This is a genomic window from Zobellia alginiliquefaciens, from assembly GCF_029323795.1.
GTDB lineage: Bacteria > Bacteroidota > Bacteroidia > Flavobacteriales > Flavobacteriaceae > Zobellia > Zobellia alginiliquefaciens.
In genome coordinates this window covers 2710557-2825899 of sequence record NZ_CP119758.1, presented here as the reverse complement: position 1 = coordinate 2825899, position 115343 = coordinate 2710557, and the positions used below count along the sequence as shown (strand labels likewise).

The window sequence follows — 115343 nt, the reverse complement described above, 5'->3', positions numbered from 1 at the left end:
TTTGTAATAATCAGTTATGTTATTTTCAACAGAAAAAAGAAACATAGGTATATTCATATGAATAGTAGAATTCTTTGTCCTTAAAGCTTGCGCAAATGCTGGACCATCAACAATAGTCTTACTATGGGTTAGTCTAAAATCCATAATTAACAAATCCATTCCTTTAATCTTCCCCCCTAGTTCCTCTAAACTGTCTGGACTCCATGTCTCAACTATGAAATTTCCATTTTTTTCTAGATTTGCTACTATAGAACTTGAGTCTTCATCCTCTATGTATAATAACTTATAAGCCATATTCTTTCTTATCTTTTTCTGTTGCTATTGGAATTTCCACTCTAATTGTAGTTGAAAAATCGTCTTTTGGAGAAACTACGGATATATTACCCCGATAACTTTTAATAATATCTTTCACAATCTTTAAGCCCAGTCCTGTCCCTAAAATCTCATTAGCTGTTTCCAGTGATTCATAACTTTGAGCTGAAGTAGTTGTGAAAAATTCGTCAAATATTTTGTCTTCGATTTCTTTGGATATACCGTCACCATTGTCTGAGAATTCAAGAAAAATCATATTTTCTTCTTCCCCAATTTCTATTAATATTTTCCCTTCAGAATTAGCCCTCTTTATCGCTTTTTTCGAATTTGTATAAAAATTGAATAGAATTGAAGCCCATTCTGAGCGATGCATTGGTTTTGAATAAACGCGATAGATAGGCACTTCCGGCTCCATAAATTGAATTCCAGACCTTTGAGCTTCTAGATTAATAGAGTTTAAAAAGTCATTTACAACTTCTTCCATATTTAGAGGTTCCAACTCTACAGATATGTTTTTAGAAATTACGTCATCAAAATAAGAAGTATAAGTATGAAATGTAGAAAAATTACCTTTTAGTATAAGAGTTCTTTCTAAAGCAACACTATCAGATTTTAAATTTTCCGTAAGAAAATCAATGTCACTTCTAATGCTTACCATATAGTACTTAATTTCGTGAATAAACTGTGCAATAGAAAGACCAACACTACTAAGAACTCTCAGCATAGCTCGCTCTTTAATCATTTTAGTTTTTTCTGATGTTTGAATTTCTTGTAGTTCCTGTAAATCTTCTTTTATGCGTCTAACACGTTTTTTTCTTTTACTCTTATTTTCTAAGGTGTCATCCTCTAATTCTTGGTCTAACTCTTCTATCGTTTTAAAAATATTCTTTATTCTTAAATCTGTAGATTCCCAATTGCCCTCATCATCTTTTTGTTGACTGGTAGTTATCTTGATATTTCTTACTTCAGCAACCTTAATAACACCTGTTAATAAAACTCTATAAATAAAATTCTGTAGTTGCCTTAATTCTTCTGAATCAGCTAATCCCTCTCTACTAGAAGTCTCAACGAAATGATCATCCTTGTCCAACATTTCTACTAAACCATAAAAATTGTTATTACCATGTGAAGGTAAAATACTTCTCGTTCTAAGAGAAGCATCCAGTTTTAACCAATCATCACCAGGTTCTCCATAAGGTAGAACCCTAAATCCATTTCTATACAACCTAACACTTCCTTGGTTTCTTAAAAACTTCCTCACATTACCACTATGCATTTTTGGTATAAATTCGGAATCAAGCAAAAAGTAATAAGCACTGAATTTAATCTCATTTAGTTTCTCAAACGGTGCTTTTTCGTCATCTGGATTAATTCCAATATTACCTATTTCATTAATACCCAATCGATCACTTTCTATTGTGTAAACACCTTGCCCCTTAGAGTCTATCCAGCCTTCTATTTTTGCAACTGAGTATTTGAAAATTTCAGTTTTTTCGTCAGCAATTTTTGTAGTTACATTATTTGTTGATTTATGAAAAGTAGAAATAAACCCAGGATCTTCTGTCTCTTTTATCCTATTATCATCTTCATCTTGTTTTCTCTCGGTAAGTGTATAAGGTTGTATAATATCCGTGACATATCTATAAATTCTTTTTATAGATGCTGTCGACCATTTATCTCTTAAATCTTCAATTATTAAAGTGGTACCATTTTCTTTTTCTTTAGGAATAACCTCAAGTGTATTAGAAATAGAAAGAAGATTTAGATCCTGTTTATAATCGTCCCAATCTATAGACAGTTTTAAGCCGAAATCTAAATCCTTTTTTTGTGTAATTATTGATAATTTTTTACCTAATCGTTGAACTGCAAATCTCCCAATTCCCTTTTTCCCTGCTCTAGTTCTGTTATACTTTTTTGAGACTGGATTATGTATTTTGCTAGTAGAGGAAATCCTCATAAAACCGTCAATCAATTCTTCACGGTTCATTCCTTCTCCATTATCATCAATCTGAAGAGTACCTCCTTTAATATCTGAATCAAAGAAAGTAAGATTTACTTCTGTTGCATCAGCATCATAAGAATTCTTTACTAATTCTGAAACTGCTGTTTCTTGTCGTGCTACTAACTCTTTTCCTAAACGATCTATTACACCAGCATCAATAGAAAATCTAACATTTTCATTATCAAGACCTGCAATTTCATGAGATAGAGAAAGGATTAAATTGTTGTCTGAATTTTCTTTACTCAGCTCTTTATTTAGCTTGTCTTTTAAGTTTTGTATCTTTTTTTCAACAGTTCCCATAAGCTATTTATCAAGTGTTGAAACAAAAAGATCCCTGATGTCAATATTCAAATAATTTGCAATTTGATAAAATGCTTCAACAGAAGGTTGAACATCATTTGTGCACCAGCGAGAAACAGTAGATTCTGTTTTACTAAGGTGTTTAGCTAAATCTTTACTTGACACGTTCTTTTCGGCTAATACAGCCTTAATCCGATTGTAATTTATTTTATCCATCATGCAACTAAATTGCTGTTTGATGCAAATATACATGCTCTAAAACATTTGATTTTATTTGAAATTATAGTTTCATGCAAATTTCTTTTGATTAAAACAAATATAAGTTACACGAAACAATAATAAATTGTGTTTTTGTTCAAATTAATTATTGTAATAAAGCAATTCGTATGAGCAGAATGTATACCAAGTCAGACCTGGAACAAATTGTAAGCTTCCCTTAAAACCGAACTGTTTAAAAGTAGAATAAACAAGTGGGTTATAAATCCCGCTTGTTTTCTACTTATTCCATTTATTCCTTACGAACCTAAGTTAAATGCAGATTTAAATTTTAGTTTTCAAACCGTTGTCTCGTGCTTGATTATAGATTTTAAATAACTCTTCAACCTTAGTTTTATATTTTGGATCAGCAATTAGGTTTAAATCTTTTTTCTCTTCTATGTTAGTGGTCAAATTAAAAAGTGCAGAAGGGCTTCTAATTTCGTCCGTTTTATCTTTTTTATCAAAATCAACAATCAATTTCCAACCGTTCTTGATAATAATCCCTTCCTTACCTGTTCCAGATTGAGTTACTATAAAAGGATGCACATTTTCCCCACTATCCCCTAGCAAAATAGGCAATAAACTAGCTGAGTCCTTTACTTGGGCTTCCTCCAGGTTTTGGTTTGATATGTCTGCTATTGTGGCTAAAATATCCAAACCTAGAATTGGAACGGTAGAAACAGATTTAGGCTTTATTTTTCCCGGCCATGAAGCAATAAAAGGTACTCTATGGCCTCCTTCATAGGCGGAGTTTTTTCCACCTCTGTAAATATCATTGGATTTATGTCCGGATTGAATGGTTTCTTTTCTCTGCAATCCTCCATTATCCGAAGTAAATATTATAACTGTATTATCATAAATGCCCTTCCTTTTTAAAGCTTGAACTATCATCTCCATCTGAACATCCAGCTCTTTAACCATATCCAGATGATAAGAAGGTGTTGTGTTTGCTACCTTTCTGTTGTTCAATTCATCTGCTGGAGTATGGGGCAGATGTACAGCAAGTGAGCAATAGTAAATGAAGAACGGAGATTTTCCGTCGCTATTATCAATATAATCCACTGCTTTGTTTACCAGTAAAGGCCCCATATGGTGGGGATTCCAACCTGAATCACCCAAACCTTCTTCTTTATCAAGTTTTACACCAAGCTTATTCATTTTTTCTTGAGTGATTATATCTATTTTAGAACCTTCTCTTAAGGGCATCCATTGTTCGTTCTCATATATAGCATAAGGCACATCTTGAATTCCCGCAGGAAATGTAACGCTGTAATCAAAGCCATTTTCAAACGGGCCTCTTCCTGCTATTTGTCGAATATCTACATCTAGTTCCATTTTTGAACGTGGAGCCCTGTATATTTTTGTCCCATCATGTTTGCTGTAGAAATCCATACCGAAACCCCATTTTCCGAAAAATGCGGTATTATAGCCGGCATTTTTCATCACTTTACCCAATGTCATTTGATTCATTTCTATTGGCGAGGGCTGAAAGGAACCCCACACCCCCCAAGGAGCATAACTTCGGTAACAGTTGTAACCCGTCATAATAGCATAACGGGTTGGAGCACATAAGGCTGCCGGCGAATGTGCGTCAGTAAATATCATACCTTCTTTTGCCAGTTGATCCAACATTGGTGTTTCTACTATAATAGTCTCAGAATGTATTTTTCTATAATAAGAGATATCTCCTACACCAATATCATCAGCTAAAACCACTACTATATTTGGTCTATCCTGTGCCTTCACTCCGAAGCAAAAAGCAATTATTACAAGTACCAACAAGGTTATCTTTTTCATTACTTACTTTTATATTTTAATGAATTTGAAACTTAAGCAAACTTAATTATCATGAAAATTAAGTTTATAAACTATGGAAAACATACTAGCCAGTCATGTTTCCTTAGAAATATGAATCTCCAGACCACGCTTATGACACTTAGAATTATCAGCTTTTACTTATTCTTTTACTATTTCCAGCTCTAATAATTCACAACTCATTTGGGTTCTTTGCATGCCACTAACTTCAAATAGAGCATTAAACTTACTTCGTTTTTCGGGAAGTTTTGCTGTTAGTTCTTTAAGCCATTTTTGGTCGGTAAACAAGTGTAATGTAGCCATGACCCCAATATCGTTATTGGATACAAAAAATAGGGCATCCTTGTTGGGGCTTAATGTTGAAAAGGAAACAAGTGCATACTCTACTTTTTTACCGTTTTCAAGTTTTGTATTGTAAATTTTCTCTTTTCCATTGTTCAAAACCTTAAATCCATCTCCATATGTAGCAAAAACTTTACTATCTTTTAAAAAAAACGACTTAGAAAGATTCATAGTCTTAAATTGACCTATAAAAATGATGTTATTTTCTTTAATATTGTTCAGCGTGACATTACTTTCCAACTCAAGCTTAAAGTCACTGTTCCATTCGAAAAACCAGTTATCCAAACTCTTAATCCCATAGGGAGCCATTTTTGAAACTAGTGTAAAATCTGTCACTTCCAGCTTTCTATCTGGATGCTTCTTTTTAAAAGCGAAAAAATCTTCATTACTATTAACTTCGGAATACATCGTCGGGTGTTTTTCTCCCTGGATATTTGTATGCATCATCATGTATTGATCCGAAATGATTACCAAATTTTCGTCCTTATTATCAAAAAAAGCTTTCCAAATATCGGGTGGCCGATTAGAGTAAACACACAAGCCCAATGTACTAACCAAAGCTAAAAACAGAATCAACCCTATAATTTTTAGCGATTGCAAGGAAATACGGAACTCAGCGTATCTGGTATGCTTAAAATATTCTTTTGGAGAAACAAAATCCAAATTGTATTGTCCCTTTTTAACTTCAAATATTATTTCATGCTGCAAATTCTCATTAGAATAATACGCTGCTAATTTTTTACGAAGTTTATACATGTGTGTGCGTACCGTTCCGTCATTTTTGTCATCTAAATAGTTTTTACCAAAAAGTTCGGTTCCAATGGTAAATTCCTTAATATCCTTTTTCTCTATCGCCTTTTCAATTAGGTAATTCAGTAATTGTTTATATACTAAAGAATTAGTGAAAATTGGATGAGCACATAAATCATCGAGGGCTTTTTTTATAATTTTTTGGTCTGCTTCGGTTATCATATCACTCAAATATACTCTTTGTTTTGAATTAACCTAATGTCTTTACTTTTATACAAGAGTGTTAAAAAAATACTTAAATGTCTAATTATCAACATTCTAAAAATACTCGTTAACAGTTAAAGACACAGTATCCTCTACAGTTTCCTTACTGTATTTTTTATCATTAAATATCTCACTTCGGCTTACATTGCATAACACTCATCTGTGCTACTATAATCCCATTTGCTTAAAGATCCAGCAATTAAAACGAAGAATATTTCTATGAATCCTTCAAGATTATATAGAGAGGAAAAATAATTAACCATAAAAAAAAATAATGTACTCCAAACTCCTTTTAACTCTCCTTGTCTTAGTTTTTATATCAACAAATCTAATGACCGCCCAAAGTCTAGGTTATAACAACAACCGTATTGCTATTAGTGCAGACGGAAACAATCAGCCAGATAACCACCCCGAAGCAAAATGGCCACGTGCCGACCCTGATGACTGGGCTGGCACTCCTGCGGCTTTGGCCATAATTGCAAAGCTAGGATTACAAGACAAATTGGTTCACTTCTCATACAACAATTTTATTGCCGCAACTGCACATACCACAGAAACGAACTATATGGCCGACGGGGTAAACGGTGCCATAGAACGTTGGAATTTTGATTCCACACGGTTTTTTGACGTTCCGGAAAACAATAACGCAGCAATTGACCATTTGGCAAATGAGATTAAGAAATCCACAGCCAAAGATCCTTTGTATTTTGTTCATATGGGACCATCTGAATTTTTCTACAGGGCAGTAGAGAAGATTGTAGATGACGGCAATAAAGAAGCTTTAGGAAATGTATACGTTATTTCCCATAGTGGCTACAATGACAATCACTTGCGCAGAAATGCGCATCATACCATGAAAGAAACTATAGCATTAAGCGGAAATCTTATCAAGTATAAAAAAATAAAGGATCAAAATGCGTGTGAAGACCCTAGCAAACTATGGTGCTCCAATACAGATTTCTCTCCATATCACTGGATGAGGGACCATTCGGACCCAGACATCAAATGGCTGTTTAGTAGAACTCAATTTCATCCCCAAAATAAAGGAGCAGATATATCTGACGCCGGTATGGTTTGGTACTTGCTTTTGGGTGATGAAGATGGAAATCCTAAAAAACTGGAAAAGTTTATTGGAAATGGTATTTCCCCACTTCCCAAGTGTGACGATGCTAAGTTTGTAGGTATTAAGGATTTTGAAATATCACAAGTAGACTCTTTTGTAAAACCCTACAAATATCACTCTAGAAACGCAGTAGCAATTGACGCGGTTACCCACAAAAATAAATTTGGAGCAACGCAGAAGATATTTGAAGGAAACAGCGGAACTTACGACATTACTCTTACCACTTTGACGGAAGAAGACGGCGAAAGTACCTACCGACTTAAGGTTAACGATGTATTAATTGGTGAATTCCAAAATCCAGCAAACAGTCCGGATATGGCTCCCTACTCTAAAACTTTTGAGAATGTGTCCGTAAAAACAGGCGATGTTATTCAAATTGAGTCCAATACCCATTCCAACGGTAAAATCCCCGAAGGTGATGCTTACGCTTTTGCTCGTGGAAGGTGGAGGTCTATTTCCTTTAAATGTGCTTCTAATTGCAATGTTGAAGAAAAAGATGGCCTTCTTGTTTTTGAGGCCGAACGCTTTGACTTAAAGGGAGCTTGGAAACTTGGAAAAGATACCGAACGAGCTTCAGGTGGGGCATATATTTATTTTGACGGGGATAATTCATACCCCAAGGTAAATATGAACAACGTTATTTCATTTACTTTCAAAATAACTAATCCAGGGGCTTACACCATAAAGTGGACAATGCGACAACCAAAAGGACACCGTGGTACTGACAAGGGAAATGATATATGGATTTACTTATCAGAAAATATTGGATATGCCAAAGACCTACAACTCAACCATTTTGAAAAATATTATGGTCGAAGCGATGACAGTTTCACACTTAATGGCGTAGCAGAAATACATAGCGCGGGTCATGGCTGGTTAACAGGGAATTTTCCTGAGGCTGGTGAGTATACTTTAAACATTGGTGGTCGCTCTCATGGCCTACAAATTGACAGGTTCGTTTTTTTCAAAAATATGACTATTGATGAAGCTCAAAACCATATCGACTCCATATCTGAGACATTAAATTGCGGTATACAGAAGTCTTTACCCGCAGAGTAAAATAAGCTCACTTAAAAGAGGACTTTACCGTATCATTTATTAAGCACTTTTTCTCAATACAATAAAATTTCCTACAGGGATTACTATGTATATCCCTGTTCATTCCTGCAATGATTTAAGATGATCAGAAACATCTTAAACAATATGAAATTACCAGAAAACACCCCTTAAATTATCTATTTAAAAAAATATAGATTTCAAAAATATCATATGCGCAAAATATTAACACATTTTAATATTTATGACCATATGTTACGTCCATAAACCCATATGAAGCAATTTAATTAACATAAAATTACATCTTTTGCAATACCAATTTTAACCACATATATATGAGATTCAATTTACTTTTTATCAAGAAAATCCAACCTTTTTTTCTTTTTCCGAAAACTGTTACGAGCCATGTGATTATTCTATTTCTGAAACCAATCGTCCGAAATATGTGGACAAAGAAAGGCATGCTTATGACCATTAGCATCAATGCGATACTTCCCAGGACATATATGGTAAATACGCTAACCTAAAATTTATGCTAAACATAATTATGATGAATAAAAAATGGAAAATTAAGTTCAGCAATAATTGTCCTCGCTTACTCCTGTTTTTGTTGTGCATAGCAAGCCTATCTGTCAACGCACAAACTAAAACAGTTACCGGAACCACCAAAGACTCGGATGGCATAGAACTTCCGGGTGTTAATATTATTGAAAAAGGAACCTTCAACGGAGTCGTTTCCGATATAGACGGCAATTTTTCAATACAATTAGAGAATGACCAATCCGCTATATTATTATTCAGCTACATAGGCTTTAAAACGGTAGAAATACCGGTAGCAGCGCAGACTACCATTAATGTAAACATGGAAAGCAACGCAGAACAACTGTCAGACGTGGTGGTGGTTGGCTATGGAAGCCAAAAAAAGGAAACAGTAGTTGGTTCCATTACCCAAGCAAAAGGAGAAGAGCTTTTAAAAGCAGGAAGTGTAACCACCATTTCCGAAGCGTTAACAGGACTTCTTCCGGGTGTCACAACCATGCAGGCCGCAGGCCAACCAGGTTCTACAGCAGCCAACATTCTAATTAGGGGTCGCTCCTCTTGGACCGATAGTTCTCCTCTTTATATGGTGGATGGTGTAGAGCGTGATTTTAATAACCTTGATCCAAACGAAATCGAGTCGATTTCAGTATTAAAGGATGCTTCGGCCACCGCTGTTTATGGGGTTAAGGCAGCAAATGGGGTTATACTTATTACCACCAAACAAGGTCGTATTGGAAAACCACAAATACAGTTTACGGCAAACTTCGGCATGAAATCACCAACGATAGATACAGATTATGCGGCCGATTATGCTACCAATCTGGAATACTTTAATCTTGCCCAACAGAATGATGGTAATTACGATAAGCTTGTACCTCAATTTTATATCGATAGATGGAGGGACCCAGCGTATGCAGATAACCCATACTACCAATATACCTCCTTTATCAACTCGTTGATGAAAACAGGTTATACCCACCAATACAATCTTAATATTAGTGGAGGTAACGAACGTGTAAAATATTTTACATCATTCGGCTATAATTATGACGGGGATATTTTTGATTTACAAAAACAACCGGAATTCGACCCTCGTACATATCAACATCGTTTTAATTATAGAACCAACTTAGATTTTAACTTCTCAAAATCTACATTGTTCAGTGTCAAGCTTTCCGGTGACATGACCAACTGGAACGGAAACTTTAATACAAAAAACACAAACGGAGGTATTGCAGGCAGTGGCGGCACAATTATGCAGCGCATGTATTCTACAGCGCTTATTAATGCCCCGGCGGTATACGAGAACGGTAGGTTAGGCTATGATTATAACAACTCTATTAATGTGAACTACTTGGGAATGATGGAACGGGAAGGCTCATATGGCAAAAAGAGCAATCGTCTCTATACCGATTTTATCTTAAAACAAGATTTGAACGATAACGTCTATGTATCGGGAAAACTATCCTATAATTATTATAGGAACTATCTATCCGAAGTTAGTAAAAGATGGAACGATGCTCCAATTTACTACTACGTTCCTTCATCGGATGGTTATAATCCAAATTTAGATAACAACGGAAATGTTGTTCAAGAACCAATTACCCTAGATGATTTTGAGAACCCCGCAAGATTGGGCAATGAAAATATAGATGGTTACAATAGCAGTATATATTATGAACTGAACGTTAATTACAACCAAACTTTTGGAGACCATAAAGTTAGTGCTTTAGGTCTATTTCAACGCCGAAAAGACAAATACGGTGCTAGCTTTCCTCATTTCGAAGAGGGATGGGTAGGCCGTGTTACATATGGTTATAAAAACAAGTACCTTTTTGAATCCAACGGAGCTTATAATGGTAACGAAAACTTTGCCCCTGGTAAACGTTTTGGTTTTTTCCCCTCTTTGGCTCTTGGCTGGGTTTTGACAGAAGAGAATTTCGTTCAAGATAAGCTGTCGTTCATAAATTTCTTCAAAATCAGATATTCTTACGGAAAAATAGGTTCAGACAAAGGTTTGGGAAACAACAGGTTTGCCTACCTCAGCTCCTACTCCAGCAATCAAATTAGAATGGCATATGGTTATATCCCAAACATTACTGGAAACCAAAATGCAGATGGACTTTATATTTATTCGGAGGATGACCCACCGGTACAGGATGTCTCTTGGGAAACGGCAATTAAACAAAATTTAGGTTTTGAATTTAACGTATTGCGCAGTAGACTAAGAACAACTGTAGATCTTTTTAAAGAAGATCGTGAGGGTATCTTAATGCAAAGAAGAACTATTCCTAATTGGTACGGAAACGCAAACCCTTATGGAAATATAGGAAGAACCAAAAACCATGGGGTAGATATTGAATTGCAGTGGGACGATAGTTTTGATAATAGTTTCTCTTACTGGCTTAAGGGAAATCTTTCCATTACGGAGAACAGAATTGTAGAAAGAGACGACCCTACTCCTACCCCTGACTACCAAAAAGAAGCTGGCAAACCTATAGGTTGGACCAAAGGAATGTTGGGTACCGGATTGGCACAAAACTGGGACGACGCTTACGCCTATACTCCTTCGGCACTACTTCCTGGAGGATATATACCCGGGGACCTCACATACAACGATTATAACGCAGATGGTATTATTGACCAGAACGACCAAGTTTCTATTGGAGACCCTTCTTATGCCACTAAATCCTTTGCTTTTTCATTTGGTCTTGGTTACAAAAACTGGAGCCTAACCACTATGTTCAATGGAATGTATGGTATATCCAAGCAATTATCCGCTAACTTCTTATACGCATACAACACCAATTCCAGTCTTGGGTTCATGCTTAAGAACAATGAACAAAAAGATGCGTGGACACCAAATAACACAGATACGGATGTACCGGTACTACACACTTCAGAAACTGATCATTATAAAGAAAGTAGTAACTATTCTTATAGGAATAGCACATTTGTAAGGCTTAGGAATGTTGAACTCAAATATAGTTTACCTAAAAAACTGCTAGAGAAGGTCGGCGCCTTTGACAATTTTGAATTCTATATAAATGGAAATAACCTATACACTTGGCAATATCTTCCGAGGTCGTTCGACCCCGAAGCCAATAGATTAGAGGTCTACCCCATTACAAAAAGATATAATGTAGGCTTAAGGGTTTCATTTTAAAATATGATAAACATGAAAAAATATACTACAATACTAATTGTATTATTAACATTCTCTCTGGGGCTAGTTTCCTGTGAGGATTATTTGGATGCAGATCCAGAAATGGGCATTGACGCAGAGGTTGTCTATTCAGAATACTACAACTACAAAGGGGCTGTAGATAGGGCCAACTGGCTAGTTATGAATTATGTGGCTACTTCATCTAATTGGGGAGCCTATGTTGGCGCTATGGGAGATGAGCAACAAGCCGTAAAAACAGATATGCCCGTTTATAAATCCATTAACCAAGGCCTATGGCAAGACGCTAACTGGAGAGATTTTGGTATGAATTTCAACTCAGAAACCAGCTACGGGTCTGACCCATATTACAACTCTCCTGCCGGCAAATCCCTAAAGGCAATTAGAGCTATGGGACTAGCAATTGAAAACATTGAGAAGCTTACCGATTTTCCCGCTGAAGTAGGTGCCTCTCCAACAGAATTAAAAAATCAATTACTTGGCCAAGCACATGCACTTAGGGCATGGCATATGTTCGAAGTAGTTAGGCGTTATGGAGGTATAACATTAATAGACACTACGGGTGGAGAGCGTAAGACATTCTCTACAGAATTCAATTTTGATCACATAAAACCAACATTTCAGCAATGTGCAGATCTTATTGCCGCTGATTGTCAAGATGCAGTTAAATATTTACCGAATAAATGGAAAGACCCTTTAGATATTGGTCGCTTAACCAAGGCTTCTGCCTATGCCATTGAAGCTATGGCCTACATGTATGCAGCAAGTCCTTTAATGAACACCAATGGAGATGCTTTACCCTTTGGACAAGACTCATACGACGAAACATATGCAAAAAAGGGAATTACAGCAATGGTAAACGCGCTTAAGCTGGTCAATAGTGGAGCTACCCGATATAAACTTTACGACAAGGATAGCTATATGGAGAATTGGATGTCGCAAGATAGAGCTATTAGTGATGAAGCCCTATTTCAACCTGTCCCAACAAACTCGGACAACTGGAATTTACCTATGAACCGGAGCAACTCCGGAGTAGGATGGTTCCTTCCTCAACATGATGGTGGGTGGGCCGTATTCAACGTTCCTACGCAAAACGCAGTAGATAAATTCGAGACCATAAACGGATATCCCGTAGAAAATTTCTCTTCGGCCGATCCATCGTTCGATCCTAACAACCCTTATGATAACAGAGACCCCCGTTTACGTTCGTTCATTTACTGCCCGGGTGATGAAATGTACCTAGCAGACCCAGGTGGAGGAAATAACTCTACTTATGAAAATCAAGCTTGGTCAAATCCTGGAGACGAAGGTTGGCACTATAAGTATTATAGAGGCAAAAGTCTTGTTTACACAGGTTATTTTGACGCAGGAAAATGGAGAAAATTGGGATATAACAAATATGATAATAAGTGGGCCCAGAACTATTACCGAATTTTTCCGCTTATCCGTTTAGCAGATATGTATCTAGGTTTGGCGGAGTTGGGCAATGAAGTATATGGTCCTTCCACGAATATACCAGAAGCCGTTTCCGCCGGTATTGATGTAACAACAGCTAGCCAAGCAATGAACAAGATACGCAACAGGATAGGAATGCCAGATGTTCGTTCTGAATTCTTAACAGATAAGTCAATCTTTAGAGAAAGGGTAAGAAATGAATGGGCGGTAGAATTCTATGGAGAGTTCCGTCGATGGAGAGATATCCGCAGATGGCGCACAGCCAAAGATTTGTTGGCGGAAGGAATCTTCGAAGCCAGTGTAACTAAAAATGCAGATGGCTCATTTAACTATGTCAACAAAAAATTGGATGTCCCAAGGGTCTTTGAAGACAAGCATTATTGGTATCCCTTGGATATTAAGTATGTAAATATGTTTGAATCATTTAAACAAAACCCTGGTTGGTAACAATAAACAAGTATAAATTATGAAACAATATATATTGACACTATCATGCGCTTTGCTTTGTCTATTTTGCATAGATGATGTCATGGCACAAGATGGAATTCGTAACACAAAACAAGACACCCTGTTGCTACCGTTCACCAAAGTGTCCGAGAATAGGCTTGTAGGAGCCATAGACGTAATTACAAGTGATGAGTTGTTACACTCTGGATATCCAAGCCTATCAGCGGCCATAGAAGGTCAGGTTCCCGGCTTTACGCTAGGGCGTGTAAGAGGAAGATCCAGAGGTGGACAAAATGATGGTCCGCTAGTGGTTATAGACGGACTTTCTAACCGTTTTTTAAGTTCTTTACAATTAGAGGAAGTAGACATAGTTTACATCCTTAAAGATGCAACGGCCAAAATGTTGTACGGAAGTAGAGGGGCGAACGGTGTAGTAGTTATAAAGACAAAAAGAGGCACAAATTCTAAAAAAAGAATCTCCCTTCTTGTAGAATCCGGTATCCGGAGCGCGGGAAATTATCCGGAGTTTGTTGACGCCCGCGATTACATGAAATATCGTAATCAAGCCCTCAGAAACGACGGAAAAGATATTTTATTTTCCAACGAAGATGTTGCTTTGGCAGGAACGGACTATAGATATCCGGATGTGGATTATTATGATATGTTCGTCAATGACACAAAGAATTACAAAAATGTAAATGCCCAGCTGGTAGGAGGTGACGAGAAAACCCGATATTTTTTCAATCTGGGTTATGTAGGCGAAGATGGTATTGTAAAGGTTGGAGAAAAAAACAAGAACAATGCTGTAAATGTAAGGAGTAATTTAGATTACAAAATAAACGATGTCATTTCCGTAAATCTAGATATTTCAGGACGTTTCTTTACGGAAAACGGGAGCCATGTTAGTGATAACGAACTTTTTAACCAGTTATCCAGTACCAAGCCTACGGATTACCCAATTTTCATTAGTGCGCAAGCAAATGTGGATTCATTGGGAACTTCAGACATCGTAAACGGAAAGAACCTATACGGAGAACTTGCCTATTCCGGTTATCAGAGACGCACAACGTCTATTGCACAAACCAATATAGGAATGAACTTTGATCTCAGCAGATATATTAAAGGATTAAAAGCTAGGGCTTATGCCACTTTTGATATGAACAACTATATATCCGAAGGAAAATCACTTACCTACCGTACACTAAAACCTGCATTGACCGCGGCGCAGCAAGATACTCTTATAGTAAACGGCGTTTACAACCCAAAAGGTAATGAGCAACGTTTGGGGGATTCTTATTATCGAAACTTAGGTGGTGGAGCTTATTTAGATTATGACCGGATTTTTGGTAAACATGCTCTAAATGCTACTCTCAACTATCTAGTAGACAATAAGACCGTAAAAACCGTCGCCGCTAATATGGAGACAGTACAAGATGACAAGAGTATGAACTTTGGATTGAGATTGAACTACGCATTTCAGGATAAATATGTAGCTGAAGTGACTTCATCCTATATGGGATCAACTAGGTTCAACAAAGACAATAGATGGAAATTGTTCAATGCTTTTGGAGTGTCTTACATTGTATCCGAAGAAAAATTTATGGACAATCTGGGAGCGATAAACTACTTAAAGCTCAAAGCGTCTTACGGTAAAATTGGCTATGACCAATCCTTCCAATATTTATTATACAACGACTACTACCAATATTGGTCAGGAAGTTATGCTACGGGGGTCAAAAACTCAGAATCATTAATAGGCACTCAATATGTACAAGCCGGGAACCCCAATTTAACCTATGAAACATCTACTGAATTGAACATAGGCATAACCACCAGGATGTTTAGGAATAGGTTCAGGTTGGATGCGGAATTCTTTACCGAAAAAAGAGAAGGCATGCCTACCACTATACAGTATGCATTTCCTAAGTTAGCCGGTACGCCAAACATCGTTGCCAACTACAATGCAATAGACAACAAAGGTTTTGAGGTATCTGCCAAGTGGGGAGACCAATTGGGTGACTTCGGATACTCTATTGGTGGTAATTTCACACATTACATTTCACAGTGGGCACAGTACGATGAGCTAAATGATTTTTCGTTTCAAAACACTGTCGGTCAGGATACAGATGCCATTTGGGGCTATGTTGCCGACGGTTTTTACACTAGTGCGGAAGATATTGCAAGTTATGGTGCCCAAAACGGCGCCCCATTAACCTCTAGTTTAGGACCTATAATCCCAGGGGATCTAAAATTTAAAAACCTATCTAATTCTAGCTCCGAATACACCTATGATGATAATGTAATAAATAACTTTGATCGGACCGTAATAGGAAATAGTACGCCTAGGTATATCTATTCCGCAATACTTAATCTTCAATATAAAAAATTCAGTTTTTATGCACGAGGACAAGGCGTAGGCGGGTTCGATAGAATGAATGCATGGAATTCTTATTATACCAATAAAGGAAATGCCAAGTACTCTAAATTTGTTTATGATGCGGCCGTTCCAACATTTGATAGCTCCGGCAATGCTATTGGCCTAGCTAATGCAAACTACTCCCTACCGAGGTTAACGAGCGAGAATTCTGCCCATAGTTATAATAGTTCTACGTTCTTTTTAGAGAATGCCTACTATTTTAAACTAAATAATATAGAGTTAAACTATAAATTTCCAGATGTTGTTCCTGCATCGATCGCAGCTCAAGACCTCAACATATTTATTAAAGCGGATGACCTCATGACTTTCCGTAGCGATTGGTCTTTAGATGCTCAATCACCAAATTCCGGTTTAACCTCAGCTCCAAGATATACCACCGTCTCTTTAGGTGTGAAAATAGGCTTCTAATGAAAACAAAAAAATATTAAAAGATGAAAAATATAAGTAACTATATATTACTCCTACTACTGTTTATAGTATCAGTAGGCTGTAGTGACTATTTCGAACCTAACTTTAACAATAATCTAAGTGAAGAAACAGTACTGGATTATGAGCTAAATCCTGAATATGTAGAAGGCCTTTATGTGCCTGCCTATGGAGCCATTCCAGGAAGTTACACAACATTTTCTGGTGACTTTCTAGATTGTGCTACGGACAATGCCGTTTCTAACGATTACAACTCTACCGCTTGGAAAATGCACACGGTCTCCAATTTTTTCACCTCTGGCAATTACCCCATTTACACTTGGAACAATAACTACAGGTATATTAAAAACATCTACAAATTCCTTTCCGTAGGCCTTAATGATGATATTGTGTACCGAAACTCCAATGAGGATAGAAATATCCAGATAAAAAAGAGAATGGAGGGAGAAGCGCATTTTTTACTAGCCTTAAATTACTTTCAGCTTTTAAGAGATTATGCCGGACCAGTAGACGGTGAAATCATGGGTATTCCTATTGTTGACAAGGTCATAACAGAAGAAGAGGCTTTAGAATTAAAAAGAGCTCCTTATGCAGAAAGTGTGGAGTTTATTGTTGCACATATAGATACTGCACTAACCTCAGGGTTATTACCTGAATATTCGGATGAATACGTGAACTCACACCCAGATGACAACCTACAGTCTACCATATATGGAGACGGACTTGCAGGTTTACCTACAACGGTTGCCTGTAACGCATTAAAATCTAGATTACTTCTCTATGCTGCAAGTCCGGCTTTTTCCGCAGGTAACTCTGCTCAGGCAGCTGGTTACTATACACGGTCTGCAGAAGCGGCCAAAAAGGTTATAGATGCTCTTGGTAATCTACCCGATATTTATCACCCAAATACCATAGATGACGACTTTTTTACCAAGGTAGATGCTAACCCTGAGTTAATTTTAAGAAGGGCAAACCAAACAAAGGCTTGGGAAGAAGACAACTACCCGCCCTCATTAGGGTTGTCCGTTCAAGGTTCCACAAACCCATCGCAAAACCTTGTAGATGCTTTTCCTATGAGCAATGGTTACCCAATAACAGACTCGGCAAACTCGGAGTATAGCGAGGATATGCCCTATGAAAACAGAGACCCGCGCTTTTACATGACTATTATCTATAACAATGCGGAATTTCATAACCTCAACATTCAAATGTGGAACGGAGGCAATACTTCCGTAGGCGCTGCAAATATTTCAGACGATTCACGTGTTTCCCGTACCAACTATTATTTAAGAAAATGGATAACTGAAAAACCAAGTTTCGTTGCTGGTGTAAGTTCTGAAACCCCTTGGCACTTTACAGCCATGTTCCGTGCAGTGGAAGCCTATCTGAATTTTGCGGAAGCGGCTAATAACGCGGTAGGACCAGATGTAATGATTGATGGTCTTTCGGCAAGACAAGCATTAAGACTAGTTCGTAATCGCGCCGGAATCCCAGCTGATGGGGACTCCTCCATAGCTAGCGACCCCTATTTAGCAAGCTTGACAGATTTAACCGATCTCATTAAAAACGAGAGACGTATCGAACTGTGCTTTGAAGGTCATCGCTTTTATGATATTAGACGATGGGGCGATGATTTAAATACCACTGTTAAGAAATCGGAAGTTTCTACTGATGATAATGGAACTACATTCAACTATAACTTTAACGAGAACGTATACCCAAACCAAGTTTCTTTCCCTGATTATATGAGATACGGAGCAATACCAAGGAGTGAAATATTAACAAGCTCTAATTTGAAACAAAATGATGGTTGGAAATAACTCAAAAATGAAAAAAATGAAAAAGATTACCATACTTCCGCTGTTTCTTGCTTTTTTGATGACTGCTTGTTATGACGATTATCAAACAGATTTTGAAAGTACAGCTGCATATTTTGCTAATCAATATCCCGTTCGTACCGTCATATTGGACCCAGGGTCAGATACTTTTGAAATTAATGTGGGAGCCACTTATGGTGGCAAATATTCCTATGATGGTGCATTAGCGACTTTAAATTATACCATTTCGGATACTTTAATAACCAATAATTCGGAATATACGGATATGGGTATCAAGGTGATGCCGTCTTCCTGGTATACGCTGTCCGACCCGTCTACTATAAACATTACGGATTCAAACGTTGGTTTTGTTAACGTGACCATCAAAAGAGACTCTTTGGTAAAGTACCCAGAGGGAGCGCAGAACACTTACGCTATTCCGTTCCTACTGACCGGAGGTACAACCGATTCTATTCTTGATAGCAAGAAATTTTCCATTGTTGCCGTTAAATTTAAGAATGAATTTGATGGTCGTTACTATGTTAAGGGCAAAGATGATGAACTTAACCAAGACGGCACCGTTGCTTCTAGCATAGAGTACAATAACCCAGCATTGGTTTTGAATAAATTCGTTTTTCTAAATACGAAAGAGCGAGACGTTCTTTCAGTACCTCGCATCGGTGATAATGAGAGTGGTAGTGATTTTATATATAACCTGAAGTTCCGTCCTTCGGATGGTTCTGCTTTGCTATCGGCAGACACAACCTCGGTAATTACCGAGTTGGTTGGTTCCGCCCAATATGATTATGACACTCAATCGTTTATTTGCAAATACAATTACAAGCATAATGATGCGGAGCATAGCGTAATCGATACGTTAATTTACGCGAATACGGAAATTAACATGGAAAGTTGGAAATAATCATAATATAAAAAAAATAACGAGATGAAGAAAATAGCATACTTTTTAATATCCGTGTTTTTTGTCTTTTCCACTCCTTCTTGTGAACAAGAGGATTATAGAGATGTAAATATTACACACGATATGAAAGAAAAGGCCACAAAAGAATTTGTGGGTGATCTAACTTCAAATATTATTGCAAAAGATTTAGAAGGCACCATAGTCAATGAAATAGATATGGGAAAAGTCTTTTTTGTTATTGACAATACAGAGGGAAACTCAGACATTAGTGAATGGGAAATTACCAAAGGAGAAGAAACCATTACATCCAAAGAACAAATGGTTAGACTGAATTTTTCAAATCCTGGAGAGGCCTTGATAAAACTAACCTCTACACGTTCTTCGGATGGAAAAACAACAACTTCAGAAACTACCATAACAATTAAAAGTGTACCTGTCAAAACCAGCTTTATCACCCAACCTGTAGATGATGGGGCTGATATCAATATTTATTCCAGCAATAGTATAACGTTCACAAATACCTCCCAAGGATCCCCTACTGAATTCAACTGGGTTTTTGAAGGTCCCGAGGAGACCCTAAGCTCAACGGAGGAAAACCCAGTAATGACCTTTATGACACCCGGAATTTACAATGTATCCTTTTCCGCTAAGCGTGATGATGGAGACGAGGGTATTTCTGCAGATACCATTGAAAGAATAGGATATATACAAGTAGAACAACTTGTTGTAGAATTAATCAGGGCCGTGGCAACCGACAATAAAATTGAATTGCAATTTACTCAGCCTATTTCTCAAGATATTCCTGCCAATGCAATTAGCGAATTTATGCTTACGGTCAACACCAATAATGGAGCCGTTTTGACCCCGGATATATTATCAATTGAAGCCACAGGCGAGAAAACTGTTGAATTGAGCTTTGGTGACAAAATGTACAGTGATGACGAAGTTCTTCTATCGTTTAATCCCACAGGTATCCTAAAAGACGCCACTGGAAATTACAACCCAGAAATGATTACTGATGAACCATGCGTATACGGTCACAATTTATGGAGTGGTACGGATACGGAAGATGAATCTAAATTTGCTCTTTCAACAAATAGCAGTGGAAACGGATTCTTTAGATTTGTGAATGAAAACTCAGCTGAACTCCCCATGGAACCTTATCAAGGTCGTAGTTGTATTGGCTTTGTTAGAGGAGATGATAAACTTGGCCTAAGTGTTATGCAAGGTTATACGGTAGCTGAAGGAGATGTGGTTGTTCTAGCCTATGAAGGCAAACGAATTGAAGATGTTGCCGGCGCTATAGAGCGTAGAATGTCAACTACAATTGCCAGTGGTAGTAATGATGCTAATGGAAACTGGTCAAGCGCCAACAGCAATGGAGGATTAAATGAATGGATTACTGTAACAAAAACACTCAACGTGAGTGCAGACACCAAAGGCGTTACCGGAGAATTATTCCTGACATTCTTCCGTTACGGTGGCAACTCTGATACGGCTGCCATATGGATCGATAACTTAAGAATTTATAAGCCTAATCCACGCCCGTAGCAATAGGTGCGATTACGAATAAACTAAAATTTCCGACAGCAAAGAATGTTGTCGGAAATTATCATCAGTGTATTAGTTTCTTAACACACTACCTGATATATAAAAACAGCTTCAAAAACAGAAAAAACTTCCAATATTTTAGATATTAGGTTCGACTAATAAACATTTAAGCAATTGCAATTATCTTATGAAGACACAAACAAAAATTTCAAAATTACTATTGATGATGGTCTTTCTTTACGTTACCAGCTCCATATTTGCACAAGATGGGCCATACTTCAAGAAAGGAGAGGACCCCATTCCTGAAAATAAGTCGTGGAGATTGATAGAAGATATGTCCGATGAATTTAACGGCACCAAAGTAGATCAACAAAAATGGCAGATTTCGGGTCAAGGGTGGATAGGTCGTGCTCCTGGATTGTTTCTTGCCGAAAATATAACTGTAAACAATGGAACTTTAAATATAACTACAACCAAGCTTCAAAAGCCAGTGGTCAAACATAAAAAAACATTCACACACGGTGGTGGCTATTTAGGTTCAAGAAAAGGCATGACCTATGGTTATTATGAATGTGAAATGAAGGCGAACAAAACTTTTATGTCCTCTACGTTTTGGCTAATAAATGAAGGAAGGAATGTAGTGAACTGTGATAAAAGAACAACGGAATTGGATATTCAAGAATCTGTGGGAGAAATAACAAATGATGCCGAATGGATGAAAAATTTTGATCAGGCAATGAACTCTAACACACATAGCAGAAACATACCTGATGATTGTAATTATGAAAAAGGGTCTAATAAAGCAAAAGCAGAATTAGGCGGTAAAGTCTACGATGATTTTCACGTATACGGCGTATGGTGGAAGTCTAAAGATGAGATTATATTCTTTTTAGACGGCAAAATGCAATCTAAAGTTAAGCCTCCCTCTGATTTTGATATTGAAATGTACTTAAGAATGGTTGTTGAGACATATGACTGGAATCCGGTACCTGAAGATGGGGGCATGACTGGCTCAAAAGAAGACAGAACAACTAGTTACAATTGGGTAAGATCATGGGAATTGGTTGAAATCAAGAATTAGTGGCCACTTAAAACTAATCTAAGTTGTGCATTAGCAATTTGGCAACCACTCCGGTTGTGAACCATTTAGTCATTATTATACCCAATATTACAAGAGCAGCTTATAGTTCAAAATTCGTAAGAACTTAAGGCGTTGGTAAATTTGAAATATCGGGATTTAAAATCTCCCGATATTTAATTTATTATAAGAGAGTCGTAATTGATAGAAGAATTATCTGACAGACACTTGGAATGACACAAATGAAATAAGATTTAATAAACTAATATTAAGCTTTATTAATACCGGTCATCATAAGCTTTGCTAATTCAAAATTAATTAATAATATTTGCCTAAAATTACTATAAATCAGCGTATACGTTATCGAATACGGTTTTAAGAAAAAGAACGGGAAATAGACCTAAAATTGTGGTTATCGTCAAACTCATAACCCGAAGGTCGCTGGTTCGAGTCCAGTCCCCGCTACTAAGCAAAAAGGCTTCTGAGAAATCAGAAGTCATTTTTTATGCCTTGTACTTCTTTTTTTTACGCTCCGCGAACAAAAGCGTAAACACTTACTTCCCCATAAAGATAAACTATGTCGAACCTAAAATCCATACAGGAGGAGTATCAATGTTTCAAAGTGGTCAAGCCTAACAAAACTGAACGGGAGGCGGCCCTAAAAAAACATTGGTTCGTTTATTTTTGATTTCGAGACCCTGAGACCTGTAAACAAAAAGGGTTGCCATTTATAAAGAGTGGGACCAATAGACTAAAAAGCTAATTCACCTTTTTATAGTACAATTTATTAAAGGCCTGGACAATTTAGAAAAGTACGTGACCTCCTCGTTTCTTGTATAAAAAAAGCAACAGGGAACTGTTGCTTTTTAAACTTACTTAACTCAATTATCCAAACTACTACTCATCCAGTCTCAACAATTTACTTTATATTGAAATTCTTCGTAAACACCTACCACTACACAACTATCAGACTTGGATAAATTATTTACTCTACCTCAATAATCATCGCTGTTTTTCCTGAAATTTTTAAGTTGTCTGCAGCCTTATAAAGCTTTCCAGTTAAAATATCCTTTCCGGAAAGTTTACCTTTAAGCACTTCTCTATACTCCTTTATATCTATGTTGGCGGGGTTTTTATCCTTATTCAATATAACCATAACCATTTCATTATTTGTATATCTAAAGAAAACATAGGTGTTGTTAACTGGGGCAAAATGTAAAAGCTTACCATTATGAACAGCATTGTTATCTTTTCTCCAATTAAAAAGTTGAGTTAGGTAATTCTTAGTTTCCAACTGTGACTGGGAAAGACCTTCCCCCGTAAAGGCATTTATCTTATCTTTTGCCCATCCCCCGGGAAAATCGGTGCGAATAATACCATGGTCTTCTGTACCCTTATTGCCCATCAATACTTCCGTACCATAATAAATCTGTGGTATTCCCCGAATAGTAGTTATATAGGTGAGCGCTAGCTTAACCAAATCTGCATCTTCATGTAGTTGTGTATAAATACGACTCATATCATGATTATCCGGAAATACCACTAAATTATTGGGGTCTGGATACAAATAATCTTGACCTATTTCCTCATAAACAGCGTTCCATGAACTAGGGTCGTTCAATGAAGTGATCAACGCATGCTGAACAGGAAAGTCCATAACACTTTTTAATTCTGAAGTATAGCCATTGGCATTCTCTTTCCCCTTTTGCCAGTACGAAACAATTGTAGGACGCAATACCCATTCTTCCCCTACAATATTAAAATCGGGATACTCTGCCATCACTGCCGCAGTCCAGTCGCGCATAAAATACATATCCGGATATGGATACGTATCCATACGGATGCCAGAAATACCAGAATATTCTACCCACCACAGTGTATTCTGTATTAAATACTTGGCCATGGACCCGTTACGCTGGTTTAAATCGGGCATGGTAGGAACGAACCAGCCATCAAAAAACTCCTTGGTATCTTTTTTAGTGGCATACGGGTCTAAGACTACCGTTTTTCTATGATTGGTTTGTGTATACGTATCCCACTGGTTAATCCAATCATTAGAGGGCAAGTCTTTCATCCACCAGTGCTCCAACCCACAATGATTGGCAATCATATCCATAATTACCTTCATCCCCATTTCAGAAGCTTGATCGCACATTGCCTTAAAAGATTCATTACTTCCGTATCGGGGGTCTACTTTGTAAAAATCGGTAATTGCATAGCCATGGTAACTATAGCTTGGCATATTGTTTTCCAGAATTGGATTGGTCCAAATGGCCGTAAATCCCATATCCTTTATATCTTCTAAGTGATTTACAATACCAGCAACATCGCCACCATGTCTTCCTCCTTTATCTTTTCGGTTTGGCTTCTCTACCATTCCGTTTACCGTATCATTGCTTGGGTCGCCATTTACAAAACGGTCCGGAGTAATTAAGTAGATGGCATCCGTGGTATTGAAACCTTCTATATTTTTACGATTGTTTTCTCGCTCTTTTATTTCATACGATTGTACAAAGGCGGATGCACCATTTTTTTTAAAATCTAACTGTAAGTTTCCTGGCTTGGCAGTATCACCAATATGCAAGGTCAAGAACAAATAGTTTGGGTTGGCTACCTTTTTAATACTTTGCAATTGCACATTTTCATAGGGTTCTAAAACTACCTCAAAAGCAGCGATTTCGTCACCATATACCAGCAATTCTATGGTATTGTATTCCATACCCACCCACCAATTAGGTGGCTCTAATCTCTCTATTGCATTTTGGGCCGCTAATTGGGTAAAAGAAAGCACCATAGCCAATATCAAAGTTGTTACAATTTTCATCTTATTAGTTTTAATTTAAGTTGAGAAAACTAAACTAATGGGAAATGGGTAATGTATCGACTTATATTATAACTTGGTATATATTTTATAAAATGACACTTTCTTTGAGCCTATAGACTAGCTCTTTCTTAAATCATTAAAATATTCTCTAGGAGATTTATCGGTTACTTTTTTAAACGAACGATTGAATGATGATTTTGAATTGAAACCTACAGCCAAGGCTATGGCCAAGTAGGTCTGATTCTTATATTTCTCCTCCTGTGCACGCTCTATAAAATCTTGAATTCTATAATAGTTTACAAAATCCCTGAAATTTTTGGAGTATCCCGCATTGATGGTTTTGGAAAGGGCATGCACATTGGTATCCATTTTTTCGGCCAACTCCGGTAAACTTAATTCTGGATTTAAATATACTTGCTCTTCAATCATTTTTTGGTGCAATGCCTGCTTCAGTTCCTTTAGATCATCTGTATTGATTTGCGAACGATTTACTTCAGGTTTTGACTCTTCTACTTCTACAACGGCCATTCTAAAAATTTCCGGTTGCTTTATAGCGAAATATCCCAATAAATAAACCACTACTGAAAAAACGGCCCAAAGAACATCGATCAATAAATTTGCGGTATAGTTTATGGGATTATCACTATATGTACTATAAATGTCAACTAGAACGATAACCGTCCACAACACCAAACAAATGCCGAGCACCATCATTATGACATTCAAATATTTTATATTCTGATCAGTAGAATAATTGACTTCAATATTTTTAAAATACATTTTAATTTTCCCCTTAATTCTAAACCAATACCAAATATTGAACATTAATGCTAAAAGCACAATCACTTCATAAAAAGCATAGGGCGGAGATTCCAAAGATTGAAATAAATTTTGCTCAATAAATGTATGGGTGGGATTAAAAGAAAAACTGATATATATAATAACTTGTATTAAAAAAGGTATGAAATGGGGCCAATAGGCCCGAAACGACTTTTTGCTATGTTGTAATAACCGTTCGATGTAAATTAAAAATATGGGACCGTATAAGAAAAAGACCAAATCAGTTAATAGTGATAACCTTGGGTAATCTGTATAAATTACCCGATCATAGATTACTACTCTGGAAATTAATGTAAAGGATATGATAAAAATGAGAACACTCAGTGCCTGATTGGCCCATTTGTTATTATTTCTATTGGAATTAATTATAAATATCAGAAAAAAGCCTTGAAGAGCAGTCAGAATTAAAAGTAAGGTGTAAGGGTTAAATATACCGTAAGACTGGTCCTCCCAGTACGTTATTGAGTTTTTTATGGGCTGACCCAAACGAATTTCTTTACTACCCAATATGCGATTTGGTATTGGTCTACCGTAACTATTGCCCTCTACCGTGAGCCAATTACCACGCGTAAACTTATATTCCAACGGTTCTGTATACACAGGAACCTCCACGCGATAGTTTCCATTGGCGATCGGCTTCATTTTGTAGCGTTGATCCCCGGGTACCCAACCATTAAAATTACCACATATATACAATGAAGAATTAGGAGGAGTGTTTTGGGGTATCTCCGTCAATATAATCGCTACTTTTTTTGGTTCGGCCTGTTCCTTTAAAAGGTCTGACCAACCCGCTACCTGTAAGGTCAATGTTTCTTCTATAGCGTTGTTAAAAGAGTGCTTTCTTACCGTGAGCGGTGTTCCATCTTTCTTAACCTCTACCGTAGGCCAACTACCTCTGGTGATTTTATACGATATCCAAGAACCATTAAAAAACTTATTTCTTAACTCGTATGTTCCGTCAACTTTTCTCGTAAACCTGTAGTTGATATCCGCAGGATTCCAGTTATTAAATGTGCCCGTTAAATATAGTACGTCTGATTGTTTGGTTTCTTTTGGCACATAATCTATTACAAAACTTGTTTGAGCGACCAAACTGCTTATGTTCAGATAAAGTATGGCTATCCAAAAGGACTTAAAATAATAATCGCTTGCAAAAATTTGTCTAAGTATCTTACTGAAAATCATTTAATCCATAACTTTTAATAATTGGTAAACGAACCGAAAATTACCATCCGCTTATATCAAGCAAGACAAAGCTTTTAAGAACCGACTCTTCAAATGAAGTATTTGACTCTAAAAAATATAAAAATAAGGAGTTTCACTATACAAACAACGCGCATTCAATCTTATGACTAAATGGGATAGAAAAAATAAAGGCTGCCAAGTGGCAACCTTTACTACTATTAAACTAACTAAACTAACATCCTAATTCAAACTGATATCATACGTATGGCTCAAAACATCCAATTTAATCGTATAATTGCCCGCTGTTGAAATCATTATATTATCTCCATCTTGTCCCAACGAATTACCTGCTCCACTATTACCCAAGTTGACATCCCATGTATCGTTAAACCTAAATTTCATTTCACCGGGCATCAGATCAGTAATTATAGTCCATACCTTATTGGTCATATCGTAAACCATATCAGTATCCGAATCGTCCCAACCGTTTGGCGTTGCCGAACCAATAATTGCCCAACTACCAAGATTAAATGTTCTGTTGGTCACGTCTAAATCTATTTGATAGCTACCTGCGGTTATAGCGATATTATCGCCTCCATCAACTAAAGTACCTTCTGTGCCTGTGCCACCAAGGTTTACATCCCAACCATTATTGGCTCGGAATTTCAACTCCCCGTCTGACAATGTAGCACTTACGGTCCAAACATTTCTATTAAAATCATAAGACATATCCGTATCTGGGTCATCCCAACCGTTTGGTGCAGCAGAACCGATAATAGCCCACGTATTTGCCGACCATGTGTTATTGGCCAAGTCCACATTAATTTCATAATCTTGAGGCCCCGATAAAACAATATTATTCCCTGGAGATGCTAATACGCCCGAAGCACCATCTTCTTCATCAGCAAAAATTCCATTATCCCAATTAGGTGCATCGGTAAATTTAAACTCGTTGTTAGCTTCAGTAAAACTAACGTGACCTCTAAAGGTCCCTGCTAAGTTTGGTAATTCCAAAGCGTTAAGCATTGGTGCCGAAGATGGGTCCCATCCTTGGTAACCACCAGGTACATACAATGCTTCCGGGAAGGCCAATTGTTCGTCTTCTGTAGCTGCCCAAATTGCATAGCCGTTGGCAGGTGCTTTTAAGGTTACCGTTCCGTTAGCATCTGATTGCTCAAAAATTAAATATTCTTCTGTGTAATCTTTAATGTTCGCACTTAGCCAATGCGTTTCTACCTCTCTTGTTACCTCAGCATCAGTTAAGTTGATGTATAATACTAATCCTGGCTTCTCTGCATCACCGCCTCTGATGGCTGCGAACTCCTGGTTAGAAACGTGGTTCACGGTCCAATCCCCAGCAGCCAGTTTTGAACGAATCTGAATCAGTTGATTGATTTTAGCTTTCTGTTCTTCACCACTATCTTCATAATGTGAATAAAAAACACAAGGATACCCAGGAGCACTCATAATGTAGGCATACGCATGAGTTTCGAAATCATCTGGAAATTCGTTGCTACCATCTCTAGCTTCCGTATCATGATTGCCTACAAAAGTTACCGCCTTATCTGGCATAGTAGATATTAAGCTTGGTTTTACCAACTCATTTAAATTTCCATTTAGGAAAGCGTTACGCATGTTAAAGAAGTTAGGGAAATCGAATGCATTAGTTCCAGAAGCTTCTACCCATGGACCAACCACACCTTCCACATTACCATCAAAATTCTCACCTACACTATAACCACCTACCGTTGTTATCCAATCTTTAATGACTTCAGGAGAAAATCCTTTTACATAATCAAATCGCCAGCCATCTATCCCTAAGGTGTTCATGTAATAATTAGCTACAGATTCTTCTGAACGCCATAACCAATCGCGTACATAATCATTATTCAAATCCAAATCGGGAAAACCACCAAACCGACCTTCGTCTTCTAAATTTTCTGCATTGGGTAAATAGTTTAACCACGTTCTATTGAACAAACCAGATTCTGGCTCAAATAAAGTGTAAGTATCAATTTGTCTAAATTCATTGTACTCTAACTGACCACCAGAATTGTGATTTAGAACGATATCTGCAATAACAGCTATGTTATTTTCATGCGCTGTACCAATCATATTTTCTAATTCGGCACGATTACCAAAACGAGTTTCTACGGTACCATGCTGCTGAAAATCGCCAAAATCGAAATAATCCGCAGGGTCATAACCCATAGAAAAACCACCACTTTGACCTTTAGAAACTGGCGGTATCCAAATAGCATCAATACCATTGGCTGACCAGCTATCTAATTTAGATTCCACGTTGTTCCACCATATCCCTCCATCGGTAACATCCCAATAAAAGGCTTGCATCATAACACCATCACCTGGTATCTGTACTTCTGTTCTAGCAGCCGCTGAACCTGAAGCCATATCCTCGGCATCATTAGCCTCTTTAACGTTTAAAGGTGAAAAATCATCATTAGTACAAGCTGCAATCAATACTGATAATGCAACGAGACTTAGATTTATATATTTTTTAATTTTCATAATATCTTTGTTTATTGGATGGTGTAGGTTGGATTATCGGCATCTGCCAAGAATAAAGTAATGGTATAGGTACCAGCACTTACAAGGATATTAGCACCATCTAGTTCCAAGGTACCATCTGCGTCATCATCACCATAATTTAGGTCCCACGCATCGTTGGCCCTGAACTTCATCTCACCATCCAACAGCGTAACATTCTCTAAAATCCAAACCCCTTCATTGGCATAATCCGGCGTGAAACGCATGTTAGGTCCGTCCCAGCCGTTTGGTGCAGCATCACCCACCAAGCCCCAAATATCTATTGGCTCTAAGGTGTACAGGTTATTGGTAAAATCTACAGAAACTAGGTAGTTACCAGCTTCTACAACAATGTTATCACCATTTTCTTCCAAAGTACCATCTAAGCCGGTATCACCATAATTAACAGTCCAATCATTGTTTTGTCTAAACTTCATTTCACCATCGGTTAAGGTAACCACAGTTCTCCACTGGTCCGTTGAAGAATCGTAAGTCAGTGGTGTATCTGGACCATCCCATCCGTTTGGTGTAGCGTCGCCAACCAAGCCCCATGTAAACGGCTCAATACCATAGCTAAAATCATTTAAGCTAAACATGATTTTGTAGGTGCCTGCCGTAACTTGAATATTGTCTCCATCTAAAACCAGGGTTCCATCTGCACCACCGTAGTTAACAGTCCAATCATTGTTTTCACGTATTTTAAGCTCTCCATCTACTAAGGTTGCATAAGCTACAAACTCATTGGCAATAGCAGTACTGTATACAGGCACATCTGGGCCATCCCATCCGTTTGGCGCAGCAGAACCAACCAAGCCCCAAGGTGAGCTTAAATCAAAACTGGTAGCGTACCCTGTAATAGTTAATGTCTGTGCAGTTGAAGAAGCTACAACATCTTTACCTAACATGGCCTCTACCCACACTTGCACTTCATTTTCTAAACCGGCCAAAGCTCCCGCTTCCACAACAGCTTCATTCAGTTCTTCTGCCAAGAAATCCTTACTTAATACATTACCCACATTTACGCGAATAGGCGTTGCTTCTGTAGCTGCATCTACTCCAACTACTACGTTGTAAGTAGGTACTGCGCCAGAGAAACCAAAATCTGGTGCTGTCCAATTAAGACTTATTACGGTTTCACCTGTCATATCCCTTGTTAATTCTAACGCATCCGTAGAAGACAAGGTTAGTTGGGTACTGGAAGTTTCGCTTACCCTTATATTTTCATCATCATCGCTACAACCCGTTACCAAAACTGCTAGTGCCACAATAGATGTATATAGAAATGCTAAATTTTTCTTCATCTTCTTAATATTTAGTTAGTATAGCCCGGGTTTTGTTCCAATAATGGATTGGCCTGTAAAGCCTCTAAAGGAAATGGAAATAGGTTGTAATGGTCTGGAATTGATGTTCCGTCTACCACATTACCTTTCCAAGGCCAATTGTAAGTTCCTCCCGTAAAGCGGTTAAAACGTATTAAATCTTGTCTCCTGTGCCCTTCGTAATACAACTCCCGGGCACGCTCGTCTATTAAGAATTGTTCAGTAAGGTCTGCTTCTGTAATATTACCGCTGGTATCACCGTATGCTCTTTCTCTTAAGGTATTAATATAAGCTACCGCTTGAGCAACAGAACCACCGCCACCTCTAAAGTAGGCCTCTGCATACATTAGGTAAGCATCTGCTAAACGGAATAGGGGAATATCGGTATCTGAAAAACTACTTTGCCCAGAGCTACCATCAGAATATTGGTTTTGGAATTTTGTGGTCGGGTAACCACTTTCCCAAGTACGGTAGTCGTCCATTTCATACGTATGGCCATCTGTCCAGAAAATAGCCCTGCTATCTCCTGTTGTTTCCAAATCTCCAAACAAGCCATAAATAGCAGGTGTACAGCGGTGACCGAACCAACTATCGGAATTACCAAATTCAGCTATTGGCATCGTAGTATCTCCTAAACTACCGTTGGTAAGATAGGTAGCCGTACCATAAGACTGTACATTAGTTTTGTCTCCAATAATTGGAAAAATAATTTCAGGTGAAGTAAAGTTATCTCCCTGAAAGATTGACTGGTAATCGTCATCTAAGGTAAATGGTGACTCTAAAAGCACTTTTTCACTGTAGGTTAACGCATCTGAATACCTATCCGTACCTGTATACACTTCGGCATTTAAATAAATTTTAGCCAATAACATGTGTACTGCCGCTTTGTTTGCCCTACCGTATTCATTGTTCGCTGGCATAATTTCTTCTACAGCCAACAATTCACTTTCTACAAACTCAAATACTTCCGTACGGGTACTCTTGACTCTGCTAACCCCTGTTACCCCGTCTGCTTCTGTTACGATCACCACACCTCCAAAGGTATCCATCAAATAGTAGTAAAATAAGGCACGTAAAAAACGGGCTTCCGCCACATATACATCGGCATTTGGCTCATCTGTTTTCTGCACGTCTATTATGAAGTTATTTATCTGTGCAATATTGAAATAACTTCTGTTGTATAAGTAACCAAAAAACTTGTTGGTAGGCACCCAATTGGTTGCCGTGGTCAGTGGGTCCAATCCTCCATCTCCCCAACGGTTTTTAGCAATATCAGTGGTTAGTTCCTGCATGTTCCAAATAGCTCTAAAAAACACGGTCTCGCCAGGGTCATCTCCGGCAATATCCGCTTGTTGATTATCGCTACCGGGAATACCAATACCATGTAAAGCTAATCCGCCATATAATTTCCCTAGGATTCCTAAGGTGGCGTCAGGGTCTGAATCCAATAAGTTGTCTAAACTCTGTTCGACTCTTGGTTCTGTATTTAAATCGTCTGTACAGCCTACGAAAACCGAAACTGCAATTAGTCCGAATATTATTTTTTTAATCATCTGTAGTTAGTTTTTAGAAATCAACATTTACACCTAATGTATAGGTACGTGGACGCGCATAAGGCGAAGATTCTATACCATCGAAATTCTCAGGGTCCAGACCATCATAATCAGTAATCACGAATACATTGTTGGCAGAACCGTAGAATCTAAGGCTCAACTTTTTATCCTTAAAGGGCGTAAGATTATACCCTATAGTGATGTTATCCAATCTTAAGAATGAAGCATCTGACAAATAAAAATCTGACAAGGCTTGAGTATCCGAAGGTATTTCCGGGAATCCGTTGTACTTCACTCCATCGAAAAGGTCCAACGTATTGTCTATAAATCCTGAATCTGTTTGCGGAATAGCAGCTTGGGCATACCCTCTATTCAACAAATTAGCATTGTAAACATTGCCTCCTAACTGACCTCTTAAGTTAGCGGTAAAATCAAGATTCTTATATTGCATAAACGTTCCAAAACCATAGGTCCATTTGGGTTCAAACGGAATAAACCTTCTATCGGCATCAGAAATAATTCCATCACCATTCTGATCTACAAAAGCATCTTCAATTACCTTACCATCAGCATCATATACCTGCTCGTACAACCAGAAGGTACGGTTACGTTCACCTACCGCAGTTTGCCCAATATTTACACCGGTACCACGCCCAATACCTCCCCCGCTAGAAAACTGGGTAATATTATCTAAATCTGTAATGTAAGTTTCATTGAACGCTGCATTTGCATTGAATTCCAATGTAAAATCTTCCTTTTGAATAGGTCTAAATTGAAGAGCGCCTTCAAAACCTTTGCTTTCGGTTTCTCCTACATTACTTACAAACCTGTTACGTAAAGCTCCTTCAGACTGCGGCACCTCTGCCAATAAATCCGTGGTAGTCCTAATGTAACCATCTACACTACCACTCAACATATTGGAGAATAGATTGAAATCAACACCCAAATTGAAAGTTGAAGTCTTTTCCCAAGTCAAATCAGGGTTAAAAGCATTCGCTCGATACGTAGTTACCACCTGGTTACCAAACACATAACTTACTGTTGGATCACCATCATCATACAAAGCAGTATAAGGGAAATAGCCTACTGGCCCCGTAATATCTTGTTGCCCGGTTAAACCCCAACCTAGCCTCAATTTTAATTGGTCTATCCAATCTGATGCTTCTAGGAAATTTTCTTCATCTAATTTCCAGGCTAAAGCTGCCGCTGGAAAATAACCCCATCTATCCTCCTCAGAAAATAGAGAGGAAGCGTCTGCCCTTACTGAAGCGGTCAATAAAAAACTATCGAAAATGGTTAGGTTGGTCCTAGCAAAATACGACTGAAGATTCAAAACAGTATAATACTGAAAAGGCTGTTGTGGTTCTCTAAAGCCATTCTCCGTGGTAGTTGGAAAAGTAGTTCCCTGTGTGGTAAAGTTCTGGTACGCGTAACCTGCTTGCACATCGAACCTATTGATAGCCCCATCAAAATCTTTTGCATAATTTAAATATGCATCTAATAGATGGTCTCTTTTAATTTGATTCTCACTAAAACTCTCGCTGAAGTTGTTGAAAATTGGCAGACCATCAAATACCGTATAGGCTCCAATGGCATTTGGCAAAAAGTATTCATTGATCGTAGACTCTGAATAGTCAATACCTGTGTTTACCACCACAGTTAATTCTTCAAAACCATGAATTTTATATCTGAATTCTGCACTACCAATAAACCTATCCGCATCTTCATTACGCTCTCTTTGTTTTAATAAAGCCAATGGATTTGAGGAACCAACAACACCTTGATCATCGGTTATTTGGTAATATCCACCAAAAATTCCACCTTGAGGGTCGTAAATGGGCAAAGTAGGGTTTGAGGCCAACGCGCTCCCTATGGCACCCGTATCTGGCTGATCTTTTTCAGTAGCGATACCCTTAGCATTGATGGTTACCTTTAAATGTTGGTCAAAAAACTCAGGAGCAATATTTAAAGAAACCGTATACCTATCTAATTGTGATTCTTTTAAAATACCCGCAATTTCCGAGTGCCCAAAAGAAGCTCTGATCGGTATTACATTAAAAAGATTACCTCTAGCCGTTAAGTTGTTGTTGATAGTGTAGGAAGTTCTATAAATCTCTTCTTGCCAATCCGTATCATAAATAGTTCCGTTCAGCCCTAACAGACCCGTACTTTCAGGATATGTACTCTGGATAAAATCTACATAATCAGATGAATCAAAAATATCTATTTGATTGCTCAAGGTACCCACCTGCACGTTAGAAGAGAAGTTAAATTGAGGCGCGCCCTTCGTACCGGACTTTGTAGTAATAATGATTACCCCATTAGAAGCTCGCGAGCCATAAATAGCAGTAGAAGATGCATCTTTTAATACTGAAAAGGACTCAATATCATTAGGGTTAATCAAGGTTAAAGGATTCGCCTGACCCGCAGGGTTCTGATTAGATAACGGCACCCCATCAATTACAATTAGCGGACTATTATTGGCATTCAAGGAAGAACCACCGCGAATTCTAATATTAATTCCTGCATCAGGGTCACCACCATTGTTTACAACGCGTACCCCGGCAGATTTACCAGTTATCATTTGGTCTGCCGTTGTTATGGCTCCTTTGTTTAAATCTTCGGCAGTCAACAAATCAACGGCACCGGTAGCATCTTTCTTTGTTGTCGTTCCATAACCGATAATAACCACCTCATCAAGTTGTGATATATCACTTTCCATGGCCACATTTACCACCTCGGACGAAACTGTTACCTCCTTACTCTTTAGACCAATAAACGTAAACACCAGTACATCGCCTTCATTGGCTTGTATGGAATAATTTCCGTCAAAATCCGTGGTAACACCATTTGTAGTTCCCTTTATAATAATTGTAGCGCCGGGTAAGGGTAAACCCAGATCATCTATGACCGTACCGGTCACGTTTAGCTGCGCCAATGCAAAAAATGGCGCACAGAAAAGCATCAAGAAAAACATTGTAATTTTCTTTCGCATAAGTGAGTTAAGTTTAAGTTAGTTGTTAAGCGTTGAGCACTCTTTTAATTTCCTTTTAAAACTACTTTACGATAGTCTTTCATTCGCTTCATTTTATAAAATGACCTAAATTGAGACGTGAAACATTGTTTTTAAAAAGATACTCTAGGCAAAACAACCACAACTAAACAGCTGAAAATCAAAATACTAACACTTAAACAAGAACTAGCTGAATGTCCATATGGGGATACTGAGCGTTTATTGTTAAAATTGACAACAGCATAAGAAGAAAGAAGCGAATTACGGATTTACCCAATCAATTATGAAAAAAATTTCTAATTGATAATATTACGTGGCGTAGAAAATGAATATCTGAATTGCCATATGGAAATACGTAAAAAAAAGACTGAACAAAATACCAAAACCTAAACTCGGGGATTAACGACAAACCTTCCATTTATAGTGAACTTAAACATACAAGACGGTATGTTCTTTTCACGAACTTAAAGTTCATGAGCCATATGATTACCTACAAACTCCGGCAATACAACCTCCTCAATTTTAGCAATAGCCTCACTTACGGGAGTTTCAGACTTTCTTAGGTTGATAGCCATATGGTTGACTCCCACATTTTCATAGGACTTTAAATATTCTGTAAGATGATTGATACCTACCGTACCTCCAAAACGCTGTGGTCTAAAAGTCGCGTTGTCGTCTTTTGATAGGTTTAAATGTATAGCAGAGATATAAGGTTTTGCTGCTTGGTCTTCATCATACAATGCATTACACCAGTATTTTCTGTTCTCTAAAGTTTCGGCAACAGGTCTTGGGTAATTAAACCAAGCTTGTGCGTTTTTTGCAATCCAATTGATACTTTGTCCGGAATGACCAGCTACTACAAGCGGAATGTCTTTTTTTGGTTTAGGATAAACTTCTATATCGTTAGTTAAAAAATCGTATTTAGATTTTAAATTGCTATTTGTTTTCCAAGCTTCTTTAATAATATCAAGATTTTCTCTAAAGATTTCAGGTCTTTTTTTATAGTCGATATCATACATTGGGAACTCCACAGGTCTGTCGCCCAAACCTAAGCCTAACAAAAGTCTGCCATCACTTAAATTTTCTATGGTAGCAGCAGCTTTCGCTAATTTTATAGGCTGTTGTAATGGCAATACTATGGCAGCTGTACCCAACAAAATGTTTTTGGTAGCAGCAGCTAAATAGCCCAAATATGGAAGCGTATCGAATAATTGTGCACCATCGCCAAAGTTAGGGTCGTACACAGGAACATCTCGCATCCATAAAGCTGCGAATCCTGCTTCGTCAATTTGTTGTGCTAATGCTAAGTGATTGGAGATATCTGGAACTCCGAAAGGTCTGTTGTCTTCCAAGCGTTTGCGGTTTCCTTCTGTTGACCAATCGTTATCTAAAGGGAACTCTATACCCAATGTCATTTTACCTGGTTTGTATAATTTATCAAATGGATTCATAGTGTGTGTTTTTTAAATTCATCAGGTATCCGCTAAGACACCTGATGAATAATGTGATTAAGCATTCCAGATACTATCTGCCGTGTAGGGTCCGTTGTCAACTTCCCAAAATTTACCGTCAATAAAGCGGTGCGCTTTGTCTAAATCTTTCAACAACGCCATATCTTCTTCTGTAAGCGTATGGTTTAAGGTCTCTAAATTCTGAAGCAATCTCGCTTCATTAATAGATTTAGGAATGACCGCAATGCCTCGTTGCATCGTATACGACAATGCTACTTGTGCAGGCGACATACGTCTTGCTTTGGCAATGTTTTTTATCGTATCATTTTCTAACAAACGTAGCGTGCTATTTTCATCTACAAGCGAACCTAAAGGTGCGTATGCAGTTAGCAGAATATCGTTTTTTAAGCAGAATGATTGTAATGCATCTTGCTGCAAAAACGGATGCATTTCTACCTGATTCATTTCTGGTTGATGCACAGCAGTCGCTAGTATTTCTTTCAACTGATTTTCATTGAAATTGCTCACGCCAATATGCTTTGCAAGTCCTTCCTCTAAAGCAGCTTCCATCCCTTTCCAAGTATTGGTTAAAGGCACTTCTGATAATGGAACAAAATCGGATGCTTTTTCAGGCATTTCCGTTCCTTTTTTAAGAGCGACAGGCCAATGGATAAGATACAGGTCTAGGTATTCTAGTTGTAAATCTTCTAAAGTCTGGTTCAGTGCAGGAATCACATTCTCCTCACCGTGGGAAGCATTCCATAATTTGGAAGTCACCCATAAATCCTCTCTTGTAACCAAACCTTGATTTATGGCTTCAGCAATGGCGTTACCTACTTCTTTTTCGTTTCCGTAAGCCGCAGCACAATCTATATGTCTGTATCCTATTTTAATAGCCGAAAGTACAGCATTGTACACTTCATTTGGTTCAGAACGAAACGTTCCTAAACCTAAAATTGGCATTTCGTCGTTATTTCTAAATTTTAATGCAGTCATTATTTATATTTTTTCTTTTTTGAATAAAACTAAGGTTAACAAGAATCCCACAATTACTAGAATCCCACCTACCCAAGGAGTCGCTTCAATACCCAAGCTCGATTCTACAACCATTCCGCCTACATAGGCACCAATAGCAATACCGACGTTAAAAGCTGCAATGTTTAAGGCAGATGCTACATCTTCGGTTCCTGGCAAGTATTTTTCAGCCATCTTCACCACGTATAATTGCAATGCTGGTACGTTTGAAAACGCTAATATTCCCATAAAAAACAAGGTTACGATGGCGAAAATCTGACTAGAAGCGGTGAAGTATAACAAAAACAACACTATGGCTTGTAAAGCAAACATTACCAATAAGGCTTTGCCTGGTTTGTTGTTAGAGACTTTACCACCTATGATATTTCCAATCGCGATGGCAATACCATAGATTAAAAGGAATACACTAGTCATATTTGAAGAGAAACCGGTTACTTCTTCCAACAAAGGTGTTAAGTACGTAAAAGTGACAAACGTACCTCCATAACCAAATGCGGTAATGGCTAACACCAATAAAATAGACGGATTCTTAATCACCTTTAATTGGTCTATAAGTCGTAATGGAGCAGATTGTTTAATGTTTTTAGGAACCAAAGCTAAACTAGCTATTGCACCTACTAATCCTAAAAGGGCAACACCAATAAAAGTAGCTCTCCATCCAAAATTCTGACCTATATATGTTCCTAAAGGAACACCGGTTACAATGGCTACCGTTAGACCTGCAAACATTATAGAAATGGCTGTTGCTCGCTTATCTTTTGGCACCAAACTAGCTGCAATGGTAGACCCGATAGAAAAGAATACACCGTGAGCAAAACCTGTTACAACTCTAGATAATAGCAACAACTCAAAACTGGGTGAGATAGCTGCTAAACCGTTACCAATGATGAATAGTAACATAATACCCATTAATAATTGTTTTCTTGGAATTTTACCAGTTAAGGCAGTTAAAATAGGTGCACCAATGGCAACACCAATGGCGTACAGACTTACTAATAATCCTGCTGATGTTAATGAGGTGCCTAGGTCACTTGCAACGGTAGATAATAAACCTACAATTACAAATTCCGTTGTTCCTATGGCAAATGCACTTATGGTTAATGCCCATAATGCTGCTGGTAGACTCTTCTTTTTGGCTACCGTAGTATCTCTATGTATTGTTGATGTTTCCATAATTTCTAATTGTTTTTTGTTATTGTTATTTAATGGCAACAGGGTTTATTTGTACTTGCGTAGAGCCTTCATATAAAGGATGACCTAATACAAAAAGGAATTCCCAAGCTTTATCCTCAACCAACTCATCTACAAGAATATTTTCCAAAACTTGTACACCGTATTCAGTTGCCATCATTTGATTTACAGGGAAAGAAAGTTCGCTGTTTTCGTGTGGTACTGCTTCAAAAGACCAGTTGTCTGCACCTGCTGCAACAATTCCTTTTTTACCTAAATAATGCGCAGCTTCCGTACCAATTCCAGGTCCGCCAGCTAGGTAACGTTTGTCATCTTTACCCATTAATTTGGTCCATCCTGTGTAAAACAGAACCACATCTCCTTTACGGATTTCAATGCCTTGTTTTTTGGCTACTTTTTCAATGTCTTCTACTGTAAAAACAGTGCCTTCTTTTACAATATCTTGATTGTAGTAAGAGCGCATATCTAAAACAATACCTCTAGTAACAATTGGCGGTAATTTTTCTAGACCTAATTTTTTCACACCAGAAACGGTTAAAAAATCTTCTACTTTATGTCCGTTATAATGCACATTGTCTCTACCATAATGTGCCAATCCGTTTATTTGAGATCCAACACCTGTCCAACCAATTAATTGGTCATCTACATAGGTGAATTTATTAGAACCTGCAGCAGCAGTTTCTGGTTGTAACGTTTCAATATGAAAATATCTGTGACGGAAAGCTGCAGTTTCTGCATTTACTACCATTCCTAAGCGGTATACTTTTCCTTTTTTAACCAATTTTACGGCATCTAAAACTGTTTCTTCCAAAAGGTTAAGTGCACCAATTTCATCGTCTGCACCATAAGGTGACGTTGGTACTTGTTGTGCGTTTGTATTTAAAGCAGTAAAAAGTGTAGCTGCTAACGCCATTGTTTTTAAAGTATTTACTATTGTTTTCATTTTAATATGTTTTTAAATTTCTGATACAAATTTCCAATTAATGCAAGGGGTGTGCGAGGATGTACATCACCATTTTAAAGTGATGTATGTCACATTTAATACTGCGCATACATCACTTGTTTTGTTTAGAGATACTTACTCTTCATTTTTAATACCAAATAAGGTGGTTTACTAGCATCTTTTTCTTCATTTAACAAAGGCAGATTATGAAGCTGATTTGCTACGATGTACAAGTAGTTTCCGTGTATGGCAACACCATCAGGCCAAGACAGGTCTTTTTTAGACTGTGCAATGGTTTTCATTCCAGAAGGCGTACTTTCTACAATAGCTGAATTTTCAACATCGGTGACATACACTTTACCGTTTGCACCCACTTTAAATCCGTCAGATTTTGGTTTGTTGGCATAAAACTCTATGTACTTATTAAGGTCGCTATCTTGCTTGCTTTCATCCGCTAAGACAGCAGACGGAATGCGGTAAATTTTAGTGTTTCCCATTGCACCATAGTAGATGTACTTGTTATCATCATCTATAGAAATTGGGTTTAAAGGATATCTTGGCTGAATAGTAGTACCGTCTTTTCTTTTGTGAGATACTAATCTACCGTGAATTTTCACTGGCTCATCAGCAGACAAAAAAGAAGCATTCCCTTCCAGAACTCGTCTTATATAACCCGTTTCTAAGTTAATCACGACAAAAGCTGGTGCAATTGGCGGATTTAAAGCATCGGTCATGTCGGCAATGACAGCGGTGTTGTTTTTTACATCAATCACAAAATCCTGTAAAAAAGGTTTTGATGACAATACTGTATTCGGAATTGAAAAAACCTTTGTGACATTACCGGTAACCAAATCAAATCCAACCAATTTTGGAACCTGATTTTGTTTCACATTACCCATATCCAACGCCCAAAGAATTCCGTTAGCATCTGCTTGAATTCCGATGGTTGAATTGATACCTTTTATACTTCCGTTTTCTGGTTTAACAATCCATTCCTTATCTCCAAACGGTATGGCTTCTCCATTAGGCAAAATTTCTTTCACCATATATTTTGAAGCGCTTAAGGCACTCATTGTTACAAATATTCTTCCGTCGTTAGACACGGTTATATTCCCAGGTCTAGATTCTGGAAATGTTGCTATAGTTTCTAATTGTGCTTGTGCTAATAGTGTAAAATTCATTACAAAAGCGAACAAGACTGTTTTTATAATTGTTACTGTTTTCATTGTTATTGTTTTTAAAAGTGAATATGATTTAATTAGTTGCCTAAAAATTTCTTTTGGGTTGATGGGTCTACCCAAATAACATCGCTTGGGTCTCTGGCTATGGCGTCAAAAACGAGAACGTCTAACGGACCTTCTAAAATTTTTCCGTTACCGTGTGCTGTACCTTTACCCCAAAAAAGTAAGTCGCCTTTTCCTGCAACAACAGGACCTTTATCGGCAACATAAAATTCTGCTTTGCCATTTAAAATGTAGAGGTAAGCATCAGATTTTGCGTGGTAGTGCATAGGCACTTCATCATATAACCGAAAGATTCTAACACCTGCGTGCTCACGGTCTATTAATCTGATGTCTTTGATGATACCGTTGTGGCTTTTAGGAAGTAGCGTTACGTATTCATCAATATTGATAATACCGTAGGAGTTACCCATTAACGGTCTTTTGTCTTCTTGCGCATAGGCGTTAAAACCTATGGCAATTACTGTAAATAATAGAAAAAGTGTTCTTGTAGTTTTCATAGTACATTGTATTTAATTGTTCGATACAAAATTCTATGAAAACAAAGGGGTGTGCGAGGACATACATCACGGATTTTTTGTGATGTATATCAATATGGAAAAGTGATTTAGGTCACTTTTAGCTGTTAAAACGACTTAAAGTCTCTCTGGATACGCCTAAATAGGAAGCGATTAATTTTTTAGGAACGCGTTGTATTAATTTCGGAAGCTTATTTAAGAGGTACTCATACCTGCTTTCTGCGGTCATTGTAAGCAAAGACAAGATTCTTTGTTGCAAATTGATATAACCGTGGTTTGATTTAATTCTGAAAAAGTTGGCAACCGCAGGGACTTCAGAACAAATTTTTTCCCTGTTCTCTAAAGACAAACAGAAAAACTCAGAATCTTCAAGACAATCCACAAAAATAGTACCTGGTTCTTGATGTTGAAAAGCACAATGGTCGCTCACCCAATAGTTTTCCATAGCAAATTGAAGAATGTGTTCTTTGCCTTTTTCGTCTATGGAATACGCTTTTACTAAGCCTTTGATAATCCAATATTCAAAATCTACAGGTTGCCCTACTTGTATTAAAAATTGGTGTTTTTTAAGACTTTTAAATTCAAAGTGCGATTTAACAAAATTCCACTCCTCATCAGTTAAAGAAACGATTTCTTCAAAATGTTGTCTTAGTAACTGTAACTGGTCTTCCATATCGCAAAAATAAACTCCTGAAGGGTAAATCTAACAAAAAACCTATAAAATGCTGTTACCAGGAATACAATGAAGATTATTTACTTTTTCACGTTTACCCCTATTTCTTTTAGCCAAGCATCTACATTCTGTTGGGCTTGCTGCTTTCTATTTCCCTTGATTGCCAGATAAACTCCATCCCGCTCTATCCCTCCTTTTAAAGATAATACTTCGGATAGATGACAGCCCTTACACAGTTCGGACAACTGTTCCTCGCTTTTTCCCAAGCCGTAGCCTGCATTGGTGTTAAACGGATATACTTCTTTTCCTTGAAGATCATATTGATTCAAAAAGCTTCTTATGGGCGGAGGAAGTTGCATTCCCCAGGTAGGAAAGCCTAGAAAGATGCTATCATAGTCATCAATTTCTATTTCAGTTTTCAGGGTCGGTAAAAAATCCGAAGCATTCTCACGGGCCACCTGCGCCACGATGGCTTCGTAATCTTCGGGATAAGGATTGACCAATTCCAAGGAAATTAAACTGCCCCCTACCTTCTTTTGAATGATTTCGGCAAGCACTTTGGTATTTTGGGTTCTGGATAAATAAACGATTGCAGTTTTGTCCTGCGCGTTCATAACATGTGCAGAGAATAAGAATATGATAGCCAATAAGCTGTTTCTAAAAATCAAATCTGAAGGCTTTAGCAATTAATTTTCATACTCCAATTCGCTCACGGGTTCAAACCATTGGGTTGGGCCATTTTCACTACTGGAAACGGCAATGTGCGAGAAATCACTATCTGGACTCGCACCGTGCCAATGTGGGGTATTCGGCGGACATTTAACCGCATCGCCTTTACGTAATATTCTTTTGGCTTGCCCCTTTTCTTGGTAATACCCTTCACCGTCAATCGCTATGAGTAACTGTCCGGTAGGGTGTGAATGCCAATTGGTTCTTGTTCCCGGCTCGAACCTTACATTTCCCGCATACATTGCGTTTAGGCTATCTGACTCTGCCAGCATTGTGAGCCAAGCGGTACCCGTGAAATTGTCATTATCGATTTTTCGTCCGTCAGGAAATATAGAAATGTCTTCTGCCACAGACGCTTTCTTCTCTGTGCATGACGTAAACACCAACAGGGTCACCATAACCGTATAAAATATTCGTTTCTGCATCATAGCGTGTTTTTTAGCGTATTGCCCTTATTCTTGTTTTTCAAGGACTTGGCTTAAGACTGAATCAGCCGAATTCCCTTTTTCTTCCCCGGCCGTCATACCAATTATTTGAGTGAACTTCTTCAATTGCCAAGGCTGCCAACCTACATTAAGCGAAAGATTGTAATGACTCCTCAACATAGGCTCTAAGGTTCCTAAACTGGCAATAACGGAAATGGTCACCAATTCCCGCTGTTTGTAACTGAGCACATCCCGCTCAAACACATCTGCAAACAAATGCTCTTTAAGAAATCTGTCCATTTCGGGAGAGAACTTTTGGTATTCCGGTTTTCCTTCCAAAGGGCGGCCAACAAGCTCTTCCAAGATAGTCTTTCCCCGCTCGTATTTGGTTCTGGAATCATCAATAGGTGTGGCTTCCGGTCCCCAATCATCTTGAATTCCTTTGGCGGCTCTTTCTTCCAGCACTTCTAAAAGTGTTTGCAAACCGCGTATACTTCTTGGAAATCCGGCATAGGCGTAGAGATGAACCAACACTTCTTTAGCCTCGTTCACCGTAAGCTTATGATTCAATCCTTCATTGAGCACATCCTTAAGCTGTATTAAATTCCCTTGTGCAGTATGACTGGCTATTTTAACAATGCTTTTTTCTTGGTCCGATAAAGCATCGTCTTTTGATCTTGTTTCTTGTGCATTGGATTGAAACCCCATAATTAACACCGTCAACAACAATATGTTCGTGATTTTTGGGCTCTTTTTAATACGCATCATAGGTTTAGGCCTTAGTGACTTCATATTTCTGTGCAAATCAGTCTTTCAATTTATCTGCTACGCTATCATAATATTCTTGTGTTACCACTTCCGTCCATGTGGTAGGTTGTTCTCCCCCATAAATCGCTAAATAGGTCACATCACTATCCTTAGTAGAAGCATGCCAGTGCTCTGTATCCTTATCGCATTTAATCACATCACCTGCTTTAAGAATCACAGGTTCTTTTCCTCTTTCTTGATAGTAGCCTTCGCCATCTACGTAAATAAGAACCTGGGATGATGAATGTTTGTGCCAATCTAAAGTAGAATTTGCCTTAAAGGTCGCTTTGGTAATATTAAAGTCGGTTGTATCATCGGCCTGAAGTACACCGTTTAACCAAGCCTCCCCAATATAATGGGTGTTCGGGGCCTTGAAGCCTTCTTCTTTGTACGAAGACACTTTGTAGTCGCTATGCTGGGCAACAACACAAATAGGTAGCATAAATAGAACGGTAACGATTAGCTTTTTCATATTTATCATTTTTTAGTTTAATTTTTTTTCTATGAGCCAGTTGTACATCAAATCGGCTATTTCTTGATTATTTAAATCGGACATAGGGAAGTGCGTATTCCCTTTTATACCTTTTTCCGGCAGTACCACTAACGTAACATCACCTCCAGCATTATTCACAGCATCTGTCCATTTACGTGCCATTGAAAGGGCTGCACGCCATTGCTCCTGACCAGGATTTTCAACTTCGGTTTCTGGGATATAATCTCCGTAGTAAATCACTATTGGAATTTTGGTCAGCTTTTCAAATTCTTCCATAGTGACACCACTGGCGCGTAACGTACCGCCTACGTACGGTATTGGCTCTGGAACAGTATCTTCTGGGAAAACAAAATTGCTGCCGGGCTCATACGATACAATAGCTTTGATGTTGTCATTTTCCAATGCCGTAAACCACCCTTGTCCGCCGCTATGGGAATGGGTGACTAAAATACCATCACCTATTTTGTTGAACAGCGCCGAAACGGCCTTGATATTAAGATTGATATTCAAAGGTCCCGTATCCGGGGTACTTTGGCGAAAGAATTGCTCAAGAGCTTCCGGTTCTTTTGAAAACTGTATGTTGTTATAAAATTCGGTTCCCTCGCCCATTCTAAAAATTCCGAACCAAAGTTGGTCTTCTGTTCGGGCTTCCAAATTTCTTGGCTCCAGACTTTTACCTGCAAGTCCTCTTCTGGGTTGGTCCAATAAATAGACCGGAAATCCCTTTCTCAAGAAAATACTCTGAAAGCCTTCCCTACCATCGGGCGTGCTTTGCCAAGTGCGCATAGACTGCCCATAGCCGTGCCAGAATACAAGAGGAAGGTCTCTGGCATCGGTTGGAATTTGATAAAATACCGATGCGTGGTCTCCGTGCAGGGTCTGCCCTTCCGTACTTTGGTTGGTAGGATTGAATGCACCGTGGGCAATGGGATCAAAAGTGCCAGGGCTCTCTTTCACGGCTCCACCAATGGCGAACGTACCTTGTCTTTGAATGGTGATGGCATCTGTGGGCAACGAAGTTTCGTTGGTTTGTGCCTCTTTTGGTTCATGGCAACCATAAACCAATAAGGTTACCCCAAAAGCAACGAAATATTTTAAGTCTAACATGGTTTAAAATTGTATGGCTCGATTTTGTTCATACCTTAATTTATATTTTTCTTTTGGATTTCCTCGGTTTTTTCACGGAAGGAAAACTATAGTTCAATACTACGCTCCATGTAAAATCATCATCGGGCAAAATTTGGGTTTTGACTCCTTTATTGACCACGCCCGTCAATGAAAAGGGAAATTCCTTTTTGGCTAACGTCAAAAAAGCACTTGTATAATAGCCCGTAAGGTCGTTAGTGGTAAGGTAATATACTTGTGGCGTAAAATTGAAATAATAGCTTCCAGAAATAGGGATATTGCCAAAGTTGGTATGTAACACCAAAAAGTTAGTCTTTTTAACCCCATCATCAAAACCTCGACCGTACAAATAATACATACCGATACTCACCTTATCGGATATTTTATAATTAGGGGCTATTTCGGCCGCCACATACCTTCGAGATTCTAAAAGTTCCTCAGTCTGTCCGTTTCTAATGATGCTTACCGTCCTAAAATTAAGTGCCGGATGCGCGCCTACACGCAATGAAAATCGTTCGTTTTGAATAGCCTTGTACCGAAACCAAAACAAGAACGACCAAGGTTTTCCTTCCAAAGCAAATCGCATATCAGGTTCAAAACTTAAGTTTCCTTTGGTAAATTTCAAATCGAAAAGTAAGGCGGGGTCCCCCAACGAAAAAGAGGGCACTAAAGAAATTCCGTTGTGGGTTACACTCACCGTTCCCCTAAAATCGTCCAGAAATGGCTCTTTTTCCTGACCATATATATCTATAGGGATTACCAGAATCACATAGCGGAATATAAAGTAAAAAAGACGACCCTGTTTTTTCATTATTGGTGTGTGGCCCGAAGGATTCTTAATTTTTAGATTTCCTAAAATAGGATGACCAAAAGTATTCCATAAGACAAGGTCATGTAATACCCAGATTACGGATAAACCTACCTTTATTACTGAATTCAGTTGAGGCGTTTGAGTACTGGGAGCCAATCCATTATCTTTAACCTGAATTCTAGGGCATCTTATGGAAAATATATATGACATTAACAAAGTAGGCGATTACCTTTCCCTTCGGAAACAGGAAGTTTTACACCCCTTGATCGGTATGGTCGATTTTAATACGGTTGCAGAAAACGGAAAAGTTATAAAGGGGTATAACGCCTTACGCTTTAATTGTTATGCCATTTTTTTGAAGGATGCCAAAGGCTGTAAATTAAAATATGGGGGCAAAGACTACGATTATGATGAAGGAACGCTTGTTTTTGTTAGTCCAAACCAAGTAGTGGGCTTGACCTATAACGATCCCGATTTTCAACCCAAAGGGTATGCCCTTTTATTTCACCCGGATTTGTTGTTGGGTACAGAACTGGGCAAAAAAATGAGTGACTATAGCTTTTTTTCCTATTCAAGCAATGAGGCATTGCACCTATCCGCTAAAGAACGAAAAGTGATTTTAAGCGTGCTGGATAAAATTCAGTTTGAGCTGGAGCAGAATATGGACAAACACAGCAAAAAGTTGATCGTTGCAAATATTGAGCTGTTCTTAGACTACTGTCTCCGATTTTACGACCGACAATTTTTGACCCGTGAAGTTGTTCATCAAGGTGCGTTAGAAAAATTCAACGGGCTTCTGGGCGAATATTTTTCCTCTGAGAAACCTCAAACCTACGGATTGCCATCAGTAGGCTATTTTGCAGACCAATTGCATTTGTCTTCAAACTACTTTGGTGATTTGGTCAAAAAGGAAACCGGTACATCTGCCCAAGAATACATACAGGCCAAGCTCATTGAAGTGGCCAAGGAAAAGGTATTCGACCCGAACAAATCGGTTAGCGAGATTGCCTATGAACTTGGGTTTAAATATCCACAGCATTTTACCAGACTCTTTAAACAAAGGGTGGGTCACTCGCCAAGTGAATTTAGAAGTTTGAATTAATTCTGCTGTAAAGCAAAACAAGATAGAAATGGTTTTCAGGCTCAGAAAAATATCGGGTTGGCTGTTTGCCTAAAGAACAAAACCGCCTTAGAAAGCGGTTTTGAAAAATTGTTGTTCTGACTAGTAGGGAGTTCTACAAGGTTACCATTCTTAGCAGCTGGCTGTCTATTCAATTTCAATATTCTTGGTTTCTTTGTCCAGCCGTCCTTCAAATTTTGGAACGGGTCTATTTTCCTTTTCCGCTTCGGTTTCTACTACTCCATTTTCTTTAATATCCTTAATCAGCCATTCCATTTCCATAATTTCTTTGCGTTGGGCTTTGATAATGTCATCCGCAAGTTCTCGGACTCTAACGTCTTTGATTTTTGCTCTTTCGCTGGTCAATATGGCAATTGAATGATGGGGAATCATTCCCTCCATATAATCGGTATCGGTAACGGTAACCTGACTTCTTACCAACCCAATTGCTCCTATTATCATTACAACTCCCAATCCCAATATGGCAATATTGGTCTTTTTACTCTTATACATATTAAGCATATAGAGAAGCATAATAATTATCATGGATCCCCCCATAATTAGGGTCATGAACAATCTAGTTTCACTAAACCAAAAGTGGTCGATTATTTGATATGAATGCGTGTACATTAAAAGAAACATTGCCACCATCGAAGTCGCGATCATTGCAAAGAATTTCCCATATTTCTTTTTATCGATTTTCCCGTTTTCCATTTTGTTCAAATTTTAAATGATATGATTGTCGCTATTCAGATAGCAGCTAACGCCTGAGCTACAGATATAGCTGTAGTGCCGGATGTACACCTATGAATTTTATCCATACGTAAGTACTTGGCTACTTTCACAAAACAAAACTACCTGATACAGTAGGTTTTAATTGTTCGTAAAAATTAAAAAACTATCATGATAGCGAGTTTTGGAAGGGGTATGGGTTTTATGTACTGGCTTCTATTTTATAATCTCTAATACTAATTCTACCTTCTTTACATTTTTGATTTATTTCTTCTTTTTCTTTTTGTCTATCCTTAACTGCTGATGCTAACCTACCATGGGCATAGTCACTTTCTTTTGAAATAGATATGCTCTTATTAAAGTATGTTATACTTTCAGAATAAAACCCTTTATTATATAACATATTACCTGTATTGGAAAGTATCCAACTCTCTTTAGATTCAGATAATTCTTCTGCTTTTCGATTTGAGCTTAGTGCAAGGTCATAAAAATCAAGTTGTAGAGCTGTGTTACTTAAATATCCCCAATATGACATGTTTTTTGGAAATTCACTCACCAGAGAATTTAACAGAAACAATGCTATATGATATTTTTCTAATTCAATTGCCACCAAGGCATATTTATATCTCAGTTGTTCATTATTGGGAAAATTTAAGTAGGTAACATGTATGACATCCAGAGCTCTATCATAACTTTTAATCTTAAAATGAATATTATAGATATGGATAGCAATTTCAACATTTTCACTAGGATTATGCTTTTCTAACAACTGAATTGCGCTATCCGTTTCACCCATATGAATTTGATTTTCAGCTCTAATAGCTATTAAAGAAGAATCATTTTTAAATTTTTTTAAACCCAATTCAATTGTAGCTTCGGACTTATCAAAATATTCTTCCCATTGGTAGATTCTAGCTAAACCAATATATGCGTTTCTTTTACTTTCATGTTTCTTCATAAAAGCATCCATTTTTTTTAATCCATTTTTTTCGCCGGTCTTAAATTCACAATATATTTTCCATAACATTAAATTTAGTTTCTCTTCCTCAACTTTCTCTTTTCTAATAAGAGAATTAAGCTTTTCGATAGTTTCGCCATATTTTCTATCTAGAAACAAACTATACCAATTATCATCTTTTAAAGCACTATTCTTTTCGTCTGGATTTTGTGGATTATTTTCAACTAGTGTGACAGTACCGAGTTTTTGGACTTGCTGTCTTACTTGATTACAGAACGGCCCTGTTGCAGCTTGTATACTACCATCTTCTCGTTCAGAATCATAATCTCCTGATATAATTCCTAACAAATCCGAAGGAATATGCAGCTCTCCTTTCATAGGTTTCAAAAAATAAACTCTTTCTCTTGAGAGTTTTCCTATAAATAACCCCATTTCAAATATAACATTATCTCTGACTACCGATGTTTCATCAGCTCGTATTTTTAGTAAGTCGTCAGGGTTAAACACAAAAATTCCAAAATCTGAATTTTCCAACACTTTCATCAGTGACTCAATTGTTGTTTTGGAAAGTTCAAAAACACCTTGATCCCAAACAGTTACATCTGCATCATATGTTAGATTTTGTTGAATAGCGTAAGCTACGTTAAGACCTTCGACAGATGACCCTATAAATATTTTTGGTTTCATATATTATTAACATAATGTTCAGTCTACGAAAGATAGCTTATAAAAAAACACAATATTTTAGATTTAGTACTAAAGCAATTTTTTCTATCTAGTTTTAAACTTATAGATTTAGCTTATTAGCTATGTTTTTCATACCTAGTAGCATCCTATAGTATTTTCAATTTCTCAGCTATTTCAAGTTCCCACTTTTCGTTGTCTTCAAGTTTTTTATTGAATTCTTCAACGGGCAAATTCCTGAGATCAAATAATTCAGCAGATTTTTCGAATCCTATTTTGTTCCCGACTTCAACAAACTTTTCTTTACCTATATCATCTTCGATATATTGGTCAAAAAGATCAATCATAATACCCAGAAGAAGTAAATTCCAATTCTCTCCGTAATCTTTTCTTATTTTCTGTGACTCAAGTCCAAATTGAATTATCTTTTTGATTTCTTCGTTATAAGCAAAAACATAAAATGTTTGACCTCTATCATAAATTGGAATAATATTTAGGTTCTTCAAAAAGCTATAATCAGATATCGTTGGCAAATAAAAGTATGCTCCATTGATATCCTCAACCATAAATTCTAGCTCTTCAATATTCCCAATACCTTTAATAAATTTTTCAGGAATCCCAAATTTCAATAATTCCTTTACTCTATCTTCTTTAGGTATAAGTTTTTTCATATTGTATGTAGCAATTAAACAAACGAACCTAGGTACGCTCCACTCTTCTGCAAATTATGGCTTTTTGTTGGTTTTTTATTACAGATTCCTGTAAGGCTATTAAAACTTTTCATCTTGCTTTCCACAGAACCCTATCTCCTTTAGCACACGAACCATTTTCTACACAAAAAAAACGCAGCAAGGGGGAATTGCTGCGCTTTTAAAAGAAACTAAACAAAATGTAATCTGCCGTAAGGTTAAGTTTGGTTATGCCTATAATCAATCATCAAAAAGTTGCACCCATCTGCCATCAAAGCCGCCGTTGGAAAGCCAATTGCTATAATCTCCTCTTCCTAAAAAGAAACCCCTATTGGCCAGCTCATCGGCCTTTGTGCCGTTGCCCCTGGTACCGTTATGGGCAAAATAAACATGTTGCTGCCAAGGTTGTGGGTCCAGTTCCTCATAAAAATAGTCGCCTTCCTCCCCATAATAGTACACACCCCAAAACCAATGCTTACGGATAAAACCATCCCTGTCCTCATCCGGGTCTTGATCATCTATCGCTTCATAATAGAAGGTTTTGGTTCCCGCCGTAATAGCCGCGGAACCATCTTCGTTGAGCACAGGAGAGGCTAAGTTTACTTGTCTAGTTTTATGCCAATCGCTACTGCTTAAGTGTGTGGGAATAATATCCGCAATATCCTGCAGCTCATAGGTGATTCTCTTGGTTTCACTAAAATCTACGGTGTTGTTCTGAGATTCTCCAGATACCAATGCAGCCGCATTGCTTTGGGTGAGGGTTTGCGCATTCCAGTAATTTACGGTTTCGGAATCTTCTTTATACGTAAAGATGTAATGGAAATTATTGTCTCCCGAACCGTTGATATCTACATCCGCATTATGGTCGTTTACGTTTTTCGTATTGATGGTACTCCAAGAATCTTCCACAAACCGGAGCTCTGCCGTACCGATCAAGCCATAATCCCAATCTGCTTGCCATATCATGACATGCTTTCCATTAGCAGTTTCCATAAAGTTTAAATCCTCATCTGGATATTCCCTGGCATTGTGGAGTCCATGTCTGGTAACCACCACATAATTGATTTCCTCACCCGTTCCCGGACTGCCTTGTACATCATCTATCCTGATTTCTATGCGCTCCCAATCATGTATTGAACCGCGCTGTTTGGCATGATACACATGGTACAGCAGAATAACACTTTTGGTATCTAGCTCATCATCATAAAATTCGATTATGGAAGTGTACAGCGTTGGGCGTATTTGCCAGTTGGCATGCTGAGATCGGTCTATGTAGGCATCTAATTCCGTGCTCCAATTATCTTTATTATTGGTAAGGTCGGTATCGCCATCAAAATAAAAGTTGGTAAGCCAATCATAACCAAGGTGGTCATTGCTATACTCGTGTGCTTGCTTAAATATAACGGGCGCGTAATATTCTAAAAACGACCTTCGCTGATTGTTGTTCAACGCAACCGAAGCCTGTGCCGTAACGGCTATGGGGGCCTCAATTTCGGTTTGCGCTACAATGGCATCTTCATGGCAAGAAAGCAAGGTAGCACTCAGAAATAATAGGTTTAATACATATTTTAAAAGTCTCATTCTCTTTATTTTTTTAAAGTTGTCCGTAACACTTTGTTTTCTTTTTTAATTATCCCGTACAATGACAAACTATCGGCGGAATTTACATCTAACGCAATACCTTGACCTTCGTAGGGGATGTCATAGGTTTTATGCCATAACAGCGTGTGACCGATTTTTGGGAACGACAGCTCGTACAGTTCCTTATTATCATGCCCAGTGGCATATATTTTTCCGTCTTTGGTGATAAACCCTCCAGAATTGCTTCGGGTGCCGAACTTAGCTACCAGATCTTTTGGAAAAATCCACCCTTCTATGCGCTGCCAGTCCGTATTGAATTTTACCAACTGGGTCCAACTATTGGTTTTGGTTTCCGTAGCGCCCCTACCCGTATAATGGGCAAAGGCGATATACCAATAGCCCTCATAGAAATCTATCCATGTGGCAGAACCTATATAGATTCCCAAACTAATATTCTCTAGGTGTTCTAGCGATTTGGGGTCAAAAACTTCTATGGAACTTGCCATTGGCGATTCCGGATAGTTGGAGTTGGCACAGTACAGCTTTTCGTTTATGATAATACCACTATTGAAATGCTTAATGGCACCGGAAGTATCTTCCCAGTGAGCCACCTGCTCTCCATCCTTTTTGGTGTATTTTACGATTTCCGAATTGTTAACTACATAAAAGTAATCCTCATCTATCGCTACGCCTTGTCTGGCCGAAGGCACTTCATAGGTTCGGTCTATTTTAAACTCTTGTGCCGATACCTTTAGGGCTATCATAACAACAAGCAAAAAAGTGCTGACGTTGGTTATTCTTTGTGCTTTCATGACTACTTTTTACAATTCGTACTTAAGGCCTACTGAGCCCCAAAAACCATAACCTTCCGTTTGATGTATTCTGGAGAAATCCTCATTTGGGTCACCAAAAAACTCGCGTTCGTCCTGATCCGTAATATTATTCACCTGTACAAAGGCAGATAGCTTTTTTGTGATTCGCTGACTTGCGGAAATATCCAAATGAAACTCATCACCAAAATAGAAATCGGTTAGCTCATTATCACCCAAATCAATAAGAATAGCATCTCTGTAAACACCGGATGCCGTAAACGTCAATCCTATTTTTGGATTTTCATAAAACAACCCCAAATTGAAGATATTCTTAGGGCTTTCAAAAGGCAAGGTTCTATTCACCACCTCATCATCAACAATGGTAGATATTTTTTGTTCCGTGTAGGCATAAGTGTAGTTTGTACTCACCCCAAACCATTTTAAAAATGGAACACCATCGTTCAAAAATTTATGTACCAGAGAAACCTCAACTCCCATAGCCTTTGCATTTTCACCATTTATAGATTGAAACACGGTATATAAATCACCTTCAAAATCAGTAAAAGAGCGTTGTGTCTGTATCTGGTTGTCCACAAATTTTCCAAAAAGTCCCACTGTAAAAACACCTAGGTTATTGGAGTATTTCTCAAAAATGAAATCGAAATTATTTACCGTGCTCGGTTCCAATTCCGGGTTCCTACGGGTGATTCTGCGGCTGTCACGGTCAATATTATCCGGCCCCGGAATCAATGCGCTAAAAGGAGGTCTGGTAAAACCGGAACTATAGGCCAAGCGCATTAAGGTATTGTCATCAAAATTATATTTAAACTGTGCAGAGGGCAGCAGGTTTGAATACGTAAACTCATTTACGGTATTAAAATCATCTGCCCTAATAGCCGAGTATTTGTTGTTGGTACTTTCAAAACGCACACCGGTTACCAACGATAATTTTTCGGTAAGCCCTAAAGATAGTTTTACATAAGCGGCCACGGCATTTTCTTCCGCTTCGTAATCGGTGCCGTCTCCCCTATCTTCATCTACCACAAAATCATCCAGACCACCTACTTGAGAAGCTTCAGGGTCGTTGGCCCGTATATTAATGAATCCGAAATCGCCTCCGTTTATAGGGAATGGATTCACATCTTCGTCTACATCTAACTGTGAACGTTTTGCATCTGAAATCCTGTTTTTATTACGGAACTTGCCCCCAACTTTTAGCTTGTTCTCCATTCCTATCAGCTCAAAAGGAAATTCAATATCCAGCCTACCTTCGTAATTTTTGTCTTCCGTCAAATTATTATCGAACCGCACACGGTTCAAGAACAACTGCGAATCCGTATCCGGATTATCCTTCACTCCCAAGTTGGTAAGTTCATCGTTTGAAAGCCCACTGTAATCTACATCCCTACCAAATCTCCAATACGTTCTATAGGGCATTTCCTCTTCGGCCTCCGTATAGCTAAAACGGTATGAAATATCCATTGCACTTAAATCGTGATCACCGGATAATTGGTACAATGCGTGCTTTTGATATTCGCCACGGTTACGGGTTTCCCTACTTTCTTCACCATCGGTTACCAGATAGTCTACCAACCTTCTTATTTCATCATCATCATACACATTGTAGTTGGCCAATAGCTTGAGGCTGTTCTTTTTATCAAACCGAATATCCGGACTGAACATAAGTCCATAACGCACACGTCTAACATCATAATCGTTATTCCTTTTTTCCTCAATATTCAAAGAAGTCTCGTCCGTATAGAGGTATTGGTTCAACAAGGAACCCCTATTGGTGCGGTAATAACTTCCTGCCGCTATAAGCCCAAGTTTGTCGTTAAAGAAACGCTTGCCCAGTACCGCGGAAAAAGATTGAAGGTCCTTTCCAAGATCCTCGAATTCCGATTGTTGTTGGTTAAACCCTCCACTGGCCGATACATTTAAAATTGGTTTATCCGGAGCCTGTTTTAAATTGAAGTTAACCGTACCACCAATGGCGTCACCGTCCATTTCCGGAGTAAGGGTTTTATTCACTACAATGGATTCCATTAAATCTGCCTGCAACAAATCCAACCCAACGGCACGATCCGTATCCGGGTCTGGACTTGGAATTCTAGAGCCGTTCACCTGAACCGCATTGAACCTAGGGGAAAGTCCCCTAATGGAAACCAGCTCACCTTCTCCCTGGTCCCTACTTAAGGCAATACCGGGAATCCTTTGAAGTGCCTCGGCAGCATTACGGTCTGCATACTTGCTAAACTGTTCATAAGAGACCACATTTTTAAAGTTCTCCGCGTTCTTCTGTTCGTTTAGCGCTTTCGCTTGCCCACGACTCAGGTTACCATACACAACGGTCTCCTCCAAAGCAGTTGCATTTTCTTTAAGGACAATATTGGCCGATACCGTGGAATCTCCCGCTATGGTCACGGGAATTTCAGCATCCATATAACCAATATATTTGGCCTGTAGCGTATATGAACCTTCAGGAAGTTCCAACGAATAGGTTCCATCTATATCCGAGGTGGTTCCTCTTCTCGTGCCCAACGCAATTACAGTGGCGTACGGCAGGAAATTCCCGTTTTTATCGGTTATGGTACCCGTAGCCCTTCCGTTGGCCTGAAAAGACATTACTTTTTTGGGAGCCGTTTGTTTCTTTTTCTTTAGGATGACGGTGTTCTGAGCGGTACCGAAAGAAACGTCTTGGGGCAGTGCATCCGTTAAGATGAACTTGATACTTTTATCTACATACGTGCGGCTGATCTTATCTACCAACGACACCTTGCTTTTACTATATACAAAACTAATCTCTGAAACCGATTCTATTTTTTTAAGGAGGCTTTCTACGGTTTCCTCTTCCACCGAAACGGAAACTTTGGTATCCAATACCTGAGGTACCGAAACTGACCGCGCCGATACATTTACCCCCATTAAAATAGCCAGTAGCAGGTGAAATGCCCGACTAGGGCAAAAAGTGTGATTGTTCTTTTGTTTACGTTTAATTTTTTTCATTTTTGAAGTGCATTACAATTAAGAATCATTTATTGATTTTTAGCCGGGACGATACTCGTAATATCTCCCGGTTTTTTTTGACATCCGTTTCCGGATAAGATGATGGTTCTGTTCGCTACAATCTCATATTTGCAATCCAAGGACGCACACAATATGGTTAGTATATTGTTTAGGGACTCCCCCTTAAAAGAGGCGGTGATAAGGCAGTTGTTTAAATTTTCATTGCTTAAATCAAAGGTTACCTTATAGTATTTGGACAGGTAATTCAAAACGCTTTTCATAGTACTGTTCTCAAACACGAACCTGCCTTCTATCCAAGCCATTTCATTATCAACATCGTTCAGTTTGCGCTTGCTTAGACTTTTATCCCCTTGCCGGAAAATTGCTCCATCACCACGTTCCAGCAGCAGTAAGGCGTTGCTTTCGTTGGCACTAACGGAAACCTTGCCGCTTACCACACTAACGGAAGCGTCTTCTTCATTTCTAGAATGGATATTAAAACTGGTGCCCAAGACTTGGGTCTTAAAATAAGGGCCTTCTATTAAAAAGGGTCTGCTTTCATTTCTGGCGACATCAAAAAAAGCTTCGCCCTCTAGCTTTAATAGTCTTTCTTCCGGGTTGGAGTAGTTATAAGAAATGGAAGAGTTTTGGTTCAACCAAACGTGCGTACTATCCGGTAGGATAATTTTCAACTTCTCGTTCGTTACCGTCTGAAACTCCTTCCACTCCCGACCTTCCAGAATACTATTCGTTAAAAAGTAAGTGCCGAGCAGCACCACAACCATTGCGGCAGCTTTCAGTCTAAAATTGGATGATTTTGAAAAAGCCCTGATTTTTGAAATAGGAGAAGAACGTTTATCTATTTCTTCAAGCAGCTTTTGTTTAGAGGCTTTGGTATTAAACTGAAAATCTCTAGGACTGGTAACCCCGTTCCATTTCTCTACCGTATCGCTAAAAGCTTTTTGGTACTTTTCATCACTCTTCAACAATAGAAAGAGTTCATTTATATCTTCTTCAGAGGCTTCGTTGGACATGTATTTTGTAGCCAACTCCCAAAATTTATCTTCAATCATAAGTAGTGTCTCGTACACTAACAAGACAACTTTATGGCAACGGACCTACTATTGAAGCAGTTTACTAAAACGTAAATAAAATGTTATTTGAAGAGCCGAGACCTACAGCGAATCTTTAATCTTTTTATCCGGAAATTGGTCATACAGAAATTTTACGGCCAGCACCATTTGATTTTGAACGGTGTGAACGGAAATATTCATTATCTCGGCTATTTCCTTGTATTTAAGACCATCCATCCTATTCAGCATAAAAATGGTACGTCGCTTAGGTGGCATTCGTGCAATAATCTTTTGAATATTTTCTAGCTCTTCCCTGACAATAATCTTGGACTCTTGGTTCTCTTCATCTACCAAGTAGTCATCATCTTCCAACCAAAGATGGCGTCTACTTGATTTTTTAAAGTTTAGTGTGGTATTTTTAACGCTGGTATATAGAAAGGGAAGTAAATGCTTCACCTCATTTTTCTTTCTGTTGTTCCATAGTTTTAGAAAGACATCTGAGACCACTTCTTCAGCCGCCTCTTTGTCCACAGAAAATTGCATCGAAAAAAAACAGAGTCGCGGATAATACTTATCGAAAAGAAGTTCAAAAGCTTCTTTATCGTTATTTCTTATGGCCTGGTATAGTTGGTTGTCTTGCATCACAAATAGGAGTGACGAAAGTTATGGGGTTTGAATATATTGTATGAAAAGAAAAGTTTAACTGTGTGTTAATAATCTAGGTTACACCAATATATCGGCATGTTAGGAGAGGTGATAGCTACATCTTTGTAGGATTATGAACACATTCTGCAATTAATGACTAGTCTACTCCGCGTTTAATCTCCTGGGTTCTTTATGTGCCAGTTCTTCCTTTCTATGTCTTCACTAAAACACCGGTAAACCTTTTTATGGAGTAGGATAACCCTGCAAAATCATTACAACTCAATCTTGATTCGTTTTTACAAAAAAGCGAAAAATGAACATACCCAGTAATGCGGCCAATATAAACGCCAAAAGAATAGCAAGCTTTGCCTGATGTACAAACGCTTCATTAGCAAATGCGAGCTCGGCAATAAAAATTGACATGGTAAAGCCAATTCCGGCAAAAGCTGCTGCCCCATAAAATTGTGGCCATTGCACCTTTTCAGGAAGCTTGGCTATTTTTAGGGCGGCCGCCAATCTAGCCACTATAGAAATTCCTAAAAACTTACCTAAAACCAACCCCAGAACCACACCCACTGAAAGCGGTTCTAACAACTTACCAAGATTTTCAGTTTCAATAGTCAAACCCGTATTGGCCAGTGCAAACAAGGGCAATACAAAGAAGTTTACGAACGGTTGCAGTATTCTCTCAATGGTCTGCAACGGAGGTACCGTTTTTCGTATGGCTTTTCGTAAGATATGTACAAGTTCAAGCTTGTCATTTTTCATAAAAACCGTCTCGGTCGTACGTATGGTATCAAAAGAATCAATAAGGTTTCTAACGTTCTTTACAAATGTACGTTCCTCAAGGTCAACACGGGCCGGTATGGCTATGGCCGTAATAACTCCGGCTATGGTTGCATGAACGCCGGAGAGAAAAAAACCTGTCCATATACCCAATATTCCAATTACCCCATAAAATAATGGATTTTTAACCCCTACTCCGTTCGCTCCTATCAACACAAAAAATGAGAGAAAGGCCCACAACAAGCTTTCGTAAACAATATGGTCCGTATAAAAGAAAGCTATTACCAATACCGCACAAATATCATCTACCACCGCCAATGCGGTCACAAATATTTTTAAAGCGATAGGCACCTTTTTATTCCCCACTAAAGTTAATAGGATCAATGCAAATACAATATCGGTTGCCATAGGTATACCCCACCCGGCAAAAGTGTCCTGGCCATTGTTAATTAACATAAAAACAAGAACAGGAAAAATCAATCCGCCCAGAGCACAAATAATGGGCATCAAAGCCGTTCTTAGACTGGACAGTTCTCCGGCGATAATTTCTCTTTTTATTTCCAGACCGATGGCAAAAAAGAAAATGGCCATTAGGCCATCATTTACAAATTGGTGTAGCGTGAGACTTAATTCAGCATCGTTCACGCTAAGATTTATACTGTATTCCCAAAATTCATGAAATTCTGTTGCCCATCCAGAGTTAGCCAAGATCAAGGCAATGACAACTGCCGAGACCATCATTATACCTGATGCTAAATCATCAGAAAATAAGGCGGTGATGACACCTTTGAATCTTTCCCAATGTGTTTTGTGTTCTATCTTATCCATCGATCACTTATATACAACCTTTAAAGCTGGTCCTAAAACCAGCTTTTATTCTCTTTTATTATTTCAAATGTTATGTGGTAAAGACATAAAACAGGAGCAACTTCTTCCATCAAATAATTGCGCTATACTTTACCCTGATTTAAAGCCCCAACAATTCTGGTTTACTACGTTCCTATTTAAGTACGAGTAAGGGAATTTGGTTCTCGAAAATCAGTTTTTTTCTCAACCCAGGTTGAAACAGGCGCTCAAAGAAACCATGTTCCCTGTACAGAATAGCCATTAAATCAATAGGGTTTTTATCTAGAAACTTAGAAATACCTTCCTCGGTATCATTTTCAAAGAAAACATGAAAAGAATGCTCTACAGAATTCAGTTCTGTTTTATACTGCTTTAATACATCTTCGGTCTTGAATGCTATTTCTTCTTTATCCGATATATGTACTAATCGCAGCTTTGCTTTTGTTGATACTACAATTTCCTTTAAAACCGATAAATTTCCGTTGTTTTCATCATTATCGGTATCCAGGGCAAGGCCTATCGTATCCATTTTAAAATGCTTGGAATCTTTGGGCAATGCCAAAACCGAGCATGGTGCCTTTCTGGTGATTTTTTCGCTTTCTGAACCCACAAAAAAGGCCTCCATACCTGTGGTACTTTCAGAACCTACAAGAATCAATTCCGCCTTTTCTTCTTCTGCAATTGTACAAACTACTTCTGCTTGTGTACCAATTCGCGTTATGGCCTTATGGTTTACGGAAAGTGGCAATGTAGATTTGAGAAAATCATCTAGCTTCTCTTTGTGCAATTTCTCTAAAGACACTACATTTTCCGGTGCGGGATGCATCATAGTAGACATAGTCGCCCCTGCGTTAGGAGCGGAGTTCGCCATATAACTGGATACAAATATAATTTTGGATTCTATTATTTCTGCCAACTTAACGGCATAGTCAACTGTATTTTTAGCCGTGTCGGTAAAATCAATCGGTACAATCAAAGATCTTATTTTCATCTGCTTTTTTTTATGGATTATGAAAGTGATTGCTTTCTAATTTCAGGAAAAATTAGGGGCAAATCAGATATAACCATCTGACCAAATTGTAATTAACAACCACTATGTGTTTTCTTATTTTTCAGTAATATACTTTTCGCATTAGTCAATTTTTACCTCGAACAATGCAATTCTTGACCCAAAAAAGAAAGCAAGAAAGAACCTTGAGTTTTTATGGTAATTTCACGTACTCACCGGATTATTGGAAGGGTGGATTCTGAGGAATCTTCGAAAACAAAGTACAATAACGTTTACAAATGAGATACCATGCAAATGCCCACACATTCTAGTTACATACCCAAACTGCCCCTTTTAATTTGGGACGGAAAATGTGGTTTTTGCAAATATTGGGTCACGCGATGGCAGAAAATTACCGCTAACAAGGTGCAATATATTCCCTACCAAGATATCCAAGAGCAGATTGACGAAATTCCCGAACAGGCATTCAAACAAGCCGTTCGCATGATAGAAACCAATGGCAAAATATATAGTGGTGCACATGCCGCCTATAGAACTTTATATTATTCATCACGTTGGTCCTTTTTACTTTCGTGGTACGAAAAATCAGCTCTATTTAAAGCAATTAGTGACGCCTCCTACAAGTTTATTGCCCATAACAGACCGGTACTTTTTAAGCTAACAAAAACATTCTTTGGTAAGAACCCTTAACCAAAGAATGTTTTTGATGCAGTGGATAGCCTATTGTGCGATTACACCTCTTCTACAATAAAAAAACCATCATCTCCCTTAGATTGGTAGAGGGGCATAAAAATATAACCGTTATGCTCGCTCCTTATTTCTTGTCCGTTTTGAACAGCTAGCAGCTGTCCTTTTTTAATTGGAGAAAAATTCTCGAATCCTGCTACCATCTCAAACTCGTCCGAATCCTTCAACCCATGACGATAGGTAATTTCAAATGTTTTTTGGTCCGGAGCGTTCTTTTTTGAAAAGTTCTCTACGCATTGCGGATAACAAGACAATAACGTCAAATCCAACCCTAAAGCTTCATGCAATGCTAGCCAGATGATACCTTCCTGGTTTTCAACTGCGGTCTCATGTTGATGCTGGCCTGCTTCAAAAACAAAACCCGTTAGACCTGTTCGGCTTAAATAATGGTCAATATCGCCATGAATTAAATCACTAAACCCTTTAATTATATACGTCGGAAAACGATGTGCCCACGCGTTATTGTCATTTACATCTTGTACGGACACATACGGCAGACTCTCGGAAGATGTGGTATGACAATCTAAAAAATAGCATTTCTCAAAATCTTGACTACGATATTGGTTCAGCACCTCAATAATCTCATACATTTCGCTATGCTCATGTGAGGTGTTAATGTTATTTTCAATATTTTCCGAACTCCACGTTCTATTCAAATCTTCATCAATAAAACGCACATTTTGTTCAAGGGCTTTTTTGTTTCCCGAGACCCCAACCAAGGTTCCTTTAACCTCTGGCCGGGTCCGCTGTAGTTCTTCAAATACCTTTTTTAGAGCAATGACCCCACTGGGCTCATTACCATGAATGCCAGCCGTGACAAACAATAAAGGCCCCGGAACTCCTGAGCTATATTCTCCTATAATTCTCGATAATTCTTTCATAAACTTACTTTAGTGCATGGTTGCCAGAACTTTATTGGACAACTGGTTGCCATGCATTTTCTTATACTCCAATTTTCTTTCAATGGCCTTAATCACGGTATCTGTAAAATCAGGAAGATCAATTTCACTGAAGTGGTCAAGCCCGCCGGGACTCAGAACATTTATTTCTATCAACTTGTCCTTTACGATATCCAGCCCTACAAAAAAGAATCCATCAGCAATTAAACGGGGTGCCGTAACTTCAATAATGTGTTCCATGGCCGTGGTCAATTCGCTACTGTTCGCCGTTGCCCCAAGCGAAAAATTACTCCGGAATTCACCTTCGCCACTAACTCTTCTTATGATAGCTTTTTGCCCATCCTGCTCTAGGACACGCCCGTTCATAAGTATAACGCGGATATCTCCATCCTTAACATCAGGAAGATATTCTTGCGCTATAATGTATCCTTCATCAGATAACGTATCTATAATCTGATTCAGGTTTTTTTGATTCTCATCTATGAGATATACATTCTGCCCCCCGGAACCTTCCAAAGGTTTTAGCACCATTTTCTTACCGTTTTCCTCCCAAAAATTTAAAACGTCCTCTTTTTTACGTGTGATGATAGATGCTGGTTTTATATGCTTTGGCAGCTCTTCAAAATACAGCTTATCTATAAATGCCTTTGTCAATGCATAGGCATCATTGAGCACCAATACGCCCAATTGCTGGATCATACGACCAAAAGCGATTCCTGATTGTCCCGCCCATTTCCGGTCCGACCCTTCTTCGGTGGGGTTGTTCCGTATAAACAACACATCCAGAGAAATGGCTTCTATCCGTTTCGTTTCAGCTTCTGAACCTTGTAAATGTTCTAGATATTCTTCTGGGGTTTTCACCTCCTTGGTCACGGAAACCGACGTAGTGTCTATTGTAATAAGCCCATCATGATGCAGATTAAAATCCCCTACACCTATGGCACTTACTTCGTGCCCCATTTTATGTGCTTTAGTCATTAAAGCTACAGAAGTGCCACAAGCTTCGGTGGCTACTTTATTCAATACAAATCCTATTTTCATTAGTTCATTTTTAAAGATTGTTCAAGGTTACCATCGCATACCATCTCAACAATTGGCAATCCTTCTTTTATTTTTTTTATTTTATTTTCAAATTCGGTACTACTTAAATAACTGGGTCTTAGAATGGGTGGTTTTAAAATATTTCGTTCGGTCAGTTGTTGTACTATATTAATGTGATGAAAACCAAATTTACCCGAAAGTAAAGGCTCCAATGAACCACCACCTTTGAGGTATTCTATCAGCTTTAAAAATCCTTTTAGATAAATAATGTCCTTCAGGAATCCTCCGCCTTGCATGGTTCTAGAAACAATGTTGAAAGACCTTTTTTCTGTAAAGTTGAACTTTGTGAGTAGCAGGTCAAAAATTGCTCTAAAGTCATGACCGTCTAATCTTGCTTGGCCCGCTACCACCCTACCTGCAAGGGTTCGTAGTCTATTTCTCGTAAGACCGCCTACCAAATATTCAGAAAGCACGGCCAACCCTTCCTGCAGTGGGTCATAATCTGCCAACCCCATACTAAACTGTTCAAAAGGTTGTTGCTTACCGTTAAAATAGGTAAGCGCATGTGTACCGATTTCATGTTGAATTAAAGCCTCCGCTTCCTTTGGGCCAACCGTATAATCCGCCGGCAAATAAAGGTTTCCATTGGAGACCATCATTATATTTACATCTTCGCGGATATAAACTTCACATGAAAAACCGGGATGTTGTTTCTTGAGAAAATCTATTTCATCCTTCACCAAAACGGCAAATTCATTCGCATCCATAAGGTTCAGATTCTTCGTATCACCCTCGTTCTCGGTTAGCTGGGTAAGTATATTTTCTGCCTCGGCTTGAAGTTTTCTTCCAATTCCCTGATGCAAGCGTATACTGTTGTAAAAGAAATTCTTCGTTCCACGTTCGTTCAGCATTGTTATCTGCCGATCCAGTTCTTCTCTTTTTTGACGGAAAATATGAGACAAAACAGGGTCTTCTATCTTTTCTATCTTTAAATCATACAGCTTCCTTTTTAAGACATCAGGGTCTATGGGCAGTAATCTATAATGATAGTCAAGTACGGTTTTAAACCTACTTTCAAAAAATGTTTCCTTTATACTATAAATGTTAGAGGGCGAAACCAACCACAGAAATTGATATGAACGCTCAATCTCAGTTAGCTTTTTATCTATATCGAAGACTTTTTCTTTTAGCGACCTTTGGCCTAGAAGGTTATAGCTAGATATACCACAAGCGGTCTGTATGCGTATAAAACTAAAAATTGCCTTTTTCATGGCAGTGGTTACCTGGCTATGAAAATCCCTAAAAAAGACAGGGTAGAGCTGGGCACTTTCACTTCTGTAAACAGGAGGAATCTCAAGCCCGATCAACAATGCTCCACATTGTTTGGTTTCCTCAACAGTTAATAGATGACGAGACCCTTTGGGATGTCGATCTGCGGTATCCTCAACTTCAGATGCAATGGTTACGCCGGGGGATATCGTATTGACTTCCTGCAACCCTTCATCAAGTACTTTTAGAGTTTTTGGTAGCAAGTCCGCAGGACCTTTGATTCGAAAACATGTACTTTTAGGACTGCCTGCATATATTTCAAAAAGTAAATATGATTTATATTGTGCCGAAAAATAATTAGCTATTTCAAAAAGTAAATGCTGATATTCTTTAAAATTGCCCCTTCCTATAATTAGATACGAAGCTTCATTTAGCAGCAACTCCCTGGTTCCAATATCTTTGTTCACCTTTCTATAAATGGTCAAATAAGGCAGACCACTTTCAATATGCAAAAATCCTCCATTTGGAAGTTTAAAGTTATATTCATCTTCATCTTTCCGCAAATCGTCCAAGATACGATCAACAGTTTCTTTCGATAAATTCTTATAGTGTAGCATTATGAGTTAAATCAATTTAATTAGCAAGTATCTGCACATGGCAATCTAACAAACCGTAAAACCTTTATTTAACCATAAAACTTTATTTTTTTGCTGTAACCGATTGCCAGATAGCTTTCAACAACGTGCGAGCAACCAAACTACTTTAGAGACCATACTTGGACAAAAGCTCTCCAGGCTCCAAGTGGTTCATATTAGCAGCCTAATCAAACTCTTAGCATTATTATAACAGGTTGCTCTTAGCGATTTTCCTAAAAAATTTGTACTATAATCAAACCACCAACCTCTAGGCAAGAAGTAGTATTAACTAGTAAAAAACAGAAAATGGACTCCCTGAACGTCTCCCAAAAATTAATACAGTCACATCTTATACAAGGAGAATTAAAACCTGGAACCGAAATAGGCCTGAAAATAGACCAAGCCTTATTACAAGATGCAACGGGTACTCTGGTTCAATTAGAATTAGAAGCTATGGGTCTAGAGCGGGCCAAGACAGAAGTAGCCGTACAATACGTAGATCATAATCTACTGCAAACAGATTACAAAAATGCGGACGACCATCTTTTTCTGCATTCCGCTGCGCAAAAATTCGGTCTTTGGTTCAGCAGACCAGGCAATGGAGTGAGCCACCCCTTACACATGCAACGTTTTGGCATTCCCGGTAAAACCTTAGTAGGTTCTGACAGTCACAGCTGTGCCGCAGGGTCATTGGGCATGCTCGCTATCGGCACAGGTGGGCTAGATGTAGCCGCTGCTATTGCTGGACAACCCTATTTTGTAAAAATGCCAAAAATAATGGGGGTTAAGTTGACCGGTAAATTACCGGATTGGGTGAGTGCCAAAGATGTAATATTAGAAATGCTACGTCGCCATGACGTAAAAGGAGGCGTAGGCAAGATTATAGAGTATTATGGTGAAGGTTTAGAATACCTCAGCGCTATGGACAGACACGTAATTGCCAATATGGGAGCTGAACTAGGTGCTACGACCACGGTTTTTCCAAGTGACGATAAAACCAGAAGTTTCCTAAAATCTCAAGACCGTGAGGAGGATTGGTCAGAAATTCTTCCTGATGAAGGATGTAGCTATGATCTTGAAGATGAAATCATTCTTGATAACCTTATACCACTAATAGCCCTGCCCACTAGCCCTGGCAATGTTGTACCCGTTTCTGAGGTTGCAGGCAAAAAGATAAGTCAAGTGGTCATCGGTTCTTCTGCAAATCCCGGGCTACGTGATTTTTGGATGGCCGGTGCGATTGTCAAAGACAAGGCCGTACACTCAGAAGTTTCATTTGACATCAACCCCACCTCACGACAGATTATTCAGAACATGATAGAAAACAAAGCCTTTGCGAATCTCATCAAGGCAGGTGCACGTTTTCACCAATCCGGTTGCATGGGTTGCATTGGTATGGGGCAGGCCCCGGCAAGTAACTCCATTAGTTTACGCACCATGCCCAGAAACTTTCCCGATCGTTCCGGAACAAAAGACGACCAAGTATATTTATGTAGCCCAGAAACAGCGGCCGCTTCGGCCCTTACCGGTGAAATTACGGACCCACGGAAATTAAAGGAAATCTACGAAATGGATTATCCTAAATACGAAGCTCCACAACTGGAAATCATTAACATGGAAATGCTCGTGCCACCAACTAAAAACAAATCGGAAATTAAACTCAAAAAAGGACCGAATATTAAATCGCTTCCCGAAATGAAAGGACTTAAAGCCGAATACACCATACCGGTTTTACTTAAAATGGGAGACAACATCTCTACTGATGAAATTATGAAAGCAGGTGCCGAGGTGTTACCTTTTAGAAGCAACATACCGGAAATCAGTAAATTTTCGTACACCGTTATTGATGACACATTCTATAAACGAGCTCTAAAAAGCAAAGAAAAATATGGAGGCCATATTGTCGTAGCCGGTGAGAACTACGCTCAGGGAAGTAGTAGAGAACATGCCGCCATAGCCCCAAAATATCTGGGGCAAGTAGCCGTCATCGCAAAAGATTACGCTCGTATAGCTTGGCAAAACCTTGTGAACTTTGGTATTCTGCCATTAGAATTTGAAAACCCAGATGATTATGATTCCATTGAAGATGGCGCCATCATCAGTTTTAAGAATCTAAAAGAAAATGTAGCGAATAGAAATGCTATAAATATTAAGGTGGAAAACAAAAATGAAGAAAAAGAAATTCTGCTTAAACATAGCATGAGCGACCGGCAAATAGAATTGCTGATGAAAGGTGGGGTTATCAATGATTTCAAGGAAAAGCTGACGAGCTAAAAAATAGTCATCTAATTTTTCTTTTTGATCATACCGGGAATAAAGGCACTAACGAATGAAGTTATGGATACGGATGCAAAAATTTCTACGAGCATAGAAATTAAAAAGCCCATCTGAAATTTTTCTTCATCAAATCTTCCAAATTCATCTAGCATATTCAGCTCAGGAAGACCTATTATAAGAACGGTTAAGAATACGGGAAACAACAGTATGCAGGTATAGACTCCCGTGCGAAAACAGTTGACGAATGCAGTCCGAAAAGGGATATCATCCTTGTGGGCCTTAGCAAAATCTTTAGTAAACAACATCAGACCTATAAAAACAAAGGGAATGTATACAACTCTAAGGTTTATAGTTTTGATGATATCAAAATAAATCAACAGAAAGGCGAACAGCACAATTAGAAAAGCAATCGTTGCCGCATACAACCATCTAAATTTACGCGGACTCCAATTTGCTTTATCGATCATAATCAAACCTCATCCTTATTTACCTCTTGAATGTGTTGCGGGTGTTTTTGCCACAACGAGGCCCATCCACCACCATAACGATTTTTGTTCTCCTGTTCAAAAGATGAAAAAACAATAACCAGTGCGCCTACCAACATATCGCTAACCATAGCTAAATTGTTCTCATATCCTAAAATCCATGGAGCCAAAAGCAACCAAACGGCAAAGGGGTAGTTCCATTTCCTTGTTCCTTGCGTGGCCTCCCATAAAGAGATAATAGAAAAAGTTACGATTATAGGGCCTATGATATGCCCGTTATCCGAAGCTTGAGGCGAATATCCAAAAAAGCTTGGAGCCACTATCAGGTAGAGTCCTATTACGATATTTAATATTTTTGCCCACATCTTATTTAACTTTTTCGATTTCAGATTGTACTCCCCAAAAAACCTTCCACGTAGAAGCTTCAGACCTTTTGGCCCTTTGCATATACTGTAAACTGGCCAACATCTCATCCATTGCAGGTCCGATCATAGCTATAGAAATTATAGCAGAGCCCAGACAAAGCGTACACCATGCCGAAAACAATACGGGTTGAAAAACAACAAGCAATACACTAACAAAACCCAATGGACCTACCGCCAAACCGAAAACAATTACGATCCATGGCATTTTTTTCCACCGGTGCGTCCCTCCTATTACACCTGTTACTGCGTCAACCAAATAACCAATTGCACCTAGAGCGGCATCAGGAATTGGTAATACATTAGATACTTTAGAGTTTAAAATAGTCTTGCTTCCATCACCAAAAAATGGTTCCCAGACGGTATCTATATAATCAAGCTGATATAGCGATAAATATGTAGCTATTATCACCCCTACAAAAGCCAAAATAACTATCGGGATCCGTTGTGACCAAGTTGCGGGATTGTAGTCCCAGCCCGGTGGTATTTGGTCTATGCTTTCATTCTTTGCCATTGATCAGGTTATTTTTCTAGATTGTTTTTAGCGTACCATTGGTCCGGGTTTTCCTTTAAACCCGTAATCATCTTCGGCAATGTATCCATTACCCTATGTTTTGGCTCCCAATCCAAATGTTCCTTGGCTCTAGATACATCCAGTTCATAATGGGCCCCAGAACGGTCGATCATCCATGGTTTTATAAAGGGATCGCCTACCAAATCTCGCGTCCACGCACCAGCTTTTGCCAAGGGTTTTGGAATCTCATAGGTTTCCCAATCTTTCCCATGAATTAAATTACCGATTGTGTCTTGTAATTCTTGGTAGGTGGGTGATGTGGGCTCCCCAATATTAAAAGCCATCTGATCAGGAATCTCTTGTCTTCTCTCTACTGAATTTTCAATAGCATTTACCACATCTTCTAAATGAACGAACACATCGCCATGGTTAACATCACCCGAATAAAAATGACCAAGCAACTGCTTTTCGTAAATACGTTTTATCTGCTGCAAAATGGGAATGGAATGACCATAATCCGTATACACGCCTGCTATACGTAGAAAAACGGAAGGAAAGTTAATGCTGTGCTCTTTGATAAGGTCTTCGGTCTGTATTTTGGACTCAGGGTAACCCCAATTTGCTTCAACAGGGCAATTTTCATTTAGTTTTGTACCTGGTTCCGTAGGTTTATAAATGAGGTTGGAGCTGGAAAATATAAACTGACCCACCTCAAAGTCTTGTAGCTGTCTTAAGAATTTCTCAGTACCCTTAACATTTATTTCTTGATATTTAGGGCTGTCTTTCGTACCGAAATCATAATACGCCGCTAAATGTATTACCGAGGCAATTTTACTACCATAGCCATATCGTATTCTTTCCATTGCTGCATCAATGGCCTTTTCATCCGTAATGTCAAAATTTACACATTCAGCCTGCAATGGCGGATAAGGGGGACCCAAACGGTCTAAACCAACCACCCTATATTTTTTGGACAATCGCTCTATTAGAGAAAAACCTATTAAACCACTGCTTCCCGTAATTAAGATTGTTTCTTTGTTTTCTTTTCTAGCTCCGAACTCAGAGTGTTCGATTATTTCATCCATGCTTATTTATTTTATAATTAAAAATCAGCAAGGGGAACAAAAATGTTACTCCTTAACGATAGTATCTTCATATGCAAACATTTGAAAATTAACTATACCTTACTTTTTTAAATGTCGGTAAGGATAAATAAATTGATGCTATCACAAAATCAATTCACGAACTTGAAGATGGCCGTGAGATTAAAAGCAAATTGTTTGGACTTTCTTAAATGGTAAGACTTTATTTTTAAGACGAATTTGAGGGCCAAAGCCTCCTTTTATGTTTTCTAATTATCTGAAACATTTACCTGTTGTACCGTACGCCCCTTTAAAACCAATAGGCGTAAATCTTCTAAAATAAGATACAGGCAAGGTACAATGACCAAGATTATAGTTGTGGCGAATACTATACCGAAGCCCAAGGATATGGCCATGGGGATTAGATGAAATGCTTGGCTGGACGTTTCTAAAATGATTGGTGCCAGACCTCCAAAAGTGGTCATGGTAGTTAAAATAATAGGGCGAAACCTTCTCAAACCGGCTTCATGGATAGAATGATAAATGGCTTCACCTTCATCTCTGCGTTTATTGGCATAATCTATCATGATAAGTGAATCGTTTACAACAACACCCGACAAGGCTATTACCCCCATTAAACTTACCAATGACAAATCATAACCCAATAGTATATGACCTATTACCGCCCCTACGATTCCGAACGGAATAGCGGTCATAACTATCAATGGTTGCAAGTAGCTACTGAAGGCTATTGCAAGTAGTACATAAATTAAAAGCATAGCTATGGAAAATCCGGCCTTTAATGTGTTCGTGCTTTCTCTCATGTCTGCTTGGCTTCCTTCAAAAGTCCAAGTTATTCCGGGAAAATCAGCTCTTAATTGAGGCAAGGTTTCTTCATTTACCGTAGCAATGACACGACCAACGGTATTGGCAGGTTCTACATCCATACCCACATTAACAACCCTACGGCCATCTCTTCGGTTAATACTGGTAAACGCTTCCTTTTCCTTAATTTCCACCACATCCATTAATGGAACTTCAAGGCCATTTGGAGTTCGTACCAGAAATTTTTCTAGGTTTTTAATATCCTTTCGCTCTTCCAACGGCAGTTTTACACGCACTTCAATTTCGTTCATACCTCGCAACTGACGCATTGCCAAAGCACCAAAAAAAGCATCGCGTACCTGCCGCCCTACTTCATCAGAGGTGAGGCCTAAATTTCTCCCCTGTGGCAGCAGCTTAAAATCATATTGCATTTTACCTTTGTTATAGTTGTCGGTAACATCACGCGTATTTGAAAAAGCCTGCATTCTTTCTACGAAAGCGCTACTTGCACGTTCTAGAACGCCAATATCGGAATGGCTTAAATCGATACTAATATCTTGCCGTGCACCTCCAGGGCCACGCTCCGCTTCAAATGTAATCTGGTCCACTCCTTCAATATCACCAATATTGTCCCGCCATAATGCAATGACTTCCGCGGCAGTAATATCCCGTTGATCCGGTGGTAACATTACAATCTCCACATCAATAAAATTTTGTCCGCGTACATTGGTTTTAATTCCCTCCGCCACTTCATAAAGATCATGCTCTTCAAACATACGCTGTGTAGATTCTGAAATAGCATGGGCAACTTTTGCCGCTTGATCAGGTGTAGTGCCAACAGGCAAGCGAACCCCAGCCTCAATTTCATCAGCCGCTACCTCGGGCATCATGATCATGCCCATATGACCACTAAATCCATACCCACCAACCACTAACAAAAGTGCCACTGCAGCACTTAACGTGATGTATCTGTATTTAAGACAGGCATCAAGAAATGGACGGTATCGTTTTTCAATCAACCGGTCAAAACCCTTGGCGAAAGCATGCTGCCATTGCTCTAGCTTTAGCACCCATTTGTTTTTGCTTGCTTTTTGTTTGAGGTGACCTAAATGAGAAGGTAGAATAAAAAGCGCCTCAAGAAGCGAAACACTTAGAATTACGATAACCACAGCAGGTAGAGGTTGCCAGAATTTACCCGTTTCCCCGGGCATAAACAATAAGGGAACGAAGGCAATGATGGTGGTTACGATACTAAAAGTTACCGGTAATGAAACATCTTTGGCTCCCGCAATGGCAGCTTTCATTGGGCTTAGCCCTTTCTGCCGATATTCATAAACATTTTCACCTACCACAATGGCATCATCCACTACAATACCGAGTACCACCAAAAAACCGAACATTGAAATCATGTTCACACTGATACCGATCAAGGGCAATAAAATCATTCCGCCAATAAATGATACCGTCATACCCATCATCACCCAAAAAGCCAGACGATACTCTAAGAAAAGTGTCAATATAAGCAGTACTATAACAATGGCCAGAACTCCATTTTCCGTCAATAGGGATAAACGCTCACGATAATCTGCTGCGCGATTGCTATCCGTACGATAGTTAATGCCAGGTGGCAATTGAAAGTCTTTTAAAATATTCTGGGTGACCTCAGCTATTTTCAAAGGAGATTGGTCGCCTATTCTAAAAATACGTAGCTCTACATAGTTTTGTTGGTTGAATTGCCCATGAAAACCAACTTCTTCAAAACCATCCGTAATGGTCGCTATATCATCAAGGGACAATTTTGCTCCTTCTTCAGAAGAAACAATCGTGATATTACCGTATTCTTTTGCCCATTGTTTGCGCTCTTGCATCCGAAGCAAGATCTCTCCACTTTGAGTTTGTATAGCTCCTGCAGGTACATCATTACTGCTCTGCCGAATAATATCGGCAACTTGGCCCAAAGTCAAATTATACTTTTGCAAAGTCTGTCTTGGAATTTCAACTCGAGTCTCATAATCGGGCACATTGCCCAATTCTACCTGTGTTATTTCCGGATTATTTAAGAGGATTGTCCTTAGGCGTTCAGCAAGTTCCCTAAGGGTCCAGACATCTGCTGCCCCATACAAACCGATCTGTAAAACATCTCGTTGCCGGGATTGCAGTCTTACCTCAGGCCTTTCAATATCATCGGGAAATGTTCGAATACGATTAATGGCTTGGTCAATATCCTGAAAGACCCTCATTCTTTCAGAGCCAGCAACAAGTTCAATGCTAATTTCGGCAGACCCTTCACTAGCTTCGGAAACGACTTCCTTAATTCCCTGTACACCTCGTACGGCTTCCTCTACAGGCTGTAGCACCCCTTGCTCCACCTCTTCGGGAGATGCGCCAGGATAAGCCACTGACACCTCTACAAAATCCAACTGAAACTCAGGAAATACTTCTTTCTGAATTGTGTACATGGTAAACAGACCTCCAACAAGCAGCACCAACATCAACAAATTGGTCGCAATGGAATTTCTGGACATATAAGCAATGGCGCCTTCTTTTCTAATCTTTCCTTTGTCTTTGTCTTCCATCTCCCCCAATCTATTCTATCACTCCATTTCTGTTTCAGATGCGTCATCCGACGTTCGTAACTCAATACCATTACTTACCGTACTCAGATCAGTTACCACCACTTTTTCATCATCTTCAAGACCTTCGCTAATATAGGCATGCGTATCATCGGTCAAGTCAATAGTTACTTTTCTGATCTCTAATTTTTTCTCTTTCATGACCCACACGGTCTCATTATTACGAATATGGTCTCTGTTGACCCGAACAACGTCAGTAACGGAATCTGCTTGGATTTTAACTTCTACAAAAGTCCCGATCATTAATTTCGGTTTACCTTTTAATTCTTTTTTGGTTGCCAAGGGGTCTGCAACCTTAACAAGCACCCTAGCCAAGCGTGTCTGATCATCCAATGCACCTATCTGCTTATCCAGATACCCTTCGCGAAAAGCATCATTGGCCCAAGCGGATGAATTTTCAATCCGTACAGATGCACCTTTCTCGGAATTGCCATTAGGAAAACTCAACCATTGCAACTTGGCAATCGGTACCGTCGCCAAGACCCAATAGTGGTCAACACCTACTATACGGCCCAGATTATCCCCTTGGGCAACCAAGGCTCCCTTTGTTACGTTTTGGCTCAAAATGTGAGCATCAAAAGGGGCCCGTATAGTGGTTCGTTCCAAATCCAATTGCGCTTGGTCTACAGCGGCCTTAGCGGCACTTATGTTCGCCTTCACCGCGTTGAGCTGTGGTTTTCGGAGTACGAGTTGCCGCTCTTCTTCTGAAAGCGGATTGTTGCCAAAAAGCGAGTCATCCGAAATGAGCTTCAAGTCCTGTTCTGCAATCTGTTGGCGTCCCATCTCCGTATCCAATGTCGTTTGGGATTGCATAAACTCACTTTTTCTAAGTTCAAGAGTATTACGATAATCAGCTGGGTCTATCTGTAATAATACTTGATTCTTTTTGACAAATCCACCTGGGGTAAAAGCGGGGTCTCTACGAATAACCTGTCCAGAAACTAGCGGACTCAAATTGACATCTTCTACAGGTTGCACCGTTCCCGTTGCTACAATTACAGGTTGAAACGTACCCTTCTTTACGGAAATTACGTCTACCAGCATGGCAGTTTCAACACTTGCCCCTTCCTGTTTGGCCTCTGGTTCCGTAGAAAATATAAGTATGGTCATAACAATACCAACACCAAGAATGGCCAAGCAAATCCAAAGTATTTTTTTGTTGTTCATTGGTTCCTATTTCTTATTTTCCATTCTCAATTGTTCTTTCGGTTTCAAAACCTCCGGCAAGTGCCCTATAAAGTCCGATACGAACTTGTATCTGGCGTAATTGCGCATCAACAAAATCTCGACGAAGCTGTTGTTCTTGGTCCAAACCTATAAGTACATCCAAATACGGACTGAACCCATTCAAAAATTCTACCCGCAATTGTTTGTTACTTTTCTCCGCAAGCTCTAACTGGCGACCAATATGCTCTGTTCTTTGTTCTTGCATTATATCTTGCAAGAGCCCATCTTCTACTTCCTGAAAAGCCTCTAAGGTAGTTTGACCGTATTGATATAACCTCTGTTGTTTAACTGCCTCCGTTCTATCTACTTCCGCTGATAACTGCCCTCCATAAAACAGAGGAGCCAATAAGTTTCCTGCTATGGAATAGGCCCAATTATCAAAAAGATCCGCAAAATTATTAGACCGTAACTGCCCCTGTGTATTCACTGAAATTCTAGGGTATTTATTTCTCACCGCGGAGGCCATATCACGGTCTGCCGCAAGTAACAGTGCATACGATTGTTGTATATCCGGTCTACGCCGAACCAATTCTAATGGTAGCCCTGTTTGAGGAAGCTCCGGTAAATCGGGAAAATCCAACTCGTCAAATTCTATATTCTCTTGCGGTTGATTTCCTAAAAGGACGGCCAACTGATTTTCCAACAGACCAACATTCGTACGGGAAATAATACGCTGTTCTTTTGTACTTTCTAGTAATTGAGCTTGTCTTAAAATGTCTACGGCCCGGATTTGCCCGCCTACAAAGCGTGATCTAATTAGTTTAATTATATTCTCATTAGTAGCAATTTGATTTTCTGTTATCCTCAATTGTTTTTTTGCAGCTAGTAATTGGTACCATGTATCGGCAATTAGCGCGGAAAGAGAGATTGATGCCGCTCGGTAATCAAAAAGACTAGCCTCGGCCCTGAATTTTTCAGCTTGTACCGCTGTGTTTATTCGGCCCCACACATCTAATTCATAAGAAGCCGATAGACCTAACTGTGTATTTTCACCACCGGTAAAATCATTCACCGGAAAATTTTCGGCGGTCTGTGCCGAGGCTTCCACTTGTGGCCATTTGTTAGACGCCTCTCTAGATATGACCGATTTTGCCGCCAAAAACTGCTGCCATGTTGCAGACAGATCAAAATTATTGGACATGGCACTATCAATAATAGAATTGAGACGTTCATCCTCAAACACCGTCCACCATTTATCTTCTAGAACACCTTCGCCTTTATACGAAAATTCTTTTGTTTCTTCAATAGGAAGAGAAACGTTCGAAAACCGTGGTGAACACCCTAGCAATATCAAAGACACACCACAGGCATACCATAATATACTTTTGAATTTTTTAGGGTTGAAGTGATTTTTAATTTTCAAGAGGTCAAGGTTAGATTTACCAGTTTGAATATCATCCGTTTACACACGATAAAAGATAAATTTTTTATACTAATTTTTTCATAAGGAAAACTTAATGTTCACTTGGTTTTTTAAGGAAGGTACACGACCTTATATAGAAATATTTCCTATCACGCAGATATAATAGCATCTACTTACCGCATTTATCAATCTTATCGTTTTTGAGATTTCTCAGGATATTAAATTGATGTTTCCTGTAATTTCAACATTAATCATATAAATAGTTAACGCTAATGATGAGCGCATTAACTCATATGATCATGGGGCAACAACCAACAAGTCCGAAATTGAAAAAAGCCAAGTAGTAAAAAGTGCAAGAATAGATGGCATAAAGTCATAGCAATTTCGTTTTTATACAGAATTTTACGGAAAAATAACTATGGGCTACGACGGTAAATATAAAAGGCAAAACTTACTAATACTCATTATCATTGGGCTCGCAATAACAGCCATTGTTTTGCTAACCTGAACAGAATTATTTGCCTGCAGACAACTCAGTAATTTTTACGAAACGACTATTGATGTGCTGCAACCAACCCAAGTGATTTTGTGTGTTCAATAGCTGCAGCGCTTTCGCTAAAATAAAAGGTCTCCGTACCCATATCCGAAATATTCTTGAGAACCTGTTCGACTCCTTTTTTGGGTTTTGCGCTGATTTGCCGCATATATACGACCAATACCCTTTGAGGAAAAAGTTTTACTATCCTTTCATAAATAAAGGGGTCCTTCTGGCTATCATCACCCAACAAGATAAATTTCAGTTCCGGATAAAATTCCAGGATGTCTTTAATTTTTTGGAATTTATGATTGTGATCACCTCTCCCGCTGCTTAGGAAATCGGCTAGACCTTTCTTTATTTTCTTAAGTTTTATAACCGCCTTCGGAAAATCATTTATCTCAGTAAAACGGTTTATAAATTTGTATAGGTTCCATTCGCTGCTAGACACATAAAAAAATGCGTTTGAGCCGCTATCCGCTATTCTACCCACATGGCTCAGTAAACGGTAATGTTCTACTACCTTATCGAAGGTATTTCGTCTGTAAATATTTTGCGTAAGCAGAACATATAATTTTTTAAAAAAGTTACCTGAATGAGATATCAGAAATGTATCGTCTATATCCGAAATGAGCCCGTACTCTCCGGGAAAGGGTTTTATAAATTCTCCGTTAGAACACATCTTTTGACCTTCATGTTCAGCACGAACAACCACTTTGTGCCAGCCCGACTTTAAAGTTTCCGAATAGGGAATTGAAAACCTAAAATACCCATCAGCAAGGGTTTTGGTATTTACCCTTTTGCCGTTAAACTCCAACTGTACTTCACAGTTCGCTATAGGCCTAATGGTAAACATTCTTAATACGGCAAAAGCGTGTCTCACTCGCCTACCGTTCAATTCATAATTAATCCGAGAACGACTAGCGTACATATGCCCGAAAAAAATTATTTCTTGCTCATTTGCATAACCTCGGTATGTTTCAAGAAATAAAGTCATTTTTTAGAACGCTTATCATTATTTTTAAAAGTAGTAATTTCAATATATTCACGAAACTTGGCATGGAAAAAGTTTTATTAATAGTCAATCCGGTTTCAGGAAATCGAGACAAGGAGCCCTTAATTCAAAAGGTGCGCGACTATCTAGGCCCAAAATCCGATTTTTCTTTATACCGTACCACGGGGAAAGATGATAGGTCCGAACTCCGTTCTAAAATAAAAAAAACACAGCCTGACCGTATTGTGGTCTTAGGAGGAGATGGCACTATTAAACTAACTACTGAAGTCTGTCTAGACAACAACATTCTTGTAGGCATTTTGCCTGCTGGTTCCGCTAATGGCCTAGCGACAGATTTAAAACTTCCAATGAATATAGATGAGGCCTTGCCAATAGCTTTTGGTTCCAAATCCAGTTATGTAGATGCTCTGAATATTAATGGGGAGATTGGTCTTCATATGAGTGATATTGGAATTAACGCTGAACTAATTGCCAATTACAGTGAAAGTAGAGTTAGGGGACATTTCGGGTATTTTATAAAAAGTATACCCACTTTACTACAGACTGAAGCTCCATATACTTTCGAAATAGAAGTAAATCAAGAACAGCTGCAGGTAGATGCTATAATGGTAGCTTTTGCCAATAGCAGAAAATACGGAACAGGCGCTGTTATAAACCCTAACGGAAACATAGATGACGGAAAATTTGAACTTATCATTTTCAAGAAATTTGATGTACTGGAAATAATCAAAACCTTACAAGGTGAACATTCGCTAGGTTCCGATTTTGCTAATATCATACCTACAACAAAAGCTACGGTTAAAATGAAAAAGCCCCTTGATTTTCAAATAGACGGCGAGCACTACGGAAAAACAAAACAGGTTACTATTAAAATAGAACACCAAGCCATTCAAATAGCTATAGGTTCATAGTTTTCTAGCTTCACACAACCGAAATTTTGAATTATTCATACAAGAACACGATCTACCACCTTTATTTCATCTCTTTCCGTTAAAAAGTTTATCAAACCCGTTAAAGCCCTTTTGTTCAGTCGCTTAATTTTAGGCTACCCAATCTAAGGTTCTTTGGCGGTTACTATTAATTAAGATTCCACCTATACCAAAGAACCCAAAAATTGGGTAATAAGGATTATTATTAGAAAAAAACATAAGCGGTCTCCTTTTTTCAAGCCCTTCCGCATTGGGATTAATAAAACACCTAAAACTTATAATTATGTTCTCAAGAAAAGAATCTATTTTATCCCTTGTGTTTGTTCTGCTTTTAGGCATCCCTATTTTCATCCTCATAGATTTGGGAACCGCGGTTGACACAGGTAATTGGGAAGAACTAGAACGAGGTCTTGTAAACTACCTTATAAGTATTTGGAGTGTCTGGATATTAACAGTTTCCATAGCCGTCTATTACAAATGGACGGAGAAGAACAACCTTTATTTTTTCATGAACTACTCTTATTTGATCGTAGCCTTTGGCTTTTTTATACATTACAATGCCACACTTTTAAACAATATAGAACTCCCCCAATCCTATGCTTCAAACAGGCTTACATTTATAAGAACGGCAAAACATCTCATGCCAATTCTCTTCGCCACGGGGTATCTACAGGCAAGCGTATGGTGGTTTTCTAAAAAATGGCACCGAAAATAGCATCCAACCAAATATTAAACTTTTAAACATCTAACTATGACACCCTCTAATCAATCAAATAAAGAAAACAACGCTAATCGTAAGCAAGAAGAGCTGAAGGATAAAACCTATACAAGTCACATTCATATGAATGATGAATCACTTGTCAATGAGCTTTTTCAAGCCGCCAAAGAAAAGCTTTATAATGTGAACTTATGGTCCAACTTACCGTGCATTACTTCACATTTTCAGATGTATACTTCTGCAGGAGATAAAAAACAGTCCCCAAAGCCCGAAGTGAACGATTACATAAAAATTAATTTACCTGGTCCTTTTCCTGAGAATTGGGTAATTGTCACAGAGGTTACGGAAAAGAAAGACATGGCTCAGTTTACGGTAAGCCCTAGTGAGAGCCCTGTTGAGAAATGGGAGCAGGACGAAGAAATTGAACACTTTTTTATAAAAGAAGCCACAAGCACATTTCAGGTAGAGCGTAAAGGTAATAGTATTTATGCCCATGAAATAGGAAAGAACGAAGGTATAAATAATGAAGGCGACGAAGCGGGCAACCGAAAATTGATCAACACGATTCTCGCTAAAGGCGGATGGGCCGGTTTTCAAAAATATCAGTGGAAGAAATTATTGGACTACTTTGTGAACAAGACTCAAATTACTTCTGAATAAACCAAAAAATACCAAGGCACAAAACCTTAGACCTTTCGAACGAGTTACGTATCAGATCCGTTAAACCATTGTTACTGTGATTATTCCTAAAACATTTACTGGTGTCTATCCTATTCATCTTTACTGTCAAAAACGTAATTTTTTGAATCAATAAAAGTCGCAATCGTCGCTTAAATTGGGGGAATTAATAATCATTGAAAATAATCTGATATGAAAAAAACTACATACAATATAATCCTTATTTGCACACTAGTATTCTTTTGGAGCTGTGGGCCTAAAATTGCGGCAACTACAAAAACACAAAAGAATTTAAAGAATTATGAGACTTACGCCTATCTGCCGAACACAGGAATTGAAGCACCTCAAGGCATAACTCAATCTGCGGATGTAGGAAGTGAAATTGTCGAAGCCGTAAATAAAAACATGACCCGTGCAGGCTATACGGTAGACCGAGAAAATCCCGATTTATTGGTTCTTTTAAAAACAAATTATGACAAAGAAACCGAAACCTATATGGACCCGGATTATGCTTTTTATCCATATGCGTCTTCGTATCCTATAAGTCCATATTATAATAACTACTATTATTATCGTTACAACACCTATAACAACATTGTAGATTACGATAAGGTTGTAGATCGATATATTGATGCGGGACTCGTAATAAATTTAGTGGATCGCGAAAGCAAGAATATCGTTTGGACGGGAACTGCCGATGATTTTGAAATCTATCAACAAGATGTAACCGCAAAAGTTGCAGCATATGTTGATGATGTGTTCGATAAGTACCCAACGGTTGCGAACAACTAACAGAAAAGGTGAAACGGGCGGCAGTATATTACCGTAATGAACATAACATGCTTAACGACAACACCTGAGAGATGAAACTGAAATTTTAGTCCATTACACTTGAACATTCGTACAAGTTTTGGATTACTCTCCCCTTCAACCTACTGTATAAATCATTTATAAACTTTTAAACATTTTTATCATGAAAAAGACTTTTACCAATTTTGTGACCATAGCTATCACAACCATTTTATGCGGATTTTCCGGTATTGCACAATCGGACGCAATATTAAGCGAAGTAGAAAATTCAGAAACATATGAGACTATAGATTTGCTCATAATGGACAAGGAACTATCCACTTTTGCCAATTTAGCGATGTTGTCCGGCCTAGGAAATTCAATGAAAGCAACGGATGAAGGCCATACACTTTTTGCGCCTACCAATGATGCATTTAGGGATATGTCAATTAAGGAGTTTTCTAAATTGACCAACCCTAAAAATAAATCTGAGCTGGTGACGTTCGTAAAATCTCATATCTTGCCAAACAAGTATATGAGTAATGAGTTTGAAGATAGGCAAGTTATGAGTGTTGGAGGGGATAATGAAGTAATTCTATCCAAAGACTCTTATGACAATGTTTATATTGGTGGCGCAAAAATAGTTAAGCCCAATATTGAAGCTTCAAATGGAGTGATCCATGTTGTAAACAGCGTCATAGATTCAGAACGATCTATTACAAATAGATAGTCGTTACCGAACGAATCTTTATAAATTTTCAACAAACCATGGGGAGTAATCTCCATGGTTTTTTACTTCGGTCAATCATCGCTTTACGGAGTACCCAAGACCATATCTTCCTTTATCTCTTCACTGGCAACTTTTAATAATTGGTCATTATCATTGAGTTCATCACTAGAAACCTCTACCTTATCTTTGGTTTCCCTACGTTTGTTGACAGGTACTTTGTGCGCTTTCCCATCCACTGATTTTATAACAAAAGTACCTTCACTATAGGTCATTACAGAAGATTTTGGAACAACGTACAAACTATCTTTAGTCTGTAAACTCAATGTAACTTCGGCAACCATACCTGGTTTTAATAGTGGATTGTTTTCGATATCTATTTCCACACGTTCAGAACGTAGTTTTTTGTCGAATGCCCCCGCCATTCTGGCTACTGGAGCCTTAAAAGTTTTACCTGGAATTGAATTCACTCTAAAACTTACTTCATCGCCAATCGTAACAAACCCTGCATAGTTTTCGGGCACAGAAACTGCCAAACGCAATTTTTTGTCATCTTGGACGGTCAACAAAGGAGTTTCAGAACCTTTTCCTGACGGACCTACATAGGCACCAATGTTTACATTTCTGGAGGTTACAATTCCCTCGAAAGGAGATCTAATTTGCAAATAGCTTTGCATTACCTGATACTCCTTGTAATTAGCCTTTGCTGCTTGTAGTCTGGCATAATCCGAGTTTTTGGCCGATAAGGCTAAGTCTATCTGATTTTTAGAAACCGTTCCTTCAATTTTACTGGTTTCCGACAAACGGTCATAGGTGTTTTTGGTTGCCATATATACTGCTTCGGAAGCGTGCAATTGTGCTTCGGCAGCCAGTAATTGCGAAGTAATTTCTGGCGCTTCCAATGCAATTAAAAGCTGTCCTTTTTTTACTTCACTGCCAATATCCACTTTCAGTTCTTTTACATAACTGCTTACTTTGGCGTACAAATCTACATAGGTAAATGCAGATAGTTCTGCAGGAATATCAATACTAGTGGTCAACACTTCTTTCTGTAAGCTAAAGGTTTCTACTTTAGCTTGTATTGGCGTAGTTTTCACCTGTTCATTCTTATCTTCATTTTTGCAGCTATACGTTGCCAATAACACGGTTACTATGCTAATTTTAAAAGCACTATCCAGTTTTAAGTCTGTTCATAATGAACCAACTAATAGGGAAATACATTTACCCAAGTATATTAACCTTAAAATAGGCAGCGATTATATAGATGTTGCACTTTCTGAAATTCTCTTTTTACAGAGTTACGGAAACTATGTTAAGGTATATACTATGAAACGGATTTACGTTGCGACAACGACTACCTCCGAACTAGAAAGGAAATTGCCATCTAATTTGTTCACTCGTGTGCAAAATCTTTTATAATAGCAATTGACAAAGTAAAGAAACTAGAGAAAGATAGCATTGTTATTAAACCATCTACAATGCCTATAGGCATCACTTACCAAAGGGAATTACTGGAGAAATTAGATTGTAACCTTTAAATATAAAGGCCTTACCTACTTCCTGTCCGCTTCCTGATTCCTACAAATTGTAAAGTATCAATATTACGTACGGAAATAATGAATTTAGCTTCACCTATTTTAATAAGTCCCGAATCTTGCACGGCAGCATCTAAATAAACCGAGTTTAGATTTTCAACTATCGCATTTACATATCTTATAAGTTTTGGATAGTTATTTTTTCTTCAAAAGACAGACCCAGTCCTCATGCTTGGTGCTTTTTGTAATTGGTGGTGTTCCTAAATCCCTAACCGCACCAGCACTAAGAGTTGTAACACTTCCCAACTGAAGTTCTCCCCCATTTACAGGATCGAACCAGTGTACTTGAAACTCTCCTTCTTCTTCCAACAAATTAATTGTTGCTTGTTTGGTATTTGGAAGGAACAAAGCATAAACCTCTCCTTTTTCTCGAAAACAATATGCTTCATCTATATTTACTAAGTTATGTTGCGGTTTCATCTGCCAGAACGGGAGATGCTCTTCAAAAAATTCTCTGGCATGATTGGTTATTTCCCAAAGCCGATTCCTTTCTCGCCAGTCTTCGGAGTTTAAATCGTTATGCGGGTGTTTTGCTCCAAAATACCACTCTACTCCAGCACCACCGGAAAGTAATGTTCCCCATAACACATATTTCCTTAAGCTTTCATGGGTTGGGTCTTCACTATCCAAAACAGCACCTTGATGCCATTTCCCTATTTCATCCATGGTAATCAACCATTCGTTTCCAGCTGCTTTAGATTTCTCCTTCCACCTTTCTATTACCTCTGCAGTTTCTTTTCTTTCAGCTTGTTGTAAGGATAGGCCATCAACATATTTATAACCCACAATAGAATCTAGAATATCACTTCGTAAGGGATCATGTGCATGGGTGTGTAAAAGTACCGGATGGTTATAAGGGTCAGACTTTTTGATAAACTTAGCCATTGCCTTTCTTTGTGCGTCGTTCTGTCCTAAAGGCGACCAATCTGCAGGGCCGTTTTCTTCGCCTAAATTCCAATTAAGCGCTAAATGATGACCAAAACGCGCTATCAATTCATTCAAGTATAGCTGTCTTAATGGCCCCGTATCCCCTCTATCTAACAGAGTTTCATTTTCGGTTTCCTGTAAAACGATATGTAGTAACAACCCTTTAGACTGCATATGTTGAAAAACAATTTCCCATTGCTCTAGTTTACTCACATCAAAACGATTAAACTCATCCGGCTTTACATAAGGCCAAACATCTTTTCCATCTCCCATAATATTCATCGTCAAGAAGTAAACAGAATTCATTTCCTTAGAAGCAAGATAATTTAGAGCTCCAATAAGTGCTTTTCCTTTACCATCTTTCCAAGTAGGGTCACCCGTTTTCCAATCTTTTAAGTGTAATGAGTAGGAGTGAATTTCGTTGGTGGTGCTTGCCTCTCCTTCTTCATTTGAAGCCTCCATTCGGTAGGTATCGTCAAAATCAACATAACCCAATAAATTTTCTGGGCTATTAGCTCCCACTTTCATCCAATATTTATCCGAACCCGTGAATTTATAATAACCGTTGGATGCTACGAGCCTGCCATGTGCCCTAAAATCAGCACCTTCTTTATCGGATGCTACCACTTTAAACCCGCCAGTAGCATTGGAAATGGAAATTTTTTCTGCCGTAGAAAAATCATTTTTTAAAGCGATGTCATCTTGATGATACAGTACTGCCGAATACGTCCAATCTCCTAACTCCTCAGGAGTAAACCGAACGCTCCAAATATTCCCCTGGTCTGCACTGGACTCGGAAGCGTTTCCATCTGCCGCATAAAAACCTCTTATTGTATAGTTGGTCTCCTCATTTTTGAACTCTACTTGTAGTAGATAGTTTAAAAACGGATTATCAGCTGCATCTTCTGAAGTCTTAGGACCTTCAAAATTTAGTTCTACCGTATGCCATTGTTTTTGAATTTCAGTAAAATTAGTGCTGGCAACCGCTACACTTTCTTCTGTCTCTGAGGGTAATTTTAATCTCTCAATTGTAGTTAGTTCTGGTCCACCTCCACGATTACCGCTACCTGCAGCCATATAGACATAATCGTCAACAATAGTATATCCGGTGCCGTGACGCCCTTGTATCATTGAAGGCCAATTTCTCCATGTTTTTGTCTTTACGTTATAGGCTTGCACTTCATTATGAGCAACTTCATGTGCTATACTTTCCCCTCCGCCAACAATTACTTCATTCTTCCAAACAAACGCAGCATTTCCCGCTCTTTGGGTAGGTATGGCTAAATCATCCGTAACCTTTAGCCATTCATTTTTTTCAAAATCATACACATTACCATATGTATTGGTAAGTGCCATATCCTGACCTGTTTTCTTTGAGGTTTTACGACCCGCAAAAGCATATAATTTGTTACTGGCCACTGCAGCATGAAAGTGGTCACGGGCGTCAGGGGCATCAGTTAATACTTTCCATTCTCCGGTTTTTGGGTCATACACATCAAACCACGGCTGGTAACCGTTCATATGGCCTTTGGTGATTCCACCTACTACATATATTTTACCATTATGAGTAGCGATACCTGCCCCACCTCTTCTGCGATGCTCGGGAATTTCATGACTATAGACATACTCATCTTTCTCCGGATAATAGACAACAACACGGTCTAGTGGAGTTTCATTGGGCCATTGTCCGGTCATTCCTCCAATAATGTACACGGCATCATCTACAACAACCGGTTGAAAGTGATGTATCTCAATAGGTGTTGGTGCTTTTGCCGTCCATGTTTTGTTTTCAGTATCAAAGACATCGGTAGGATTAATACGTCTACCTCCCATAAGGAGAATTTTATTTTTATAGGCAACCATACCTGCCTCATGGCGGGCTGTTGGCTCTCCTTTTGCTTCAATTTTCTCCCACTGCCATATTTCCGTCTTGGAAGCGGCACAACTCATTAACGATAAAAGACCTGCGAGAACTACAATGAAATACAGGTTCTGCGAGAAAAAATCCGATTTATATACTTTGGTATTTTTCATTCAGTCGTTTATTTTTTATCCGTAATTATATCAATCAATTCTTGGTATGGTGTACCGTCATCCGCTACAAGACCAAAGCTTCCACTTTTGTAGTTCCAATTGGCGTGGGCTATGCCCGTTTCTTTAAACAAGGCCATCATATCTTCATACCATGCCAAAGCCTCTTGTTTTGGTGCTTTCTCAATAATTCCAAATTCACCACAGTACAACGGTAGCCCTAGGGATTTTGCTTTTTGAATCGGTTTTTGCCATAATTCCAACAAAACCTCTTTATCGAATTTTACGTCTACATATTGTTTCACTGAAGGCTTTACATTTTTCGGCAGGGTATTGAATTCCTTTTCAGTAAGCAAGACGCCTGGATAATGCACAGGACCTTCATACCCTTTTAAATTCGTCCAACTTGCATTGTAGTGACTCAGTAAAAAAGGTGTATAAAAATGAAAACTCAGCAGAATGTTCTTATCATTTTCAGGCACTTTTAGCGCATCAAAAGTATCCACGGACTGCCACCTATTAGAACCTATAACGATAGTCCGTTTTGGCTCAAGCTCACGAATAGCCGCAAAAGCATTCTTCAATAGTTTATTCCACGATTCATTATCATCAGCTACCGCCTCGTTCATTAATTCATAAGCCACTAGGGAGTTAGGGTATTTGCTGAGAGCTTTAGACAGATCACGCCATAAATCGAAGAATTTCTCTTGTTCTTTCGCATCCGTCCACAGCGGTTTTTCTTTCGCATTAAAGTGATGTGACCTAAGAATATGGAGGTCCACTATGACCTTCAAATTATATTCCTCGCACCATTTTATACAATTGTCCATCAGCTCAAAAGCATCATCATGCCTTTCAACATCATCATTCCACATTTGCTCTTCGTCAATGGGCAACCTAATATGATCAAATCCCATAGCTGCGATCGCCTTGACATCCGCTTTTGTAAAAAACTGCTTGCGTTCCTCTCCCCTACGACCACTTTGTGACAACCAATGCGCAATGTTGGTTCCCTTATAAACAGTGAAACTTTCACTCTTTTTTTGCTCTGAGGACTGACAATACGAAACAGTTGTGATGAGTAACATCACACATAGGAATCCATTTTTCATCATTTTACTATATAGCTTCATACACTTCAATTTTACCAACCTTTATTTTCAGATGCTTAAAAAATAAGAACCTCATCCGTCACAATCTTTCTCCAGGAATTCATTCTTTTGACATCATCATACCTTATTCATAATGATTACTTTCTTGCATACCGCATACGAAAATAGAAGAAAATCGTTTCAGTAGCTATTTCTTTATCATAGCATCAAAATTTAACAAAATTGATTTCTTGAAATCAGAGCCTTACCCCCTAAAATTTTCTTGCCGCAATCATCATGTGAGGACTAAAACTTAGAAGATTAACATCGTTCTCAGTAATTTTGATTAAATCCATTAGCGTTTTTTTATCCTCTTCGTTAGACATGCGGACGAAATAATCCTTATCCAACCAAGCCATACCCTCAACCGCATGAATATTCAAATATTTTAATTCTTGAGTTTCAAACTCCTCTCTCAATTCTTCTGGCCTGTGATAGTAGGCTTCGGCAAGAAGCCATGGAAATTCTTCTGGTGGAGTATGAACTCCACTTGTTAACTCGTCCACGCACATCTTAAAATAAGATTCTTTGTGTAACAACCCGTGAAAAAGACCCACCAAGGTAGATGCGGTATAGTTGATGGCAAAGCCCAAAATAACCCCTCCCTTTTTCGCAATCCTACAAGCTTCTTTTATCGCTTTTATTCGGTCTTCCCTATTCTGCAAATGATACAAAGGGCCGTGAATGATTACTAAATCTGCATAATTATTTGGCAGGTTTAAACATCTTGCTTCTCCCAACTGAACCTGAAAAGGATTCTTTAGACTACTTGACCTTTCTTTTGCTTTCTTAATGTGTTTAGGAACAGGATCTATCAAGAACACATCATGCCCCTTATTTGACAACCACGCTGCGTACTTGCCCGTACCACCGCCTACATCAACTACTTTGGCCGAATCTAGTTGAAGATATTTATCTATGAGATATTTTATCCTTTCGAACTCAAAAACACCCATGCCTTTGTCCAGCCTGGTTTCTTCTGATGCCCTGGAATAAAAGAATTCTATTTCTCTACTTATTAATCGTTTTTTGCCCATTAGATTTTGGGAGTTACCTTTTCTTATTACAGATAATACTCTGTGATAGGAAAAGAGGGTCGTACAAACAACAGACCACTTTTGACGTTCTTAAAATGTTGTGATTTATAAAAAAATGAACATAGTTATCTCCTTACACTGGATTTGAGTAACCCACTGGTATGTTCATCTCTATTAAGGAGAGTGTCTTTAGAAAAGACAAAATCTGTATGTTAAGTATAGTAAACAGGCTTTAAAAGTAAACGATAAATTCTAAATTTCAAATACCTCTAGTAGATAACCTAGCTAGATATTTATTTACAGATCTGGATTCTTAGAAAAAGGGGTGACTCGTGATTTCTTTATTAGCCCTTAAACCGCACCTTATTTTTTGCGATACAACCACCAGTTCATATCCCTTGTTAGCTCATATCCTAATTTCTCGTAGAGAGCAATTGCCGGATTACCTTTATTTGTGTGCAAAATAGGCGTTTTGTTCTCTCTGAGAATTTCCTTTGTAGTATGCGCTATCAACTGTTTGGCCAGTCCTTGTCTGGTATACTCGGGGTGAGTAACCACTGCACTAACTTCTATAAAATAATTGGTCTGCATGCGTTGCCCTGTGATTGAGACCAACTTACCATTATTAAATATGCCAAAGTACTTCCCCATTTCAAAGGTTCTTTTCTTGTAGTACCCAGGCATAACCAACCAGACTAAATCATAAATTTCATCCATAAAACTCTTATCTAGCAAGACAATGTTTTCTGTTATTGAAACGTCTGGCAACGTATTTAAAACCATTTGACAACCATCAATCTTTTTCTCAAAGATAACTTTGGTTTCGTCTATTACAGGAGTTTGATCGGCTGAAACAAAGAAGAAATGATCCGAAGTTTTCAAATACTCATCAGAAGCTTTAGCTGTTTTTGATTCATCAAAAAAAGAACCAAAAGTGCATACTTCGGGGTTATAAAATTGAACTCCATTCAGTTCAACAGCAAATTTTTTATGGGTTTCCTTTAAGGAATACCAAACCGGATTTTTTAATTGTTCCTCCAAATCTATCATGAGGTCAAATATATAAGAAATATGCTTTTATTTCATCTTAAGAAAAAAAGACATAGCCTTTCATGAGACCCGTTAGTTCTATGTTTCTTTTTACTGCGGAATACGGTCTTCCATTATTTCACATCTTATTCCGAATTCACGGGTCAAACGCATAATTTTTACGTGATCTATATGCTTTCCTTCTACGCGCAAAACGGTATGCCCTTTTGGAAAAGGTAAAGCAGTTTCATCCAAGTCAAAATCAATTTTCAATTCAGAAAACACGAGCCCAAGCATTTTTACTATCCCTTTAGCTTGAGCTCGTTTATCTATATTGGTAATGAATACTTCTACCATGAATTTATGGCGCTAGAATTGTTCTTTGGATAGCTCCATATTTACTACTGCTCCCACTGTAGCCCCAGCCGATATCGCATTTGTCAAAGACCGCATTCTTATGCTGTTGTCTCCACATGCAAATACACCTTCCACAGTAGTTTTTTGCATCATATCTACCTGAATATAACCTTGCTCCGTAAGTTCGCAACCTATAAACTCCGGTATATCCATATGTTGCTGAAATGGAAGCGGCCCATACGCCGCCTCAAAATGAACCGTGCTCCCATCATCAAAAACTACATTTTTCATATATCCATTTTCATGTTCAATCTCTGTAATTTCCTTTTCAATGATATGAATATTATGCTCTTTCAATTTCAACCGCTCTTCCGAAGTAAAGTCTGCTTTTCCATTGGTCAAAACACTTAGGTTATCCGTGAGATTACTTACCAAAGGAACAAGGTGAAATGCGACTTCCCCATTGGCAATGATTGCCGTTTTTTTATTTCTTATCTCATAACCATGGCAATAGGGACAGTGAACTACGGAAATACCCCAACATTCAGAAAACCCTTTTATGGACGGCATTATATCTTTAATTCCGGTGGCAATCACCAATTTCTTGGCTTTAAATTCTTTTCCTGATTCGGTAAGAACATAAAAACCACCCTCTTCTTTTCTGCCCTTGATTGCTTTGTCTTCAATAAAACTGACCGTGTCATATTTTAAGACTTGCGATTTTGCCTTTTGCGAAATTTCGGCTGGAGTTGAACCATCTTGTGTTATAAAATTATGCGAGTGCGGCGTTTGCCTGTTACACGGCAACCCACTATCTATAATTAAAACATTGCGCAAAGAACGTCCCAGGGCCATGGCCGCAGATAGACCGGCATAGCTACCCCCTATAATTATTGCATCGTAATCTTTTGTCATAGCATTATCTTTTTTTAAATGAGTTACTCCCATAGGAACTAATCCGGCAACGCTTCCTTTCTTTATTGCATCTCTTCTAGTCATTTTAAACACTATCGCAATGGTGTCGCATTAACTTGTTTTGCAAAGATATAGATATTTTGTATTATTGCAACTAAGTTGCAATAATTTTATTTTTTATAATGAAAAGAAGAAATACCGTTACCAAAGAAGCTGTGCTTTCCGTCTTAAATACGTCTGGCAAAGCCATGAGTCAGCAGGCAATTGAGAAGGAAATTGGAGTTGATATTAATAGGGCTACTATTTATAGGGTCCTAAACCGATATTGTGAAGATGGTATTGTACATAAAATTATTGCAGACAATGGTAGGCAGTATTTTGCTATTTGTATAAAGTGCGACGAAAAAAAGCAGCCTTTACATCATTTTCACTTTCGTTGTACACAATGTGAGACTATTGAATGTTTGCCCGTGCCGGTTACGTTTTCACTGCCCAAGAGCTATACTTTAGAAGGGGTGAACTGTGTTCTTACGGGGGTTTGTAAGGATTGTGCCAAATAGTTATTGAACCAACTTATAAGCCCTATTTTACGGCATTACCCTATTTCTATATCAAAATATTGTTTCAATTTGGCATCAAACTCATTTTCTTCAAAATCTACTTGCTCCTCGACTCCCATGCGAGTAATTTTCAATTGAGAATTATTTAGCGTAATTCTTCCTTCTTTTTTTGCAATTGAAATTAGCTTCTTCTTTGTAAAATGGGAGTTTTCACTTGTCTGATGAAACATACACCTTTCGGCAAATTCGGAAAGACTTCGCTCTTCATTTCTAAATATATATTGAGGAATTAGCTTATTGTTTTTCACCTCATTTATACGGAAATAATTAGCATCGTATTTGTCAAATTGAAATTGCCCGTATTTATCTAATATCCGCTGACCAATTTCAATCTCCAATGGTTCTAATGAAAATTTACCAAAACCCACATCAACTAAAAAATTATGATTATCTAATTGTACTAGTATTGCCAAATGGTCGTATTCTGGACTGTAATGTGCATCTTTTGTATGTACCCGTGCTGAAATCAGTTTTGCATTAAAACCTATTTGTTTTAAGAAATCACAAAAAAGCCCATTGAGTTCATAGCAAAATCCACCACGTTTTTCAACAACTATCTTTTGATACATATCCATTATTGAAAGCCTTATATTTCTTCCATAATGGATGTCTAAATTTTCAAATGGAATATTAAGCAGGTGTTGTTTTTGAAGTTTGAAAAGAACACTTTTTTTAATGGTAATTGTATCTTGAAAATCTATTCTATTTAAATAGGCCTGGGCGTTCATTTTACTAGCGTATCTATTATATAAAAATGTCCAATTTATTGAGTATTGAAATTGGTATTACTCCATTCTCCCCCGAGGTCAACGTATTCAGTTTTCCCTTAAGGTTGAAATGACCTTTCCCACATTTTTTTCTTCAAACCTACCTATACATTTTAGCACAAAACCAATTACCTTGGATTTAGGCGATTTTATACATTCCCCTAGCTTCAGAACTACTAAATCCATAGTATCAATAGCTTCTCCTTGATGGTCAACTCCCAAACTCCATAGTAAATTGGCATTACGCCATGATACCTCTCTGGCCCTGCCCATGCTAAAATTAATGATTTTCTCATCTGAATTTTCCCCTGCCAGATCTAATAAAAATAGCAAACGGGATACTCGGCTAAGCCTGTCCTGCATTTCATTTACAATATCTGACAGGATACGGTTCACCTTGTTAAAGTCATTTTCAATTTCCGACACTTCTTTTCCGTTCATAACCACACTTACCGCCAATGCCAAATCCAGATTAATATGCGTATTAATCCCAATCATAATATGCTGTAAAATAGTTAGCGGTTCTTTTTCAAGAAGAAAAGCAAATGACCAAGATTTACTTACCTCGGTATTCTTAATATAACCGTTATACGCATCTAAATAGAAGTTAGCGAATTCAACATCAAACTTCTCCATACGTTCATTATCCTCAAAACTTCCCAATTCCACTTCCTTGAGAATCTGAGCCGTAGTTCTTCTATACACGTAGGCAAACAACCCTATGCGACTATTGTTTGCAATAGCCGTATCAATGATACTGTCTAATTGATTTAGAACTTCTTGTATGGTGGTCGCTCGGCTAATGGTAGTAATTTTTTATTTAATTAAAACTTATTTGTTGGTTAGAATTTTCAAGTTAAGCAAATGAACAGAAGTACTTCATTAAAATTTTAAAATCATTTTAAATGTATTACGTCAATCATTGTAAATAGGTGTTTTTATAGCCGAAACATGCCTCTTAAATGATTTCAACAACATAGAATCAAAGTAGTATTTATAGCCTTCACGCTAATAAAAAAATGGTATGAACTAATGATTTAATACAACTAAAAATATCTTGCATACTGATAATCAGCTTCATATTAAAAACAAAAAGGTATATATGAGTAGCAATTCATATAGATTATAAAATATTTAAATAAAAAAATGAATTACCAAAATTGGTATTAGCAGGTTTTTTTAGGAACAGTGGTAATGACCATAACAATGTTGGTGGCACCACATATGGGCATGCCCGAAATGGCACCATGAAAATTATTAGCTGGCGCTATGAACTTACCCATAGCAGTAGGTTGGGTTTTACATTTTCCTATGGCAATTCTATTTGCTTTAGGGTATGGTTATGTATTTGCTCCTAAAACCAATATCTCTAATCTTTTCTTGAAAGGGATTGCCTTTGGTATCGTAGCACTTATTAAAGCACAGATTGGTATGAAGATAAGGGGAATGCTATTTGAAATGCCACCAATGGATGGTTCTATGCCAATGCGATTGCTGGCGATGTTAATTGGTCACATAGTATTTGGTGTGGTTACTGTAAAAATTATCGGAAAATAAGAACAATATGAAAAAGACAGATTTTAGTACGTTAAAAGCAATATTCATCAATTGTACCTTAAAAAAATCACCATCTAAAAGTCACACACGTAACTTAATCGATGTGTCGGCTAAGATTATGAAATCAGAAGGAGTTGATGTAGAGATTTTACGACTTGCAGATTTTGATATACCCGTTGGGGTACAGCCAGATATGACCAAAGAAGGATATGATAAAGATGATTGGCCGGCTATTTATGATAAGGTTATTGCAGCAGATATTCTGGTGATAGGTACACCTATTTGGTTGGGTGAACGTTCATCGGTAGCTACAAAGCTTATTGAACGACTATATGCTATGAGCGGGTACCAAAATGATAAGGGGCAATACGTGTATTATGGCAAAGCCGGAGGTTGTATCATTACCGGTAATGAAGATGGTGTTAAACATTGTTCTATGGGCTTATTATATGCACTTCAGCATATAGGTTATAGTATACCACCACAGGCAGATGCAGGTTGGATTGGAAAAGTTGGTCCCGGACCCAGTTATGGAGATACCGAATGGAATGGAGAAAAAATTGAGCCACCAGTAGGTTTCGATTCGGAATTTACGAATCGAAACACAACGTTCATGTCATATAATCTAATGCATTTAGCTAAAATGTTGAAGGATAACGGAGGATATCCGTCTTACGGAAACTCAAGAAAAGATTGGGATGATGGCACACGATGGAATTTTGAAAATCCTGAATATAGATAGAAAATGGATGCATATGTCATCCAATTTAAAATTATAAAGAAAACAATTATGAGTAAAAATGTATCAGAACAATTACTCGATATTTTACAAAGTGTCGGAGTAGACAAAATATATGGAGTAACGGGCGATGCCTTAAACTTTTTTGTTAAAGCAATAGAAGAACGAGACACTGTTGATTGGATCGGCATGAAACACGAGGGTAACGCATCTTTTGCTGCCTTTGGTCATAGTCAAACAAGCAACAATTTAGCGGCATGTGCAGGTACTGTTGGCCCTGGTGCTTTGCATTTGATTAATGGATTGTACAATGCTAAAAAAGAACGCACGCCAGTTATTGCTATAACAGGTCAAATTAATCAGAAACAACAGGGTACCAATTACTTTCAAGAAGTAGATTTAAAAAAGGTATTTGATGATGTTTGCGATTACCAGGCTATAATTGAAACACCAGAGCAAGCACCAACGGTAATACAACGCGCCATTAAAATTGCGATAGCCAATAATGCAGTGTGCAGAATAGAGTTGCCAGCAAATGTAGCGGAAATGAAAGCCGAGAATGAGCAATTCGTACATCCTATTAAGAAATATGTTTCCCGTTTAGTTCCTGAAGAATCTGTTGTTATGAAAGCTACCAAGCTTTTGAACAGTGCTAAAACGGTAGGTATATTGGCTGGTGATGGATGCAGAGAAAGCAGAGCTGCCGTACTTGAATTATCTAAAAAACTAAATGCACCTATTACCCATAGTTTACGTGCTAGCGATATTTTTGACCATGATACTGACAATGTTGTAGGCCTTACCGGTTTAATAGGAAATCCTTCAGGTTACAATGCCGTCATGAAGTGTGATTTATTACTGATGTTAGGTACTGATTTTCCATACATAGATTTTCTTCCACATCAAACAAAAACGATACAGGTAGATATTCGACAAGAAAATATAGGAAATAGAACTTCGGTTTCACTTGGTGTATGGAGCGATATATCGTCATTTTTAGAATTGTTGAATCCGAAAATTGATCAGAAAAGCGATACAGCGTTTTTAGATAAATTGAGAGGCAATTTTAAGGATTGGAGAGCGAATATGAAAAAGCAGGCCTCCCCTACTCGAAACTATGAACCTTTGCACCCGCAAATATTTGCAGACTTGGTTAACGAGCATGCGGCTAATGATGCCATTTTTACGGTAGAAACGGGTACTTCTGCCATATGGGCTGCACATCATATTTCTTTTCATAGTCAAAGAAGACTTATCGGTTCTTTTAACCATGGTTCTATGGCTGTGGGTTTACCTTCTGCCATAGGTGCTCAGTTTGCGAACAAAAATAAAGAAATATGGGCTTTTTGTGGCGATGGGGCATTTAATATGTCTATGCAAGATTTTATAACGGCCGTTAAACACGAATTACCAATTAAAGTTTTAATATTCAATAATTCAGAGCTAAGCTTTGTTAAATTAGAAATGGAAGAAGCAGGTTTGGCAGCAAGCTTAGATGCTTTACATGAAACCAATGTCAATTTTGCTGAATATGCTAAACTTTGTGGTGGTGATGGTGTAAGGGTCGAGCATGCAGAAGATATCGATGCAGCCATTATAAAAGCTAAAGCAAGTAAAAAACCATTTATTATTGATGCTGTAGTTAATAGTGGAGCATTGTCCTTACCGCCACATATCGGCATAAAAGAAGCTATAGGTTTTGGCACCTCTAAAGTAAAAGAAGTAGGTCAAATAATTAGCGGAGATAAGGGACAATGGGAAAACTTAAAAAAAGAGCTGTATTCTTATTTTGATTGATATTTAGCAAGGTTTGGTATTATGAATATACCAGCTTTTCAAAGTGATTCTTTTTATCTCAAACTTAAGATATGAGGAATCACTTTTTATTTACAATAATTTCTTTGCCATGCATTACAGCGCTTGCAGCTAACCCTAAATCCAGATTAATATGCGTATTAATCCCAATCCTAATATGCTGTAAAATAGTTAACGGTTCTTTTTCAAGAAGAAAAGCAAATGACCAAGATTTACTTACCTCGGTATTCTTAATATAACCGTTATACGCATCTAAATAGAAGTTAGCGAATTCAACATCAAACTTCTCCATACGTTCATTATCCTCAAAACTTCCCAATTCCACTTCCATGAGAATCTGAGCCGTAGTTCTTCTATACACGTAGGCAAACAACCCTATGCGACTATTGTTTGCAATAGCTGTATCAATGATACTGTCTAATTGATTTAGAACTTATTGTATTGCGGTCGCTCGGCCAATGGTATTCTATTTAAACGATTTCTTAAACGTAATAAAATTCACACTTAAAGATACTTATAAAACCAATATTCAAGTTTTTTTAAGGCACTAACCTTTTTACAATCAAACAAGTACTCCTACATTTTCCTTTTTAAGCGTGTTTCAACAGCCGCAGACGGAACCGAAAAACCAAAAACTTGAAAGCCGTATCAATAGATTCTTGGTATATTCGGCCACATGGAACAAACACATGACGAAAGAGCAAAAAAAGAAGGCTTTGTTACCGTAAAAGGCGCAAGACAACATAATCTTAAAGATGTAAGCCTAGAAATTCCTCGTGATGCATTGGTGGTATTTACCGGTATTTCGGGTTCCGGCAAATCATCTCTAGCCTTTGGTACGCTATATGCCGAGGCCCAACGCAGATATCTTGAATCCGTCTCACCCTACGCTCGTCGCCTTTTTCATCAAATGCCAATTCCTGAAGTTGATGCGATCGAAGGTTTACCTCCTGCTGTAGCCTTGCAGCAGCAACGTGGCTCGGGAACTACCCGTTCCTCGGTAGGTTCCGTGACTACCTTATCCAATTTGTTGCGTATGCTGTATTCCCGCGCAGGTGATTATCCGCCAGGTCAGTCCATTTTATATGCCGATTCATTTTCGACCAATACCCCGGAAGGTATCTGCCCGGAATGCCAAGGACTCGGAAGGGTCTACCAAGTTACGGAAAAGAGTATGGTGCTTGATGACACCTTAACCATCAGGGAAGGTGCTATAGACTCATGGCCCAAAGCTTGGCAGGGCAAAAATCTTAGGGATATTTTAGTGACACTTGGCTATGATGTAGATACCCCTTGGAAAGACCTTCCGCAAAAGGACCGGGATTGGATTTTATTTACCGACGAGCAACCAAAGGTTCCGGTATATCGAAACCTAAATCAAAAGGAAGTTCAATTTGCCATTAAAAATAATCACGAACCCAGTTATATGGGCACCTACTCGGGTGCAAAAAAGTTGGTATTGCACACCTTTGCCAATACGCAAAGTTCCTTAATGAAAAAGCGAGTTTCTAAATATATGATCAGCAACAAGTGTCCCACCTGCCATGGTAAACGCTTACGCCCAGAGTCTCTGTCCGTGACTTTTGCGGGTTATGACATTGCTGATATTTCTAGACTACCTTTAAAAAAACTATTCTCCATTTTCACTCCTTATGGAAATGGCTCCGCCCCAGGCCTTACGAAACTAGCCAAAAGTCGCAAAGAGAAGGCGCTAGTGGCACAACGTATTGCCGAAGACCTAGTTGCCAGAATAGACGTTTTATTGGAACTGGGGCTGGGTTATTTATCACTAGAACGAAGTACACCTACCCTATCCGCGGGCGAACACCAACGTTTACGTCTGGCTACGCAGGTGCGCAGTAATTTATTCGGGGTAGTGTATGTTCTAGACGAACCTTCTGCGGGATTGCACCCTGCGGATACCGAAGCTTTGTTAAAAACTTTGGACCGACTGAAAGCTAGCGGGAACTCCCTTTTTATTGTGGAGCACGAACTAGATGTGGTTCGCCATGCAGATTGGCTAGTAGATGTAGGTCCCAATGCCGGTGAAGGTGGTGGCGAGGTTCTATATAGCGGTCCTCCTGCTGGATTGCAAGATGTTTCAAAATCGAAAACAAGGGAACATCTTTTTAATGACCTTCCTTTTGAAAAATTAAAGCCAAGAAAACCAACTGGATGGCTAGTTTTAAGTGGAATTACCAAAAATAACCTAAACAATCTTGAAGCCTCGTTTCCTTTAGGCGTAATGACGAGTGTTACGGGAATTTCTGGATCTGGAAAAAGTAGTCTGGTGAGTCAGGTTTTGGTAGAATTGATGTCCGCTCAACTAGGAAACAGCATTACTTCCGAAAAAGAGGAAGAAGAGGAAGACCTTTTATCACCGGAAGGTACAGGAATACAAGACGGAGAAATTACTTCTGGCTCGGAACATATAAAACGTATGGTTGTTGTCAACCAAAAACCAATTGGTAGAACACCACGTTCCAACTTGGCCACGTACACCGGTTTGTTTGATGTAGTCCGAAAATTATTTTCTACTACAGATTTGGCTAAATCACGTAACTATAAGGCTGGGCGTTTTTCATTTAATGTTGGAAAAGGACGATGTCCCAATTGTGAAGGCGAAGGTGCCGTTATGGTAGAGCTCTTATTTCTGCCCAGCGTTTATGCGCCCTGCCCTGTTTGTGAAGGCATGCGGTACAACCCTGAAACTTTAGAAGTTACCTATCACGAAAAAAACATTGCTCAGGTTCTTGGTTTGACCGTGAACGAAGCCCTAGATTTTTTCAGCGAGGAAGAACGTGTCATGCGTCCCCTAAAGGTATTGCAAGAAGTAGGTTTGGGTTATTTACGTTTAGGGCAACCTGCAACGGAACTTTCTGGTGGTGAAGCACAGCGTATAAAATTGGCAAAAGAACTGCAACGCTTAAACCGAGGCAAAACCCTCTACATTTTGGACGAGCCAACAACAGGTCTACACCCAACGGATGTGGAAAAATTACAACTGCAGTTAGCAAGATTGGTCGATTCCGGCAATACCGTAATTGTGGTAGAACATGATATGCAAGTTATTGCGGCAAGCGATTGGGTAATAGATATGGGCCCGGGTGCAGGAGAAGAAGGAGGAAATGTGGTAATAGCTGATGTACCGGAAAAAGTGGCTAAAAATAAACAGAGCAAAACGGCACTTTATCTATCTAGAACATTAGACGGTCAATCTTAATTTACAGGACTTCTTGATTCTTTGAATTTTTAAAAGGCTTTTTAAGCAACAATCTTGTACCCTTTGATTGTTGAACTTTTCTTGCATTTAAGTGCAATCTAACTAGGGTAACTTTTGACCCTCTTTTTTTTATAGTTCTCCCAAAGATAATCTAGAATATTGATTACTTTTGCCTCTTCTTATGGAAAACGTAAAACGTTTTATTGCCATATTTTATGTTGCCTTGATGCTTTTGTTCAAGGTTGCTGGCTTGCACGCGCTAACCCATCATGCAGAAGAGCAAGACGTTCAGCACTGTGAGGTTTGCGATATTACCACAGCAGTTAATTTCATTCCCGCTTTAGAAACCGTACCTCCGGTTTTACCACAAAAGGAAAGTTTCTTTTCTGAACAAAAAATTACGAATACCACGTATAATATTGCCTTTAACAATAGGCATTTGGCCAGTAACCTTTTTGCAAGGCCTCCCCCACGGTTCTCATAACTCATATTTTTTTTTACCATCCTGTTCATAGGATGCGTACGTCCTATAAGCACTTTATCTAATTTTTGCAGTCCTTATTTCTCATTGAAAAGAGGTGCAAATACTTTGATATAGTCCTAGAAAAATATGGGCACATCTTTTATTAGGGTGACTCTTCAACAACAATGCGTCTTCTGTTTACTGTAATAAACACAGCAAGATATACGTATGCGCAAAAAATACAATCAATTTAAATTCATAGAACACTCATGCTTAGAGCAATAAATATAACCAAGTCTTACAATGGAAACGCTGCATTAAAAGACGTTTCCTTTGAAGTCTCTAAAGGAGAGATATTTTGTCTGTTAGGTCAGAACGGTGCAGGAAAAACTACTACCATCAACATTTTCTTAGGTTTTATTAATAAAGATGGCGGTCAGGCTTTTATAGCCGATAAAGAGGTTGGAAAAGATGATACCAATACTTTGACCGCTTATATACCAGAAACAGTACAGCTTTATGGTAACCTTAGCGGTGTAGAAAATTTAGATTTCTTTAGTCGCTTGGCAGGCTTCAACTATTCCACGACCGAGCTGGAATCTTTTTTAAGTAAAACAGGATTGCAAAAAGATGCACAACACAAAAGACTTTCCTCCTATTCAAAAGGAATGCGTCAAAAAGTAGGAATTGCCGTAGCCCTTGCCAAGAACGCAGAAGTAATATTTATGGATGAGCCAACTTCAGGTCTTGATCCTAAAGCAACAGCTGAATTCACTAAAATATGTAAAGAACTTGCCGCTATGGGCAAGGTTATTTTTATGGCAACACATGATATTTTTAATGCTGTTGAATTAGGAACCACTATAGGCATTATGAAAGAAGGTGTACTGGCTCAACAACTTAAAGCAAGTGAAATAAATGCCAATGAACTTAATCAACTTTACTTAGAAACTATTTAAAACAGATGAAAAACTATATAAAAGTCATACTGATGCTATTAGTATGCAATACAACATTTGCCCAAATTTCAGTAAAAGGTAAAATTACAGATAACAACGGTGCCCCAATTTTTGGAGCAACCCTCTCCTATTCCGATAAAAATTCAGGAACAAAAGGAGGTACAATTACAGAGGAAAACGGAAATTTCAATTTTGCCCTTGCTTCTGCGGGAAACTATCAGATTACCGTAAGTTACATCGGTATGAAATCGCTCAGTTTTCAAAAATCATTCGACCAATCGAAAGAGTATGATTTGGGCACCATCAGCCTTCAAGAGAGTGTAGAGCAATTACAATCGGTAGAAGTTATTGGTAGAGCAAGAACAGATTACAATAGTGATTATTCGTTCTCGGCGACTAAAGTGGCAATTGCCAATAAAGAATTGCCGCAAGCGATAACGTCGGTAACAAAGGAGTTAATTGCAGACCGACTTGCTTTTCAAGTGCCAGATGCCGTAAAAACGGTAAGTAACGTATCCGTTACTGGATTATATAATCATTATAATATTCGTGGTATTACACAAGGTGATGACGGACAAGTGTTAAACGGCATGCGTACACGACAATACTATTTTCTGCAACCTATTACCTCGCACTTAGAACGGGTTGAAGTTATAAAAGGTCCGTCTTCGGTAACGTTCTCAAGTGCTGATCCAGGTGGTACGGTAAACATGGTAACCAAAAAACCCTTAAAGGAAAAACGTAGTGAAGTTTCGTTGACTACCGGTAGTTTTTCAACTATTAGGGCTACAGCAGATTTTACCGGTCCGTTGAACGAATCTAAAACGCTTTTATATCGTTTTAATGCAGCTATTCAAGAGGCAGATTCATTTAGAGATGTAGTAAATAACAATGCCATTTTGTTTTCGCCTTCCTTAAGTTATATACCTAATGAAACCACATCTTTAAACGTAGAGTTAATCTACAGTGATGCTGTGGGTAATTTAGATAGAGGTCAGCCAATTTTTGGTGCTTTTAATGGCGAGTATGATTTAGATAGTACTCCAATTACAATGAACGTAGGTGCATCTAGCGATCACTATAAGAACAAAGAGTTTATTTTCATGGCAAACTTCAGTAAAAAGTTAACCGATAACTTAGGTTTTAATGCCCAGTTCATGAAACAAACTTGGGATGAGGACATGGCCGAGCACAGAGTTGGTGGTTCCATAGTCGATATTGAAGGTAACGTGATACCTACCCTGGCAAGACTGCGATATGATGAACGTCAACAAAACTGGGAAACAGATAACTTTAGCACTTACTTTACGTACGACATTAAAACGGAGAAGATAACTAACAAAATATTGGTTGGTTACGATGCTACCCGTTGGGAGAGAAAAATTGGTGCCGGATTTTTACGCGCTAGAAGATATTTAACGGTAGATGGTGGTCAGGCTAATTTTGACCCAGAGAATGCTGATAATTTTGAACAAATTGTTGTTGACGGTATTACCATACCAAAACCGGCTGCAGCTTATTTTAATTTGGAAAATCCTTTTAATGGTGCCAGAGATGTTAGTGATTATAATCTTTCGGAATTATCAATACCGGCTAATTTGAATACTTCAGGGGGTATCTATATTCAAAACCAGTTTAAGGTCGGTAAATTTTCAGCATTAATTAATCTGCGATATGAAACGTTTACAGATATTTTCGATTACAAGGGAAATGAACAAGAGTTTAAAAACAATGCTTTAGTGCCTAGATTTGGTTTAACCTATGAAATTTCGAATAGTATTAGTGCGTATGGCACTTACTTGGAAGGATTTCAACCACATTCAAACACCGTTTCATTATCACCATCTGCAGAAGGTTTCGTTTGGGCCGCTTCACCTGCCAGATTTGACCCATTGGAAAGCAGCTTGACGGAATTTGGAGCGAAAGGAGAATTTTTGAACGGAAAAATATTTGCCAATCTGGCAATATTCAATATCACCCAAAAGAACATCTTATTGGGTGACACGTATGACTTAGAAAACTTGACCACCAGAGGAGAACAAAGAAGTAGAGGTTTTGAGATGGATATTTCCGGTTATATATCCTCTAACTTTCAGCTTACCGCATCTTACGGTTTTGCAGATGCTGAAATTGTAGAAGATGCCATAGAAGAGTACATCGGTGAACCTATCGGTGGAGCGCCAAAGCACAATGGTAATATTTGGGGGCGATATGATTTCACGACTGAAACCTTAAAAGGAGTCGGCTTCGGTTTAGGTGCTCAATTTATGGATGAACGATATACATGGTACAACCCTACGTACGACACAGATAGGCTATTATTACCTTCCTATACCGTATTTGATGCAGCGGTATATTACAAGCCTAATAATACAGGTATGCAATTAACCCTTAAGCTAAATAATTTATTCGATGAGACGTATTGGCTAGGTGGTCTAAACCCATCAAGATTAGGACCTGGCGCACCAAGAAATGTATTGTTGAACGCAACGTATAAGTTTTAAGAATGAGGAAAAATGTAATTCAATTATTGGCTCGCCAATTATGGCAAGATGCCTTTAGATCCAAGGTCATGTTGATCGCTTCTGCCTTAATGCTATGCCTACTTCTTTTTTCTGCATATAGTGGATGGGAGAATTATCATGACCAGAATTTTACACGGGATGAAATTCAAGATGAAGTAGAAGAAAGCTGGGAAAATAATCCTGATAAACATCCGCACCGTATGGCACACTATGGCTCTTTTGCCCTAAGGTTAAAACACGTATTAAGTGTATTTGATATGGGAATGGAGAACTTTGTGGGTAATGCCGTTTTCTTGGAAGCTCACAAACAAAATACCGTCAACTTTTCAGAAGCCAGTATGTCTACCGGTTTGTTGCGTTTTGGCGAAGTGAGTCTGGCAATGTTATTAAAAGTAATTGTACCACTTTTAATTTTCTATTTAGGATTTGGTACCATTGCCAGAGAGCGTGAAAATGGCACTTTAAAGCTATTGATCGGGCAAGGTATAACACGAAAAGAAATAGTATTCGGAAAATGGCTGGGCTTATGGAGTCTGTCCTTGGTTTTTCTAGGTGCTATATTTCTGGTCCTTCTATTATTCGTTTTGGTTGAGTCGCACGATAGCATGCATACCGATAGTCTATTAAGATATGTTGTACTGTTAGTAGCTTATCTATTGTTCTTTGGCATTTTGAGTGCCATTACTATTCTGGTTTCGGCTTTTAGTGCTACAGCCAAAGGAGCATTGGTAAAACTATTGGGCATCTGGTTGCTTTTTGTGATCATTGTTCCAAAATCATTACAAGCAATGGGGTTCTACCTTTACCCTACTCCTTCTAAAATAGAAATGGAAACTGCAGTGGAACACGATTTGGCTGAGATTGGAGATAGTCATGACCCTAATGATCCGCATTTCAAAGCCATGAAAGATTCCGTACTACGTGTACATAACGTAGAAAATGTTGAAGACCTTCCTTTTAATTATGGTGGTTTTGTGATGTCTCAAGGTGAAGCAATGAGCACTAAAATATATTTAAAACATCAGGAGGATTTGTATGAAGTGTATGGAAAGCAGAACAATCTAGAACGGTACTCCGCATTTATAAATCCGTATACGGCAATCAAGAACTTATCAATGGCTTTCTCAGGCACCGATTTTCAATCTTTTCTTCATTTTAAGGATGAGGCAGAAACCTATCGCTTCAAATTAGCTCAAGATATGAATCAATTGCAGATGGATTTAATTCCGAATAAAGGAAAAGAAGGTCCAAATACTATATCTAGTGATTATTGGAAAGAATTTCCTCCGTTTGAGTATCATTTTTTAAGCATTTCAGATGTCTTTAAAAATGAGCTTATATCCTTATTGGCATTAGTACTTTGGGGAGGACTAGCCATATTGGGTCTGTTAAGATTATCCACTAACCTAAAAGCCATATAGATGTATAGTTTATTATTTAAATCATTTTTTAGGACGAAAATTTTCTTGGTCAGTTTGGTGCTGTTATTGACCGTTGGGGTAATAAGTATTTTAATAGGAAAGCAATATTTGGTAAAGCAGGAAAAGACAATTGCTGCAGCACAGGTATTTCAAGAAGAAAGCATTAAAAAGAACGTGGATTACCATAGTGAAGACTTAGGCTTGCTTTTATATTACCTGCGTTTTACGCTCATAAAGAAACCTCAAAATATAAACGCAATTTCCATTGGTCAGAGCGATGTTAATCCGTTATTGCAAGCGGTAACCATTAGAGGGTTGGAAGCACAAAAATATGACACCGATTTTGAGAACCCGTCATTATTAATGTCCGGCAATCTCGATCTAGGTTTTGTTATCATTTATTTGTTTCCGCTGGTATTGATAGCCATGACCTTCAATTTGTATTCAGAAGAAAAAGAACTGGGTACGTGGCGAATATTGGCTGCTCAAACCTCTGGAAAAGCAAAGTTTTTATTCAAAAAATTATTGGTGAGAATACTCTTTGTATTCGCTGTTTTAATTTTCTTGATGTTTTTGGCAAGTGCGATGCTGCAAATTCCGATGAACGCTAATTTTTGGGCAATTTTTATTCAGAGCGTTTTGTATGTCATGTTCTGGAGTGCCTTATGTTTTTGGATGGTAACCCTATTAAAGAATTCAAGTTTTAATGCTTTGGCTTTAATTTCCATTTGGGTGGTACTGACCATTTTGATTCCGGCGTTGGTCAACAACTATGTTATAAATGCCTACCAAGTGCCCGAAGCTTTAGATGCCATGGTAGAGCAAAGGGATGGTTACCATGAAAAGTGGGATTTGGAAAAGGATGCAACCATGACGGAGTTTATCAAAGCTTACCCGCAATACAAAAACTACCCTGTTCCGGAAGATGAATTCAGTTGGATCTGGTATTATGGTATGCAATTCATGGGCGATTTTGCGGCAAAGGAGACAAGTGCCGAAATGACCGAAAAAATTATGTTACGAAATACGGCAAGCGAAAAAATAGCACTTTTTGTGCCCACAATGCATTCTCAACTAAGTTTTAATAGTCTTGCGGGAACCGATATGCTTAGTCATTTGGACTTCTTGAAATCATTGACCGAATTCCATAAAAATTTGCGCGAAGGTTTTTACACCAAAATATTTGACCATAAATCTGCTAATGCAGTAGATTGGAAAAAGCATGAAGCTAAATTTTATGAGCAGGATTATAGCTTTAGTTGGTTAAAACTGCTACTGCCCACTTTATTAATAACATTTATTATTGGAATTTTAGCAGGATTAAATCTTCGGAAATTGTAATGGAAACAAGGGCTAAAAAAAATTTTAGCTCTTGTTTTTTTTGAAGGTTGATTGATTGATGAATAATTTTAGCAAAATCAAAGAAGAATAACTACGTTACCTTTTTTACGTCCCATATCTATATATTCATGGGCTTTACCTGTTTCTTCTAAAGCATAATACCTATCTATTACTGGTTTTAATTGGTTGGATACCCAAAGTTCTTTAAGTTCATTGAGGAGCAACCGAAGTGCCGGAATAGACTTGGCTCCCGTAGCCGAAAATTTTGCTTTTTTATAGCTGAACATAGACGTCCACACTACCCGAACTAGCAAAGAGAAACTCAATACGGGGGAAAGATAAATGCCTTTGAAGCTAAGTGCCTTTTTACAATACGAGTACTTTGATTTACCCACAGTATCAAAAACAACATCATACATCTTTCCTGTTTTGGTGAAATCTGTTTTATTATAATCTATAACTTTATCCGCTCCTATAGCTCCAACCAATTCTACATTTTGGGCACTACAAACACCCGTAACCTCGGCTCCAAGATATTTTGCTAATTGCACGGCCGCAGTACCAAGACTTCCTGAAGCACCATTTATTAAAACGGACTGGCCCGGTTTTACTTCTGCCATCCCTTTTAAGAAATTCCAAGAGGTTAAATAGCCGTCACAAATAGTAGTCGCTTCTTTGTGAGATAATTGTTCGGGTTTGAGAGTGAGTACGCCGTCTTCCTGAATGCAAACATATTCCGCATTTGTCCCCGCTCCAAAAATTGACTCTCCAAAAACGGCATCTCCCACTTCAAATTCTGTAACGTCTTTACCAATGGCTTCCACAACACCAGAAAAACCGGTGCCGGATATAGGGTGTTTTGGTTTTGTTAGACCAATAAAAAGCCTTCCTAACCACGGGCTTCCTTTTCGCATCATGGTATCGGCCCTAGTTGCACTAGCCGCTTTTACCTGTACCAAAACTTCTTTGTCTTTAGGAATGGGGTTTTGAACGTACTGCAATTGAAGTACTTCCGGCGAACCGTACTTCGTTATTATAATTGCCCTCATTGTTTCTTTGGTTATTCTTTTCATACGCCAAAAGTAGGTGCTGGCTACAAGCCTGTCGTTCGGGTTTAAAAATCGGAACTAATTTGAAGAGCATCAGCTTATTGATTTTCTATTGGAACCAATATTCTAGTGCCAATGCTATTACTATGAGTATAAGTTTTACCATTTTAATAGTTTAATCAGGGTTATAAATTTTTGTAGTTTCTGTAATTTTTACTAATTGAGAATTAAATCAACCGTTTTAAACAGGTAAGGAGCCTCTACATGGGCTGTTTTTCAACTCAAGGCAGCCGTTATTCTATCCATTTCCGCAGACAGAGGATGAAATCAAAATTTAGTAAATGTGTTGTGTGTTATTGTTCCAGAATAGCACTTTCAATCAGCTCATTCTGCGCTTTGTTTTGAACGTGTTTTGAATTTTCGAACATTAGAACACTTTTTAAAGAAGGGAATATTTTTCTTGCTCTTTTAATCATCTTTACACCAGGAAAAATTGTGTCGTTCTGAGCTGCAAACAGGGTTATTGGTGTTTTAATAGATTTAGCTGCAACCTCACTTATTACAGGTACAGGCGTAAAGTCCATTTTAAAATGCACGAATACTTTTGACAAATATTTGATTGCAAACTCATCACGTTCCGTAAAAAGTTCCGCTAAAAATTTTTCCACATATTTCTCTTTTTCCGTTTTCATAAACCGCTTCATTGGAATAAAGATTTTAAATAATGTTTTCAATGGGTTGCCATTTACAATGTAAGCGGGTGCAGCCAGATACACCTCCTTGATCTTACTTTCATTAAATTCAAGGGTTTTCAATATGATCAATCCTCCTAAAGAAAACCCGGCTAGAGTAACATTATTAATCTTTAGAGCTGTTATTATTTCGTTCATCCATCGCCCATAAGAATCATCTTTCATACTCATTCTTGTTTCTGCACTGCGGTTTGGTTGCGCTAAAACATCAACCGCATACACTTTAAAATTCTTCCTTAAAGCAGGATATGTGTCAAGCGCAATGGGTGCACAACCGTTAGAGCCATGAATCAATATAATGGGTGGATTTGTAGAAACCCCAGTTGTTATAACATTGGTCCGTCCAAAACTGGTATCAATATCCAAGCATTCAAATTCAATATTTAGTTCGTTCAATTTTTGGTCATACAGACTTAAAACCTCCTTCTTCCCTACCTCTGTTTTAAAAAGCCGCTTCATTGTTTTGATCTCTTATTGATTTCTATTTGCCTTTTTTATTTCTCAATATTTTTACAATACGGTTGATTGTAATTTCAGATAGATTCCACTCATACCCTTGAAAATCTGTTGTATTAATAAATTGAACCACCACGGTATCTATGTCCTCATGATATTCTGCAAGACTCTGATAACCGGGAACCAAACCACCGTGTTCATAGACGTATATGGAAGAATAAATTTCTTGCTCCCCTTCATCAAACACAGAGCCATCATTTAATGCTCTTAAGAAGACTCCCACATCCTCTGCTGTAGCTAACATTCCGTTTTCATTGGTCTTAAAATCCTCATCCTCACCTACATAATAACCACTCATTACATCATCTATATTCACTTCACTAAGCGAAAAGAAGGTGTTGCTTAGTTGAAGGGGCATCAATATTTCCTCCTTTATATATTGTTCATGACTGTAACCCACTACTTCTTCAATAATCTGACGAAGCAATAAATAATTGGTGTTTGAATATTCATAACCTTCGTCTGGTTTAAAGCTAGCCGGTAAATCAATAGCAAATTCAATGGCTCTCTTCCCGTTTTCCTGCTCGTCTTTCCAATATGCGGGATTATCAGTGAAGTTGGGAATACCACTCCGATGTTGCACCATTAATTTTAAAGTGATTTTTTCTGCGTTTTCAATTCTTCCTTCGAGTTCTGGAAAATAGTCAAGAAGTGATTCATCTAAAGACAGACGTTTATCATGAACCAGTTTAGTGATAGCCACTGCTACGTAGAGCTTACTGATACTCGCAATTTTAAACAAGGATTTGGGGTCGGCAGGTATCTTATCTTCCCTGTTTTTCCACCCACCTGCATAATAAGCCGGTGGCCTATTTGCTTCGTCTACATAAACAATCATGCCGTCAAAACCATGACTAATGGCTTCATCTACTTGTTCCTGAACAGTATCCGGCAGTGGCAATATCCACGCCTTTACCAAAACCCATGGTACAAAATACAAAGAGCCGATACTTGCCAGAATAAATACTATTCGGAGTATTCGCATTATTTTGCTTTTTGTCATTCTGACATACTTTAAATTTGACTTCAAACTTAAGTTCTAAAACAGGGGGAATCGTTCGGATTTGAAAATCGGAACTAATTTGCAGTTATCGTTTTCCAATAAGCTCTAGGCGTAACACCCATGGCCTTTTTGAAATAGGTGTTAAAAACCGTCTTGGAATTAAAACCGCTATCATATGCCAATGCCAAAATTGTCAAATGCCGCTGAGACGCATCTGCCGCTTTTGACTTAAAAGTTTCCAAACGATATGAATTCACGAATTCCGAAAAGTTCTTTTGAAAACCTTCATTAAGCAGTTGTGATAAATGATTGGGAGGAATTTCTAACATTTCTGCCATACTGCGCAGCGTTAAATTAGAATCTAGATAGGGCTTTTTTTCATTAATCAGACGCATCAATTGCTTCCTATACTGCTCTAATACCTTTTTATTGAATAGCGGCTTTTGATATTTACTTTCGACAATTAGTGTTGTGCTTTTATTACCAAATACTTGTCCCATCAACTCTTGATATCTTGGCTCTGAATGCAAATTTTTAACCAGTGGCTCTGTCTTTAGAAGTAGCATCATTAGCAAACGATATTCAATCCCTTTTTCCATCCATCCAATTGCCTCATCCGTTCTTCCAATAAAAGCCGTAATCAATATCAGAAAATAAAGTGCACTCCCCATAGCTTCGGATTCTAAAGCAGATTGTAATTTGTTCAATCCGTCATTTAAGGCATTGGTATTTCCTAAAGCGGCATGAGCTAAAGTTATACCACCAAGTTGGGTAAGGTCTCTAGTTCTATTGATGTTAAGATTTTTAAAATACATTAATCCTTTATCTGCATCACCTTGTAATATTAACGAGACACCAATATACAAGGGTGGAAACGGAAGTTCCGGACTTAGTTTGAGCGCTTCTTTGAAAAATGGTTCTGCAGCATTAAAATCCTCTTTTAAATAAAATAGAAAGCCTTTGTAATGGTGATTCATTGCCGCGAACGGGTCTAGCTCCAATGCCTTGTTCGCAAAATTAAATGCGGCATCAAACTTACCTTCAACCGTTAGAAAATTGGCCATGGTAAGGTACATTTCATCTGTAGGTCTACTTTCTATGGCATTTGCCAAGTGGGTGTAAGCCTCCTTCAAATCCCATTTTTGCCAACCGCTGATCCATGCTAGATTTAATTGGACTTCAGGTAAGTTATTATCTAATTGTATGGCTTTCTCCAAAAAAGGCTGAGCTTTTCTGAAGGCTTCATCAGCAGGAATTAACCCCATAGTTCCCAAGAAAGTATATCCTTGATTAATGCCTAAGTGAGCAAGGGCAAAATTAGGCTGTTCCGCTATTACTTCTTTAAAAATAGAAATGGCGGCTTCTGTACCCTTTACATCTAACTTCATTAAATGATACTTTCCCTTTAGGTATTTTTTATATAAAGCCGCAGATATATCCAAAGCATTGACCAATTGGTTATCAATATCAAAATGACCAATATGCTCCCGTAATTTTTCCGCAATAAGCAAACTTACCTCATCTTGAACCGAAAAAATATCGTCTATTGAACGGTCAAAAGTTTCGGACCAAAAATGAAAATCATCAACCACATCTATTAACTGTGCGGTAATACGCATTTTAGTACCGGACAAGCGAATACTACCCTCTAAAATTGTGGATACATTTAGTGCTTCCCCAATCTTTTTGACCGGGATATTTTTTCCTTTAAAATAAAACGAAGATGTTCTAGAGGTTACTTTAAGACCTTTAATTTTGGTTAAGGCATTAATGATTTCTTCCGTCATGCCATCTGAAAAATATTCGTTCTCTATATTGGAACTCATATTAACGAAAGGCAATACGGCAACGGTTTTGTTTTGTTTTTTTGAAACATCACTTAGTTCCGTAAGTTCTGGAACCACGAGCCCTTCATTGGCTACGGCAAAAACCTCCACTGGCCTTTCAATATTTTTTAGCTCAAAATAGCCAAGCGATTTTGTGACTAGCTGCGGTTGATTTTTAAGTTCATCGTTCAACTTTCCCGATATGAGAACTGAACCCGCAACGCCTAAAGACTCAATACGCGAAGATAGGTTTACCCCGTCCCCATAAACTTCCGTTCCATCAAAAACAATATCGCCCAAATGTAGTCCGATACGTATGGGTACCGTTTTTTCTTTTTGCAGTGTCTGTTGAATGGCTATTGCACATTCCACAGCTTCTACTGCACTTGAAAATGTGCTTAAAGTACCATCTCCGTAATACTGTAAAACTTTGCCGGAGTGCGCTGTATGGTTTTTTGTAAAAGTTGAGCGATGCCTTTCTCTCATGACCATTGCTGCGCTTTCATCTTTTTGCATCAATGCCGTGTACCCAACAATGTCGGTAAACATAATAGCGGCTATACGGCGGTTTTTAGAATTTGACATAAGTGATGCCTTAAAAATACAACAAATCCTTAACTAGAAAGCGTGGTATATTGCTGATAGTGGTTGTATTCCTTGCGCAATTCCGAAATGAATGTGACGTACTAATGTTTATTTCTGAAAAATTTAACTGCCAACTGTAAAAAGACCCCTATTAAAATCACAAAATATAGCGTAGTGCCCATGCTTTTGACAAGGGTAAAACTACTGGTGACCATTACAGTACTGCGCGATATTTCCGTGTGATTCTTCAGCATAAACCATATTCCAAAATTCTCTGCATAATCGGCTATTCCAACAACTAATGGCAGGAGGCATCCATATATGAAAAGAGGTTTCAATTTATTGAGCTTGTTCAGAAAATAAGCTAACACTAAGCAGTAACCTACTCCAAATAAAAGAGGGTACACCATATCCAAAGGTAATTGCTGGTATAAATACGCATGCCTTCCTTCCGGTCCTAAGTTCTGAAAAAGTAGGTGAACATACTCAAAATCATACCCCATAGGTTGCATATCCAACAACCTCATCCCCTTAGAAAAAACCATAACCTTTGGAATGGTCAGCATCAACATGGCAACATAAACTGTATTCGTGAGCAAAAATAAAAACAACACTTTTTTACCTTGAATATTTTGAAGTATGATATTATAAACCACTTTCATTTCCTTTATTTTTTACAAAGAAATGACGGTAGCTTTTGCCATGCATTAACAATTGATAAAATCGGTATTTTTCAAGAGAATTTCCGAAGTCTACTAAGCGAAACATTGGTTATCCCTAAATAGGAGGCAATCATGGGGTGAGGAATGCGATTTTCGAGCATAATGAAATCTTTCCTAAACTGGTCCAAACGTTCTTTAGCGGTCCAAGAGGCCATTCTTATTTCTTTTTGGACTTTATTTCCTAATTCTTGGCGCATTACAGCATTACCAAATTCTCTAACCTCAATATTTTCTATCATTAACGCTTCAAAAGCACTGGCGTCCATTCTGGCAAAAACACAATCAGTCAATGCTTCGCCATATAACAAAGATTTTCCATTTTGAGTTCGTATTACGCAAGGAGGCAGAGTCGTATTTTCCTCAAAAAATGAGAGTGTAATTTCTTCCCCATCAGTATTCAACACAAAAGTACGTGCTATTCCTTTCAACAGAATATACTCAGATTGGTCATTTTGATTCGGCTTAAAAATGACACTTCCACCAGCAAAAGTCTTTTCTACACATAAAGCACTAAAGGCAATAAGTGCCTTTTGAGTCAACTTATGGCCGTATGTCGTAATAGATTTGTTTAACCGCTGCGCTTCCATGGCCCTTAAAATAAAAATAATTTATAAGAATGAAGGCTTAAGCTAAGTTCTATTAAATTAGACTTTAATTAGGTCGATAAGTCTTATGGATTTAGCTTTGAAAAAAAGATAAAGCTTTTGCTTCTTACAAAACCTTTATACCCAACCAGAATACCCTTGTAATGAAAAAGCTAAAAACGTACTTTAACTGGAGCTCAGGTAAAGATGCCTCGTTGGCACTGTATCATCTTCAACAAGATAGCAATCATAACATAGACCTGTTGGTTACCTCTATAAACACACACCACAATCGTGTTTCTATGCATGGGCTAAGACGGGAGTTATTACTAAAGCAAATCCAAGAAATTGAACTTCCGGTTACCACAATTGAACTTCCCGAGGAACCTACAATGGAAGTGTATCATACCCAAATGGGACGGGTTCAAACCAAATTACAATCCGAAGGTTACTCTCATTGTGGTTTTGGTGATATTTTTTTAGAAGACCTTAGAATCTATAGAGAAGAGCACCTAAAAAAATATAACATTGAGTGTTGCTTTCCACTTTGGAAAAGGGACACCAAAGAACTCATAGAGGAGTTTTTAGATTTAGGCTTCAAGGCCATTGTAATCTGTATAAAATCAGATGTATTGGATGCTTCTTTTGTTGGAAGAGAAGTTGATGAAAGTTTCATTAACGATTTACCGGACAATGTTGATCCTTGCGGTGAAAACGGAGAATTTCACACTTTCTGCTATGATGGGCCTATCTTCAAAAACCCTATAAAATTTAGGATAGGCGAGAAGGTTTTCAGAGCTTATAAAAATCCCCAAAAAGACAATGAACAAGACACTGAGACTATCGGTTTCTGGTTTTGCGACCTATTACCAGTTGATAAATAGGGTTTTATAGCGTTAGAGCTATTTTATTTTATTCGATATTTCTCCAAAGTAGCATTCATATCCATCATAAATTGGGCGCCTTTAATTAAATCTTCCAAATGATCAAGAATAGATTCATCTACTTTTAAACAAATATCTATTAACGGGTTGGAGCACCAAATCTTATTACAGAAATCCCCACCACAATCGGCACAGGTACATGGCTCATATGATTTTTTAACAATACTCAAAAGGTGATTAAGGTCTTCTCTAGACAGAAAAATACCCACAGTATCCACAATCAGCTGCATTTCGCAAAAATAACTGGTATTCTTAGGCATTTTATATATGGATCCATAACCATTTTGATATAGTAATTCCATTTCTTTCTGTTTTGGCAATTCATAATGACAATAGGCTGCTTGACTTATTTCTGAACTATATGCAAACTGTTTAAAAAAAACCGGACACACTTTACTATGCCCGGTCCCAAACTAACTCAAACAAATTTTTAGTGAGGTTTTATTGTAGAAGCTCGTATTCAAAAGCTGGATAACCCCTAACACCACTTTCGTTTACCAGTGCGGTAAACTTTAGTTTGTAACGGTTACCATCATTATCCTTAACAACAAAGAACACATCTTCTTTTAACGAAGGCAAGGTATCCGGTCCTCCCCCATTTCTCCAATTGCTACCTATTACCCTTTGATCATCATCAAAAGCTTGATCATCAATATCCGAAGCGGAAAAACCATCATAGGCTTTGGTTTCCGTAGTAACCATATAGGCCATAACACCTCCCTTACTGTTTGTAGAAACAAAATCAGAATAGCCATATGAGCCAAAACCTTCAATTTCATTGGTGAAAACTGTAAAGTTCAAATCCCATTTTTCCTTTTCAGGTTCTACGTTCACAATAGCTTCTGAGGTAAGACTAACAAATTGAAAATTAAATGCTGGATCTTTAGAAACACTTATTTCTTTATGAGCAACCTCATCAAGACCTGCATACTGTAGTGTATAACCCGTATCATTCCTTAGGATTCTAATTTTCATCCATCCCCTAGCATCACCAGAAGTGTTTACCGCTCCTGCTTGTGGTTCTTCCGTGCCTACTTCAGCACCCATATTTACCAAGTATACTTTGTTATCCGTCTCGGCAACAGCTATTTCTTGAATTGCGGTTCCGCTAATTTCTCCATTGGGCGCATCTATAAATTCGGTATTTGCAGCATCAAAAGTTCCCACAGCCACACTCTCCTGAAGATCGACAACCTGTTCTGCCGTTACCTCATCAATATCAGTTTCATCCAATTCGGCTACCGCCATATAGAGAGAACCGTTAATGGCCACCCTGAAATCATCGCCATTATAAAAAGCTAGGTCCCATGTTTCACGATTTATACTGGTTTGGTTTT

Annotated in this window: 90 protein-coding genes and 1 pseudogene (2 of these 91 cut by a window edge); 28 read left to right on the top strand and 63 right to left on the bottom strand. The window is 38.3% G+C overall.

The window, feature by feature from the left end; all coding sequences use genetic code 11:
- From P0077_RS11865 to P0077_RS11845, 5 genes are all read right to left on the bottom strand, one after another.
- A protein-coding gene (locus tag P0077_RS11865; RefSeq protein ID WP_276165464.1) for a hypothetical protein crosses the window boundary here: on the bottom strand, positions 1–294 show its 5' end (the start). It extends 795 nt beyond the left edge of the window; 294 of the gene's 1089 nt are visible here — the first part of the coding sequence; the start codon lies at positions 292–294; its stop codon lies beyond the left edge, outside the window.
- Positions 284–2614 (bottom strand): sensor histidine kinase, encoded by a 2331-nt coding sequence (locus tag P0077_RS11860; protein ID WP_276165463.1) that lies wholly within the window; start codon positions 2612–2614, stop codon positions 284–286. Before P0077_RS11860 ends, P0077_RS11865 begins: the two co-directional genes overlap by 11 nt.
- A 3-nt stretch (positions 2615–2617) precedes the next feature.
- Positions 2618–2833, bottom strand: a complete 216-nt coding sequence (locus P0077_RS11855) for a helix-turn-helix transcriptional regulator (protein ID WP_349292949.1) — start codon at positions 2831–2833, stop codon at positions 2618–2620.
- A gap of 321 nt (positions 2834–3154) precedes the next feature.
- Positions 3155–4669 (bottom strand): sulfatase family protein, encoded by a 1515-nt coding sequence (locus tag P0077_RS11850; RefSeq protein ID WP_276165462.1) that lies wholly within the window; start codon positions 4667–4669, stop codon positions 3155–3157.
- 159 nt (positions 4670–4828) lie between these two features.
- Positions 4829–6010, bottom strand: coding sequence for a hypothetical protein (locus P0077_RS11845; protein ID WP_276165461.1), 1182 nt, complete (start codon positions 6008–6010; stop codon positions 4829–4831).
- A 364-nt stretch (positions 6011–6374) separates the two neighbouring features.
- Here P0077_RS11845 and P0077_RS11840 point away from each other — a divergent pair, with 364 nt between their 5' ends.
- The 8 genes from P0077_RS11840 (at position 6375) to P0077_RS11805 (ending at position 22082) form a co-directional block, all read left to right on the top strand.
- Positions 6375–8225: a hypothetical protein gene (locus P0077_RS11840; protein ID WP_276165460.1), complete on the top strand. Its 1851-nt coding sequence runs from the start codon at positions 6375–6377 to the stop codon at positions 8223–8225.
- Positions 8226–8754: 529 nt separating this feature from the next.
- Positions 8755–11928, top strand: a complete 3174-nt coding sequence (locus P0077_RS11835) for a SusC/RagA family TonB-linked outer membrane protein (RefSeq protein ID WP_276165459.1) — start codon at positions 8755–8757, stop codon at positions 11926–11928.
- A 12-nt stretch (positions 11929–11940) separates the two neighbouring features.
- Positions 11941–13848, top strand: a complete 1908-nt coding sequence (locus P0077_RS11830) for a RagB/SusD family nutrient uptake outer membrane protein (protein WP_276165458.1) — start codon at positions 11941–11943, stop codon at positions 13846–13848.
- A 19-nt stretch (positions 13849–13867) separates the two neighbouring features.
- Entirely contained in the window at positions 13868–16693 is a 2826-nt protein-coding gene (locus P0077_RS11825; protein ID WP_276165457.1) for a SusC/RagA family TonB-linked outer membrane protein, read from the top strand.
- Positions 16694–16716: 23 nt separating this feature from the next.
- A complete protein-coding gene (locus P0077_RS11820; RefSeq protein ID WP_276165456.1) occupies positions 16717–18531 on the top strand; it encodes a RagB/SusD family nutrient uptake outer membrane protein in 1815 nt (604 codons plus the stop codon).
- A gap of 16 nt (positions 18532–18547) precedes the next feature.
- Positions 18548–19450, top strand: coding sequence for a DUF1735 domain-containing protein (locus tag P0077_RS11815; RefSeq protein ID WP_276165455.1), 903 nt, complete (start codon positions 18548–18550; stop codon positions 19448–19450).
- A gap of 24 nt (positions 19451–19474) precedes the next feature.
- Positions 19475–21001: a PKD domain-containing protein gene (locus P0077_RS11810; RefSeq protein WP_276165454.1), complete on the top strand. Its 1527-nt coding sequence runs from the start codon at positions 19475–19477 to the stop codon at positions 20999–21001.
- 187 nt (positions 21002–21188) lie between these two features.
- Positions 21189–22082, top strand: coding sequence for a family 16 glycosylhydrolase (locus tag P0077_RS11805; RefSeq protein ID WP_276165453.1), 894 nt, complete (start codon positions 21189–21191; stop codon positions 22080–22082).
- A 982-nt stretch (positions 22083–23064) separates the two neighbouring features.
- Here the strand turns inward: P0077_RS11805 and P0077_RS11800 are convergent.
- The 19 genes from P0077_RS11800 to P0077_RS11710 all read right to left on the bottom strand — a co-directional run bounded on the left by P0077_RS11800 (position 23065) and on the right by P0077_RS11710 (position 47012).
- Complete coding sequence (locus tag P0077_RS11800) at positions 23065–24903, bottom strand: glycoside hydrolase family 13 protein (RefSeq protein ID WP_276165452.1); 1839 nt, start codon at positions 24901–24903, stop codon at positions 23065–23067.
- A gap of 117 nt (positions 24904–25020) precedes the next feature.
- On the bottom strand, positions 25021–26928 hold the full coding sequence (locus P0077_RS11795) for a helix-turn-helix domain-containing protein (protein WP_276165451.1): 1908 nt from the start codon (positions 26926–26928) through the stop codon (positions 25021–25023).
- 240 nt (positions 26929–27168) lie between these two features.
- The gene (locus tag P0077_RS11790; RefSeq protein ID WP_276165450.1) at positions 27169–29457 is read right to left on the bottom strand and encodes an alpha-amylase domain-containing protein; all 2289 of its coding nucleotides are present in this window, start codon (positions 29455–29457) and stop codon (positions 27169–27171) included.
- Positions 29458–29468: 11 nt separating this feature from the next.
- Positions 29469–30776, bottom strand: coding sequence for a SusF/SusE family carbohydrate-binding protein (locus P0077_RS11785; protein ID WP_276165449.1), 1308 nt, complete (start codon positions 30774–30776; stop codon positions 29469–29471).
- Between the two features lie 11 nt (positions 30777–30787).
- Positions 30788–32347 (bottom strand): RagB/SusD family nutrient uptake outer membrane protein, encoded by a 1560-nt coding sequence (locus tag P0077_RS11780; RefSeq protein ID WP_276165448.1) that lies wholly within the window; start codon positions 32345–32347, stop codon positions 30788–30790.
- 13 nt (positions 32348–32360) lie between these two features.
- A complete protein-coding gene (locus tag P0077_RS11775; RefSeq protein ID WP_276165447.1) occupies positions 32361–35342 on the bottom strand; it encodes a SusC/RagA family TonB-linked outer membrane protein in 2982 nt (993 codons plus the stop codon).
- A gap of 482 nt (positions 35343–35824) precedes the next feature.
- Positions 35825–36811: a TIGR03571 family LLM class oxidoreductase gene (locus P0077_RS11770; protein WP_276165446.1), complete on the bottom strand. Its 987-nt coding sequence runs from the start codon at positions 36809–36811 to the stop codon at positions 35825–35827.
- A 57-nt stretch (positions 36812–36868) separates the two neighbouring features.
- A complete protein-coding gene (locus tag P0077_RS11765) occupies positions 36869–37807 on the bottom strand; it encodes an aldo/keto reductase (RefSeq protein ID WP_276165445.1) in 939 nt (312 codons plus the stop codon).
- 3 nt (positions 37808–37810) lie between these two features.
- Entirely contained in the window at positions 37811–39019 is a 1209-nt protein-coding gene (locus P0077_RS11760) for an MFS transporter (protein WP_276165444.1), read from the bottom strand.
- Between the two features lie 25 nt (positions 39020–39044).
- Complete coding sequence (locus tag P0077_RS11755) at positions 39045–39980, bottom strand: cyclase family protein (RefSeq protein WP_276165443.1); 936 nt, start codon at positions 39978–39980, stop codon at positions 39045–39047.
- Between the two features lie 125 nt (positions 39981–40105).
- Positions 40106–41206 carry an L-dopachrome tautomerase-related protein gene (locus P0077_RS11750; RefSeq protein WP_276165442.1) on the bottom strand — a complete coding sequence of 367 codons (1101 nt, stop codon included), beginning with the start codon at positions 41204–41206 and terminating at the stop codon, positions 40106–40108.
- Positions 41207–41238: 32 nt separating this feature from the next.
- Positions 41239–41721, bottom strand: a complete 483-nt coding sequence (locus P0077_RS11745) for a cupin domain-containing protein (protein ID WP_051941812.1) — start codon at positions 41719–41721, stop codon at positions 41239–41241.
- 118 nt (positions 41722–41839) lie between these two features.
- Positions 41840–42412 (bottom strand): Crp/Fnr family transcriptional regulator, encoded by a 573-nt coding sequence (locus tag P0077_RS11740; protein ID WP_276165441.1) that lies wholly within the window; start codon positions 42410–42412, stop codon positions 41840–41842.
- An 80-nt stretch (positions 42413–42492) separates the two neighbouring features.
- Complete coding sequence (locus P0077_RS11735) at positions 42493–43080, bottom strand: flavodoxin family protein (RefSeq protein ID WP_276165440.1); 588 nt, start codon at positions 43078–43080, stop codon at positions 42493–42495.
- An 18-nt stretch (positions 43081–43098) separates the two neighbouring features.
- Positions 43099–43569 (bottom strand): cupin domain-containing protein, encoded by a 471-nt coding sequence (locus tag P0077_RS11730; protein ID WP_276165439.1) that lies wholly within the window; start codon positions 43567–43569, stop codon positions 43099–43101.
- 24 nt (positions 43570–43593) lie between these two features.
- Positions 43594–44358, bottom strand: a complete 765-nt coding sequence (locus P0077_RS11725) for a carboxymuconolactone decarboxylase family protein (RefSeq protein ID WP_276165438.1) — start codon at positions 44356–44358, stop codon at positions 43594–43596.
- 13 nt (positions 44359–44371) lie between these two features.
- Positions 44372–44845 (bottom strand): cupin domain-containing protein, encoded by a 474-nt coding sequence (locus P0077_RS11720; RefSeq protein ID WP_276165437.1) that lies wholly within the window; start codon positions 44843–44845, stop codon positions 44372–44374.
- A 12-nt stretch (positions 44846–44857) separates the two neighbouring features.
- A complete protein-coding gene (locus P0077_RS11715) occupies positions 44858–45973 on the bottom strand; it encodes an alpha/beta hydrolase (RefSeq protein WP_276165436.1) in 1116 nt (371 codons plus the stop codon).
- Positions 45974–46013: 40 nt separating this feature from the next.
- Complete coding sequence (locus P0077_RS11710) at positions 46014–47012, bottom strand: hypothetical protein (protein WP_276165435.1); 999 nt, start codon at positions 47010–47012, stop codon at positions 46014–46016.
- Here P0077_RS11710 and P0077_RS11705 point away from each other — a divergent pair.
- Positions 46993–47904: a helix-turn-helix domain-containing protein gene (locus P0077_RS11705; RefSeq protein ID WP_276165434.1), complete on the top strand. Its 912-nt coding sequence runs from the start codon at positions 46993–46995 to the stop codon at positions 47902–47904. The two genes, P0077_RS11710 and P0077_RS11705, sit on opposite strands and share 20 nt — an antisense overlap.
- A 165-nt stretch (positions 47905–48069) precedes the next feature.
- On the opposite strand, the gene P0077_RS11700 is transcribed toward P0077_RS11705, so the two are convergent.
- The 10 genes from P0077_RS11700 to P0077_RS11655 form a co-directional block, all read right to left on the bottom strand.
- Positions 48070–48636, bottom strand: coding sequence for a DUF305 domain-containing protein (locus P0077_RS11700; protein WP_276165433.1), 567 nt, complete (start codon positions 48634–48636; stop codon positions 48070–48072).
- 220 nt (positions 48637–48856) lie between these two features.
- Positions 48857–50299: a TIR domain-containing protein gene (locus P0077_RS11695; protein ID WP_276165432.1), complete on the bottom strand. Its 1443-nt coding sequence runs from the start codon at positions 50297–50299 to the stop codon at positions 48857–48859.
- Positions 50300–50445: 146 nt separating this feature from the next.
- Positions 50446–50967, bottom strand: coding sequence for a hypothetical protein (locus tag P0077_RS11690; protein ID WP_276165431.1), 522 nt, complete (start codon positions 50965–50967; stop codon positions 50446–50448).
- A 258-nt stretch (positions 50968–51225) separates the two neighbouring features.
- Positions 51226–52566, bottom strand: a complete 1341-nt coding sequence (locus tag P0077_RS11685) for a hypothetical protein (RefSeq protein WP_276165430.1) — start codon at positions 52564–52566, stop codon at positions 51226–51228.
- Positions 52567–52571: 5 nt separating this feature from the next.
- A complete protein-coding gene (locus P0077_RS11680; protein ID WP_276165429.1) occupies positions 52572–53378 on the bottom strand; it encodes a hypothetical protein in 807 nt (268 codons plus the stop codon).
- Between the two features lie 9 nt (positions 53379–53387).
- The gene (locus tag P0077_RS11675) at positions 53388–56384 is read right to left on the bottom strand and encodes a TonB-dependent receptor (RefSeq protein ID WP_276165428.1); all 2997 of its coding nucleotides are present in this window, start codon (positions 56382–56384) and stop codon (positions 53388–53390) included.
- Positions 56385–56413: 29 nt separating this feature from the next.
- Positions 56414–57457, bottom strand: coding sequence for a FecR family protein (locus P0077_RS11670; protein WP_276165427.1), 1044 nt, complete (start codon positions 57455–57457; stop codon positions 56414–56416).
- 102 nt (positions 57458–57559) lie between these two features.
- A complete protein-coding gene (locus P0077_RS11665; protein WP_276165426.1) occupies positions 57560–58099 on the bottom strand; it encodes an RNA polymerase sigma-70 factor in 540 nt (179 codons plus the stop codon).
- Between the two features lie 282 nt (positions 58100–58381).
- Entirely contained in the window at positions 58382–59716 is a 1335-nt protein-coding gene (gene nhaA / locus P0077_RS11660; RefSeq protein WP_276165425.1) for a Na+/H+ antiporter NhaA, read from the bottom strand.
- Positions 59717–59888: 172 nt separating this feature from the next.
- Complete coding sequence (locus P0077_RS11655) at positions 59889–60725, bottom strand: universal stress protein (RefSeq protein ID WP_276165424.1); 837 nt, start codon at positions 60723–60725, stop codon at positions 59889–59891.
- Between the two features lie 306 nt (positions 60726–61031).
- Between P0077_RS11655 and P0077_RS11650 the strand changes: the two genes are divergently transcribed.
- On the top strand, positions 61032–61433 hold the full coding sequence (locus P0077_RS11650; protein ID WP_276165423.1) for a thiol-disulfide oxidoreductase DCC family protein: 402 nt from the start codon (positions 61032–61034) through the stop codon (positions 61431–61433).
- A gap of 41 nt (positions 61434–61474) precedes the next feature.
- On the opposite strand, the gene P0077_RS11645 is transcribed toward P0077_RS11650, so the two are convergent.
- Genes P0077_RS11645 through P0077_RS11635 form a run of 3 tightly spaced genes read right to left on the bottom strand, consistent with a single transcriptional unit; the run spans position 61475 to position 65316 of the window.
- The gene (locus tag P0077_RS11645; protein WP_276165422.1) at positions 61475–62371 is read right to left on the bottom strand and encodes a M14 family metallopeptidase; all 897 of its coding nucleotides are present in this window, start codon (positions 62369–62371) and stop codon (positions 61475–61477) included.
- A gap of 9 nt (positions 62372–62380) precedes the next feature.
- The gene (locus tag P0077_RS11640) at positions 62381–63430 is read right to left on the bottom strand and encodes a glutathione synthetase (RefSeq protein WP_276165421.1); all 1050 of its coding nucleotides are present in this window, start codon (positions 63428–63430) and stop codon (positions 62381–62383) included.
- Complete coding sequence (locus tag P0077_RS11635; RefSeq protein WP_276165420.1) at positions 63430–65316, bottom strand: peptidase MATCAP family protein; 1887 nt, start codon at positions 65314–65316, stop codon at positions 63430–63432. Before P0077_RS11635 ends, P0077_RS11640 begins: the two co-directional genes overlap by 1 nt.
- Positions 65317–65640: 324 nt before the next feature.
- Between P0077_RS11635 and P0077_RS11630 the strand changes: the two genes are divergently transcribed.
- Positions 65641–67608 (top strand): aconitate hydratase, encoded by a 1968-nt coding sequence (locus tag P0077_RS11630; RefSeq protein ID WP_276165419.1) that lies wholly within the window; start codon positions 65641–65643, stop codon positions 67606–67608.
- An 11-nt stretch (positions 67609–67619) separates the two neighbouring features.
- Here the strand turns inward: P0077_RS11630 and P0077_RS11625 are convergent, their stop codons facing one another.
- From P0077_RS11625 to P0077_RS11590, 8 genes are all read right to left on the bottom strand, one after another.
- Positions 67620–68078, bottom strand: a complete 459-nt coding sequence (locus P0077_RS11625) for a hypothetical protein (RefSeq protein WP_276165418.1) — start codon at positions 68076–68078, stop codon at positions 67620–67622.
- A 2-nt stretch (positions 68079–68080) separates the two neighbouring features.
- The gene (locus P0077_RS11620; RefSeq protein ID WP_276165417.1) at positions 68081–68461 is read right to left on the bottom strand and encodes an SPW repeat protein; all 381 of its coding nucleotides are present in this window, start codon (positions 68459–68461) and stop codon (positions 68081–68083) included.
- A gap of 1 nt (position 68462) precedes the next feature.
- Positions 68463–69032 (bottom strand): vitamin K epoxide reductase family protein, encoded by a 570-nt coding sequence (locus P0077_RS11615; RefSeq protein WP_276165416.1) that lies wholly within the window; start codon positions 69030–69032, stop codon positions 68463–68465.
- An 8-nt stretch (positions 69033–69040) separates the two neighbouring features.
- Entirely contained in the window at positions 69041–70117 is a 1077-nt protein-coding gene (locus P0077_RS11610) for an NAD-dependent epimerase/dehydratase family protein (protein WP_276165415.1), read from the bottom strand.
- Between the two features lie 266 nt (positions 70118–70383).
- Positions 70384–73515, bottom strand: a complete 3132-nt coding sequence (locus P0077_RS11605; protein ID WP_276165414.1) for an efflux RND transporter permease subunit — start codon at positions 73513–73515, stop codon at positions 70384–70386.
- 18 nt (positions 73516–73533) lie between these two features.
- The gene (locus P0077_RS11600) at positions 73534–74739 is read right to left on the bottom strand and encodes an efflux RND transporter periplasmic adaptor subunit (protein ID WP_276165413.1); all 1206 of its coding nucleotides are present in this window, start codon (positions 74737–74739) and stop codon (positions 73534–73536) included.
- A gap of 13 nt (positions 74740–74752) precedes the next feature.
- Entirely contained in the window at positions 74753–76162 is a 1410-nt protein-coding gene (locus P0077_RS11595; RefSeq protein ID WP_276165412.1) for a TolC family protein, read from the bottom strand.
- 554 nt (positions 76163–76716) lie between these two features.
- Positions 76717–77694: an App1 family protein phosphatidate phosphatase gene (locus P0077_RS11590; RefSeq protein WP_276165411.1), complete on the bottom strand. Its 978-nt coding sequence runs from the start codon at positions 77692–77694 to the stop codon at positions 76717–76719.
- A gap of 62 nt (positions 77695–77756) precedes the next feature.
- On the opposite strand from P0077_RS11590, the gene P0077_RS11585 reads away from it, so the two are divergent.
- The 5 genes from P0077_RS11585 (at position 77757) to P0077_RS11565 (ending at position 81556) form a co-directional block, all read left to right on the top strand.
- Positions 77757–78623, top strand: a complete 867-nt coding sequence (locus tag P0077_RS11585; protein ID WP_276165410.1) for a diacylglycerol/lipid kinase family protein — start codon at positions 77757–77759, stop codon at positions 78621–78623.
- Positions 78624–78924: 301 nt separating this feature from the next.
- On the top strand, positions 78925–79356 hold the full coding sequence (locus P0077_RS11580; RefSeq protein ID WP_276165409.1) for a hypothetical protein: 432 nt from the start codon (positions 78925–78927) through the stop codon (positions 79354–79356).
- 36 nt (positions 79357–79392) lie between these two features.
- Complete coding sequence (locus P0077_RS11575) at positions 79393–80019, top strand: hypothetical protein (RefSeq protein ID WP_276165408.1); 627 nt, start codon at positions 79393–79395, stop codon at positions 80017–80019.
- Between the two features lie 210 nt (positions 80020–80229).
- Positions 80230–80829: a DUF4136 domain-containing protein gene (locus P0077_RS11570; RefSeq protein WP_276165407.1), complete on the top strand. Its 600-nt coding sequence runs from the start codon at positions 80230–80232 to the stop codon at positions 80827–80829.
- Positions 80830–81010: 181 nt separating this feature from the next.
- Positions 81011–81556, top strand: coding sequence for a fasciclin domain-containing protein (locus tag P0077_RS11565; protein WP_276165406.1), 546 nt, complete (start codon positions 81011–81013; stop codon positions 81554–81556).
- An 83-nt stretch (positions 81557–81639) separates the two neighbouring features.
- Here the strand turns inward: P0077_RS11565 and P0077_RS11560 are convergent, their stop codons facing one another.
- The gene (locus P0077_RS11560) at positions 81640–82650 is read right to left on the bottom strand and encodes an efflux RND transporter periplasmic adaptor subunit (RefSeq protein WP_276165405.1); all 1011 of its coding nucleotides are present in this window, start codon (positions 82648–82650) and stop codon (positions 81640–81642) included.
- A 55-nt stretch (positions 82651–82705) separates the two neighbouring features.
- Between P0077_RS11560 and P0077_RS11555 the strand changes: the two genes are divergently transcribed.
- Positions 82706–82972 carry a LytTR family DNA-binding domain-containing protein gene (locus tag P0077_RS11555; protein ID WP_276165404.1) on the top strand — a complete coding sequence of 89 codons (267 nt, stop codon included), beginning with the start codon at positions 82706–82708 and terminating at the stop codon, positions 82970–82972.
- 311 nt (positions 82973–83283) lie between these two features.
- Here P0077_RS11555 and P0077_RS11550 read toward each other — a convergent pair whose 3' ends face one another.
- The 6 genes from P0077_RS11550 to P0077_RS11525 form a co-directional block, all read right to left on the bottom strand.
- Positions 83284–86109: a Kelch repeat-containing protein gene (locus P0077_RS11550; RefSeq protein ID WP_276165403.1), complete on the bottom strand. Its 2826-nt coding sequence runs from the start codon at positions 86107–86109 to the stop codon at positions 83284–83286.
- A gap of 8 nt (positions 86110–86117) precedes the next feature.
- Entirely contained in the window at positions 86118–87239 is a 1122-nt protein-coding gene (locus P0077_RS11545) for a glycoside hydrolase family 5 protein (RefSeq protein WP_276165402.1), read from the bottom strand.
- A gap of 230 nt (positions 87240–87469) precedes the next feature.
- Positions 87470–88294, bottom strand: a complete 825-nt coding sequence (locus P0077_RS11540) for a class I SAM-dependent methyltransferase (RefSeq protein WP_276165401.1) — start codon at positions 88292–88294, stop codon at positions 87470–87472.
- 363 nt (positions 88295–88657) lie between these two features.
- Positions 88658–89344: a GNAT family N-acetyltransferase gene (locus P0077_RS11535; protein WP_276165400.1), complete on the bottom strand. Its 687-nt coding sequence runs from the start codon at positions 89342–89344 to the stop codon at positions 88658–88660.
- A gap of 90 nt (positions 89345–89434) precedes the next feature.
- Positions 89435–89680, bottom strand: coding sequence for a hypothetical protein (locus P0077_RS11530; RefSeq protein ID WP_276165399.1), 246 nt, complete (start codon positions 89678–89680; stop codon positions 89435–89437).
- A 12-nt stretch (positions 89681–89692) separates the two neighbouring features.
- Positions 89693–90628 carry an NAD(P)/FAD-dependent oxidoreductase gene (locus tag P0077_RS11525; protein WP_276169197.1) on the bottom strand — a complete coding sequence of 312 codons (936 nt, stop codon included), beginning with the start codon at positions 90626–90628 and terminating at the stop codon, positions 89693–89695.
- Positions 90629–90777: 149 nt separating this feature from the next.
- Between P0077_RS11525 and P0077_RS11520 the strand changes: the two genes are divergently transcribed.
- The gene (locus P0077_RS11520) at positions 90778–91155 is read left to right on the top strand and encodes a Fur family transcriptional regulator (RefSeq protein ID WP_276165398.1); all 378 of its coding nucleotides are present in this window, start codon (positions 90778–90780) and stop codon (positions 91153–91155) included.
- Positions 91156–91190: 35 nt separating this feature from the next.
- On the opposite strand, the gene P0077_RS11515 is transcribed toward P0077_RS11520, so the two are convergent.
- Both P0077_RS11515 and P0077_RS11510 read right to left on the bottom strand, forming a co-directional pair.
- Positions 91191–91943 carry an arylamine N-acetyltransferase family protein gene (locus P0077_RS11515; RefSeq protein WP_276165397.1) on the bottom strand — a complete coding sequence of 251 codons (753 nt, stop codon included), beginning with the start codon at positions 91941–91943 and terminating at the stop codon, positions 91191–91193.
- Positions 91944–92030: 87 nt separating this feature from the next.
- The gene (locus P0077_RS11510) at positions 92031–92768 is read right to left on the bottom strand and encodes a DUF5995 family protein (RefSeq protein ID WP_276169196.1); all 738 of its coding nucleotides are present in this window, start codon (positions 92766–92768) and stop codon (positions 92031–92033) included.
- Positions 92769–93293: 525 nt separating this feature from the next.
- On the opposite strand from P0077_RS11510, the gene P0077_RS11505 reads away from it, so the two are divergent.
- The 3 genes from P0077_RS11505 to P0077_RS11495 are packed head-to-tail and all read left to right on the top strand — an operon-like array spanning position 93294 to position 96075.
- Entirely contained in the window at positions 93294–93539 is a 246-nt protein-coding gene (locus tag P0077_RS11505; RefSeq protein WP_276165396.1) for a hypothetical protein, read from the top strand.
- Between the two features lie 7 nt (positions 93540–93546).
- Positions 93547–94281: a flavodoxin family protein gene (locus tag P0077_RS11500; RefSeq protein WP_276165395.1), complete on the top strand. Its 735-nt coding sequence runs from the start codon at positions 93547–93549 to the stop codon at positions 94279–94281.
- A gap of 48 nt (positions 94282–94329) precedes the next feature.
- Positions 94330–96075 carry a thiamine pyrophosphate-dependent enzyme gene (locus P0077_RS11495; protein ID WP_276165394.1) on the top strand — a complete coding sequence of 582 codons (1746 nt, stop codon included), beginning with the start codon at positions 94330–94332 and terminating at the stop codon, positions 96073–96075.
- A 79-nt stretch (positions 96076–96154) separates the two neighbouring features.
- On the opposite strand, the pseudogene P0077_RS11490 reads toward P0077_RS11495, so the two are convergent.
- A pseudogene (locus P0077_RS11490) lies at positions 96155–96514 on the bottom strand (DUF5995 family protein); the annotation flags it as partial.
- Between the two features lie 255 nt (positions 96515–96769).
- Here P0077_RS11490 and P0077_RS11485 point away from each other — a divergent pair.
- The 6 genes from P0077_RS11485 (at position 96770) to P0077_RS11460 (ending at position 106025) form a co-directional block, all read left to right on the top strand.
- Positions 96770–99316, top strand: a complete 2547-nt coding sequence (locus tag P0077_RS11485) for an excinuclease ABC subunit UvrA (RefSeq protein WP_276165393.1) — start codon at positions 96770–96772, stop codon at positions 99314–99316.
- Positions 99317–99497: 181 nt separating this feature from the next.
- Positions 99498–99800: a DUF2607 family protein gene (locus P0077_RS11480; protein ID WP_276165392.1), complete on the top strand. Its 303-nt coding sequence runs from the start codon at positions 99498–99500 to the stop codon at positions 99798–99800.
- Between the two features lie 248 nt (positions 99801–100048).
- Entirely contained in the window at positions 100049–100738 is a 690-nt protein-coding gene (locus P0077_RS11475; RefSeq protein WP_276165391.1) for an ABC transporter ATP-binding protein, read from the top strand.
- A 5-nt stretch (positions 100739–100743) separates the two neighbouring features.
- The gene (locus tag P0077_RS11470) at positions 100744–103242 is read left to right on the top strand and encodes a TonB-dependent receptor (RefSeq protein WP_276165390.1); all 2499 of its coding nucleotides are present in this window, start codon (positions 100744–100746) and stop codon (positions 103240–103242) included.
- Positions 103243–103244: 2 nt separating this feature from the next.
- A complete protein-coding gene (locus P0077_RS11465) occupies positions 103245–104684 on the top strand; it encodes an ABC transporter permease (RefSeq protein WP_276165389.1) in 1440 nt (479 codons plus the stop codon).
- The gene (locus tag P0077_RS11460) at positions 104685–106025 is read left to right on the top strand and encodes a DUF3526 domain-containing protein (RefSeq protein ID WP_276165388.1); all 1341 of its coding nucleotides are present in this window, start codon (positions 104685–104687) and stop codon (positions 106023–106025) included.
- Positions 106026–106102: 77 nt separating this feature from the next.
- Here the strand turns inward: P0077_RS11460 and P0077_RS11455 are convergent, their stop codons facing one another.
- From P0077_RS11455 to P0077_RS11430, 6 genes are all read right to left on the bottom strand, one after another.
- Positions 106103–107098 (bottom strand): NAD(P)-dependent alcohol dehydrogenase, encoded by a 996-nt coding sequence (locus tag P0077_RS11455; RefSeq protein ID WP_276165387.1) that lies wholly within the window; start codon positions 107096–107098, stop codon positions 106103–106105.
- Positions 107099–107427: 329 nt separating this feature from the next.
- The gene (locus P0077_RS11450) at positions 107428–108285 is read right to left on the bottom strand and encodes an alpha/beta hydrolase (RefSeq protein WP_276165386.1); all 858 of its coding nucleotides are present in this window, start codon (positions 108283–108285) and stop codon (positions 107428–107430) included.
- 22 nt (positions 108286–108307) lie between these two features.
- A complete protein-coding gene (locus P0077_RS11445) occupies positions 108308–109327 on the bottom strand; it encodes a serine hydrolase domain-containing protein (protein ID WP_276165385.1) in 1020 nt (339 codons plus the stop codon).
- A gap of 92 nt (positions 109328–109419) precedes the next feature.
- Positions 109420–111756, bottom strand: a complete 2337-nt coding sequence (locus P0077_RS11440; protein ID WP_276165384.1) for a helix-turn-helix domain-containing protein — start codon at positions 111754–111756, stop codon at positions 109420–109422.
- 101 nt (positions 111757–111857) lie between these two features.
- Complete coding sequence (locus tag P0077_RS11435) at positions 111858–112418, bottom strand: hypothetical protein (protein ID WP_276165383.1); 561 nt, start codon at positions 112416–112418, stop codon at positions 111858–111860.
- A 71-nt stretch (positions 112419–112489) separates the two neighbouring features.
- On the bottom strand, positions 112490–113065 hold the full coding sequence (locus P0077_RS11430; RefSeq protein ID WP_276165382.1) for a Crp/Fnr family transcriptional regulator: 576 nt from the start codon (positions 113063–113065) through the stop codon (positions 112490–112492).
- Positions 113066–113226: 161 nt separating this feature from the next.
- On the opposite strand from P0077_RS11430, the gene P0077_RS11425 reads away from it, so the two are divergent.
- A complete protein-coding gene (locus tag P0077_RS11425) occupies positions 113227–113946 on the top strand; it encodes an adenine nucleotide alpha hydrolase (RefSeq protein ID WP_276165381.1) in 720 nt (239 codons plus the stop codon).
- A gap of 23 nt (positions 113947–113969) precedes the next feature.
- On the opposite strand, the gene P0077_RS11420 is transcribed toward P0077_RS11425, so the two are convergent.
- Both P0077_RS11420 and P0077_RS11415 read right to left on the bottom strand, forming a co-directional pair.
- A complete protein-coding gene (locus P0077_RS11420; protein WP_276165380.1) occupies positions 113970–114308 on the bottom strand; it encodes a hypothetical protein in 339 nt (112 codons plus the stop codon).
- 139 nt (positions 114309–114447) lie between these two features.
- Positions 114448–115343, bottom strand: partial view of an HmuY family protein gene (locus P0077_RS11415; protein WP_276165379.1) — the 3' portion only. It continues 529 nt past the right edge of the window; the window shows 896 of its 1425 coding nt (coding positions 530–1425); its start codon lies beyond the right edge, outside the window — the gene reads right to left on this strand; it ends in the stop codon at positions 114448–114450.

Bases quoted from the DNA above. Each gene is read 5' to 3' on its own strand.
- P0077_RS11770 (WP_276165446.1), bottom strand. From the start codon at position 36,811: ATGAATCCATTTGATAAATTATACAAACCAGGTAAAATGACATTGGGT.
- P0077_RS11815 (WP_276165455.1), top strand. From the start codon at position 18,548: ATGAAAAAGATTACCATACTTCCGCTGTTTCTTGCTTTTTTGATGACT.
- P0077_RS11830 (WP_276165458.1), top strand. From the start codon at position 11,941: ATGAAAAAATATACTACAATACTAATTGTATTATTAACATTCTCTCTG.
- P0077_RS11805 (WP_276165453.1), top strand. From the start codon at position 21,189: ATGAAGACACAAACAAAAATTTCAAAATTACTATTGATGATGGTCTTT.
- P0077_RS11745 (WP_051941812.1), bottom strand. From the start codon at position 41,721: ATGAAAACTACAAGAACACTTTTTCTATTATTTACAGTAATTGCCATA.
- P0077_RS11520 (WP_276165398.1), top strand. From the start codon at position 90,778: ATGAAAAGAAGAAATACCGTTACCAAAGAAGCTGTGCTTTCCGTCTTA.
- P0077_RS11580 (WP_276165409.1), top strand. From the start codon at position 78,925: ATGTTCTCAAGAAAAGAATCTATTTTATCCCTTGTGTTTGTTCTGCTT.
- P0077_RS11480 (WP_276165392.1), top strand. From the start codon at position 99,498: ATGGAAAACGTAAAACGTTTTATTGCCATATTTTATGTTGCCTTGATG.
- P0077_RS11640 (WP_276165421.1), bottom strand. From the start codon at position 63,430: ATGAAAATAGGATTTGTATTGAATAAAGTAGCCACCGAAGCTTGTGGC.
- P0077_RS11585 (WP_276165410.1), top strand. From the start codon at position 77,757: ATGGAAAAAGTTTTATTAATAGTCAATCCGGTTTCAGGAAATCGAGAC.
- P0077_RS11645 (WP_276165422.1), bottom strand. From the start codon at position 62,371: ATGAAAGAATTATCGAGAATTATAGGAGAATATAGCTCAGGAGTTCCG.
- P0077_RS11765 (WP_276165445.1), bottom strand. From the start codon at position 37,807: ATGACTGCATTAAAATTTAGAAATAACGACGAAATGCCAATTTTAGGT.
- P0077_RS11760 (WP_276165444.1), bottom strand. From the start codon at position 39,019: ATGGAAACATCAACAATACATAGAGATACTACGGTAGCCAAAAAGAAG.
- P0077_RS11705 (WP_276165434.1), top strand. From the start codon at position 46,993: ATGGAAAATATATATGACATTAACAAAGTAGGCGATTACCTTTCCCTT.
- P0077_RS11575 (WP_276165408.1), top strand. From the start codon at position 79,393: ATGACACCCTCTAATCAATCAAATAAAGAAAACAACGCTAATCGTAAG.
- P0077_RS11800 (WP_276165452.1), bottom strand. From the start codon at position 24,903: ATGAAAATTGTAACAACTTTGATATTGGCTATGGTGCTTTCTTTTACC.
- P0077_RS11855 (WP_349292949.1), bottom strand. From the start codon at position 2,833: ATGATGGATAAAATAAATTACAATCGGATTAAGGCTGTATTAGCCGAA.
- P0077_RS11420 (WP_276165380.1), bottom strand. From the start codon at position 114,308: ATGGAATTACTATATCAAAATGGTTATGGATCCATATATAAAATGCCT.
- P0077_RS11790 (WP_276165450.1), bottom strand. From the start codon at position 29,457: ATGAAAATTAAAAAATATATAAATCTAAGTCTCGTTGCATTATCAGTA.
- P0077_RS11720 (WP_276165437.1), bottom strand. From the start codon at position 44,845: ATGAAAAAGCTAATCGTTACCGTTCTATTTATGCTACCTATTTGTGTT.
- P0077_RS11685 (WP_276165430.1), bottom strand. From the start codon at position 52,566: ATGAGACTTTTAAAATATGTATTAAACCTATTATTTCTGAGTGCTACC.
- P0077_RS11530 (WP_276165399.1), bottom strand. From the start codon at position 89,680: ATGGTAGAAGTATTCATTACCAATATAGATAAACGAGCTCAAGCTAAA.
- P0077_RS11775 (WP_276165447.1), bottom strand. From the start codon at position 35,342: ATGCGAAAGAAAATTACAATGTTTTTCTTGATGCTTTTCTGTGCGCCA.
- P0077_RS11695 (WP_276165432.1), bottom strand. From the start codon at position 50,299: ATGAAACCAAAAATATTTATAGGGTCATCTGTCGAAGGTCTTAACGTA.
- P0077_RS11470 (WP_276165390.1), top strand. From the start codon at position 100,744: ATGAAAAACTATATAAAAGTCATACTGATGCTATTAGTATGCAATACA.
- P0077_RS11750 (WP_276165442.1), bottom strand. From the start codon at position 41,206: ATGAAAACAGTAACAATTATAAAAACAGTCTTGTTCGCTTTTGTAATG.
- P0077_RS11690 (WP_276165431.1), bottom strand. From the start codon at position 50,967: ATGAAAAAACTTATACCTAAAGAAGATAGAGTAAAGGAATTATTGAAA.
- P0077_RS11630 (WP_276165419.1), top strand. From the start codon at position 65,641: ATGGACTCCCTGAACGTCTCCCAAAAATTAATACAGTCACATCTTATA.
- P0077_RS11675 (WP_276165428.1), bottom strand. From the start codon at position 56,384: ATGAAAAAAATTAAACGTAAACAAAAGAACAATCACACTTTTTGCCCT.
- P0077_RS11570 (WP_276165407.1), top strand. From the start codon at position 80,230: ATGAAAAAAACTACATACAATATAATCCTTATTTGCACACTAGTATTC.
- P0077_RS11455 (WP_276165387.1), bottom strand. From the start codon at position 107,098: ATGAAAAGAATAACCAAAGAAACAATGAGGGCAATTATAATAACGAAG.
- P0077_RS11820 (WP_276165456.1), top strand. From the start codon at position 16,717: ATGAAAAATATAAGTAACTATATATTACTCCTACTACTGTTTATAGTA.
- P0077_RS11565 (WP_276165406.1), top strand. From the start codon at position 81,011: ATGAAAAAGACTTTTACCAATTTTGTGACCATAGCTATCACAACCATT.
- P0077_RS11700 (WP_276165433.1), bottom strand. From the start codon at position 48,636: ATGGAAAACGGGAAAATCGATAAAAAGAAATATGGGAAATTCTTTGCA.
- P0077_RS11600 (WP_276165413.1), bottom strand. From the start codon at position 74,739: ATGAACAACAAAAAAATACTTTGGATTTGCTTGGCCATTCTTGGTGTT.
- P0077_RS11590 (WP_276165411.1), bottom strand. From the start codon at position 77,694: ATGACTTTATTTCTTGAAACATACCGAGGTTATGCAAATGAGCAAGAA.
- P0077_RS11850 (WP_276165462.1), bottom strand. From the start codon at position 4,669: ATGAAAAAGATAACCTTGTTGGTACTTGTAATAATTGCTTTTTGCTTC.
- P0077_RS11505 (WP_276165396.1), top strand. From the start codon at position 93,294: ATGGCAATTCTATTTGCTTTAGGGTATGGTTATGTATTTGCTCCTAAA.
- P0077_RS11545 (WP_276165402.1), bottom strand. From the start codon at position 87,239: ATGAAGCTATATAGTAAAATGATGAAAAATGGATTCCTATGTGTGATG.
- P0077_RS11740 (WP_276165441.1), bottom strand. From the start codon at position 42,412: ATGGAAGACCAGTTACAGTTACTAAGACAACATTTTGAAGAAATCGTT.
- P0077_RS11860 (WP_276165463.1), bottom strand. From the start codon at position 2,614: ATGGGAACTGTTGAAAAAAAGATACAAAACTTAAAAGACAAGCTAAAT.
- P0077_RS11825 (WP_276165457.1), top strand. From the start codon at position 13,868: ATGAAACAATATATATTGACACTATCATGCGCTTTGCTTTGTCTATTT.
- P0077_RS11780 (WP_276165448.1), bottom strand. From the start codon at position 32,347: ATGATTAAAAAAATAATATTCGGACTAATTGCAGTTTCGGTTTTCGTA.
- P0077_RS11495 (WP_276165394.1), top strand. From the start codon at position 94,330: ATGAGTAAAAATGTATCAGAACAATTACTCGATATTTTACAAAGTGTC.
- P0077_RS11425 (WP_276165381.1), top strand. From the start codon at position 113,227: ATGAAAAAGCTAAAAACGTACTTTAACTGGAGCTCAGGTAAAGATGCC.
- P0077_RS11430 (WP_276165382.1), bottom strand. From the start codon at position 113,065: ATGGAAGCGCAGCGGTTAAACAAATCTATTACGACATACGGCCATAAG.
- P0077_RS11515 (WP_276165397.1), bottom strand. From the start codon at position 91,943: ATGAACGCCCAGGCCTATTTAAATAGAATAGATTTTCAAGATACAATT.
- P0077_RS11620 (WP_276165417.1), bottom strand. From the start codon at position 68,461: ATGTGGGCAAAAATATTAAATATCGTAATAGGACTCTACCTGATAGTG.
- P0077_RS11450 (WP_276165386.1), bottom strand. From the start codon at position 108,285: ATGAAGCGGCTTTTTAAAACAGAGGTAGGGAAGAAGGAGGTTTTAAGT.
- P0077_RS11525 (WP_276169197.1), bottom strand. From the start codon at position 90,628: ATGGGAGTAACTCATTTAAAAAAAGATAATGCTATGACAAAAGATTAC.
- P0077_RS11665 (WP_276165426.1), bottom strand. From the start codon at position 58,099: ATGCAAGACAACCAACTATACCAGGCCATAAGAAATAACGATAAAGAA.
- P0077_RS11435 (WP_276165383.1), bottom strand. From the start codon at position 112,418: ATGAAAGTGGTTTATAATATCATACTTCAAAATATTCAAGGTAAAAAA.
- nhaA (WP_276165425.1), bottom strand. From the start codon at position 59,716: ATGGATAAGATAGAACACAAAACACATTGGGAAAGATTCAAAGGTGTC.
- P0077_RS11550 (WP_276165403.1), bottom strand. From the start codon at position 86,109: ATGAAAAATACCAAAGTATATAAATCGGATTTTTTCTCGCAGAACCTG.
- P0077_RS11535 (WP_276165400.1), bottom strand. From the start codon at position 89,344: ATGATAGATTTGGAGGAACAATTAAAAAATCCGGTTTGGTATTCCTTA.
- P0077_RS11730 (WP_276165439.1), bottom strand. From the start codon at position 43,569: ATGATGCAGAAACGAATATTTTATACGGTTATGGTGACCCTGTTGGTG.
- P0077_RS11605 (WP_276165414.1), bottom strand. From the start codon at position 73,515: ATGGAAGACAAAGACAAAGGAAAGATTAGAAAAGAAGGCGCCATTGCT.
- P0077_RS11835 (WP_276165459.1), top strand. From the start codon at position 8,755: ATGCTAAACATAATTATGATGAATAAAAAATGGAAAATTAAGTTCAGC.
- P0077_RS11500 (WP_276165395.1), top strand. From the start codon at position 93,547: ATGAAAAAGACAGATTTTAGTACGTTAAAAGCAATATTCATCAATTGT.
- P0077_RS11610 (WP_276165415.1), bottom strand. From the start codon at position 70,117: ATGGATGAAATAATCGAACACTCTGAGTTCGGAGCTAGAAAAGAAAAC.
- P0077_RS11840 (WP_276165460.1), top strand. From the start codon at position 6,375: ATGACCGCCCAAAGTCTAGGTTATAACAACAACCGTATTGCTATTAGT.
- P0077_RS11440 (WP_276165384.1), bottom strand. From the start codon at position 111,756: ATGTCAAATTCTAAAAACCGCCGTATAGCCGCTATTATGTTTACCGAC.
- P0077_RS11755 (WP_276165443.1), bottom strand. From the start codon at position 39,980: ATGAAAACAATAGTAAATACTTTAAAAACAATGGCGTTAGCAGCTACA.
- P0077_RS11555 (WP_276165404.1), top strand. From the start codon at position 82,706: ATGCTAATTTTAAAAGCACTATCCAGTTTTAAGTCTGTTCATAATGAA.
- P0077_RS11710 (WP_276165435.1), bottom strand. From the start codon at position 47,012: ATGTCATATATATTTTCCATAAGATGCCCTAGAATTCAGGTTAAAGAT.
- P0077_RS11680 (WP_276165429.1), bottom strand. From the start codon at position 53,378: ATGAAAGCACAAAGAATAACCAACGTCAGCACTTTTTTGCTTGTTGTT.
- P0077_RS11475 (WP_276165391.1), top strand. From the start codon at position 100,049: ATGCTTAGAGCAATAAATATAACCAAGTCTTACAATGGAAACGCTGCA.
- P0077_RS11635 (WP_276165420.1), bottom strand. From the start codon at position 65,316: ATGCTACACTATAAGAATTTATCGAAAGAAACTGTTGATCGTATCTTG.
- P0077_RS11615 (WP_276165416.1), bottom strand. From the start codon at position 69,032: ATGGCAAAGAATGAAAGCATAGACCAAATACCACCGGGCTGGGACTAC.
- P0077_RS11795 (WP_276165451.1), bottom strand. From the start codon at position 26,928: ATGATTTTCAGTAAGATACTTAGACAAATTTTTGCAAGCGATTATTAT.
- P0077_RS11540 (WP_276165401.1), bottom strand. From the start codon at position 88,294: ATGGGCAAAAAACGATTAATAAGTAGAGAAATAGAATTCTTTTATTCC.
- P0077_RS11465 (WP_276165389.1), top strand. From the start codon at position 103,245: ATGAGGAAAAATGTAATTCAATTATTGGCTCGCCAATTATGGCAAGAT.
- P0077_RS11715 (WP_276165436.1), bottom strand. From the start codon at position 45,973: ATGTTAGACTTAAAATATTTCGTTGCTTTTGGGGTAACCTTATTGGTT.
- P0077_RS11485 (WP_276165393.1), top strand. From the start codon at position 96,770: ATGGAACAAACACATGACGAAAGAGCAAAAAAAGAAGGCTTTGTTACC.
- P0077_RS11650 (WP_276165423.1), top strand. From the start codon at position 61,032: ATGCAAATGCCCACACATTCTAGTTACATACCCAAACTGCCCCTTTTA.
- P0077_RS11445 (WP_276165385.1), bottom strand. From the start codon at position 109,327: ATGCGAATACTCCGAATAGTATTTATTCTGGCAAGTATCGGCTCTTTG.
- P0077_RS11785 (WP_276165449.1), bottom strand. From the start codon at position 30,776: ATGAAGAAAAATTTAGCATTTCTATATACATCTATTGTGGCACTAGCA.
- P0077_RS11625 (WP_276165418.1), bottom strand. From the start codon at position 68,078: ATGATCGATAAAGCAAATTGGAGTCCGCGTAAATTTAGATGGTTGTAT.
- P0077_RS11460 (WP_276165388.1), top strand. From the start codon at position 104,685: ATGTATAGTTTATTATTTAAATCATTTTTTAGGACGAAAATTTTCTTG.
- P0077_RS11810 (WP_276165454.1), top strand. From the start codon at position 19,475: ATGAAGAAAATAGCATACTTTTTAATATCCGTGTTTTTTGTCTTTTCC.
- P0077_RS11725 (WP_276165438.1), bottom strand. From the start codon at position 44,358: ATGAAGTCACTAAGGCCTAAACCTATGATGCGTATTAAAAAGAGCCCA.
- P0077_RS11655 (WP_276165424.1), bottom strand. From the start codon at position 60,725: ATGAAAATAAGATCTTTGATTGTACCGATTGATTTTACCGACACGGCT.
- P0077_RS11670 (WP_276165427.1), bottom strand. From the start codon at position 57,457: ATGATTGAAGATAAATTTTGGGAGTTGGCTACAAAATACATGTCCAAC.